Genomic DNA, 113,067 nt, shown 5'->3' on the forward strand with positions numbered 1-113,067 from the left:
AAGGGAAGCGGGGCCTCACTCATACCCGGCCCCACCCCGAAGACGGAGGCCGCGCCCGCGGCGGAGCCGCAATCAAACACAGCAAATCCCGTCAGGACCGCATGAAGGCTGAGGCCCCGCCCCGACAAGGGAAGCGGGGCCTCACTCATACCCGGCCCCACCCCGAAGACGGAGGCCGCGCCCGCGGCGGAGCCGCAATCAAACACAGCAAATCCCGTCAGCACGACACCGACTGACACCCCGCCCCGCCCCGCCCCGCCCCGCCCCGCCAAGGCAAGCGGGCCCACTCATACCCCCACCCCCGCAAGGGAAGCGCGCCTCACCCCTACCGCCCCCGCGAAGGGTCCCGGGAGGGGTCCTTTTGTGTTGCCGTGAGGGCCGGGTGGCGTCGGCTCCCTTGACGGGGTCACATTCCGTCGGTACCCAGGGAGCAGGGCTCGTTCCTCCCGTGCGGCTCCTGGGGGTGGCGTATGGCGGCGTCGGTCAGGCATGAGACGCGAGCGCTTCTGAGGGCACATCTGTCGGCCGCCTCGTCCTACCGACATCTCACCCGCCACTGCCCCATCTGCCACCGCCTGCTGCGGCTGGCGATGGACGCCGGTCCGCTGGGCCAGGAGACCGAGCCGGAGCGCGCCGAGGACCGCAGCCCCCGTACCGCGTGACCTCCGCCGGCCTCAACACCCGTGCGGGCATGGGAGTCTGGAACAGGCACTTTCACTAGCGCACACATGCCACAGGCAACAAGCGTCCCGCCGTGTGACGGGTGTCACCGCATGAGTTTTTGAAACGGCGGTACTTAACCCCTTCATACAATGGGTCGATTTAATATGTGCAATTGCACCGCCCCCGCGGGCCACGCACAGCCGTTCCGACACGCCTCCCCAGACTCCGACAAGGACGCGCACAGGCGCCGCCCCCGCCCCGGACCTGCACACAAAAAAGATCGCGCTGGACCCGGCGGAGTCCAGCGCGATCGACGACGCACCCTGTACGGCTTGCCTGCAACGTTCTTTCGGCCTGGGCGAGGGGCCTGTTGGGGCAGGTCCCGCGTCGCTTGGAGCTAGGGTTCGGGCGCCTCGGCCGGTTGGGGGACCGACCGTCTTGCCCGGTTATGGAGTTGTTCAGGCCTCGCTGCGCTGCTGCGGGATGCCCGCGAGCAGAGCGCGCACCTCGGCCTCGCGGTAGCGGCGGTGCCCGCCGAGCGTGCGGATGGACGTAAGCTTGCCGGCCTTCGCCCACCGCGTGACCGTCTTGGGGTCGACACGGAACATGGTGGCGACCTCAGCCGGGGTCAGCAGCGGCTCGGCATCAGGGGTGCGAGCGGTCATGAGCGGCCTCCTCGGGAGAACCGAACCTTCTCGGTTCTTTCCTCTAAATTCTGCACCTTGACCCGCGTTGCCCGAAATGGCGGACGCGAGTCGAGTCGGTTATAGGACGAACGGCTTGTCCTCGGCACTACAACTACACCATCTGTCCAGCCCCGTCGGCCAAACCGATGGAATTGCCCTCCCAGGTGTTCATCAGCGACGGAAGCCGATGGACCATGCCATAGCGGACAGTCACGCCACTGTGACGATCAGTCACAGTGGCGATCAGGAGTCACCAGACCCCCCAAAGCGTGCAATGCTGAGAATCCGCCCACAGTGGAGCATAGTTGGACGGACGGAGCCCTCCCCGGACTCCTTGTCCTATTTTGGCATGAGGGGTGGCAAGAGGCGCAAGGGCCGGGTAAGTGCCGTCCATCACCCTTGGGACGAAAGTCCAGATCGGGACCAACGTCCCGTCAGATGGGTCAAGTGCCCTAGACCGTACGTCGTTCTCCGCGTTTCGGGCCGTGACGTACGTCACTCAGGGCGCCGGGAGTCGCCTCAGTTCGCGGAGCGCCGGTCCCGCACCGCCCGCCACCGCTCCACCAGCCGCCCGTACGCCTTCCCGGCGGCCGTCCCGTCACCCCGGCGCAGCGCCTCGATGCCGGCGGCCACGTCCGCCGCCGAGTGATCGTCCTCCAGCTCGCCCGCCGGCAGCACGTGCACCAGACCGCCGTAGTCCAGCTCCACCAGGGAGCGCGGGTGGAACTCCTCCAGCCAGCGGCCGACGTCCACCAGGCCGTCGATCAGCGGGCCCTCCTCCACGGTGTCCCTCAGCGTGCGCAGCGCCCGCGCCACCCGGCGCCTGGCCTGCACCATCGGCGTGCGGTAACGCAGCACCGGGGGCACGTCGGCGGTCCCCTTCTCGTACCGCCGCTCCTCGTCCGAGACCAGCACGAACCAGTTCAGCGGTACCTGCCAGGTCGCCGTACGGATCCACGGGCGGGCGTCGGGGTTACGGGCGAGCCAGCGCTCGTAGTCCTGGGCGGCCTGGTGACGCACCACCGGCGGCAGCACCGCGTCCAGCACCGGTGGGGGCAGCTCCTCGCCCAGCTCGCCCAGTGCCTGCCAGCCGCGCAGCCGGGTCCGCCAGGGGCACACACAGGTCACGCCGTCGATCTCCAGCACGAAGGCGTCGCCGCTCTCGTGCACCGGCACCGCGATCGGCGGGACGGGCAGCAAGTCGGCCAGGGAACGGCGGAGTTCGTCCTGGTAGGAGGGGCGGTCGGAACGGCGGGCGTAACGCGCCCAGTGGCTGCGCTCCGGCTCCGGGAAGGCGCCCAGCGGTTCGTACACGCGCAGATAAGCGGCATAGGGGACGACCACGGGGGACACCTTCGGCACGCCTGCTCCCTCCCCATCGGACCCGGCTCGAAACCACTGCAAATCGTGCCACGCTCATGCGTGCGCAGAGAGACCGGGAGAGTGATCCTGAACACTGCGCGGATGGTGAGGGAACCGAGGCTCTACGCTCATGCCACGGTTCCCCGCCACCCGTACGGGGACCGCACCCCACTCGCCGCTAGTACACAGGAGTCACCACAGTGACCGACGTAACCGGCGCGCCTGCCGATGTCCTGCACACTCTGTTCCATTCGGACCAGGGTGGCCATGAGCAGGTCGTGCTCTGCCAGGATCGCCCCACCGGCCTCAAGGCCGTGATCGCCATCCACTCCACCGCCCTGGGCCCGGCCCTCGGCGGCACGCGTTTCTACCCGTACGCGACCGAGGCGGAGGCCGTCGCCGACGCCCTCAACCTCGCGCGCGGGATGTCGTACAAGAACGCCATGGCCGGTCTCGACCACGGCGGCGGCAAGGCCGTGATCATCGGTGACCCGGAGCGCGACAAGACCGAGGAGCTGCTCCTCGCCTACGGGCGCATGGTCGCCTCGCTCGGCGGGCGCTACGTCACCGCCTGCGACGTCGGCACCTACGTCGCCGACATGGACGTCGTGGCCCGCGAGTGCCGCTGGACCACCGGCCGCTCCCCCGAGAACGGCGGCGCCGGCGACTCCTCCGTCCTCACCGCCTTCGGCGTCTACCAGGGCATGCGCGCATCCGCCCAGCACCTGTGGGGCGACCCCTCGCTGCGCGGCCGCAAGGTCGGCGTCGCCGGCGTCGGCAAGGTCGGCCACCACCTGGTGCGGCACCTGCTGGACGAGGGCGCCGAGGTCGTCGTCACCGACGTGCGCGCGGACGCCGTCCAGCGGGTCCTCGACCAGCACCCCGGGGTCACGGCGGTGGCCGACACCGACGCACTGATCCGGGGCGCCCACGTCGGCGGTCTCGACATCTACGCCCCGTGCGCCCTCGGCGGCGCCCTGAACGACCTCTCCGTGCCGGTGCTCACCGCCAAGGTGGTGTGCGGCGCGGCCAACAACCAGCTGGCCCACCCCGGGGTGGAGAAGGACCTCGCGGACCGCGGGATCCTCTACGCGCCGGACTACGTGGTGAACGCCGGCGGGGTCATCCAGGTGGCCGACGAGTTGCACGGGTTCGACTTCGACCGGTGCAAGGCGAAGGCGTCGAAGATCTTCGACACCACGCTGGCCATATTCGCACGTGCGAAGGAAGACGGGATTCCGCCGGCCGCCGCGGCCGACCGGATCGCCGAGCAGCGGATGGCCGAGGCCCGCACGAGCCGCGCCCCACGCTGACCCGATCGCACACGTGAGCGGTACCCGCCGGCGGGAACTTAGAGAGAACTCTCACTTCCACCGGCGGGTCGTTCCCCGATAAGTGGTTAAAATCGCCACTGACCAGCGAGGACGGGGCGCCTCGACGGTCCTGGGCAGACGCGCGTGCTGCGGGCGACGTACCGTATGGGCGCGGGCTCAGGTACCGTGGAAGCCCTACGGACCGGCCTCTCCATGGAGAGTCCGTTCCAGATCATGAACGCGTGTCAGACTCTGGGGCCGTCGAGCCCCGTCGTTGAGGGGGTCGAGCCATGGGGCGCGGCCGGGCCAAGGCCAAGCAGACGAAGGTCGCCCGCCAGCTGAAGTACAACAGCGGCGGGACTGACCTCTCACGCCTGGCCGAGGAGCTGGGCGCATCGACATCGAATCAGTCGCCGAACGGTGACCGCTTCGAGGACGATGAGCAAGACGACGACCTGTACTCCCGCTACGCCGACCTCTATGAGGACGACGAGGACGAGGACGAAGGTCCCGCACAGCATCGTCGAGGCGCTTGACCTTGCACTGAGCACCAGTCCGGTCGGTGGCACCGCCACCGACCGGCTTCTGTGCTGTCCGCAGGGTCAGACGGCGTAGTCGCCCACCAGCTCGGCGCCGGCCGTCTTCGCGCCACGCTCGGTGATCTCACCGGCGACCCAGGCGTCGACTCCCCGGTCGGCCAGGGTCGCGAGCGCCACCTCGGTCGACTCCTCGGGGACGATCGCGATCATGCCGACGCCCATGTTGAGGGTCTTCTCCAGCTCCAGGCGCTCGACGTCACCGGTCTTCCCGACCAGGTCGAAGATCGCGCCCGGGGTCCAGGTGGAGCGGTCGACCACGGCGTGCAGGCCGTCCGGGATCACCCGGGCCAGGTTGGCGGCGAGGCCGCCGCCGGTGATGTGGCTGAACGCGTGCACCTCGGCGGTGCGGGTCAGCGCCAGGCAGTCCAGCGAGTAGATCTTCGTGGGCTCCAGCAGCTCCTCGCCGAGGGTGCGGCCGAGCTCCGCGATCTCCGACTCCAGGGCCAGGCCGGCGCGGTCCAGCAGGACGTGGCGGACCAGGGAGTACCCGTTCGAGTGAAGCCCGGAGGACGCCATGGCGATCACGGTGTCACCCGTACGGATACGATCCGCGCCGAGCAGCCGGTCGGCCTCCACGACGCCCGTACCGGCGCCGGCGACGTCGAAGTCGTCCGCACCCAGCAGACCGGGGTGTTCGGCCGTCTCACCGCCCACCAGGGCGCAGCCGGCCAGCACACAGCCCTCCGCGATGCCCTTCACGATGGCCGCGACCCGCTCGGGGTGCACCTTGCCGACGCAGATGTAGTCGGTCATGAACAGCGGCTCGGCACCGCACACCACGATGTCGTCCATGACCATGGCGACCAGGTCGTGGCCGATGGTGTCGTAGACGCCCATGCGGCGCGCGATGTCGACCTTGGTGCCGACGCCGTCCGTGGCGGAGGCGAGCAGCGGGCGCTCGTAGCGCTTGAGGGCGGAGGCGTCGAAGAGCCCGGCGAAACCGCCGAGGCCGCCCAGGACCTCGGGGCGCTGGGTCTTCTTCACCCACTCCTTCATCAGCTCGACGGCGCGGTCGCCCGCCTCGATGTCGACGCCCGCGCTCGCGTAGCTGGCGCCAGTGCCCGCGTGCGCAGCACGCTGATCAGATTCAGCAGACATGGCTGTGAGAACTTTCGGGTCGTACTGCGTGGAACAGCGGGGATTACGGACGACGGATCGCGTCGGACGCGGCCGTGGCGGCCGGGCCCGCGGCCAGCTCGGTCTCCAGGAGCTGCTTGCCCAGCAGCTCGGGGTCCGGCAGCTCCATCGGGTACTCGCCGTCGAAGCAGGCGCGGCACAGGTTCGGCTTGGCGATCGTGGTCGCCTCGATCATGCCGTCGATGGAGATGTAGGCGAGCGAGTCGGCGCCGAGGCTGGTGCCGATCTCCTCGATGGTCATGCCGTTGGCGATCAGCTCCGCGCGCGTGGCGAAGTCGATGCCGAAGAAGCAGGGCCACTTCACGGGCGGGGAGGAGATCCGGATGTGGACCTCGGCGGCGCCCGCCTCGCGGAGCATGCGGACCAGGGCCCGCTGGGTGTTGCCGCGCACGATCGAGTCGTCGACGACGACCAGGCGCTTGCCCTTGATGACTTCCTTGAGCGGGTTCAGCTTCAGGCGGATGCCGAGCTGGCGGATCGTCTGCGAGGGCTGGATGAAGGTCCGGCCCACATAGGCGTTCTTCACCAGGCCGGCGCCGAACGGAATGCCGGAGGCCTCCGCGTAGCCGATGGCGGCCGGGGTGCCGGACTCCGGGGTCGCTATGACCAGATCGGCCTCGACCGGGGCTTCCTTGGCCAGGCGGCGGCCCATCTCCACGCGGGAGAGGTACACGTTCCGGCCGGCGATGTCGGTGTCCGGGCGGGCCAGGTACACGTACTCGAAGACACAGCCCTTGGGCTTCGCGTCCGCGAATCGCGAGCTGCGCAGACCGTTCTCGTCGATGGCGACGAACTCGCCCGGCTCGATCTCGCGGACGAAGCTGGCTCCGCAGATGTCCAGGGCGGCGGACTCGGAGGCGACGACCCAGCCGCGCTCCAGGCGGCCCAGGACCAGCGGGCGGATGCCCTGCGGGTCACGGGCGGTGTAGAGGGTGTGCTCGTCCATGAAGACGAGCGAGAAGGCGCCCCGCACCTTCGGGAGGACCTGATGAGCGGCCTCCTCGATGGTCAGCGGCTTGCCGTCCTCGTCGACCTGGGCCGCGAGGAGCGCGGTGAGCAGGTCGGTGTCGTTGGTCGCCGCGACCCGGGTGGAGCGGCTGTTGTTCTCGTTCGGCAGGTCGGCGACCATCTCGGCGAGCTGCGCCGTGTTGACCAGGTTGCCGTTGTGGCCGAGCGCGATCGAGCCGTGCGCGGTGGCGCGGAACGTCGGCTGGGCGTTCTCCCACACGGAGGCGCCGGTGGTCGAGTAGCGGGCGTGTCCGACCGCGATGTGACCCTGGAGCGAACCGAGCGAGGTCTCGTCGAAGACCTGGGAGACCAGGCCCATGTCCTTGAAGACGAGGATCTGGGAGCCGTTGCTTACCGCGATTCCCGCGGATTCCTGACCCCGGTGCTGGAGGGCGTAGAGCCCGAAGTACGTGAGCTTTGCGACCTCTTCACCCGGAGCCCAGACACCGAAGACGCCGCAAGCGTCCTGGGGGCCTTTTTCGCCGGGAAGCAGATCGTGATTGAGTCGACCGTCACCACGTGGCACACCACCGAGTGTAGGCGAGGTCGACCACTGGTCCGAATTGGGGATACGCGCCCCGGACCGGCCGGTCGGTGTCGATCACCTTGGCGGATTCTACGTTTGCGCTGGTCAACGCGGCGCGTCAGGGATCGTCGACGGTGTCGGGCACGCTGTGCGGGCAGGCCACGGGCATCTTTGCGGTGTCCGTGAGTGAGGTGTCGCACATCATTCGGGGGCGCTGCGGCTGAGGTGGACGCGGTCGCCGTCGCCGTCGGTGAGCGTCAGTTTCCCTGCGTCGGTCCTGGCGACGAGCGTGCCGGTGGTGAGGGTTCGGGCGAGGGCCCGCTCGAAGTCCATCCGGACCTGGTCGCAGGCCATGCGGGTGGCGCGGAGGTTCCCGATGGTGATCCGGTCGCCGTGCACGGTGGCGCGGGCGCTGAACCGGTTGCAGCCCAGGTTGCCGGCCGCCGTGCCGTCCTCGTCGATGCGGAGCCGGGCGGCCGCGGGCGCGTGCCGGGTCGTGCCGCCGACGGTGAGACCGTCGACGCGCCAGTCGATCCCGGTCACCGGCTGCTGGACGCTCACCGGACCACTGTCCCCCCGCTCGCCGCCGCCGGCCACCGTGAACGGGAGGAGCACGGCGGCCACCATCAAGGTCACGCGCTTCTTGTGCCGGTTCATACCGATTCGACGGGCCGGCTGGACGAGCGGTTCCGCTACGACATCAGCGGCAGCAGCCCGCCGATGTCCGCGCGCTCCCCGCTCGCCCTGACCTTGGCCTCGGCGAGGGCGTCCGCCCAGCCCACGCGGCCGGTGGCGAGCCGGATCCAGGTCAGCGGGTCGGTCTCCACGACGTTCGGCGGGGTGCCACGGGTGTGCCGGGGCCCCTCGACGCACTGCACGACGGCGTACGGCGGCACGCGCACCTCGGTGGAGCCGCCGGGCGCCTTCACGGCGAGGGCGTCAGCGAGCAGCCGGGTGGCGGCGGCCAGGGCCTGCCGGTCGTACGGCACCGCAAGGCCCGGGACGGCGGCGTTGAGGTCGTCGGTGTGGACGACGAGTTCGATGGTGCGGGTGACCAGGTAGTCGTCCAGCGGCAGGGCGCCCGCGTTGGTCCGCACGAGCCGGCTGCCGGGGTGCTCGGCGAGCCGGGCGCGCAGGCTCTGGTCGATGTCGGCGAGGTAGGCGTCGAGGTCCGGGTGATCCGCGGCGAGGTCCCGGGTGAAGTCGGCGATGGCGGCGGACCTCTTGGCGGTGGCGAAAGGCCATTCGGCCACCGGAAGGTCCTGCTTCGGCGGGGCCGGCCGGTCCAGGGCGCGGTGCACGGCGGTGGCGGCCATGCCGATGTGCGCGATCAGATCCCGTACGGTCCAGTCGTCGAGCCGGGTGGGCAGGGCGAGCTGCTCGGGGTCGAGGCCGCGGACGGCCTCCCGGACGTTTGCGAGCTGGGCGAGGACCGCGGCTCGGGTCTTGGCGGGGTCGTAGCTGCGGGCGCGCTTCTTGGCCGGTGGCATGAGAGCGACCTTATGCCTGCCGGACACGGCGCTTCGGCCGGTTGTCCCGGGACCGCGCGGCTGAGCCGCTTTTCGGCAAGTCGCACGTGTACCACGCGCGTTCGCCCGGCCCGCCTGCGGAGGGCCCGCCCGTGGCAACGGGCGGGCCCTCGCGTTTCGTACGGCGGGGCCGCTTACGCCAGCAGCGCCGGGATCGTGCCCTCGTGGGCCTCTCGCAGCTCGGCGAGGGAGAGGGTGAACTCGCCCTGGACCTCCACCACTGCGGTGGAATCAGACGCGGTGCCGTCCACGACACCGATGCGGGTGGCCGGCAGGCCGCGCGCACCGCACATGTCGTTGAAGCGGACCTCCTCCGAACGCGGCACCGCGACGATCGCGCGGCCGGCCGACTCGGACAGCAGGAAGGTGAAGGCGTCCAGGCCGTCCGGAACGATCAGGCGGGCGCCCTTGCCGCCGAGCAGCGCGGACTCGACCACGGCCTGGATCAGACCGCCGTCGGACAGGTCGTGCGCGGAGTCGATCATGCCGTCGCGGGAGGCGGAGATCAGGATCTCGGCCAGCAGCCGCTCCCGCTCCAGGTCCACCTGCGGGGGCAGCCCGCCCAGGTGGTCGTGGATCACCTGGGACCAGGCCGAGCCGCCGAACTCCTCCCGGGTGTCGCCGAGGAGGTAGATCAGCTGCCCCTCCTCCTGGAAGGCGACCGGGGTACGGCGGGCGACGTCGTCGATCACGCCGAGCACGGCCACCACCGGGGTCGGATGGATGGCGACCTCGCCGGTCTGGTTGTAGAGCGAGACGTTTCCGCCGGTCACCGGGGTGCCCAGCTGCTGACAGGCGTCCGCCAGACCGCGCACGGCCTCCGCGAACTGCCACATCACCGCCGGGTCCTCCGGCGAGCCGAAGTTCAGGCAGTCGGAGACGGCCAGCGGCTTGGCGCCGGTCGTGGCGACGTTCCGGTACGCCTCGGCCAGGGCCAGCTGCGCGCCCGTGTACGGGTCGAGCTTGGCGTAGCGGCCGTTGCCGTCCGTCGCGATCGCGACACCGAGGCCGGACTCCTCGTCCACGCGGATCATGCCGGAGTCCTCCGGCTGGGCGAGGACGGTGTTGCCCTGCACGAAGTGGTCGTACTGGGACGTGATCCACTTCTTCGAGGCCTGGTTCGGCGAGGCCACCAGCTTCAGGACCTGGCCCTTCAGCTCCTCGCTCGTCTGCGGGCGGGGCAGCTTGTTCGCGTCGTCCGCCTGGAGGGCGTCCTGCCAGTCGGGGCGGGCGTACGGGCGCTCGTAGACCGGACCCTCGTGCGCCACCGTGCGCGGGTTGACGTCGACGATCTTCTCGCCGTGCCAGAAGATCTCCAGCCGGTCGCCGTCGGTCACCTCACCGATGACGGTGGCGATGACGTCCCACTTGTCGCAGATCTCCAGGAACCGGTCGACCTTCGCCGGCTCGACGACCGCGCACATGCGCTCCTGCGACTCGCTCATGAGGATCTCCTCCGGCGAGAGCGTGGAGTCGCGCAGCGGGACGTCGTCCAGCGTGACGCGCATGCCACCCGAGCCGTTCGAGGCCAGCTCGGAGGTGGCGCAGGACAGGCCGGCCGCGCCGAGGTCCTGGATGCCGACGACCAGCTTCTCCTTGAACGCCTCCAGGGTGCACTCGATGAGGAGCTTCTCCTGGAAGGGGTCGCCGACCTGGACGGCGGGGCGCTTCGAGGGCTTGGCGTCGTCGAAGGTCTCGGAGGCCAGGATCGAGGCGCCGCCGATGCCGTCGCCGCCGGTCCGGGCGCCGTACAGGATGACCTTGTTGCCCGCGCCGGAGGCCTTGGCGAGGTGGATGTCCTCGTGCCGCATCACACCGATGGCACCGGCGTTGACCAGCGGGTTGCCCTGGTAGCAGGCGTCGAAGACGACCTCGCCGCCGATGTTGGGCAGGCCCAGGCAGTTGCCGTAGCCGCCGATGCCGGCGACGACACCGGGGAGGACGCGCTTGGTGTCGGGGTGGTCGGCCGCGCCGAAGCGCAGCGGGTCGACCACGGCGACCGGCCGCGCGCCCATCGCGATGATGTCGCGGACGATGCCGCCGACGCCGGTGGCCGCGCCCTGGTAGGGCTCGACGTACGACGGGTGGTTGTGCGATTCGACCTTGAAGGTGACCGCGTAGCCCTGGCCGACGTCCACCACACCGGCGTTCTCGCCGATGCCGACGAGCAGCGCGTCCGACTGGGGCGCCTTCTCGCCGAACTGGCGCAGATGGACCTTGGAGGACTTGTACGAGCAGTGCTCGGACCACATGACCGAGTACATGGCGAGCTCGGCACCGGTGGGCCGGCGGCCGAGGATCTCGACCACACGCTCGTACTCGTCCTTCTTCAGGCCGAGTTCGGCCCAGGGCAGCTCGACGTCGGGGGTCGCGGCCGCGTGCTCGACCGTGTCCAGAGGCGTCCGGCTCATGCGTTGACCAGCTTCTTGAGGATCGAGGTGAAGAACGGGAGCCCGTCGGTACGGCCCGTACCGATCAGCGGCTCGACGGCGTGCTCGGGGTGCGGCATGAGGCCGACGACGTTCCCGGCCTCGTTGGTGATGCCGGCGATGTCCCGCAGCGAGCCGTTCGGGTTGAAGTCGACGTACCGGAAGGCGACGCGTCCTTCCGCCTCCAGCTTGTCGAGGGTGTACTCGTCGGCGACGTACCGGCCGTCCATGTTCTTCAGCGGGACGTGGATCTCCTGGCCGGCGCGGTAGTCGCTGGTCCAGGAGGTCTCCGCGTTCTCCACCCGCAGCTTCTGGTCGCGGCAGATGAAGTGGAGGTGGTCGTTGCCGAGCATCGCACCCGGGAGGAGGTGGGCCTCGGTGAGGATCTGGAAGCCGTTGCAGATGCCGAGGACCGGCAGTCCGGCCTTCGCCTGCTCGACGAGGGGCTCCATCACCGGCGAGAAGCGTGCGATGGCACCGGCCCGCAGGTAGTCGCCGTAGGAGAAGCCGCCGCACAGCACGACGGCGTCGACCTGCTTGAGGTCCTTGTCCTTGTGCCAGAGGGCGACGGGTTCGGCCCCGGCGATACGGATCGCACGCTGGGTGTCCCGGTCGTCCAGGCTGCCCGGGAAAGTGACGACGCCAATACGAGCGGTCACTTGGCCGCCTCCGCGACTTCGTCGACCCGGACCGTGAAGTCCTCGATCACGGTGTTGGCAAGGAAGGATTCCGCAAGATCGCGGATGCGGGCGAGCGCGGCCTCGTCAACGGGCCCGTCAACTTCCAGTTCGAAACGCTTTCCCTGACGTACGTCCGAGATCCCTTCGAATCCCAGGCGCGGCAGCGCACGCTGGACCGCCTGGCCCTGGGGGTCGAGGATCTCCGGCTTGAGCATGACGTCGACTACGACGCGTGCCACTGGCACTCCCGGTGTGTGGTGCTGAGCAGGTTCCTTCAGACTACCCGCACAAAATTTCTACGCGGGTAGAGTTGGAGGAAACTACGTGAGGCGCATCACGATCGGGTGTCGAAGCGACACACCCATGAAAAGTTCTGGGAAAGTTCGACAGTCCGCCCGATACATCTATTGCGCCCCGGACACGCGGGCGGTTTTAGTCGGGCTTCACTTTGCATTGCCGGGCACTGTACAAATGAATTGGCAATAGCCGATACTCGGCATGTCGTCGGCGTTGAGCTGTAACGACGTGCCGCACGAAGGGACCGATATTCGTGGCGCAAAAGGTCGTGGTCACTCTCTTTGACGACATCGACGGCTCGGAAGCGGCGGAGACGATCGCCTTCGGACTCGACGGCAAGTCGTACGAGATCGACCTGAACGAAACCAACGCCGAGAAACTGCGCAAGGCGCTCGCGCCCTACGTCGAAGCCGGCCGCAAGCGGTCGCGGTCCGGCAAGGCGTACAAGCAGACGGAGGTCGCCCCCGACCCGGCGGCCGTCCGCGCCTGGGCCCAGGCCAACAAGATGGACGTCCCCGCCCGCGGACGCATCCCGAAGAAGGTCTACGAGGCGTTCAGCGCCGCCCAGTGAGCCCGCGAAGGGGCGAGCCCTCAGGGTCCGTCAGCGGACCCTGAGGGCCGTGCACTTGGGGCCGGCGGGTCGTCGGGGGGAGCCGACTTGCGCTACCCCCCTGCCGATCAGCTAATGTCTGGGACACGCCGAGGGGCGAGGCTGACAGGCCGGATCCCGAGGACATGCGGGTGTAGTTCAGTAGTAGAACATCCCCCTTCCAGGGGGAAGGCGCAGTGTGCAATTCCTGTCACCCGCTCTGCACCGCCGTCACGACCACTGCTGTGGATCAGGTAGGCTGGTGTTCGCACCGATCGGTGGGAGCCGGTCGGGAGCAGTGCGGACGTAGCTCAGTTGGTAGAGCGCAACCTTGCCAAGGTTGAGGTCGCGAGTTCGAGCCTCGTCGTCCGCTCGGGAATGAGACCCCGGTCCAATGGACCGGGGTCTTTTCGTTGTCCGCGGTGAGCCCTGACATCTGTCATGCCGAGCGATGACACCGCGCACTGCCGATCCGCCCCGGCCGCCGGGACGCTGGCCTCATGAACGACGACGGACACGAGCACGTGATCGAGGTCACCGACCTCCGGCGTGTGTACGGGGGCGGGTTCGAGGCCGTACGCGGAATCGGCTTCTCCGTGGCGCGCGGCGAGATCTTCGCCCTGCTGGGCACCAACGGCGCCGGAAAGACCTCCACGGTCGAACTGCTGGAGGGACTCGCCGCACCCGCAGGCGGCCGGGTGCGGATCCTCGGCCACGACCCCTACCGCGAGCGGGCCGCCGTCCGCCCCCGCATCGGCGTGATGCTCCAGGAGGGCGGCTTCCCGTCCGAGCTGACCGTCGCCGAGACCGCCCGGATGTGGGCCGGCTGCACGAGCGGGGCACGGCCGGAAGCGGAGGTCCTGGAACTGGTGGGGCTCACGGACAAGCGGGGTGTGCGGGTCAAGCAGCTGTCCGGCGGTGAACGCAGGCGCCTCGACCTGGCGCTCGCCCTGCTCGGCGACCCCGAGGTGCTCTTCCTCGACGAACCGACGACCGGGCTCGACGCGGAGGGCCGCCGGGACACCTGGGCGCTGGTGCGCCGGCTGCGCGAGGCGGGCACCACCGTGCTGCTCACCACGCACTACCTGGAGGAGGCCGAGGACCTCGCCGACCGGCTCGCCATCCTGCACGAGGGCCGGATCGCCGCCTCCGGCACCCCGGCCGAGGTCACCGCCGGCCGTCCCTCCCGGATGTCCTTCGAACTGCCCGACGGCTACTTCCCCGGCGATCTGCCGCCCCTCGCCGGCCTCGGCGTCTGCGGACACGAGAGCGACGGCAGGGTCGTCCGGCTGCGCACCCGTGAACTGCAGCGGACCGCCACCGCCGTCCTCCTCTGGGCCGAGCGGGCCGGTGTCGAACTGCGCGGCCTGGACGTGCGCTCGGCCTCGCTGGAGGAAGCCTTCCTCGACATCGCTCGGGCGGGCGTCCCCCCGCTCGGGCGAAGCCGGAAGTCGGGGAAGGAGATGGCGGCATGAGCAACCCGGCTCCGGGCGCCCTCGCCCCCTGCGTACGGCGGCTGCGCGCGCTGGCGCGGGCCGAGCTGACCCTCCTCGGCCGCAACCGCGGGGTCGTGTTCACCGCGCTCGTCGTGCCGCTGGCGCTGCCGTTCAGCGTGCGGCCGGCCCTCGACCAGCTGGATCTGAGGAAGCAGGGCATCAGCGTCGGCGCGGCCATGCTCACGGCCGCGATCGGCTTCTCCCTCCTCTTCGCCGTCTACACCTCACTCGTCAACGCCTACGTCGCCCGCCGCGAGGAACTCGTCCTCAAACGGCTGCGCACCGGCGAACTCACCGACACCGAGATCCTCACCGGCACCGCCCTGCCCGCCATGACGGTGGGCCTCGCGCAGGCGCTGCTGCTGTCCGCCGGATCCGCGGTACTGCTGGACGCCGGGGCACCGAAGGCGCCGTATCTGACCCTGCTGGGGCTCGCGGCCGGGCTGGTGCTGTGCGCCGCGCTCGCCGCGCTCACCGCCTCCTTCACCCGGACCGTGGAGAGCGGCCAGGTCACCGCGCTGCCGCTGGTGTTCGTGTCGATGATCGGCTCGGGGATCATGTTCCCCACCGAGGTCATGCCGGAGAAGCTCGCCTCCGTCTGCGAGCTGCTCCCGCTGTCCCCCGCGATCCGGCTCGTCCGGGCGGGCTGGACCGGCCAGTTGAGCGCGTACGGGGCTCTCGGCACCCTGGCGACCGCGCTGGCCTGGACCCTGGTGGCGGTGTTTGCTGTACGGCGGTGGTTCCGGTGGGAGCCCCGGCGCTGAGGAACGGGGGGGCGCCCATGGTGGGGCGGATACGGCGGTGGCAGCAGCGGCACTGGCGTGAGCGCAGCAAGGCGGAACGGGTCGAGCTGTACACGGTCGTCACCTGGTACGTCACCACCTGGCTCTTCTCGCTCGGCTGGCTGCTGCTGCCCTTGGTCGGCGGACTCGACCACCGGCCCGTGGCACTCCTCCTCGGGATCCCGCTGGTCCTGGTGGCGGCCCTGCAGTGCGCGGCCTCGAACCGGCTGACCCGGCCCGCGCTCGACCACTACCTGGGGCGCGCCCGGCTGCCGGCCGGCGCTCAGCGGGCCCCGGCGGTCCTGCTCGGGCTGGCGCTGATGCTGACCGTGGCCCTGGCCGCGCTGGACGCGGCCGACCCGGTGACGGTCCGGCTGGCGCTCGGCGCCTCGCTGCTGCCGTTCGCGGTGCTCCACGGACTCACCGTTCCGGTACGGGTGTTCCTGCGCGGGGCGGTGATCCTCGGGGTGCTGCTCATGGCCGCCGTCGGGCTCGCCGACCGGGACGGGGTCGGCATCCTCGCGACCGGCGCGATGGTCGTCTTCCAGACGGTGTTCCCGTTGCTCGCCTGCCGCTGCGGTGCCTGGACCCTGTCCGTGCTGTGGGAGGCGGAACGCGCCCGTGAGGTGGAGGCCCGGCTCGCCGTCGCCGAGGAACGGCTGCGGTTCGGCCGGGACCTGCACGACGTACTGGGCCGGAACCTGTCGGTGATCTCCCTCAAGAGCGAACTGGCCGTCCAACTGGCCCGGCGGGGACGGCCGGAGGCCGTGGAGCAGATGATCGAGGTGCAGCGCATCGCGCAGGAGTCCCAGCGCGAGGTGCGGGCCGTCGTACGCGGCTACCGTGAGGCCGACCTCGGCGCCGAACTCGCCGGCGCCCAGGGCGTGCTGGCGGCCGCCGGCATCGACTGCGAGGTCCGCGCGGAGACCGGCGGACTGCCCGCCGAGGTGCAGTCCGCGCTCGGCTGGGTGGTACGCGAGGCGACCACCAACGTGCTGCGACACGGGGACGCGGGCCGGTGCCAGGTGGGGCTGTCGGTACACCAGGGGCTCGCGGTGCTGACGGTGGAGAACGACGGTGCCGTGGCGGCGGGCCGTGGCGGGGGCGGCTCGGGACTCGCCGGGCTGCGGGAGCGGCTGGCCGCGGTGGGCGGGACCTTGGAGGCGGGACTGGTGGAGGCCGGCCGGGACCGGTTCCGGCTGGTGGCGGAAGTACCCCTGACGACCATGAACTCCTGAGGACCATGAACTCCTGCCGACTGTGAACCCTGGCGCCTGTGGCCCTGACGCCTGTGAACCCTGACGCCTGTGATCCCTGACGCCTGTGAGAGGAGTCACCTCGTGAGCACTCCGGTACGGCTGTTGCTCGCCGACGACGAGCATCTGATCCGGGGCGCGCTGGCCGCGCTGCTCTCCCTAGAGGACGATCTGCTGGTCGTCGCGGAGGCAGCGACCGGGCCGGAGGCGCTGGCGATGGCCCGCGCGCACACACCCGACGTGGCCGTGCTGGACCTCCAGATGCCGGGCGCCGACGGTGTGAAGGTCGCCACATCCCTGCGCGCGGAACTGCCCGGCTGCCAGGTCCTGATCGTCACCGGACACGGGCGGCCCGGCCATCTCAAGCGGGCGCTCGCGGCCGGTGTGCGCGGGTTCGTCCCGAAGACCGTCAGTGCCCAGCGGCTCGCCGAGATCATCCGGACCGTGCACGCCGGAAACCGTTACATCGATCCGGAGTTGGCCGCCGACGCGATCAGCGCCGGGGACTCGCCGCTGACCGCGCGGGAGGCCGAGGTGCTGGAGCTGGCCGCCGACGGAGCGCCGGTCGCGGAGATCGCCCAGCGGGCCGCGCTGTCCCCGGGGACCGTGCGGAACTACCTCTCCTCGGCCGTCACCAAACTCGGCGCGGAGAACCGTCATGCGGCAGTGCGTCTCGCACGCGACCGAGGTTGGGTATAGTTGCTCTCGCGCCACGGCGCAACGCGGACGTAGCTCAGTTGGTAGAGCGCAACCTTGCCAAGGTTGAGGTCGCGAGTTCGAGCCTCGTCGTCCGCTCCATGTCAGAAGCCCCCGGTTCCGGCCGGGGGCTTCTTGCGTTGCCCCCGGCTCTCGCCGGGGGCCTGTTCCGCTACGACCAGCTGGTGCCGGTCAGCCGCTCGTACGCCTCCACGTACTTCTGCCGGGTCGCCTCGACGACCTGCTCCGGCAGCGGCGGCGGGGGCTGCTCGCTCTTGCGGTCCCAGCCCGACTCGGCCGAGGTCAGCCAGTCACGCACGAACTGCTTGTCGTACGACGGCTGGGCGCGGCCCGGCTGCCACTGGTCGGCCGGCCAGAAGCGGGAGGAGTCCGGGGTGAGGACCTCGTCGGCGAGGACGAGCGTGTCGCCGTCGAAGCCGAACTCGAACTTGGTGTCGGCCAGGACGATCCCCCGGTCGCGGGCGATGTCCCGGGCCCGCGCGTACACGGCGAGCGTGGCCTGGCGCAGCTGGGCGGCGGTCTCCGCGCCTACCTGGCGGGCCACCTCCTCGTATGAGACGTTCTCGTCGTGCTCGCCGACCGCGGCCTTGGTGGCCGGGGTGAAGATCGGGGCGGGCAGCTCGGAGCCGTCGACGAGACCTTCGGGGAGGGCGAGGCCGCAGACCGTACGGGACTCCTGGTACTCGGCGAGGCCGGAGCCGGTGAGGTAGCCCCGGGCCACGCACTCCACCGGGACCATCCGCAGCGACCTGCACACCAGCGTGCGGCCCGCCCAGTCGGCCGGGGCGCCCTCGGGAAGCTCGGTGCTGAGCACATGGTTGGGGGCGAGGTCGCGCAGCTGGTCGAACCACCACAGGGAGAGCTGCGTCAGGACGCGGCCCTTGTCGGGGATCTCGGTGGGCAGCACCCAGTCGTAGGCGGACATGCGGTCGCTGGCGACCATCACGAGGTCGCCCGCCTCGTTCCGGTACAGCTCGCGCACCTTTCCGGTGTGCAGGTGCACCAGGCCCGGAACCTCGATCGGCTCGGGCTTTTCTACGAATCCGGACACGGTTCCTCCCCGTGGTTCTGTCCAAGTGCCTCGATTCTCCCGTATCCGGGTGATCGGGGTGCGGCCAGGGGTCAGTCCCGTTTGCAGATGCGGTCCAGCAGGTTCGCCGTGGCCCGCTGGATACGGGGGTCCACGTGCTCGGGCCGGTCCAGGGCCGGGCACCACGCGAAGGTTCCGGAGGCGAACACCCAGGCGCCGGAGGGGGACCGGTAGAGGGAGGTCTCCTGGTGGCGCAGGGCGCCGTCGTTGTCGGTGTAGGGGGAGTGGGCGAGCAGGACGCGCTCGTCGTGCTCGGGCAGCGGGGTGCGCGGGAAGTACCGGTCCGCCTCGCCGGCGACCAGTCCCTCGATCTCGTCGCCCTCGTGCGCGCCGGTCGCCTCCCACAGCCAGTGGCCGCCGTTGCGGACGATCAGCGGGTACGGCTCGGGCACCCGGCCCGCGTACTGGATGCCGACCAGCTGCTGCTCGGGCCGGTCGATCTCCCGCCACAGCACCGGCCGGCCCGGGCCTTTGCGCTTGCGGCAGGTCAGCAGCCGGTCCGGGACTCCGGACGGGGACGGCCCCAGGTCGACCTGCCAGTACATGGTGTTCGCGGAGAGGAAGACCAGCGAGGTGCCCCGGTCGCGGGCGTCCTCGACGGCCCGGCGCATCGGCACCGACCAGTACTCGTCGTGGCCGGGGAAGACCAGGCCCCGGTAGCGGGTCGGGTCCACCCGGCCGGCGTGCAGGTCGCGGGCGTCGGCGTAGGCGAGGTCGTAGCCGTAGCGCTCGGCCCAGCGGATGAAGTCGTAGGCGTGGCCGACGTGCAGGGGCAGGCCCGCGCCCGCGTACGGGCGGTCGAAGGAGACCGTGGTGGCCGCCTCGGCCTCGCCGAGCAGCCGGCCCCGGTCGTCCCACGCGTGGTAGAGGCTCGCGCCGGTGCGGCCGTCCTCCGGATACAGGTTGTACGCCTGCCAGGTGATGTCCGGCAGCAGCAGGAGCAGGTCGGCGGGGTGGTCGTCGCGGACCGTGAACGGCACGTGGGAGCGGTAGCCGTCGGCGGTGGTGAGGACGGCCACATAGGCGCCGACGTCCCAGTAGGAGGGCACCTGGAGGCGCCAGGACAGCCACCAGTGGTGGCAGGAGACCGTGCGGTCGGCGGTCAGCGGCGGGGGCTGGACGATGCCGGAGAGCCGGGGGCTCGTGGTGGTCTTGGCGGCGCCGTCACCGCCGTAGTGGCCGATGCGGTAGATGTCGACGCCGAACTCCTGCGGCGGGTCGACCGTGATGCGGAAGTCGATCGCCTCGCCGGGCGCGACCGCGCCGGTGGAGGTGAAGCCCTTGATCTGGCGGTGCACGTCGTCGGCCGAGCGGGGCCCGGCAGCTTCAGCGCGCGGCGCCGGGACTCGCGCGCCGGGACCGCCGGTGAGCTGCGGCGGGCTGGGGTCGACGTACCAGGGCACGACATGACCGGTGTCGTCGAAGTACGTCTCGCTGCCGCGCAGCCAGGGCACAGGGCCCTGACCGAAGGGGTCCGTGACGGCGTGCGCGAGTGCTCCGGACTCCCAGCGGCGGATGTGGTCCGAGGCCATGGTCGCTCCCCTCCCTCATGCCCCCGTGCCTGTCTCGTGGTGCTCGGGTCGTTCTTCGCGGTGTGCGTGGGGCGTGCTCGCTGCTCTCGCTGTACTCGACAGGCCCTCGGCGTGCCCGGCCGTGCTGTCGTATGTCGCGTGCCTTTGCCAAGGGCGTGGTCGGTCCCAGCACATCACATAACGCACCGGCACGGTCACTAGTCGTTGCGAATTGACCTGAAGTGGAAGTCGCGTTTCCGTTACGGCGGTGACGGGAGGGCTATAGCGGGTTCAGACGAGCCGTACGGGCTTCTCGGGACGTATCCCGGACGCGGCCAGCCACTCGCGCAGCGGGCCCGGGTCTCCCTCCTCGATCAGGGTGAGCACCCTGGGCGTCAGATCGGCCGCCCGCTCGCCGCCCAGCAGCAGGGACGGCCCGTCCAGCCAGTCCAGGGCGGGGGCCGCGCCGGCGGTGTCGACGGCCGCACAGCACACCATCGCCGTGACGTGGTCGGTGAGCAGCTCACGGGCCGTACGCGCCGGCTGGAGCGGGAACAGCGGCAGCCCGCAGTCGTCCCACAGCGCGCTCTCCGGACTCCGCGCGGCCCCGTTGCCGACGCCCGGAACGGCGGCCTCCTCCCGGGCCAGCGCGGCACTCAGCCCGGCGGCGAGAGCGGCACTGCGCTCGGTGGCGGGATCGGGGTCTTCCTTGTCGTCGTAGAGGGTGCCGTGGGCGGTGGGGGAGGCGGGGTCCCGGGGTGCTGCGGGGGCCGGCTCGGGGACGGCCTCAAGGGCGCCGTAGGGGGCGGCGGGGGCCGGCTCGGTGGTGGTGGGAGGGGTGGTGTCCGGGATCGCCATGGGAGGCTCGCCGGGGGCGCGGAGGGCCGGCTCCCAAGCGGTGGAGGGGGTGGCGTCCCGAGCCGAGCCGGGGGTGGCCGCGTGGCCGCGCGGCAGGGTGCCGGCGCCGGGCGTGCGGGGGGCGGCGGCCGGCTCCGCGAGGTGGTCCAGGACGCGGGCCAGGGTGGGGCCGCCGGGGTCGGGCGTCGCGGGGTCGAGGGAGGGGCGGACGCCCAGGGAGTCCAGGACCCGGTGCAGGCGGGCCGCGTCGGCGCGCCAGGTGCGGTCCACGACCTCCTCCGGATACGCCTGCCAGTCCACCGGGGCCCAGTCGGGGCCGGACTCGGCGGGCCCGCCGTGGAAGAGGCGGGCGGCGAGCAGCGAGGCGGCCTCGTCCACCACCCCCGGCTCCTCCAGCAGGTCGCACGCGGGCCGCTCGCCGAGCCGGGAGGCGAAGCCCTCGGCGAGCCGGTCCCGGCGGGACAGCTCGGTGAGCGCCGCCACCACGCCCGCGTCCAGCCGGGACGGCCACCGGCCCATGCGCCAGGCGGGCAGCGCGACCCTGGTCAGCAGCCGGTCCCAGCCGGCGTAGGCGAGTCCGACCTGCTCCTGGGCCACGATCCGCAGGCCGTAGTCCACCGTCTGGGCGCGCTCGGCCGCCGCCGCCGCGACCCCGCGCTCCATCTGCGCCGCGTGCTCCCGGCAGCCGCGCAGCAGCAGCCGGGCCACCCAGCCGAGGGCCGCGCACAGCACGCGGGTCGGCGCACAGCGGCCCGGTGTCGCGGCGACGGCCACGGCCGCGTCCAGCCCGCGCACGAAGCGGCGGGCGGCGGCTATGTCGGGGTGCGCCGAGGGGCCCGTACCCGCGATGACCGGGGCGAGGACCGCGCGCAGCTCGCCGACGCGCATCCACCACAGGAACGGGGAGCCGATGACCAGGACCGGCGCGACCGGAGTCCGGCGGCGGACCGGGTCCGCCACCTCGTCGGGCGCCGGACGCGGGGGCGGACCGTGCGCCGAGTGGGTGCGGTCCTCCAGCCAGCTGTCGCAGTCCGGGGTGAGCGCTATGGCCGACGGCGCCGGCACGTCCAGCCGCTCGGCGAGGTCGCGCACCATCCGGTACAGGTCCGGGGCGGACTGCTCCGGGATCGGCACCGTGGGGCTCGTGGCGGGGCGGGCCCGGGCGACGACCAGGGCGATGCCGGCCGCGGCCAGCAGCACCAGCACGGCGAGCGCGCCCACGGCCCAGCGGGCGGCGTCCCAGCCGTGCCCGACGAGATGGCCGGAGGACGCGCCGGTCAGCAGGATCACCGCGGCGCCCGCCGGCAGCAGGGCCACGGCCAGCGCCCGGCCCCGGACCCGCAGCACGGCGAGGGCCCGGGAGCGCGCGGCCTGCGCGCCCACCTCCACACCGATTCCGCTCACGTGCCGACCTCGCCCCCTCCCCGATCGCGTGCAGTCCGTGCAGTCGTCGTCTTGCTCACTCCCCCACTGTGGCACCCGCCACTGACATCGCAATGCCGGTGAGCCAAGTGCCGGAACACTTGCGCGGCACCCTAGTTGGGGCCCCGGCCCCCGTCAGCCGGATGGGCGATTGCTCACTCGATGGAATGGCTTTGGTCAGAGCTGGGTGACAGAAAGCAAAGATCAGGCCCCGGATTGTGGTCCGGGGCCCGGCGCAGTGTGCGTGCAGGCCGGTCGGGTCAGGCGCCGGCGGACTCCGCCGCCTTCGCCGCGATGTCGGTGCGGTACTGCGAGCCGTCGAGCCGGATCCGGCCCACCGCCCGGTACGCCCGCTCGCGCGCCTCGGTCAGGTCCTTGCCGGTGGCCGTGACGGACAGCACCCGCCCGCCCGCGCTGACGACCGCGTCCCCGTCCCGACGGGTGCCGGCGTGCAGCACGTACGCCTGCGGGGCGTCCTCGGCGGCCACCTCGTCCAGACCGGTGATCGGGTCGCCGGTACGGGGGGTGCCGGGGTAGTTGTGCGAGGCGACGACGACGGTGACGGCCGCGTCCTCGCTCCAACGCAGCGGCGCCAGGTCGGCGAGGTTGCCGGTGGCGGCGGCCATCAGGACGCCGGCCAGCGGGGTCTGCAGCCGGGCCAGCACGACCTGGGTCTCCGGGTCGCCGAAACGGGCGTTGAACTCGATCACCCGGACCCCGCGCGAGGTGATCGCGAGACCGGCGTAGAGCAGCCCGGAGAAGGGCGTGCCCCGGCGCTGCATCTCGTCCACCGTCGGCTGGAGCACGGTCTCCAGGACCTCGTCCACGAGCTTCGGGTCGGCCCACGGCAGCGGCGAGTACGCGCCCATGCCGCCGGTGTTCGGGCCCTCGTCGCCGTCCAGGGCCCGCTTGAAGTCCTGGGCGGGCTGGAGCGGGACGACGGTTACGCCGTCGGTGACGGCGAACAGGGACACCTCGGGGCCGTCGAGGAACTCCTCGATCACCACGCGCTCGCAGCCTGCGGCGTGCGCCTTTGCGGCCTCGATGTCGGAGGTGACGACGACACCCTTGCCGGCCGCCAGACCGTCGTCCTTGACGACGTAGGGGGCACCGAAGGCGTCGAGGGCCTCGGCGACCTCCGCGGCGGTGGTGCAGACGTAGGAGCGGGCGGTCGGCACCCCGGCCGCCGCCATGACGTCCTTGGCGAAGGCCTTGGAGCCCTCGAGCTGCGCGGCCTCCCCGGAGGGACCGAACACCGGGATGCCCGCCGCGCGGACGGCGTCGGCCACGCCGGCGACCAGCGGGGCCTCCGGGCCGACGACGACCAGCTCGGCGCCGAGGCGGGTGGCCAGGCCGGCTACCGCGGCGCCGTCGAGCGCGTCGACCTGGTGCAGCTCGGCGACCTCGGCGATGCCGGCATTGCCGGGGGCGCAGTGCAGCGCGGTGACGTCGGGGTCGAGGGACAGGGAGCGGCACAGGGCGTGTTCGCGGGCGCCGCTGCCGATGACGAGGACCTTCACGGGGGTCAGCCTAATGGCAAGGTTGCCGAAAGCCGGGGCCCGGGCAAGCTGTACGTTCCTACCAAGGGTGGCCGGTGCCGGGGAAACCACCGGCTCTCCGGCCGCCGTCGGCTACTCGTTGGAGAACTCCTCCACCACGGTCGCCCCCAGCTCACGCACGATCAGCTCGTGCCCGGACAGGGCGGACTCGTCCAGATCCGGGTCGTCGTCCTCCGGGATGTCGTCCTCGGGGGCGACGGGCGGCGGCTCGGGAGCGGCGGCCGGCCGGTGAGCCGGAGCGGGCGCGGCCGAGGCACCGCCCTGGGGGGCGGAGGGCGCCGTCGGGGCCGGCTGGGGAGCCGCGGGGCGGGGGGCGGCCGGGGCGCCGTAGCCACCGCCGGGCGCGCTGCCGTAACCGCCGGCGGAGGAGCCGTAGCCACCCGCGGAGGAGCCGCCGTAGCCGCCACCGCCGTGGCCGGAGCCGGCCGCGGGCGCCGCGCCGCCGCCGGACGGGTCGACGACCGCCTCGATCTTCCACTGCACGTTGAACTGCTCGGTCAGCGCCTGCCGCAGCACGTCCTCGCTGCCGCTGCCGGCGAAGTTGTCGCGGGCGCCCGCGTTGACGAAGCCGAGCTGGAGGGTGGTGCCGTCGAAGCCGGTGACCTGGGCGTTCTGGCTGAGCAGGATCCAGGTGAAGCGGCGGCGGTTCTTGACGGCCTCCAGGATGTTCGGCCAGAGGGCGCGGGGGTCGAGACCGCCGGCGGCCGGGGCGGGCGCCGGGGCGGCGGGCTGTCCCTGCTGGTGCGCCGGCTGGGGCTGCGGCTGTGGTTGCGGTTGCGGTTGCGCGGGAGCCGTCCCGCCGGGGCCCTGACCCGGGCGGCCACCCGCCGGAGCGGCGGCCGTGGGCCAGCCGCCGGGGCGCCGGCCGCCGCCGGCGGGGGCGGCGGTGGGCCAGGCGCCGGGCGCGGCCGGGGCGGCCGGCGCGGGCGCGGGGGCCTGGGCGGCGGCAGGGGCGGGAGCCGCCGGTGCCGGGGCGGGTGTGGGAGCGGGAGCCGTGGGCGCGGGAGCGGCCGGAGCTGCGGTGCCGCCCGGACCGGCGGCGGGATCTGGGGCGCCCGTGGGAGCCGGGACCGGAGTGGGAGCGGAGGCACCGGTGGGAGCCGGGGCATGGGCGGGTGCCGAGCCGCCGGTGGCAGCCGGCGCGTGGCCGGGTGCCGGGGCAGCCGGAACACCCGGGGCGCCCGGAGCACCCGGGGCTCGTACGGCCGCGCGGGCCGCCGCGGGCCCGCTGCCGGGCGGGACGGACACCGCACCGGCCGCCGGGGCGCCGCCGTGGGCCTCGGGCCCGGGCACGTACCCCATCGCGGGCGCGCCGGCACCGGCCGAGAAGCTGACGCCGCGCTCCAGCCGGTCGAGGCGGGCCATCACGGACCGCTGGTCGCCGTAGGCGGCGGGGAGCAGGACGCGGGCGCAGATCAGCTCCAGCTGGAGGCGGGGCGAGGTGGCGCCGCGCATCTCGGTCAGGCCCTCGTTGACCAGGTCGGCGGCGCGGCTCAGCTCGGCGGCGCCGAAGGTCCCGGCCTGGGCCTGCATCCGCTCCAGGACGTCGGCGGGGGCGTCGATGAGCCCCTTCTCGACGGCGTCCGGCACGGCGGCGATGATCACCAGGTCGCGCAGCCGCTCCAGCAGGTCGGCGACGAAGCGGCGCGGGTCGTTCCCGCCCTCGATGATCCGGTCGACCACCTCGAAGGCGGCGCCCCCGTCACCGGTGGCGAAGGCTTCCACGACGGAGTCGAGCAGGGAGCCGTCGGTGTACCCGAGGAGGGAGGTCGCCATGGCATACGTCACACCCTCCTCTCCGGCACCGGCGAGGAGCTGGTCCATGACGGACATGGAGTCACGCACGGAACCGGCACCGGCGCGCACGACGAGCGGGAGCACGCCGTCCTCGACCGGGATGTCCTCCTTCTGGCACACCTCGGCGAGGTAGTCCCGCAGGGTCCCCGGGGGCACCAGCCGGAAGGGGTAGTGGTGGGTCCGCGACCGGATGGTCCCGATGACCTTCTCGGGCTCGGTGGTCGCGAAGATGAACTTCAGATGCTCGGGCGGCTCCTCGACGACCTTGAGCAGCGCGTTGAAGCCGGCCGACGTGACCATGTGGGCCTCGTCGATGATGTAGATCTTGTACCGGCTGCTCGCGGGTCCGAAGAACGCCTTCTCGCGCAGCTCACGGGCGTCGTCCACACCACCGTGAGAGGCCGCGTCGATCTCGATGACGTCGATCGAGCCCGGCCCGTTCCGCGCAAGGTCCTGACAGGACTGGCACTCACCGCAGGGGGTCGGGGTGGGGCCTTGCTCACAGTTCAGACAGCGGGCCAGGATGCGCGCGCTGGTCGTCTTGCCACACCCGCGCGGCCCGCTGAACAGGTACGCGTGATTGACCCGGTTGTTCCGCAGGGCCTGCTGCAACGGGTCGGTGACATGCTCCTGCCCGATGACCTCGGCAAAGGTCTCCGGGCGATAGCGGCGGTACAGCGCGAGAGACGACACGCATACGAGGTTATAGGCGCCCACTGACAACCGGCCCCGCCCGAAGATCCCGGGAACGCAAGCGCCCCCCACGCACCCGCCAGAGCCGACCTACCCTTGCTGCCTTCCGGCCCTGGGGGAGTTCAGTCAGATAGCGCCGCGTGAGGGGCTGTGCCCCACAGTACCCGATGCCGGCCCCCGGGCAGTACCCGAGGCGGGCCTGCGGGAACGGGTTCGCGAGCACTCCCCTCGGTCATGTAATGTTTCCGGCGGAGGATTCGCCTAGAGGCCTAGGGCGCACGCTTGGAAAGCGTGTTGGGGGCAACCCCTCACGAGTTCGAATCTCGTATCCTCCGCCAGTGCCTCACCGGGCACGATGTCGAAGGGCCCCACCGTTCGCGGTGGGGCCCTTCGACGTTCTCCGTCTCGGTTTCCGTCCCCGCCGGATTTTTCTCGGGGGCCGGGCGGTGCCCAGAGCGCGTCTCCGGCTTGCTGGGCGACCTTGCGGAGCATGACTCCGGTCACATGCGTGTGGCGAGCGCGCAGCCGTGCCGCTCCCCCCATCGGCTCGCGCGGTCGACTCGCATCCGCCGGGCGCATGCGCCGGTGAGAGTGAACGGCACGAGATGACCGAGTGACGCGGCATGACCTCGCGACCACGTGCGGGAAAGGCCAGCGGCTACCACTCCTCACGCGTTCGAATCTCGTATCCTCCGCCAGCCCAGAGAGCCGGACCATGAAAGTGGTCCGGCTCTCTGGCGTTTGTGCGTCCCGGTTCGGCGGCGACCTTCCGCCGTATGGCGCCGGTCACATCCGGAAGTCAACGCCGGGCCACTTCCCCGGTTCGCGACCGGCGTGGGCTGCTCGGCATCGACCTATCGCGTCACCCGCACCGGTGTCGACACCGTCACCTGGTCCACGTCCGAGATGCGGATCGTCGTCTTCAGGGTCCAGGTACCGGGGAGGGGGAGGGTGAAGGTGTCGGTGGACCAGTAGCCGCCGTGGTCGGTGACTTTGGTGTCCAGAGGGCCCAGGCGCTTGGCCGGGAGTGTGAGGGTGACGCGGAGTTCGGGGACCGTGGAGAGGCCGCCGTCGGGGCCGTAGACCACCGCCTGGACCGAGTTGGTGCCGACGCGGCCGGGGTCCAGGGTGATCTGGACCTTGCCATGGCCGCCGGGGGTGTCGACGTCGAACGGGATCGTGGTGACGGAGGCCGTGGGGATGCCCGCCGTCGGCGGGAGGGCGGGCGACGCGGACTCCGTGGCCGCCCGGCCCGGCACCGTGCTGGTCAGAAGCGTGGTCACGGCCAGAACCACCACGGCCGCCGTCGCCTCCGCCAGGACCGAGCGGCGCAGCAGGTGGCGCGGGATCGCCGGGGAAGGGGCGGAGGGGCGTTCCGGGGGGAGCGGGGGACCGGTCGCCGGTTCGGGGACGCGGAGGGGGGCGGGTGCGGTCGCCCGGGTCAGGCGGGCGGTCCAGGTGCGGGAGCAGGCCGCCGCGAGCAGGAGCGCGGCCACCACCGCCAGTTTGGCCAACAGGGTCCGGCCGTACGTGGTGCCCGTGAGCGCCTGCCAGGAGCCGAGGCCGCGCCAGGACTGGTAGACGCCGGTCACCACCAGAACCATGACCGAGGCGGACGCCAGCCGGGAGAAGCGGGCCGGGACCGAGGCCGGCAGGTCGTCCGATGCCGGAGTGCGGCGCAGTGTCCACAGCAGGGCGGCCAGACCGCCCAGCCAGGCCGCCGTCGCCAGCAGGTGCAGGGTGGCCGAGACGATCGCCGCCGGCACCTGGATGCCCGCCGAGGCGTGATCGGACGCGGACCAGGTCAGGGAGAGCGCGAGGGCGAAGACCACGCCCGCCGCGAAGGTGGCGCGCCGCGGCAGCCGGGTGCGGCGGGTTCTCAGCAGGACCGCGGCGGCCCCGGCGAGGAGCAGCAGCGCCAGGCGGGCCAGCAGCAGCAGGCCGGGGCGGGTCGTCGCGGTGTGGGTGACGGAGGAGAGCGTGAGGGCCGTCGCCGGGGCGGTGCCCTCCTCGTAGGACGTCCGCAGGAGGTAGAGGGCGGTCGTGGACACCAGGAGCGTGCACATGGCGGCCAGGGCGGGGACGCGCAGGTGGGCCGTCGTCGGCGGACGGCAGTACGCCACGAACGCGGCCGTGCCCAGCAGCAGTGCCAGGGAGAGGTAGGAGAGGTAGCGCGCGATGGTGTGCAGGGCCGTGGTGACCGGGTTCTCCGTACGCTCCGGGGGCGGGCTCGCCGGTGCCGCCGTGCGCTTGCCCACCGAGAAGATGAGGGCGCCGGACACCGGGTGGCTGTCGGCCGACACCACCCGCCAGGCCACCGTGTAGGTGCCGGTGGCGAGCCGGGCGGGGAGGGCGACCCGGGCGGTGTCGGAGCGGCCGGGGGCGTGGCCGGCGGGACCGGTGCGGACGCGGTGGTTGGCGGGGTCGTACACCCGGAAGGAGTCGGTCAGCAGACCGACCGACTCGGTGAAGGTGAGGGTCACCTGGCGGGGGGCGGTGCGCAGGACGGTTCCGTCGCCGGGATCCGTCGCGCGCAGCACGGCGTGGGCCGAGGCGGGGGCCGCCGTGCCGAGGAGGAGACCGAGCAGGAGGGCGGGGAGAAGGGCGGGGAGGAGCAGGAGCGTACGGGGGCGCGGGAGCGTACGGAGGTGCCGGAGCGCACGGAGGTGCCGGAGCGCACGGAGGTGCCGGAGCGTCGGGAGGTGCCTGATCACGCCCCCGGGCAGCCGTACTCGTCCTGCTCCTCGGTGTCCGTTCCGCAGCACCCTCGGCCTCCGTCCCGTCCAGCGCCCGTGCCTCCGTATGGGTACGAGCGGAACGGCCCGCTTGCTCACCAGCTCGGCCGGCCCGTCACCCCACCGCACCGACCCACTCGCTCACCAGGTCGGCCGGGCCGTCGCACCGCCGTCCACCACCAGGTCGTGACCGGTGATCCAGGAGGCGAGCGGGGAGGCCAGGAAGACGCAGGCGCCGGCGACGTCCCGGGGGTGGCCGAGGCGGCCGGTGGGGGCGGCGGCCAGCCAGCGGTCCACGCCTTCCGGCCAGGACTCGGCCAGTCCGGGCCGGTCGATGAGGCCGGGCGAGACCGTGTTGACGCGGATGCCGGCGGGGCCGTACTCCAGGGCCGCCGCGCGGGCGTGCATGACCACCGCCGCCTTGGCCGCGCTGTAGTGGGCGTGGCCGGGGGCGGGGTGGCCGGCCTCGATGGAGGCGATGTGGGTGATGGTGCCGCCGCCGTGGGCGCGCATGTGGGCGGCGGCCGCCTGGGTGCAGGCGAAGACGCTGGTGAGGTTGGTGTCGACGACCGTGCGCCAGTCCCCCGCCGTCATGCCCGACAGCGGTTGGACCGGCTGTACGGCCGCGTTGTTGACGAGCGTGGTGAGGCGGCCGGCCGACCAGGCGGTCGTCTCCTCGATCAGACGGTGGCAGGCGGCCTCGTCCGTCAGGTCCGCCTGGAGTACGACCGCCTCGCCGCCCGTCTCCCGGATGCGGTCGGCCACTTCGGTGGCCGCGGCGAGGGCCGTACGGCAGTGGACGGCCACCGCCGCGCCCTCCTCCGCGAAGCGCAGGGCGATGGCGCGGCCGATACCGCCGCCCGCGCCGGTCACCAGGGCGGTCTGTCCGTCGAGCAGGCTCATGGGCGGCAGAGTTCCGTGATGAGGGCGGCCTCGGCCGGGTAACGCGCCGTGAGGTCGGCGGCGTTCCCGTGCTCGTAGTCCGCGTAGGTGAATCCGGGGGCCATGGTGCAGCCGAAGAACGTCCATGACCCTCCTGCGGCCACCCGCGCGCCCATCCAGGTGCGGGCCGGCACGGTCAGCTGGAGGTGCTGTCCGGAGCGCAGGTCCGGGCCGAGGACGGGGGTGCGGGTGGTGCCGTCGGGGGCGAGGAGCAGGAGCTGGAGCGGGTCGCCGAGGTGGAAGTGCCAGACCTCGGCGAAGGGCAGGCGGTGCAGGGCGGAGAAGTCGTCGGCGGTGAGCAGTACGACGACGGCCGACCCCTCGGGGCGGCCGTCAGGGCGCTCGGGCCCGGCCCAGGTGCGCCGGAACAGGCCGCCCTCGCGGGGGATGGGTTCGAGTCCGTAGTGCGCGATCAGCTCTTCGGGCGTCGTCACGCCGGGAAGGCTACCGCCCGGTCGAGGAAGGCGAGTTGGGCCTGCTTCTCCGGCAGGTACACATCGGGGAGGTCGACCTCGGGGAGGACGACGGCGGGACCGCGGGTGAAGCCCTGGCGCTCGAAGCGGGCGATCGCCTTCGTGTTGCGTACGTCCGGGTCGACCACGATCCGCTGCCGGTCCAGGACCAGCAGCGCGTACGTCGTCATCACCCTGAGCAGGGCGGACGTCCAGCCGGGCCGGCGGCCGTCGGGGCCGGCGGGGGCGAGGAGGAGGTGGCAGCCGAGGTCGCCGGGGAGTACGTCGTAGCACTCGCCGACCCGGTCGGCGGACGGCTCGTAGGTCTGGAAGAGGGCGACCGGCCGGTCGTCCTTGGTGACCAGGTGGGCGTGGTGGGTGTCGAGCGTGGCCATGTGGGCGTAGATCTCGGCGACTTGGTCCCTGGTGAGGCCGTTCATGCCCCAGAAGGCGGCGCGTTCGTCGCTCACCCAGGCGTGGACCACGTCCGCGTCGCCCTCCGGGTCGAGAGGGCGGATGCGGACGGTGCCGTAGCCGTCGACGTGCTGGACGTGCAGGTCAGTCATCGGATTCCTCGGTGGGTGCGGTGCTGGTCGGCTCGGTGGCGTGCCCGGTTGCGCGCTCGGTGGTGCGCTCGGGCGTGAGCAGGGTCCAGTCGGTGACGACCGGGGCCAGTTCGCCCTCCAGCCACAGGGGGAGTTGGTCACGGTGGTGGGTGGTGCCGGGTACGCCGTCGGCGCCGAAGGGGACGACCCAGCGGCTGTTGCCGCGGTCGGCCAGGTCCCAGACGTAGCGGGCGGCCGGGCCGCGGGCGGCGCGGTCGGTGAGGCCGGGGACGGCCGAGGTGCAGAGCACGCAGTCGTGGTCGCCGGCGAGACCGGGTTCGGCGGGTGCGTTCGCGTGGTCGTCCGGGGCGCCCGGGAGCGCCTTCCAGGGGGCCAGGCGGTGGGTGGCGGACCAGGGGCCGGTGGGGGGCGCGGCGGCCACCTCCTCCAGGGCGGCACGGACGGCTGCCATGCGGTCGATGCCGTACAACTCATCGGCACGCAGGAGGTGTTCCAGTGCGTAGCCGACGCGGGGGACCAGGGCCAGCCAGGGGAGCAGGACCTCCGGGTAGGCCGGGGGCTCGGTGAGCGGGGCGAAGACCGGGTGCGCGGCGAGCCGGCGTACGACCGCGCCGCGCACCGCCGCGTACACAGCCGCCTCGGTGCTGTCGGCCTCCATCCGGCGGTCCCAGGCGAGGAGGCGGTCGCGGAGACCGGCCGCGGCGGGGGTGAGGCCGGTGAGGGCCGCGAGGTGGTCCAGGAGCGGGCCGGCCGAGGCGAGGTGGGTGTCGGTGTGGATCGCGGGCATGCCGTCGGCGGTCCAGGTGCGGCGGGCGTCGAGCAGGGCGCGGATGCGGGCGGCGCGGTGGGGCGGGGCGAACTCGACGCCGAGCGGGGTGGCCAGGCCGCGGGCGTTGGCCATCACCGCGATGCCGTCGTCCGGTTCGGCGTACGGCGTGTCGTGCGTGCCGTGCCAGTCGTGGCCGGGCTCCCAGGCGGGGACCGGGCGGAGGCGGTTGGCCTCGGCGCGCACGGGGACCTTGCCGGCGACGCGGTGCAGGGTGCCTCCGGCGGTGTCGGCGGCCTGTACGACGTTGACCGGCTCGGTCCAGGCGTCCAGGGCCCTGTCGATGTCACCGACGGTGCGGGAGCGGAGGAGGGGGAGGAGGGCGCTGAAGCCGAGGTCTTCCGTCACGCGGGGCGGGTACCGCAGCGCGAGCGCCTCGGCTTCGCCGCCGATCCCCGTTTCCTTTCCGCCGGCACCCCCTGCGCGGCTCTCGTCGCCGGGTGCGAGCAGCTCCTGCGGGAGGCCTCCACGGCCGGCGGCCTCGGGCCCGTGGGTGGCCGTGCCGTCCTCAAGGCCCTCCGGTCCCCCGGCGATCACCGGCCCCCGTTCCGTTTCGACGACCTCGATCTCGAACGGTGGCTCGCCCGCTGCCCGCACCGTCTCCGTGTGGCGGGTGGCTCGGCGCCAGGTGCCGTCGGGGGACAGGGCTTCGATGCCCGCGCCGGTGCGGCGCAGGCGCTCTCGGTAGAGGTCCTGGTAGTCGGCCATGGCGTTGGTGATGGCCCAGGCGGCCGTACCGGTGTGGCCGAAGTGGGCGATGCCGGGGACGCCGGGTACGGCCAGGCCGACGACGTCGAACTCGGGGCAGGAGAGCCGGATCTGCTGGTACACACCGGGGTCTTCGATGAAGCGGTGCGGGTCGCCGGCGATCAGGGCCTGGCCGGTGGCGGTGCGGTCGCCGGTGACGAGCCAGCCGTTGCTGCCGGCGGTCCCGGGCCCGTCCATGGCGAACAGACCGACCGCGTCCGGACCGAGGTGGCGTATCGCCTGCTCGCGCCAGAGTTTGGCGGGGAAGCCGGCGAAGAGGATGTGCGTGGCGAGCCAGACGCCGAGCGGCGTCCAGGGCTCCCAGCGGCCGGGAACCAGGCCCGTGCGGGTGAATTCAGGGGCGCGGCGGGCACCGGCGGCCAGGCCCTCGTTGACGCCGTCGACGTACGCGCGGACCCAGTCGGCCGTCTCCGGGTCCCGGCGTTCCAGCGCGGCGAAGCAGCGGCGGGCGGTGTCCTCGAGCCGGGCCCGGCGGGCGAAGACGTCCCAGGAGAGGGCTCCGGCGCCGAGGAATGAGGCGGAGGTGCCCTGGGCGCGATGGCGCTCGACCTCCAGTTGCCAGGCCCGGTCGTGGGCGGTGACCCGGCCCTGGGCGTGGGCGAGTTCACGGGCGCTGGACGCGCGCAGGTGGGGGATGCCCCAGGTGTCGCGGTAGGTCTCGGTGGTCACCGGGAATCCCCCCCATGCTTTAGGTTAGCCTTGCCTAAGTTTTCTGTGGCGGAATCGTACGCGAACGACGGAGGGGTCATGGGGCAGGGGCGGGGTTGGGAAGGCGCGGTACTCAAACTGCTGCGCGCCAAGGACTTCATGCTGACCGTCCTCGACGCCGAGGACGTGACCCCGCACTACCGACGGCTCCGGATGAGCGACGGCGGCCTCCTCGCCGCGACCGGCGTCCACCCCACGATGTGGGTACGGCTGTGGTTCTCCGACGACGGCCGACCGCACCAGCGCGCCTACACCCTGGTCGACCCCGACCCGGCGGCCGGCACCTTCTGCCTGGAGTTCGCCCTGCACGAGGGCCGGGCCTCCGACTGGGCGCGGGGCGCGCGGTCCGGCGACACCATCGAGGCCACCGTGCAGGGCACCGGCTTCCGGCGCCCCGACCCCGCGCCCTCGCACCTCGTCGCGATCGGCGACCCCGCCTCGCTGCCCGCGATCAACTCCCTCCTCGGCACCCTGGACCCGGCTCCGGCGACCGTCTGGTTCGAGGGGGATCCGGCGGGGCTGCCCCGCCGGGCCGCGGAGGGCCGGCACGAGATACGGCCGGTGCCCCGCCGGGACGCGGGCGCCCACCTGGTGGAACAGGTCCGCGCCGAGCTGCCCGCCGTCCTCGCCGGCACCCCGCACCCGTACGTCTGGATCGCCTGCGACACGACGACCACCCGCACCCTCGCGGCTTACGTCCGCAAGGAACTGGCCGTACCGAAGCACCGGGTACACGCGCTGGGCTACTGGCGCGCGGACTGAGTGGAGTCCCCGACCGGCCCGGCTCCCGTCACCACGCCACCACGCCACCACGCCACCAACCCTGCGCGCGCGAACCGAGTCGGTGCGCGGGATCATCGGCCCATGGACGTCACCCTGCACCTCGCCCAGGACCCCGCGGCCGACGCGTTGCTCGGGCGGTCGCCGCTCGCCGCGCTGACCGGGATGCTGCTCGACCAGCAGATCCCGATGGAGTGGGCGTTCAAGGGACCCCGGACCATCGCCGACCGGCTCGGCGCCGAGGACCTGGACGCGCACGACATCGCGGCGATGGATCCGGAGGCATTCGCCGCACTGCTCTCCGACAAGCCCGCGGTGCACCGCTACCCCGGCTCGATGGCCAAGCGGATCCAGCAGCTGTGCCAGTACCTCGTCGAGCACTACGACGGGGACGCCGAGGCGGTCTGGCGGGGCGTCGCCGGCGGTTCCGAACTCCTGCGACGGCTGGAGGACCTGCCGGGGTTCGGGAAGCAGAAGGCGCAGATCTTCCTGGCCCTGCTCGGCAAGCAGCTGGGGGTCGCCCCCGAGGGGTGGCGGGAGGCCGCCGGAGCCTACGGCGAGCCCAAGTCCTTCCGGTCCGTCGCGGACATCACCGGCCCGGAATCGCTGGCCAAGGTACGCGCCCACAAGCAGGAGATGAAGGCGGCGGCCAAGGCGGCGAAGAAGTAGCAAGAAGGAGTGGCCGGAAGAAGCAGCGAAGAAACAGGGGGCGCCGGAGAACGGTTCGCCTGACGTCTGCGGACACCACCCGCTCGGCCCACCCCGCTGGCCCGTGCCGTTCCGGCGGTCCAAACATGGGGCATGAGCGACATACCGAGCAGCGGTCCCGAGCAGGACCGCGCATACGACGACCGGCGCGTCCACGGAGCGGCGCCGCCCGGTGGCCACACGGCGGCGCCGTCCCGCGGGGGCCATGAGCCCGAGCCGCCGCTCGAGGGCCCTCTGCACGCGCTGTCCCGGGCGGCCTGGCAGATCGTCCTGGTCACCGGGATCGGCTCCCTGATCCTCGGCGTCCTGGTGCTGATCTGGCCGGGCGCCTCCCTGCTCGCCGTCGCTGTGCTGTTCGGCCTCTATCTGGTCTTCAGCGGGGTCTTCCAGCTGGTGTCCGCGTTCGGCACGCACCAGCGAACCTCGCTGCGCGTGCTGGCCTTCATCAGCGGTGCCCTGTCGATCCTGCTCGGCCTGCTCTGCTTCCGCGGGCCCATGCAGTCGATCCTGCTGCTCGCCCTGTGGATCGGCATCGGCTGGCTGTTCCGCGGGATCACGCAGACCCTGGCCGCCGCCTCCGACTCCCGGATGCCCGCCCGGGGCTGGCAGATCTTCCTCGGCATCCTCACCTTCGTCGCCGGGATCGTGCTCATCGACTCGCCGTTCGAGTCGGTCGCCGTGCTGACCGTCGTCGGCGGCATCTGGCTGGTCGCGGTCGGGATCGTGGAAATCGTCACCGCGATCGGCATCCGCGGCCGGGCACACCGGGTGCCTCGGACGATGTGACGGGCCGTCAATCCGGCGTGCCGCTGGTACGCCGAGCGGGCGGATCTCGCACCCGGCGTGCTGCCCTCCCCGCACGCCCCGGGGAAACAGAAGCCGTGAGCAGCAGCAGGAGCACACCGCGCAGCCGTACCTGGCCACGGATGCTCGTGCTGCTCCTCGCCCTGTGGGTGCCCGGCGCCCATGCGCAGGCCCAGGCGGCCCCGGCCGTCGCCGTGGCCGCGGACACCGCCGAGCACGACGTCCTCGACACGGCCCTGCGGCCGGCCGCCCGCGCCGCCCACCGGGCCGACGTACCCGAGCGCCCCGCACCCCTGCCCGTCCCGGCCCCCGCCCGGCCGGCCGCCCACCCGTGCCCCGCCACGCCCCGGGTGCCGTCCGCCGCGGCCCTGCCGCCCACGGTGGTCCTGCGCTGCTGACAGACCCGCGCCCCCGCCAAGGTCAGTCGGCTCGACGCAAGGAGCAGTACAGCCATGCCCAAGGATCCCTACGCCGTCCTGCGCGCCCTGCTGCGCGCGGAGGCCCGGCGCGGTGCGGCACCGAGGCCGGACCACTCGGCACCCCAACCGCAGCGGACAGCGCAGAACCGGGACCGCTGAGCGGACCCCGGCGGGGGCGGCCCAGCGCCTCCGCCGGGCGGTGCCGCCGCTTCCCGGGGGCAACACGCACCCGGCCTCTCGTACGCCGACTCGCGGTCCACAGCCTGTGCACAACGGCCCTGGCGGGCGGAGCCGGGGACCGCCTCACCCGGACAGGTGAGCAGTTCCCCCAAGTCGTTTCCCCAAGTCTTTCCCCCGGTCTTCCCCAGGCCGTTCCCCCAGGTCGTACGCCGATTTCGCGCCCGTAGCGGCCCGTATGCCTCTTTTGATCCAACTTTTCGCGCGGCGCACTCGGCCGCCATGGCTGCGCCCGGAACGTCTTGACCGGTAGGCTTTCCGTGTGATCTTCAAGCGCATCGGAAACGGCCGGCCGTACCCCGACCACGGCCGGGAAAGCACCCGGCAGTGGGCGGACGTCGCGCCGCGCCCGGTCCGCCTCGATCAGCTCGTGACCACCAAGCAGCAGCTCGACCTGGAGACCCTGCTGGCGGAGGACTCGACGTTCTACGGCGACCTCTTCGCGCACGTCGTGAAGTGGCAGGGCGACCTGTATCTGGAGGACGGCCTGCACCGCGCGGTCCGCGCCGCCCTTCAGCAGCGCCAGGTGCTGCACGCGCGCGTGCTCGAACTCGACTGACCCGGCGCGACACGGCCGTTGGCCCTTTCGGGTACCGCTGAGCGGCAGAGACTGATCATCTGATAGGCATCGCCGCTCGGGCGCACTACGCTGCGCTCATGAGCATGCTCACTCCCCCTGGCATGGGCGGCCAGTACCGGATCACGGGGGACAAATACCCTCGGATGCGTCCGCCCCGGCGGCACGGCAGGCTCGTGGCCGTCGTCGCGGCGTCCGCCGCCGTGCTCGGCCTGGTCGGCTGGGGCACCGCGCAGCTCATCGACGTCTTCACCGGCGGCGGCGACACGTCCACGGCCGCCGGAGCCGGGACCAGGTGCCGGACCAAGACCGCGGCGGCCCCCGCGGCCCAGCTGAACGCCCTGCCCAGGCCGGGCCGGATCACCGTGAACGTCTACAACGCCACCAAGCGCACCGGGCTCGCCAAGACCACCGCGGACGAGCTGAAGAAGCGCGGCTTCAAGATCGGTGACGTGGGCAACGCCGGTGCGCAGTTCGACAAGAAGGTGAAGGGCACCGGGATCCTTCTCGGCCCGGCCGCCGCGCGGAACACCTCGCTGCGGGTGCTCGGCACCCAGCTCGGCGGCGCGGAGCTGCGCACCGACGGCCGCAAGGGGGCCGACGTCGATCTCATCCTGGGCGACACGTTCAAGGGCCTGGCCGCGCAGGCGGCCGCCGACCGGGCGATGACGGCCTTGACCGCACCGGAGCCGACGGCATCCCCGAAGAAGGGCTGCTGAAGGGCGCCCCGGAAGGGGCCCGGGGAACGGAGCGATCGACCGGACCGCACCCGCACCCGCGAACGGCGATCAAGCCGCACCCTCCAGCAGGCGCAAGAACTACTCAGCCGCCCCGTACAGGCGATCCCCCGCGTCCCCCAGCCCCGGCACGATGTAGCCGAGCTCGTTGAGGTGGTCGTCCACGGCCGCCGTGACGACCGTCACCGGCGTGCCCGCCAGCTCGCGCTCCATGACCTCGACGCCCTCGGGGGCGGCGAGCAGGACCACGGCGGTCACGTCGTCCGCACCGCGCTTGATCAGCTCCTGGATCGCCGCGACCAGGGTGCCGCCCGTGGCCAGCATCGGGTCCAGGACGTACACCTGGCGGCCCGAGAGGTCCTCCGGCATGCGCGAGGCGTACGTCGACGCCTGGAGCGTCTCCTCGTTGCGGATCATGCCCAGGAAGCCCACCTCGGCGGTCGGCAGCAGCCGGACCATGCCGTCCAGCATGCCGAGGCCGGCGCGCAGGATCGGTACCACCAGCGGACGGGGGCGGGCGAGCTTGACGCCCGTGGTCTGCGCGACCGGCGTCCGGATGTCGACGGCCTCGGTGCGCACGTCCCGCGTCGCCTCGTAGGCGAGCAGGGTGACCAGTTCGTCGGCGAGCCGCCGGAAGGTCGCGGAGTCGGTGCGCTGGTCGCGCAGCGTGGTGAGCTTGTGGGCGACCAGGGGGTGGTCGACGACGTGGAGACGCATGCCCCTAACGGTACCTGCGCCGCGCGTCACCCTCGCCCTGGCGTCAAACCGGCCATCCGGGGGAAAGTGGGAAGGACGGATGGGGTGGTGTGACGTGTCCGACCTGCCTGACCTGCCCACGGACCCCTCCGGGCGCACCGGCGACGCGGCCGGTCCCGGAGCGAAGTCCGCGAGGACCGATCCCGACAAGCCCGAGAGCGCGGCCGAGCGCCGGCGGCGGCGCGCCCAGTTCCTGCGCGATCTCGCCGAGGCCCGGGAGCTGCGCGCCCGGGTGCAGCCCCGGCGCGCCAAGGCGGCCCGGCTGCGCCACGAGATGCGTATGCGGACGTTCCGCTGGTAGCCCGCGCGCTCCTCCATCCGGTGCGGAAGATCCACGCCCGCACCGGTGTTGGGGACGTGGGGCGTGCGTGACCGCGGGGAAAAGCCGCGTACGATCCGCAGGTGGTGGCAATGAGTGCGCTGGTGAGCCGATCACGGATCCGCGATCGAAACAGCCGGACACAGGGAGCCGAAGACGTCCCCTGAACGCCTTGTTTCTGCCACGATTCCGAGTGGGTGGGGCTCGGAGCCCAGCTCTCTCCGCCCAGTACCTCCGCCGGGGGGACCTCCAACCGGCACGCCTATGACCAGTGGGAGAGTCACGGTGTACTTCGCCGCACTGCTCGCGCGCACCGAAGACGGGTGGGAAGCGAGCGACACAGAGCTCGACGATGTGGAGACCCTGTCGGATCTGGCCGACCTGGCCCGGGAAGCCTCTCCCGACGAGGACACGGTGCTCGTCCTGATCGAGCAGGAGGACGCATGGTTCGGCGTCGTCCGCGTGGACGGCGAGGACGACCCTCGCATCTACGTGTCGGACGCCGCCGCCGCCCAGCGCAGCGCGTACGGGGAGCTGCTGCTCACCGACGAGCTGCTCGGCCGGGAGCCCGGCGCGGACGACGGACCGGACCTGGACTCCCTCGACCTCGACGGCACGGAGGACGGTGAGTCCGACGACGACGAGGAGGGTGCCGCCGCCGCCGACGCGGTGCCGCACAGCCCGGTGGGCGACAGCGCGATCCTGGACGACCTGGGCATCAGCGAGAAGGAGCTGCGCACCCTGGACGCCGACGACGCGCTGAACACGATCGCCGAGGCTCTTGGCGCCTCGGAGGTGCTGGAGACCGTCCGCTGACCACGGCACAGGACCCGCGGAGCACACCCGACCCGGTACGCGACCCCTGGCGGGCCGCGATGCGGCTCGCCCTGGACGAGGCCGAGCTGGCCGTGCGGGGCGGGGACGTACCCGTCGGTGCCGTCGTGCTGTCGCCGGACGGTACGACGGTGCTCGGCGCCGGGCACAACGAGCGTGAGGCCACCGGTGATCCCACGGCCCACGCGGAGGTCCTCGCCATCCGGCGGGCGGCGGCCCGGCTCGGCGAATGGCGGCTGACCGGCTGCACGCTGGTGGTCACGCTGGAGCCGTGCACGATGTGCGCGGGCGCGCTCGTCCAGTCCCGGGTAGACCGGGTGGTCTACGGCGCCCGGGACGACAAGGCGGGCGCGGCCGGCTCCCTGTGGGACGTGGTGCGCGACCGGCGGCTCAACCACCGCCCGGAGGTCATCGAGGGCGTGCTCGCGGCGGAGTGCGCCCGGCTTCTCACCGGGTTTTTCAGGGATCGCTGAGCCGCTGCCCCCTATCGATTTCTGACCACGCCCCACCGTGGGGTAGGGTCTCCCTCGGTAGCGTGTCCGAGCGGCCGAAGGAGCTCGCCTCGAAAGCGAGTGTGGCGCAAGTCACCGAGGGTTCAAATCCCTCCGCTACCGCTTGCAGAAAGGCCCCGCCGACCGGCGGGGCCTTTCGCGTGTTCCGGGCGGAACACGGGCATAACGGCCCCGCACCTGCGGGCTGTTGGCCGAGGCAAAAGACCCGGAGGTTACACTCGCGGCCGGCAACAGGGGGCCCTCGGGGCACTGGTACAGGGGAGGCCGCGGTGGCGGTGAACGCCAAGAAGATCGCCGTGTACGTGCTCGTGGTCTTCGCGCTGTACGTGATCATCACGGACCCGGCCAAGGCGGCCGACTACGTCCAGATAGGCTTCGAGGGCATATCGGACGCGGCCAAGGCCATAGGCGACTTCATGACCTGGCTCGCCAACGGAGGAAAGAGCTGAGGTACACCCCATGATCCGCCATCTGGTCCTCTTCAGGCTCAACGAGGGTGTCGAGCGCGACGATCCGCGGGTCGTGGCCGGTGTGGAGGCCTTCCGGGCGCTCGGCGGCCAGATCGAGGAACTGCGCGTCTGGGAGTTCGGCTGGAACATCAGCGACCGGCCGATCGCCTACGACTTCGCGATCAACTCGGCCGTCGAGGACCCCGACGCCCTCAAGCGCTACCTGGAGCATCCGGCGCACCAGGCGGGCGTCGCGCTCTGGCGCGAGTTCGCCACCTGGGTGATCGCCGACTACGAGATCTGAGCCCTTCGCCCCCCGGAGCCCCCCGCCATTCGGGCGGGGGGCTTTCGTGTGATTTCGTGCCCCAACTTGTGGATGTTTGACGACAACACGGTGTTATGCGGTGCTTGCACACAGTGCACATGTCTTGTGATGCTATGACCGCTTTTGACGGATGATTGACCGATGAAGAGGTGGCGTTGACCGTGTCGGCCAGTACTGCGCCGCCCCAGGAAGAGGCACCCGCCGAGACTCCACCGGCCCCCGAGAAGCGCCGTGGCGCGGACACCCGGGCCCTGACCCAGGTGCTGTTCGCCGAGCTGAAGGAGCTCACCCCGGGCACGCCGGAGCACAACCGAGTGCGCGGGGCGCTGATCGAGGCGAACCTCCCGCTCGTGCGCTACGCCGCCGCCCGCTTCCGCTCCCGCAACGAGCCGATGGAGGACGTCGTCCAGGTCGGCACCATCGGGCTGATCAACGCCATCGACCGCTTCGACCCGGACCGGGGCGTGCAGTTCCCGACCTTCGCGATGCCCACCGTGGTCGGCGAGATCAAGCGGTACTTCCGGGACAACGTCCGCACCGTCCACGTCCCGCGCCGGCTGCACGAGCTGTGGGTCCAGGTCAACAGCGCCACCGAGGACCTGACCACGCTCCACGGCCGCTCACCGACCACCGCCGAGATCGCCGACCGGCTGCGGATCAGCGAGGAGGAGGTGCTCAGCTGCATCGAGGCGGGACGCTCGTACCACGCCACCTCGCTGGAGGCCGCCCAGGAGGGCGACGGACTGCCCGGGCTGCTGGACCGGATCGGCTACGAGGACCCGGCCCTGGACGGCGTGGAACACCGCGACCTGGTCCGCCACCTCCTCGTCCAACTCCCCGAACGCGAACAGCGAATCCTTCTGCTGCGCTACTACAGCAATCTCACCCAGTCACAGATCAGCGCGGAACTCGGCGTCTCCCAGATGCATGTGTCACGCCTGCTCGCCCGTAGCTTCCAACGGCTGCGCTCCGCAAATCGGATCGACGCCTAGCAGGTGCCCGACCGAAGCACGGCGGAGGCTCGGCCGATGCATAGCGGGCGCACGGAAGCACGGCCCGAACAGCACTGCATCGCAAACTCGATCGATCGGTAACCGGCGCGAGCGAATCGCTCACCTGGGGGGATGCCGACAGTTGCGACCCGAATACCCGTCAGGCCCCTTGTTTCCAGGGGCGATTCGCATCTCGCATGTCGACATGTCGGTACAGCGTGTTGCCGACATGTGACATTCTGCGGGAAGCGCGTTTGCCGTGGCTCCGGCTCCGGTATTCAGGTGAAGGCTGCGTTGCTCGAATGCGACGCCGCCGCGACCGTCCCGCGACCCAAAGGGGGTGGCATGTCCGCAGACCAGGGCAGCTCGAAGGTGCTGACGCCCACGAAGAGCGAGGCAGCGCCCAAGGAGCTCGACGCTCTCGACGTCCTAGACGGCTTCGAGGGCGTCACGGCCCTCGAAGCCGTGCCGTCCCCGTCCCTCGGCCCGGCCGCCGAGGCGATCCCGGCCGAGCAGGCCACGGCGAACCTCGACACCCGCACCCTGTCCCGGTCGCTGTTCCTGCGCCTGGCCGCGCTGGACGAGCACAGCCCCGAGCGGGCCTACGTCCGGGACACCCTGATCGAGCTGAACCTTCCGCTCGTCCGGTACGCGGCGGCGCGCTTCCGCTCCCGCAACGAACCGATGGAGGACATCGTCCAGGTCGGCACCATCGGCCTGATCAAGGCGATCGACCGGTTCGACTGCGAACGGGGCGTGGAGTTCCCGACGTTCGCGATGCCGACGGTCGTGGGCGAGATCAAGCGCTTCTTCCGCGACACCTCCTGGTCCGTGCGCGTCCCGCGCCGGCTCCAGGAGCTGCGTCTGGCCCTCACCAAGGCCAGCGACGAGCTGTCCCAGAAGCTGGACCGCTCCCCCACGGTGACGGAGCTGGCCGCGGTGCTCGGTGTCTCCGAGGAGGACGTGGTCGACGGTCTCGCGGTGGGCAACGCCTACACCGCCTCCTCCCTCGACTCCCCGGCCCCCGAGGACGACGGCGGCGAGGGCTCCCTGGCCGACCGGCTCGGCTACGAGGACACGGCCCTGGAGGGCGTGGAGTACCGCGAGTCCCTCAAGCCGCTGCTGGCCAAGCTCCCGCCCCGGGAGCGGCGGATCATCATGCTGCGCTTCTTCGCCAACATGACCCAGTCGCAGATCGGCGAGGAGGTCGGCATCTCCCAGATGCACGTCTCCCGGCTGCTGACCCGGACGCTGGCCCAGCTGCGCGACGGGCTCATCTCCGACTGAGCGCCCCGCTGGACAGCCGACGCCATCCGGGGTGCCGCGGTGTGCCGTCGGACGGCTGCGGCATCGTCGTGGCTGGTCGCGCAGTTCCCCGCGCCCCTTGGGGGCGCTGGTCCTGCACCGGGGTTCCCATCTGACGTGGCGTCAGCCACCATGAACCGATGCTTTCCACGACATGGACTCGTGGCCGCCGAGGCGCCGTTACGGCAGCGTCGGCGGCCGTCGTCTGTCTGGGCGGAGTGCTGGCCGCGTGCGGCGGTGACCCGGGCGGTGGCTACACCGCGGTCGGCTCGGGACCGGGCGGCCCGACCGCCGTGGCCCCGACCGGGTCGGTGTCGCTGGTGCCGCTGGACGGGGAGAAGGGACACGGCAGCGGCAGGGCCGCCCCACGGGTGTCCAACTCCGGGTCGACCCGGCGAAGTTCACCCGGCACAGACTCCGCCGCACCGGCGCCGACCGCCGCGGACACCCCCGCCGGCCACACCGGTGCCCCCGCCTCCGGTACCCCGCAACCGGGCGGTGACCAGGACGGACGTACGACATCGCCGACCGCCTCGCCCAGCCCGGCTCCCAGTCGCACGACGCCTGCTCCCGCGCCCGCCGAGCTCTCCTGGGGGGAGCCGGCGACCGAGAAGACCGACAAGCGCTGGTGCCAGAAGGTGACCGTCGCCTTCCGCAACTCGGGAGGTACGGCGGTGCGTTCGGGGTCGGTGACGCTCGGGACGCACGTCATCGGCGCGCTCGGCGTCGACTGGGCGACGGTCGAGTCGACCGTGGAGCTGCCGGTGCCGCTCGCGCCGGGTGCGGGCGAGAGCCCCACGTGGACGGTGTGCGTGGACGCCTGGCGGGTGCCGCTCGGCATGCACATCGAGACGCGGGACGTGTCGGTGGAGTGGGGCTGACCCGTGCGTCAGCCCTTCAGCGCCAGCCAGGCGACGCCGGCGACCACGGCGAGCGCCACGACGACGCCGATGATCAAACCGACGCGGGGGCCCGAGGAGGCCGCCTGCTGCTGCCGGCCCTGGGGGGCCTCGTCGACGAACGCGCGGAACATCTGGGTGCTGCCGGCGGGGTCGTAATTGCCCTGGGGGCCCTGGGTGTTAGCCATGCCCCGAGACCCTAGCGAATCCCGCCGACCGGCCCAAGTGCGGGGCCACCGGGACAGACGGGGGCACGCCACCCGCACTCACCTGCATATTTACGGTTGCAATACTTGCCTTTGTCAAGTTTTTACGTCGCCCACCCCCCTGTTTGTTTGCCTTCAGCAACCAAGCAGTTCTATGGTTGCCCCAAGCAACGAATACGGGAGGTGTGATGGCCGAGCGGGCCCAGTTTGAAGAGCTGGCGCGTCAGCTCAGTGCCGTCGGAGCCGTGAAACGGGACATGGGGCGGATCCTGCCGCCCGACTGCCCGGCCGGGTCGGCCGCCGTGCTGACACTGCTCGGCCGCCACGGCGACATGCGCATGAGCAAGCTCGCGGAGCTGCTCGCCGTGGACATGTCGGTCACCAGCCGGCATGTCGCGCACGTCGCCGCGCGCGGCTGGATCGAGCGGCACCCCGACCCCGCGGACAAGCGCTCACGCATCCTGCACCTGACGCCCGCGGGCCTGGAGCAGCTCGACGAGCTGTCCCGGCGGACCACGCATCTGCTCGCCGAGCGGCTCGCGGACTGGACCGACGAGGAGGTCGGCCAGCTGATCCGGCTGATGACGCGCCTGCGCGCGTCCTTCGGCGACTGCCGGTCCGCCCCGCTCCGGCACGCCCCCGTATTCGAAGAGACCACCCGTACACCCGCAAGCACGTAAGAAAAGGAAGCCCATGGCAACGACCACACCAGCCGGTGTGCGGGCTCACGCCAAGCACGGGGGAGGCACAGGCCACGCCCCGATGACGCACCGGCAGATCATGGAGGCCCTGTCCGGGCTGCTGCTCGGCATGTTCGTGGCGATCCTGTCGTCCACGATCGTCTCCAACGCCCTGCCGGAGATCATCGGGGACCTCGGCGGCGGTCAGTCCGCCTACACCTGGGTCGTCACCGCGGCCCTGCTGTCGATGACCGCGGCCACTCCCCTGTGGGGCAAGCTCGCCGACCTGTACAGCAAGAAGGCGCTCGTCCAGATAGCCCTGGTCATCTACGTGGTCGCCTCGATGGCGGCCGGCCTGTCGCAGAACCCCGCCATGCTCATCACCTTCCGGGTGTTCCAGGGCATCGGCGTCGGCGGTCTGTCCGCGCTGGCGCAGATCGTCATGGCGGCGATGATCTCCCCGCGCGAGCGCGGCCGGTACTCCGGTTACCTCGGTGCCACCTTCGCCGTCGCCACCGTCGGCGGCCCGCTGCTCGGCGGTGTCATCACCGACACCTCCTGGCTGGGCTGGCGCTGGTGCTTCTACGTCGGTGTCCCGTTCGCGATCATCGCGCTGATCGTTCTGCAGAAGACCCTGCACCTGCCCGTGGTCAAGCGGGAGGTCAAGGTCGACTGGGGCGGCGCGTTCTTCATCTCCGCCGCCGTCTCCCTGCTGCTGGTCTGGGTCACCTTCGCCGGTGACAAGTACGACTGGCTGTCCTGGCAGACCTACGCGATGGTGGGCGGTTCGATCGCCCTCGGCGCGCTCTTCGTGCTCATCGAGTCCAGGGCGAGCGAGCCGATCATCCCGCTGCGCCTCTTCCGCAACCGCACGATCACGCTGGCCTCGCTGGCCTCGCTCTTCGTCGGTGTCGCGATGTTCACCGGCACGGTGTTCTTCAGCCAGTACTTCCAGCTGGCCCGTGACAAGTCCCCGACCATGTCGGGCGTCATGACCATCCCGATGATCGGTGGTCTGTTCATCTCCTCGACCGTCTCGGGTCAGTTCATCACCCGCACCGGCCGCTGGAAGGCGTGGCTGGTCAGCGGTGGCGTCCTGGTGACCGCCGGCCTGGCCCTGCTGGGCAGCATCCGGTACGACACCGAGTACTGGAAGATGGCGATCTTCATGGCGCTGCTGGGTCTCGGCATCGGCATGATGATGCAGAACCTGGTGCTCGCCACGCAGAACCAGGTGGCGCCCTCCGACCTCGGCGCGGCGAGCTCCACGGTCACCTTCTTCCGCTCCCTCGGCGGTGCGGTCGGCGTCTCCGCGCTGGGTGCCGTGATGTCCCGCCGGATCACGCACTACGTCGAGGACGGCGTCTCCGCCCTGAGCCCCAAGTACCAGGCCGCCCTGGCCGGCAGCTCGGGCTCGACCGACAGCATCCCGGACATGGACAAGCTCCCGGCGCCCATCCGGACGCTGCTGGAGAGCGCCTACGGCCACGGCATCGCCGACGTCTTCTTCATCGCCGGCTGCCTCGCCGCCGTGGCCTTCCTGATCACCCTGTTCATCAAGGAGGTCCCGCTGAAGACCCAGGGCGCGCTCGCGCAGGCCGCCGCCGGCGACACCCCGGCCGGGGCCCAGGCTCCGGCCGCCGCCGAGACGGCCACCGAGGCTCCGGCCACGGAGCGGGTACCCAGCTGGGCCACCCCCGTGGTCGGCGAGAACGGCAGCACGACCACCGCGACCACGCAGCTGAGCGCCGTCGCCACGGTCGCCGAGTCCGGCGGCCCCGGCGGCACCCCGGTGCACGGCTTCGTCCGCGGCGCCGAGAGCGCCCCGGTCCCGCAGGCCGCGGTCACGCTGATCTCGCTCTCCGGCCGCCAGCTGGGCCGCTCGGTCGCCCAGGCCGACGGTTCCTACGCGCTCGACGCCCCCGGCACCGGGTCGTACGTCCTGATCGCCTCCGCCGACGGCTACCAGCCGCAGGCCTCCACCATCGTGGTGGGCGAGGAACCGCTGGCGTACGACATCCTGCTCAGCGGCACCAGCGGGCTGACCGGTGTGGTCCGGGCGGCCGGGAGCGCGCTGCCGGTCAAGGGCGCCATGGTGATCGTCACCGATGTGCGCGGTGACCTGCTGGCCACCGCCGCCACCGGCGAGCAGGGCGACTTCGCCCTCACCGAGCTGGTGCCGGGCACGGTGACCGTCGCGGTCAACGCGACCGGGTTCCGGCCGCGCGCCCTGCCGGTCGAGGTCGGCGCCACCGGTGTCACCCGGATCGAGGTCGACCTGGACGCCGGCGCCCGGCTCCAGGGTGTCGTCCGGGCCCCGCACGGTCCGCTGGCCGATGCCCGGGTCACCCTCGTCGACCAGGCGGGCAACGTGGTCGGCAGCGCCACCACCGGGACGGACGGCGCCTATGCCTTCACCGACCTGGACAGCGGCGAGTACACCGTGATCGCGACCGGCTACCCGCCGGTGGCCACCGCGCTGACCGTCGCCGGCCCCGGAGTCGACGGCCACGACATCGCACTCGCCCACCCCGGCGAGTAGTCCGGACCCCGGCCCGTGGCGGCGCGCGCCCTGAGCGGAGGGCGCGCCCGCCACGGGCCGGTCTCATACGACCATTTTTTGAGCTTTTATCAGGGAGAAACGGGATGGGACTGACCGCGAAGATCCGTACGCGGGACGGGTGGGCCGTGTCGCACGCGGTCGTCACGGTGACCGACATGACCGGTACGCAGGTGCTGCGGACCGAGGCGGACGCCGAGGGCGCCGTACGGGATGCCGCCGAGCTGGCGCCGGGGGCGTACACCGTGATCGTGACGGCCGTCGGATACGCGCCCGTCGCGTCCAGCGCGATCGTCACCGCGAGCGGCCGGGCCGAGGTCGGCACGGTGACGCTGGCCCGGCAGGGCGGCGCCGAGCTGCCGCCGCCCGGACCCTGGACCATCGACCCCGCACACTCCACCGTCGCCGCGGTCGCCCAGCACCTGGGGATCTCCAGCGTGCACGGCCGGTTCACGGAGTTCGGCGGCCTGATCGAGATCGCCCCCGACGACGCCACCAAGTCCCGTGTGGAGGCGGTGATCCGGGCGGCCTCCATCGACACCGGCAACGGCATGCGCGACACGCACCTGAAGTCCGCGGACTTTCTCGACGTCGAGCAGCACCCGGAGATCACCTACCGTTCGACGGGGGTGACGGCCGCGGGTTCGGACCGCTGGACGGTGCACGGCGAGCTGTCCCTGCACGGGGTCGTACGACCCGTCGACCTCGACCTGGCCTACCTGGGCACCGGCGCCGACCCGTGGGGCGGCACGCGGGCCGCGTTCCGGGCCACCGCCGAACTGCACCGCGAGGACTTCGCGATGAACTACAACCAGGTCCTCCAGGCGGGCATCGCGGCCATCGGCACCACGCTGAAGGTGGAGCTGGACATCCAGGCGGTGCAGGGCGGCTCACTGCCCCAGGCGTAGGCACAGCAGGATCAGCCACAGGGGCGCACCCCGCCCCTAGGCTGCCCCCATGGCACCGAACATCGCTACCAACACCCGTGTATCGCTGGACGAGCTGCTGGACTTCGTACGCCCCCGTCACCGCGCCCTGCTGATCACCCGACGCGCCGACGGCGGGCCGCAGGCATCCCCGCTGACCTGTGGGGTCGACGACTCGGGCCGGATCGTCGTCTCCACCTACCCCGAGCGGGCCAAGACCCGCAACGCCAGGCACGACCCGCGGGTCAGCCTGGTCGTCCTCAGTGACGACTGGAACGGCCCCTGGGTCCAGATCGACGGCACGGCCGAGGTCGTCGACGCGCCGGACTCCGTGGAGCCGCTGGTCGAGTACTACCGCAACATCGCCGGCGAACACCCCGACTGGGACGAGTACCGGGCGGCCATGGTCAAGCAGGGCAAGTCCATCATCCGGGTGACACCCGAGCGGTGGGGCCCGGTGGCGACCGGTGGGTTCCCGGCGCGGCTCGTCGCCGACGGCTGACCCCCGCTCACCCCGAGCCGGCGGACGCCGTCCGGCGCGGACACCAGCGCGTCAGCCGCGGGCGACCATCGCCTCGATGCCGGCGATCAGCAGGTCCAGGGCGAAGGCGAAGTCGCGGTCCAGCATCTCGGCCACCGTGTCGCCGCCGCGGGCCGCCATCAGGTTCTTGGACTCCGTGATGACCTCGGCGGTCCCCGGCACCTCGGCCACCATGCTCATGGCCTGCTCCAGGTACTCGTCCGCGCTCAGCCCGGTGTCCTCGATCCGGGCGTGGAAGTGGGCCTCGATCGTGCCGTAGCCGTACACGAACTGGAAGACGGCCGAGATCGCACCCGTCACCCGGTGCGTCGGCAGCCCGGTGCGGCCGATGACCCGCTGCACGCTCCGGGAGAAGGCGAGCGACCTGGGGCCGATGTTGAGGAAGCGGCCGGCCAGCGGGGACAGCCAGGGGTGCCGGACCAGCAGCGCCCGGTACTCGCCGGCCAGCGCCCGCAATTGCCCGCGCCAGTCCTCGTCCGTGTTCTCCAAGTCGGGCAGCCGCAGCTCGGCGTAGGTGGCGTCCAGGGCGAGTTCGAGCAGGTCGTCCTTGGTGTCGACGTACCAGTACAGGGACATCGCGGTGACGTTCAGCTCGGCGGCCAGCCGGCGCATGGAGAACTTCGCGAGCCCCTCGGCGTCCAGCAGCCGTACGGACGCCTCGGTGATCCGCTCCCGGTCGAGCCCGGAGGGCTGCCCACTGCGCCCGCCGCGCCGGGCCCTGCCCTCCCGCCACACACTGTCCCGCGCCGACCGACCCGCCTGCTTCGTCACCGGCGCACCTTTCTCGATTCCGGACACTGTCCCAACTTAAGGGGCGCGCGGCCGTGTCCGATGTGCGGCTGCCGCCGCGTGGGCGTGACCGGCCACGACACACCCGCAGTCGCGCGACCACCCATCGGCGCGAGCCGTCAGGCGGACACCCGCTCCGCCCGCCGCAACAGCCCCGCCGCCACGAACCCCCCGACCAGCACAGCAGCTGCCCCCACCAACTGGCCCTCGCCCAGCCCGGCGGACAACGACTCCCCTGACGCCACGGAAGAGCTGAGCACAGCCCCCAGAACGGCGACACCGAGCCCGTTCCCGAATTCGGCCAACGTGCCGTTGATCCCGGCCCCCACCCCCGCCTTCTCCGGAGGGATCGCGCTCATGATCGCGTGCGCCATCGCCGGATTCGCCACCGCGCACCCCACACCGATCAGCAACAGCCCGAGCAGCGTGCCCGCATAGCCCCCGGAGTCCGCCTCCGCGATGGACACCAGGCCCCCGGCCATGCACACCATGCCCAGCGCGATCGACGCCGGTGTGCCCAGGCGCGCCGACCACTTCGCTGACAGCCCGCTGAAGTTGAGCACCACCACCGTCAGCGCCAGCGGAGCGGTCCGCAGACCGGCCTCCACCGGCTCGTACCCGAGCACGAACTGGAGGTGCTGCGTCAGCAGGAACAGTGCGCCGCCCATGCCGAACACGATGAGCACGGCCCCGGCGACCGCACCCGTGAACCGCCGGTCCCGGAAGAAGTGGATGTCGAGCATCGGCTCGTCGACCCTGCTCTCCCACCAGGCGAAAGCCCCCAGCGCCAGCACCGCCACGGCCCCCGTACCGAGCACGCGCGCCGAGGTCCAGCCGTGTCCCGGCCCGGAGATGATCGCGTAGACCAGCGCGGCCATGCCGATCGTGGACAGCAGCGCGCCGAGCAGGTCGGGGCGGTCGCCGCGGGGGTTCTTGGACTCGGGTACGAGGACCACCACCGCGAGCAGGGCCAGCGCCGCGACCGGCAGATTGATCAGGAAGATCGCGCCCCACCAGAAGTGGTCGAGTACGAAGCCGCCGATCAGCGGGCCGCCGGCGAATCCGAGCGCGTTGACCGCGCTCCAGATGCCGATCGCCTTCGGCTGCTCCTCGGGGGCGAAGATCTGCATCGCCACGGCCAGCGTGGTGGTGAGCAGCAGCGCGCCGCCTATGCCCATCCCGGCCCGCGCGGCGATCAACTGGCCGGTGGTGCCGGCGAGTCCGGCGACGAACGAGCCGATGCCGAACAGGACGAGGCCGGTGATCAGCATCTTCTTGCGGCCGTAGCGGTCGGCGGCGCTGCCCGCGGTCAGCAGCAGGCCGGACTGCACCAGCGAGTAGGCGTTGATCATCCACTGGATGTCGGAGGTGGCCGCGTGCAGCTCGCGGGTGAGCGAGGGGATGGCCACGTTCAGGACGGTGTTGTCGAGCAGCACGGTGAGCTGCGCGAGACAGATGACGGCGAGGATCAACCAGCGCTGGGGGTGGCCTTGGGGAGCGGACATGCCATACACCGTATAGCTGCCACTATACGGTGTACAACACGGTTTCCCGTCAGCCGCCCTTACTTCTTCTGCGTGAGGTCGTAGAAGGTGGCCGAACCGACCGTCACCTTCTTGAAGGTGCTCTGGACCCACGAGCTGATCCGGGACGCGGTGCCGCTGTCGCCGCCGCCCATGCCGCCGCCGGCGATGAAGTAGTGGATCCTCCGTTCCTCGACGTACGTCTTGAACTGGGCGAGCCTCGGGGACGGGTCGGTGCCGTTGAAGCCGCCGATCGCCATCACCGCCTCGCCCGTGGCGAGCTGGTAGCCGGCCGCGTTCTGGGAACCGACGGAGGCGGCGACCCAGGTGTACGCCGAGGCGTCCTTCTCCAGCAGCTTCTTCGCCTCGGCGGAAACGCTCGCGCCGTTGAGCAGGCCGCCGACGCCGCCGCCCATGCCGCCCTCGCCCATCCGGCCGCCACCGGGGAAGCCGTTGCCGTTCTGCCGGCCCTGCTGACCTTGCCGGCCGGGCTGCGTCGGCATGGTGCCGTTGCCGTTCTGCTGGTTCCCGCCCGGCATGCCACCGCCGAAGCCGCCACCGCCGCCCGGGAAGGCGTTGCCCTGCTGACCCTGCTGGTTCTGCTGACCCTGCTGGTTCTGCTGCCCCTGCGGGCCGGGCAGGCCGCCGCCGAAGCCGCCCCGCATGCCACCGGCGCCGCCGGGACCGCCGCCCCGGCCGCCCATCAGGCCGGCGCCCGCCGGGCCGGCCGTGACGATCGAGCCGGTGTGGCCCTCCTGCAGCGTGCTGAGCGTGTAGGCGGTCGGCCCGGCCAGCGCGGCCACGAGGCCCGCCGCCGCCGCACCGAGCGCCGACCGGCGGGGGATCCGGCCCGCGAAGACCAGGCCGAACGCGGCGGCCGGCCCGCCGACCAGGACCAGCCACTTCAGCCAGGGCAGATAGTCGGGGGTGCGGTTGAGCAGGACGTATCCCCAGGCCGCCGCCGCGACCACGGACGCGGCGAGCGTGATCGACGCCCACAGCTCCCGCCGCCGCTCCCACAGCAGCCCGGCGCCCATGCCGATCACGGCGGAGAGGTAGGGGGCGAGGGCCACGGTGTAGTACTGGTGGAAGATGCCCGCCATGTAGCTGAAGACCACCATGGTCGTCAGCAGTGAGCCGCCCCAGACCAGGAACGAGGCCCGGGTGACGGACGTCCGTGCCGACTTCCGGGTGGCCACGAGCCCCGCGGCCAGCAGGATCAGCGCGGCCGGCAGCAGCCAGGAGATCTGGCCGCCGACCTCGGAGTTGAACATCCGGTCCCAGCCGGTCTCACCCCACTGGCCGCTGTTGCCACCGCCGCCACCACCGCCGACGCTGCCGGTCTCGTCCCCGCTGAGCCGGCCCAGGCCGTTGTAGCCGAACGTCAGCTCCAGGAAGCTGTTGTTCTGCGAGCCGCCGATGTACGGGCGGGACGAGGCGGGCCACAGCTCGACGATCGCGACCCACCAGCCGCCGGAGACGACCAGCGCGAGCGTCGCCGCGGCCAGCTGCCCCAACCGCTTCCGCACCGGCACCGGCGCGCACACCGCGTACACGACCGCCAGCGGCGGCAGGACCAGGAACGCCTGAAGGGTCTTGGCGAGGAACGCGAAACCGATCGCGACCCCGGCCCACACCAGCCACTTCGTGCCGCCGTCTTCCACCGCCCGCACGACGAGACAGCAGGCCACCGCCATCAGCAGGGCCAGCATGGTGTCCGGGTTGTTGAACCGGAACATCAGCGCCGCCACGGGCGTGAGCGCGAGCACCGCACCCGCGATCAGACCGGCCGCGGGACTGAACCGGCGGCGCACGGCGGCGTACACGACGGCGACGGTCGCCACGCCCATCAGCACCTCGGGGGCGAGGATCGCCCACGAGCGGAGGCCGAAGATCCGTACCGACAGCTCCATCGGCCAGAGCGAGGCCGGCGGCTTGTCGACGGTGATGGCGTTGCCCGCGTCCAGCGAGCCGAAGAAGAACGCCTTCCAGGACGTGCTGCCCGCCTGGACGGCCGCCGAATAGAAGGAGTTGGCGTAGCCGGAGGCGCTGAGGTTGTAGAGGTAGAGCAGGAGGGTGGCGGCCAGCAGGCCGAGGAAGGCCGGGCGCACCCAGCGCGGGTCCTCGGGGCGGCCGCGCCACAGTCTGCGCGGGAACGGCTGCTTCGGCTCACCGGCTCCGGGCGCCCGCGGGGGCGCGGTGGGCGGCGGTCCCCAGACGGTCGTACTGCTCATCGGGCGTCCTCCGAGTCGGTGGTGTCGTGCGGGCGCACCGGCAGCAGCCGCATGGTGGCGTCGGCGGCGCCCCTCCGGCCGCCGTCCGCGGTCCCACCGGCGCGGAGGTGGGTGGTCGGGTGCGGCTGCTCGTACGACCGCGGGTACGTCTGCTGCTCGTACGCCTGCCGGTACGGCACCGGGCGCTGCGGCAGCGGTGCGTACGGAGCCGTCGTGTGGTGCTCCGGCGACGACGGGGTGTGCGCGGCGGCCGTGGTGGACGGGTCGGTCTCCCTCCGGTCCGGGAAGACCCAGGCGCGGAAGAGCAGGAACCGCAGCACGGTCGCCGCGAGGTTGGCGGCGATGAGCACCGCCAGCTCGGTGGAGTGCGCCGGGCTGTCGGTGGCCGCGTTCAGGGCGGCGAGCGAGCCGCTGGTCAGGACGAGGCCGATACCGAAGACGACCAGGCCCTGCGCCTGGTGCCGGACCGCACCGCCCCGGCCGCGCACCCCGAAGGTGAGCCGGCGGTTGGCGGCCGTGTTGGCCACGGCGGAGACCAGCAGCGCGAGCGCGTTGGCGAACTGCGCCCCGGTGAACTGCCGGAAGACGCTGTACAGCAGCAGGTAGAAGAGGGTGGACAGGCCGCCGACCACGCAGAACCCGACCAGCTGGCGGGCCAGCCCCTTGGGCACGTCGGTCAGCTCGCGGTCGCGCGGGTCGTCACCGAAGGGACGGGTCAGCCGGTCCAGCGGCAGCGAACCGGTGGCCAGCGCCCTGCCGACCCGCCACACGCCCCTGAGGTCGTCGGTGGCCGTCCGCACGATGTGCACGGTGGAGTCCGGGTCGTCGACCCAGTCGACCGGCACCTCGTGGATCCTGAGGCCCGCCCGCTCGGCGAGCACCAGCATCTCGGTGTCGAAGAACCAGCCGGTGTCCTCCACCAGCGGCAGCAGCACCTGTGCCACATCCCGCCGGATCGCCTTGAAACCGCACTGGGCGTCCGAGAAGCGGGCCTGGAGCGAACCGCGCAGGATCAGGTTGTAGGCCCGGCTGATGAACTCCCGCCTGGGGCCGCGTACGACCCGGGAGGTGCGGGCGAGCCGGGAGCCGATCGCCAGGTCGGAGTGACCGGAGATCAGCGGCGCCACCAGCGGCAGCAGGGCGTTGAGGTCGGTGGACAGATCGGCGTCCATGTAGGCGAGGATCGGCGCCTCGGACGCGGACCACACGGTCCGCAGCGCCCGGCCGCGGCCCTTCTGCTCCAGGCGGAAGTCGGTGACCTCGGCGATCTCCGCCGCCAGCCGCGCCGCCACCAGCGGGGTGGTGTCCGTGGACGCGTTGTCCGCGATCGTGATGCGGAACGCGTACGGGAAGGTCCGCGTGAGGTGCTCGTGCAGTCTGCGGACGCACGGCTGGAGGTCCTTCTCCTCGTTGTAGACGGGGATCACTACGTCCAGGACAGGCGTTCCGGCGTCTGTGGCCGGGAGGTGCTCCCGCGCCGGCAGGGTGCCGGGAGAAGAGTCGGTTTGCATGGCACCGACTCTTCTCGAGCGCCCTGTTACGCCCATGTGGTGGCACTGTGCTGCGCCTGTGAGTGCGATGGCCGGTTCGTTTCGGGAGCCGTCCGGGGAGCCGCCGGGGCGAGGGCGGGCAGCTGCACGGTGAACACCGTGCGGCCGGGCACGCTGTCCACGGTCACGGCACCGCCGTGCGCGGCGGCCACGGCCTGCACGATGGCGAGCCCGAGCCCGGTGGATCCGGTGGCGCGGGAGCGCGCGGAGTCCCCGCGGGCGAACCGCTCGAAGACATGCGGCAGCAGCTCGGCCGGGATGCCCTGCCCGTTGTCCTCCACGTCGACGCACAGCCACGGCCCGCGCCGCTGCACGCGCGCGGTGACGGTCGTACCGGGTGGCGTGTGATTGCGGGCGTTGCCCAGCAGGTTGACCAGCACCTGTTGGAGACGGGCCGCGTCCGCCGACACCAGCGCCGGCTCGTCGGGCAGGTCGAGCCGCCAGTTGTGGTCCATGCCGGCCGCGCGGGCGTCGCTGACGGTGTCCACGACGAGCGGGACGAGGTCGGTGTGCTCGAACCGGAGCGGGCGCCCGGCGTCGAGCCGGGCCAGCAGCAGCAGGTCCTCGACGAGGAGGGTCATCCGCCCGGCCTCGGACTCGATCCGCCCGAGCGCGTGCCGGGTGTCGGGCCCGACCTGCTCGCGCCCGCGCCGGGTCAGCTCGGCGTACCCGCGGATCGAGGCGAGCGGAGTCCGCAGCTCATGGCTGGCGTCGGCCACGAACTGCCGTACCCGCATCTCGCTCTGCTGCCGGGCGTGCAGGGCGCCGTGCACATGATCGAGCATGCGGTTGAGCGCGGCGCCGACCTGGCCGACCTCCGTGTGCGGGTCGCACTCCGACTCCGGGACCCGCTCGCTGAGGTTGACCTCGCCGGTGTGCAGCGGGAGTTCGGAGACCCGGGTGGCGGTGGCGGCGACCTTACGCAGGGGACGGGTGGCGACGCCGACGAGGACGTAGCCGGCGATACCGGCGGCGCCCAGGCCGGCGGCGGTGACACTGACCTCCACGAGGATCAGCGTGTTGATGTTGTCGTCGGTGTCCTTGGTGGGCATGGCGACGTAGAAGGCGTCGCTGCTGTCCCGGCTCGCCATGTACTTGGCGAGGTAGTTCCCGAGCCCCGGGATCTCCACGGAGTGCGCGCTGCCGTCCTTCGGGACGGTGCCGAGCGCCTTCTTCTGCGCGGCGCTCAGGCCGTCGGCCCGTGACTGCTTGAACAAACCGTTGTCGTCGTGCTGCTCCCGGGCGACGGCCGCGCTCGTGATCGTGGAGCCCCGCACGTAGCCGGCGATGGTCCCGAGCGGCGTCGGCCCCTTCGTCAGCAGGTTCTCGACCTTGGTGGCCGGCGTGGAGCCCGGAACGCCGGGCGCCCCCGGCCGGGCACCGCCGCCCGGCTCCTGCTGCATGTGTCCGACCGCGCGGATGGCCACCTCGGTGACCTTGTCGTCCAGCTGCTCGTAGAGGTGGGTGCGCAGGGCGAGCGTGGTGACCGTGCCGATCACGGCGCACACCACGGCGATCAGCGTCACGGACGCGACGACGAGCCGGGTCCGCAGGGTGCGCGGCTGTCCCTTCCCCACTCTCGGCTTCGGTCGAGCGGGGGGACCCCCATGCCGCTTCTGCGGACGCGGCCGTCGTCGCCCGCTCATGACGCGGCGGGCTTGATCAGGTAACCGGCCCCCCGCCGGGTGTGGATCATCGGCTCCCGGCCGGCGTCGATCTTCCGCCGCAGATACGAGATGTACAGCTCGACCACGTTGGCCTGCCCGCCGAAGTCGTACGACCACACGCGGTCCAGGATCTGCGCCTTGCTGAGCACCCGCCGGGGGTTGCGCATGAGGAAGCGCAGCAGCTCGAACTCGGTGGCGGTCAGATGAATGGACTCCCCGGCCCGCGAGACCTCGTGACTGTCCTCGTCCAGGGTCAGATCCCCCACGACGAGCACGGAGTCCGACCGACGGTCGGCGGCTCCCGACCGGCGGATGAGACCCCGCAGCCGCGCCACGACCTCCTCCAGACTGAACGGCTTCGTGACGTAGTCGTCCCCACCGGCGGTGAGCCCGGCGATACGGTCCTCGACCGCGTCCTTGGCGGTGAGGAAGAGGACGGGCACGTCCGGCAGTTCGCGCCGCAGCCGCCCGAGGACGGTCAGCCCGTCCATGTCCGGCAGCATCATGTCGAGCACGACCGCGTCGGGCCGGAACTCACGGGCCGTCTGGACGGCCCCCTGCCCGTCCCCCGCACTCCTGATCTGCCAGCCCTCGTAGCGAAGAGCCATGCTCAGCAGTTCGGTGATCGACAGCTCGTCGTCCACCACAAGCACGCGGACGGGGCTCCCGTCCGGCCTCAGCAGTTCGGTGCGCCCCTGGGGCGAGGTCGTGGTCATGGTGGACACCCTGTCGGGGCCCTCTGAGAACACGCTTTCACGAATCTGTGATTTCCCTGAGAAACACACAGGTGCCTCTCAGGGAACTCCTGGGAAACCCCTCAGGGGCGCTGGAAGGAGTGAGCGTGCTCGACGCGGGCGACGTGGATCGCGTACCGCTCGTACCACCGCTCCCGCCCGCGCCGCTTGGCCGCGACATGTTCGGGGTGCTGCCGCCACCGCTCGATCCCGTCGAGATCGCTGAAGTAGGCGACGCTGATGGCGAGTCCGCCCGGGGTGTGGGCGAAGTCCTCACCGAGGAAGCCGGGGATGTCCCGCACGAGCCGGGAGAGGTGCTCGGCGGCCTGCCGGTATCCGTCGGCGTCCGCACCGGTGCGAGCGGAGGTGAACACGACGGCGTAGTAAGGGGGTTCGTGAACGGACGTGGGCGTGCCAGGGGTGTCTGCTCGATCGCTCATGGCCATCACCATCGGGTCCCGGGGCGACCGGCGTCCATGGACCTTGCTCAAAGGGATCCGTACGGGATCCATTTCTTTACCCCCGAGCCCTTCCTCCCTCTCCCCCCTCAGAACAGCCCCTCCGGCTCCCTCCTGAACTCCCGCACCGGAAAGGCGCATCCGGCCTCCGGCGACTCCGGCGGCAGCAGCTCCCAGCCGGTCATCAGCCGGGTGTCGAGCACGACGACTCCACGCCCGCCGACCGCCAGATGAAGATCGGGTCCGGCGGCCGCGACCAGCTCCCCGCACACGGCCCCGCCCGGCACCAGCTCCACGACCTCACCGAACGCCGCCGTCGCCCCTTCGAGCCCGAAAGCCCTTACATGGTCGACGACATGGCAGGGCTCCGGCCGCAGGGACTCCGGCCATCCGGCGAGCGCCACGGCCCGCGCGTGCAGCTCCCGCACCTCGGCGGCGCGCTCCGCCCCGGCCCCCGGCAGCGCCGACCGCACCGCCCGCTTCTCGGCGTACGGAATCCGGTCCGGCACCCGCAGCGCGGCCCGCAGCACCTCCTCCGTGCGCCGCGCCGCCATCAGCGGGCCGGTGCCGAGCCAGCTGAAGCAGACGGCGCCCTGTTCCAGCAGCCGGGCCGGCCCGCGCTCCAGCGCGGTGATGCCGACCTTCACCATCCCCGGCCCGAACCACGCCAGATACACCCGGTACGGCCGTGGGTCGTCCGCGATCGTGTCGGCGGCCACGGAGTGCGCCCGGTCCAGCCGCGCGCACTCCTCGCACCGGGCCCCCGTACTCCGCCCCGGCACGGCGGCCCGCACCGGGCAGACATGCCCCCGCGCCCCCACACACGTCCGCCGTCCCCCCGCCGGCACCGCGAAGGCGACCCGCTTCCCCCGGGGCAGCGCACTACGCGACCCACCGTCCCACTCCAGCACCGGCCCACCCGCCGACCAGCGCAGGCCCGAGCACTTCCATACGTGTGCCATCGCTCGTGAGGGTACGGGGTGGGTCTGACAGCGGCCCGGGGACGGCACGGGGGTACGGCAGGCCGGGACCCGAAGCCGCAACCTGCGACTCAGGGCCGTGTTCACGTCGGTTACGGCAGCACGTACACCGGCATCACGCCCGCAGGCCCGCCTGCCGCATGCAACCCCGTTTGGTCAGCATGCGTACACGGTCGTGGAGCACCACCTCCACCCCGGAGGCCGGGGTCGGCGATCAGCGACTGCCGGTCGAGGAAAGCTCGTTCACTCGACAGGTGACAGAGGTATCGATTCGACAGAAACCGCACCCGGGAGCGAGGCGGGCTTCTCGGCCCACCGCCCTCGCCCGGCGATCCGGCAGCCGACACACCGGTCGTGGCCCCCTCGTGCCTGCGTGTCCCGGACCCGCATCCCCCACTGGGCGCGCGGTCGCACCCCCGGCGGTTTGCCCCAGCCGGACAGGTGCAGAACCCAGGTCACCAGGACGCCCAGCACCACGACGGCCAGGCCGCCGGCAACGAGCGGGAGCAAGGCCGTGCACACGCCCAGCCCCACCACGGCACTGCCCACCGTCGCGATACCGACGCCGGTCCAGCCGGCGATCGTGTGACCCTCGTCGTACAGACTCATGGAGCCGCCTCCGGGAACGAGTTTCCCTCACGAGCTAAGAGATTTACCACCCGAATATCTCACGAACTAAGGGATTACGAAAGATGCACGGCACGCCGCGCCCGCCCGCCACTCCGGCCCAGGCGTTGTCGGCGATGGACCACCTCATCGCCGCCCACCTCATCGGACAGCAGGAGCTGGCCCGGCGGCTGGGGTTGAACGTCACCGACCTGACCTGCTTCGCCTTCGTCCTGGAGGCCGGCGACGACCTGCTGACGGCGGGCGACCTGGCGGCCCGCGCCCACGTCACGACGGGCGCGGTGACCGGTATCCTCAACCGCCTCGAACGCGCCGGCTACGTCACCCGCCGCCCCGACCCCACGGACCGCCGCCGGGTCCGCGTGGCCGCTGTACCGGACGCCGTCGCCCGGGTCGAGGCGGTGTACGCGGGCCACTACAAGCGCCTGACGGCCCTGTTCTCCGACTACTCCCCGGAGGAACTGGCGATCATCACCGACTGGTTCACCCGGGCCACGAACCTGGCCCACGAATACCTGGAGAAACTGAACCGGAACGACCCGACGGAGGAGTGCTGAGCCGCCGGATCAGCAGGTCGGTCACCGGGCCCGTGAGGCACGCGCAAGCCGTACAAGGCCTCTGCCGGCACACCGCCGAGGTCCGGCATCGACCGACGCCGTCCGCACTCGCTGGTGTCAGTCGATGGTGTCAGGAAACGGAATCCTGTTGGCACTGCGCGAGCCGGCAGTTGTCGTCTCGCAGATGCAGTCGACGGAGATCGTGCAGAGCGGCAACGGGGAAGGGGTGCTGCACCCACTTCCGTCAGCAGCCGTCCTCGCCGTGAAGCCGTAGCACTTCCTGCGCGGCAGTCAGGACCACGTGGCCGAGTACGCGGCGGGGCTGTGTGGAACTCCAACAGAGCGCACCGTGCTCGTCAGGCGCGTCCCAGCTGCTGTCCAGATCCGGGAACCGGTAGATGGCGATGTCCACGTTCGGTCCGTGCGACCGGAGAACCCACCCGACCTCGGCCGGTTCGAGGTCGAAGGAAACTCGCTGGACGGTCGGTGCGCCACAAAGACCCGCCACCCCGTGCGTGACGCGCGGAGGTTTGCTTTCCCTGGTCTCACGCAAAGCCTTCATAGACTTGTGACGGCACGCTTTCCGCTCCGCCATTAATACGACTACTACTCCGAAGAGAACCGCGAAGCTGCTTTTTTATCCAACACGCCGGTGATATGCCGGGTGTCGGTCGGGGCGGTATCGACCCAGGCGCTAAGGATGCATGAATTTCTTCGCCGCCTGGGCTGACCAGAGAAGTGACGTCACCATGTCACCCGTCTCGACCAAGCAGGAACGACCATTCAGCCCATTAATACTCTGCTGGGCATTCGAGTTCAGCTCGCCAGGTTCGGCGAAAATCACCTCACATGAATCGCAACCTGACGCATGCCCCTGAGTAATATGCCAGCGACAGAAACAGGCGATTCTGCGCGACTGAGAACCGCCAAAACGTCATCCCCACAGGAGTTGGCACCTCGATGACACTCAATTTCCGTGTCGCGCCGCTACGGCGCGCTTTGTCGGTGTGGACCGCGGCGGTACTAACCGTGGTGCTCTCCGCTGTCGCAGTCACTGTCATGTCGACACAGGCAAGCGCCCTCGTCACGTTCGTAGATCTGGGCAGGGCGGACAGCTTCGCGGTGCTGGCCGGTTCGGCAACCACCAACACCGGCCCCTCGGTGATCACCGGAGATGTCGGGGTGCATCCGGGATCGTCCATCACCGGCTACGGGCCGCCCGCCGTCGTGAACGGGACCCTGCACTCTGCGGACACCGAGGCTCAGGACGCCCAGACCGACCTGGCCGCGGCGTACGACAACGCCGCCGGACAGGCCTCCAACGGGGCACTTCCCCCGGACGCCGGTGGCCTCAAGCTGGTTCCGGGCGTCTACACCGCCTCCACCACCCTCGGACTCACCGGCACCCTCACCCTGGATGCCGAGGGGGACCCCGACGCCGTCTGGGTGTTCCAGATCGGTTCGGGTCTCACGACGGCGTCCGGCAGCAGCGTCTCCCTCATCAACGGCGCCTCGCCGTGCAATGTGTTCTGGCAGGTCGGCAGCTCGGCCACTCTCGGCACCGGCACTGACTTCGTGGGCAACATCATGGCCATGGCCTCGGTCACTGCCAACACGGGCGCCACCATCGAGGGGCGGGCGCTGGCCCGTACCGCTGCCGTGACGCTGGACACCAACACGATCACCCGGCCGGAGTGCGGAACCAGCACCACGGGAACCACGGGCACCACCGGAACCACCGGAACCACCGGAACGGATGGCACTACCGGAACCACCGACACCACCACCACCGGAACCACCGGAACCACCGGAACCACCGGAACGGATGGCACTACCGGAACCACCGGCACCACCACCACCGGAACCACCGGAACCACCGGAACCACCGACACCACCAGCACCACCGGCACCACAGGGACCACCGGCACCACCGGGACCACCGGCACCACCGGCACCACCGGGACCACCGGCACTGCGGGAACGACTGGAACGACCGGAACGTCCGGCACCGTGGGGACGACTGGCACCACCGGAACGTCCGGCACCGTGGGGACGACTGGTACCACCGGTACCAGCGGCACCGTGGGGACGACTGGTACCACCGGTACCAGCGGCACCGTCGGGACCACCGGGACCACTGGAACGACCAGCACTGGCACCGCCACCGGTACCACCGGCACCGCCACCGGTACCACCGGGACCACTGGAACGACCAGCACTGGCACCGCCACCGGTACCACCGGCACCACCGGCACCACCGGCACCACCGGAACGACCGGCGGAAACGGCCACGGCCACGGCTGCAAGCCTGACGAACACAACGGGCATGGCGACAAGCCCGACGAGCACTACGGGTACGGCGACCAGCCCGCAAAGCCCAAAAAGACCGAAAAGCAGAAAAAGCCCGGCAAGGACGATGGTTACGGCTGTGATCCTGCCTAGCGTGCACGGCCGACTCCGACGGGGTGAGAGCTCGGAGGCAGCCGTCCGGCTGCGGAAGTAGGACGGGCGGCGTGCGGCGCGGATCGTCGTCGATTCCGCCGCACGCCGTCGGCGAAGCTCAGGAGAACCAGGGTGAGAGAAGTCGGGACGGAAAGGCCGGATGGAGCCGTGCGTGGTGGCGTTGCAGCACCCGATGCCGACGAGTCGGACGAGGCGGGCGCTGGGCCGACCGCGCAGAAGGGGGGCGGAAGACCGCCTGCATTCCAAGCTCCTTCGGAGCCGCCCGTCGCACTGAGGGCCGGAGTGCGCGTCACCGTGGTCCTGTGTCTGGCGACGGCGCTGGTGCACGTGCTCCTGGTGTTCCTGCAGGTGGCACCACCAAATCCCATCTCCCGCCAGTACAGCCGGCAGGTCAACGCCTGGATCTTCCCGTTGTTCGAACAGAACTGGCGGCTCTTCGCCCCGAACCCGGAATCGGTCAACCGGCATATTTCGGCAAGAACCGCGCATACCGCCCCGGACGGCACCGTCCAGGTCAGCGGATGGTTCGACCTGACCGCCGTCGACACTGCCGCGGTGCGACACGACCCCTTCCCGAGCCACACGGCACAGAACATGCTGCGCCGGGCCTGGATTTCCTACCTGGAAACGCACGGTGGCGACGACCATCCGCGCTCGCAGCGCGCCCTGATGATCCAGCGATACCTGCGCAACATCGCCGCTGATCGCGTCACCGCCCATCGCCACGGCACGTTCGAGTTCATCCAGCTGCGGGTGATCACCGTGCCCATCGCCGCGCCGCACGCAGCGGGTGGCCCCGGTCCCGGCGCGGCCGCACAAGGGCCCGCCAACACTCGTTACCTGCCCTGGTGGAAGGTGGCCCGCGATGCAAGAGGCTGAGCAGACATCGGTCGCGGTGGCCACGCCGACGCGCCCCGGACACGGCACCGAGCGAGCGAGCGCACACGCACCGCAGCAGAGGCAGGCCCGTATCGCCACGCTCCTCGCCCTCCTGCTGGAGCAGCCGATCTCCCTGTACGCCGCGGCGGCTCTGCGCATCGGGTACGGGTTCCTGTACTTCGCCTTCCTGCTGCGCGAGTTCCCCCACCACGACGAGATCTGGGGTCCCGGCTCACCGTGGACGCCGGCACTGGCCAGGCAACTCTTCGACCAGACGGGGTGGGCCAGCATCCTCACCCTGTCCGACAGCCGGGCCTACTTCGAGGTCTGCTACACGGCAGCCCTCATCACCTCCGCACTGTTCATGCTGGGCTGGCGGACCAGAGCGGTGTCCGTGCTGTTCGCGGTCGTAGTGTCGTCGTTCCACGCCAGGGCGATCTACATGGCGGACGGAGGGGACAACCTCATGCTCCTCATGGCCCTCTACCTCGTGTTCACCGCATGCGGCCGGCGATGGTCCCTCGACGCGCGCAGGACCCGGCTCCGGGCGTCCGCCGGCAAGACCGCCCGGCTTCCGCGGGACCAGGCACGGGGCGAGTTCCGACGTCACCTCCGCGAGGCGCGCCTGACAGTGATCACGGTGCTCCACAACTGCGGCATGCTCGTCATCGCCGCCCAGGTCTGCTTCCTCTACGGATCCGCGGGCCTGTACAAGGTGCAGGGCGACTCCTGGGGCAACGGCACCGCCCTCCATTACGCCCTGAATCTCGACCTGTTCCGGCCCTGGCCCGCGCTCTCCCTCATGGCGGCCGAACACGACCTGATGATCGCCCTCACCTGCTACCTGACGGTGCTGTTGCAGGTGGGCTTCCCGTTCGTCCTGTTCGGCCGGCTCAAGTACCCCGTCCTGACGATGCTGTTGGGCATGCACTTGGGCATCGCGCTGTTCCTGGGCCTGCCGCTCTTCTCCGGCGCGATGATCGCCGCGGACGCCGTGTTCCTCCCGGACCGCTTCTACCGGCACCTCGGACAGCTGTGGCGGCGTGTTGTCCCGTGGGCTGACATCAGGGAGGCGCGGACTCGGACCCCCGCAGATGCTGCACGGGTACCTCCGCAGTCGGGACCGGCCGGCTGAGCCCGACACCTGGTACCGCTGCGCGGCGGTCGGAATTCCGCCCCCGGAGCAGGGTGCCTGCCCGGCGTGGGCCTGGAGCAGTTCCGGAAGGCGGCCCCGCACCTGGCCGACGCCTGGAGGTGTACGCGGGTCGCGGTCCCAGGACAAGCCCGGACAGGTGGTCATCGCCGGAGCACAAGCGGCGCGTCAGCTCCTGGCGGCGGCCCGTGAGAACCGGCTGTGGGCCACAGCTCCACCCGGGTGACCATGGACATCTACACCTTCGTACGGCTCGACTCCCAGCGCTCCGCATTCGATCGCGTCGGGGATGCCCTGAGGGGTGACGGCAACGGCCCGGACGATGACGGCGGGCCGGCCAGTGTCCCCATAGCCGTCTGATCGATCCCGCGTCGCCTTCTGAGGCGGTTGCCGTCAAACACTGCCGTCAAAGCAAAAGCCAGAGGCCCTGTGGATCACTCCACAGGGCCTCTGAACTGTTGTGCACTCGGCAGGATTCGAACCTGCAACCTTCTGATCCGTAGTCAGATGCTCTATCCGTTAAGCTACGAGTGCTTGTTCTTTTTTTGCCCCCGCTCCCGGCCCTTTCGGCCCGCTCGCGGCGACAGGAAGAACATTACATGACTGCCGCCGTCATGTGAAATCCGATCCGCATACCCCTTGTGACCTGCGAAAACGTCGAGGAACAGGGGGACGGCACCCGGCATCGCGGGAACGCCGAAGCCCCGGTCCTGGGGACCGGGGCTTCGGGATCGGGGCGGAGGCGGAGGGATTTGAACCCTCGATGGGCTTTAAGGCCCAAACCGCATTAGCAGTGCGGCGCCATAGACCGGACTAGGCGACGCCTCCAGCACAACCGCTCACGCGAGCGCGCGATCGGTGCGTGCAGATGATGACACAGTGGAGACCGTGTCACCAATCGCCCCCCACGGTACTAGGCACTCGGCCCGCAGGGCAAAGAGCTTCCCCCGGCGGGGCGGCGCAACGTCTCGGGGGCTTCCGCGTTGGACAGGGCATGGACTCTCTCCTACCGGTCACCGGGCGGCGCCTCCTCATGGCGTCCCTCGCCGCCGCCACTTCCCTCGTCCCGCTCACCGCCGTATCCGCCGCCGCGGCCGGCGCCATGCCGCCGCCCGTCCGGCCCGAGGACCGGGGTGATCACCTCACCGTCGTGGTCCGGCACGCCGGGGCCGGACGGGACGGGACGTACGGGGTGTCCTGCCATCCCACCGCCGGCCGTCATCCGGACGCCGCCGGGGCCTGCGGGGTGCTGGACCGGAACACGCGGTGGGGGCGTGATCCCTTCGCACCGGTGGCGCCCGGCACCACCTGCACCATGCTCTACGGCGGCCCGGCCACCGCCCATGTCACCGGCACCTGGGCCGGACGCCCGGTCGACGCCTCGTACAGCCGCAGCGACGGGTGCGAGACCGGGCGGTGGGATCGGATGGTGCCCCTGCTGCCGGGCATGGACGCGTCCGCGTAGGGCCGGCGCCTGGTGCGGCGGGCGGAAGCATTGGTTCCGTAAAGGTCCGGAGAAGGTATCGGGGAGCCTGACCATGCGGTCATGCGTTCGCTGTCACTTCCTCGTGGGACCTCCCTCTCATCCGGCGCCGCGAGCGCAACCCGTGCCCTTAGACTCCCTCGCGTGACACGTCGCGGGCCGGTTGGCAAGATGGCCCGAGCGGTCGGCAAGGTGCGGTAACAGGGAGGAAGGCGTCTCGTGAGCAGCAGGCCATCCCGAGGCGCTGCTCGCCTCGCAGCCATACTCGACGCGCTGCCGGACGCGTTGGTCCTGGTCAACGCCAACGGAACCGTCGTCAACGCCAACACCATCGCGCTGGAGGCCTTCGAAGCGCCTGGTACGGCTCTCGTGGGGCGCGGGCTGCTCGATCTGCTGCCCGAGTTCGACTCCCGGCTGATCCCCGGTTCCATGCGGCGGCCCGATCACATGGATCCGACGGGGCGGACCAAGCCGACGCGGATGGTCGCGCGGCGCACCGACGGGGCCGAGTTCCCGGTCGAGGTCACCAGCGCGAATCTGGAGAACGGGCAGCAGGCGTACGACGGTTACGGCTACACCGGCGACGAGCTGCTGATGATCGTGGTCCGGGATCTGTCCGGGACCGTCGACACCGAGGCGGAGCTGGCCCGCTCGCAGCGGCAGACCGAGATGATCCTGCGGGCCGCGTCGGAAGGTGTCGTGGGCACCGACACCGACGGACGGATCGTGCTCGTCAACCCGGCCGCCGCCCAGATACTGGGGTACCGGGCCGGGGAACTCGGCGGCAAGGAGCTGCACGCCCTGGTGCTGCACTCGCGTGCCGACGGTTCGCCGTTCCCGTACGAGGAGTCGCCGCTCGCCGACACCCTGCGCTCCGGGCGCAAGCACCGGGTGCGTGGGCAGGTGCTGTGGTCCAACGGCGACCAGAAGGTGCCGGTCGATCTGACCACCGCGCCGGTGCGGGACGGGGACCAGCTCGTCGGCGCCGTGATGACCTTCACCGACCGGCGGCCGTTCGACTCCCTGGCGGAGGAGAAGGAGGCGCTGGAGAAGGCGCACGCCGAGGAGCTGGAACGACTCTCCGAGGAGCACGCCTCCGATCTGACCGCGCTGCGCCAGCAGCACGTCACCGAGCTCGAGGAGCTGCGCGAGAAGCAGGCGGAGGAGCTGGCGGCCGGCGAGGAGCGGTACGCCGCGCTGGCCGAGCGGGAGAAGGACCGGTACGAGGCCCTCGCCGGGCGGCACGAGCAGCTGCTCACCCTGCTCGGGCAGTCGCTGCGCGGGCCGCTGGACGAGCTGCGGCGCGAGCTGTCCGCGCTGGCCGCCGACGACGCCGGACAGCTGTGGCCCGAGGCGAACCAGGTGCTGCACCACCTGTCCGCCGGGTACTCGCGGATCACCGCCCTCATCGACAACGTCCTCGGCTACCAGCGACTGGACACGGGCGCCGAGGACATCACCCGCACGAAGGTGATGCTCGACGCCGTCGTCGCCGCCGGTGTGGACGGGGCCGTGGAGCTGATCGGGCCGGGGCGGGTGCAGTTCGCCGTCCACGCGCCGCCCATCGAGGCCGAGGTCGACCCGCAGCGGCTCGCCACCGCGCTCGCGCACCTCGTGGCGGACGTCGCCGGGGTCGACGCCACCGGCAACACGCCCGTCTCCGCGGGCGGTTACCTGGACAACACCGTCGTGGTCGCCGCCGCCCAGCGCGGTGAGGTCGCGCGGATCGAGGTACGCGGGCCGTACGCCGGGGGCGACCCGGTGCACGAGCCGATCGTGCGCGGGATCGTGCGCGCCCACGGGGGTGTGCTCCAGACGCACGAGGTGCCGGGCATGAGCGGCAGCGCGTACGTGCTCGAAGTGCCGCTCGGCGGCGGGGCGGGCGCGGTCGCGGCGGTCGCCGCGGCCGCCATCGAGGCTGCGGACGCCACGGTCGCCGGTCCGGTTCCGGCTGCCGGTGAAGCCGCCGCGGACGACACCGGCGCGACCGAGCAGGGCATCGCCGTCAGCGGTCGGCGACGGGCACGGCGGGCCTCCACGGACGCCTTCCTGGACAGTGACGTGGCCGGCGCGGCCGACGCCGGTGATGCGGACGCACCCGCGCCGACCGGCCGGCGCCGGCGGCGGGCCGCCGCGCCCGTCGAGGAGAGCGTCGCGGTCCCGGCCGAGGGCGCGGAGTCCGCGTCCGGCGGGACCGGGCGGCGGCGCGGGCGCCCCGCCGACACCGGCACCGCCGACGGCGCGGGCTCCGGTACCGGTGAGGGCGAGAGCGTGGCCGAGGGGGCCGTGATGACCGCGGCCGAGCAGGGCGCGGGGGCTGCCGCCTCGGGTACGGGACTCGGTGGCACCGTGCCGCCGCAGGGTGTTCCCGCGCCCTCCGGCCGGCGCGCCCGCCGTGACTCCGGCGCCCCGCAGGCCGCCCTGCCGCCGGCGCTTCCCGCGGCCGGCGGCGAGCCCGCCCCGGGCGCGCAGACCGTTCCGGCTGCTCAGGCGGCTCCGGGTACCCCGGTGCTTCCGGCCCAGGGTGGCGAGGCGGTTGCGGCCGAGGGCACGCAGCCGACCGGGCGGCGCCGACGGGCGCTCGCCGCCGCGGCGGAGCGAGCCGCGGCGCAGGAGGCGGCCGGCGCGCGTACGGTCTTCGCCCTGCCGCCGGCGGAGGCGGACCGGTCCCCGCACACCGCTGCCCCGGCGGACGAGACCCCGACGGACGGAACCCCGGCTCCGGCCATGGGCGCCGGCCCCGCCGTGCCGGTGGGTCCGGGCGCCGGTACGGCCATGCCCATGGCTCCCGGTGCCGGTACGGCCACGCCCATGGCTCCCGGTGCCGGTACGGCCATGCCCACGGCTTCTGGTCCCGGTACGGCCACGCCCATGGCTCCCGGTGCCGGTACGGCCATGCCCACGGCTTCTGGTCCCGGTACGGCCGTGCCCGTGGCTCCGGGCGCTCCGGCCGGCGGTACCGCCGTGCCCGCTGCTCCCGGCACCCACGCAGCCGTACCCGCAGCTCCCGGCACCGGTGCGCCCGCGGGCCCGAACACCGGTGTTCCGGTTCCTCCGGATGCCGCGGGCCGGAACTCCGGTGTCCCTGCGCCCCCGGGCGGCGCGGGCCTGAACACCGCCGCCCCCGTACCCCCGGGCACCTCCGTCCCCGGTGCCCCCGCCGCGGGCGGGCCGCAGGTCGTCGGTCCGCAGGCCGGTGCCGTTCCGTTGCCGGGGCAGGTGCAGGTGCCCGCCCAGATGCCGGTGTCCGTCGCGGGCATCGCGGGTGAGGACGGCCGGCACGACGCCGTACCGCTCGACCAGGCCGAGGACCACACCCCGCCGCAGCCGCATCCCACCAGCGCCCCGACCGGTCGGCGCCGCCGGGCCGTGGCCCAGCCGGCGGAGGCCGCCCAGGCGGGCGTGGCGCCGGGGGCCGTACCCGGGCAGACCCCGCCCGGGCAGGCGGTTTCCCCGCGGCCCGTCGCGGTGCCCGCTCCCGGCGGGCTCCCGCAGGCCGCGGCCGTCCCGCCGGCTCCCGGTCAGGGCACCCCGGCGCACGGCATTCCGGCGCAGGGCACGGCCGGGCAGGGCATCCCCGTCCAGGCCGGTCCCGTACCGCCCTCGGGGCAGCCGGCCGCCGTGGCTCCGGGGGCCCCTCCGGGGACCCCTCCGGGGACCGTCGCTCCAGGGGCCGTACCGGCGGGTCCCGGAGCCCAGTCCGCTGGCGGCGCCCCGGCCCGGCCGGTGGCCGAGGGCGGGCCCGCCGCACCCGCTCAGCCCGCACCCGCCCCGGCCTCGGCCACGCCCGCCCAGGGCACGCCGGTGCAGCCCGCGCCCGGGGCACCGGTACCGCAGACCCCGGTCGTCCCCGCCCAGGGCACGGCGGGGCAGCCCACTCCCGCCCACGGCACGCCCGGACAGGCCGTCCCGTCACCGGGCGCGCAGCCGGGCACCCCGCCCGCCGGTACCCCGGTGGCGTCCCCGGGCGGGCTGCCGTTGCCCGCGGAGTCCGGGCAGACGCCCGCGGCCGGCGTCCCGCAGCAGTGGCCGGGCGCCGGCGACACCGCCGGCGCGGGAACGCCCGCTCCGGCGGCCGGTACCCCGCTGTCCGCCGGGTCCGCCGGTCAGTCGCCGCGGGTCGCGCAGCCGTTGCCCGCCGAGGCCGCGGGCGGCGCGCCGGTCGATCCGGACTCGACTCAGGGACGGGCGATCAGCGTGCGCACGCTCGGGCAGGGTGTGCCGTTCGCGCGGCAGGCCGCCCAGGTGCAGCAGCCGACGACGACTCCGCCGCCGCACGCGCCGGGCGGTTCGGGCCGGCGCCGCAAGCTGGGCACGCCGCCCGACCCGGCCACGCGCCCGGACCAGGCGGCCCGGCCGCACCCGTCGGCCGAACCGGCGCCCGCGCAGCCGTCGCCCGCCGGGCAGCCGCCCGCGGTGCAGCCCGCGCCGGGCGGCCAGGCACCCGTGTCGCAGCCCTCGCTCGCCGGGCAGTCCCGGCTGGCGCCGGGCACCGAGGGGGCCGGGCGGTCGTACGCCATAGGCGCCCCGGAGCCCAACGCCGCGGAGGGCCCGGAGCCGCTGGACGGTCCCGGCGGGGCCGTGGAGGTGGCGGACACCCCGCGTCCGCAGCCGCTGGACGACGAGCTGCCCCCGGAGCCGCTGGACAACCCGCGCCGGCTGCTGGTGTGGCCCGCGCCGGACGTGACGACGCAGCAGGCGCTCAGCGACCGCGGCTACCGGCCGGTCATCGTGCACTCGCGCGAGGAGGTCGACGCGCAGATCGCGGCCTTCCCCGCCGCGCTGTTCGTGGACCCGCTGACCGGGCCCATCACGCGTACGGCGCTTCAGTCGCTGCGCCAGGCGGCGGTCGCGGCCGAGGTCCCGGTGCTGGTCACGGCCGGTCTCGGGCAGGCGACGCGGGAGGCGGCCTACGGCGCCGACCCCGCCGTGCTGCTGAAGGCGCTGGCTCCCCGGGACAGCGAGCAGCATCCGCCGCGCGTCCTGCTGATCGAGGAGCACGCGGAGATCGCGCTGGCGCTGACCGCGACGCTGGAGCGGCGCGGGATGCAGGTGGCGCGGGCCGCGAACGACAACGACGCGGTGACGCTGGCGGGGCAGTTCCGGCCGAACCTCGTGGTGATGGACCTGATGCAGGTGCACCGCCGGCGGGCCGGGATCGTGGACTGGCTGCGTGCGCACGGACAGCTCAACCGGACCCCGCTGGTCGTCTACACCGCCGCAGTCGACCAAGCCGAGCTGCCCCGGCTGGCCTCGGGCGAGACGGTGCTGTTCCTCGCCGAGCGGTCGACGAGCACCGAGGTGCAGAGCAGGATCGTGGATCTGCTGGCCCGGATCGGTACCAACTAGGCACCGGCCGTGGTCAGCACGCGAACAGCCTGCGGGCCGCCTCCTTGATGGAGGCCCGCAGGCGGTCGCGGTCGCTGTGCTCGGGGCCGGCGAGGATGCGCCGCATCTGCGGGACCACGGTCATCCAGTTGGTCAGCGCGGTGAGCAGGATCAGCAGGTCACCGGCAGGGATGGCGTCCGTGATGACCCCACGGGCCTGGCCGTCCTCGATCGCGGTGACCTTGCGGGCGTAGTGGTCCTGGCGGGCCGCCTCGTCGGGCAGCTCGGCGCTGCCGTATTCGATGCCCTCCCAGAAGAGGAGGCGCAGCAGTTCGGGGTGGGCGGCGTGGTAGTCGAGGAGGCGGTCGACCCAGCCGTCGATGTCGTCGGGGTCGACGGGGACCGCCGCCGCGAGGTCGACCATGCAGGTGCCGAGGACCTGGGTGAACAGCTCCGCCTTGTTGCCGAAGTAGGCGTAGATCAGCTGCTTGTTGGCCTTGGCCGCGGAGGCGATGCGGTCGATGCGGGCGCCGGCGATGCCGTGCCGGGCGAACTCGGTGACCGCGGCCTCGAAGATGCGGGCCTTGGTGGCCTCGGGGTCCCTCACTGCTGCCATGCGGACAGGGTAGGGCGCGGGCGGTCGGTAACCAACTGTTTGGTTGACGGGAATGCGGGAACGGTGCACGCTGTTGGAGCAGTTCCAACCAACCGGTTAGTTGTGTGAGTCGGCTCTAAGGAGTGCTCCGCTCATGCCGTCAGCCACCACCACCCGCCAGGCACCCGCAGTCCGGGTCCCCGCCCGCGAGCGGTCCGCCTCCGGCTCCCTCTTCCTCCTGCTCATCGCCGTCTGCACCGCCGTCACGGCCGCCAACATCTACCTCGCGGCCCCGTTGCTCCCGCTGATCGCCGACGACTTCGGCACGGCCCCCTCGGCCGTCGCCTGGATCGCCTCGGTCGCCCAGCTCGGCTACGCGGCCGGCCTGGTCTTCTTCGCACCGCTCGGCGACCGCGTCGACCGGCGCGCGCTCGTCGCCGGTCTCTCCGTGGCCACCACGCTCGCGCTGCTCGTCGCGGCCGTGGCCCCGGGCACCACGGCCCTGGCCGCCGCCGTGTTCGTCGCCGCCGCGGCGACCGTCATACCGCAGCTGCTCGTCCCGCTGGTCGCCGCGCGCGCCCCGGCCGACCGGCGCGCCCGGCATGTCGCGGCCGTCATCGCCGGACTGTTCACCGGCATCGTCGCGGCCCGCGTGCTCGGCGGTCTCGCCGGGCAGGCCCTGGGCTGGCGCTGGGTGTTCGGCGGGTCCGCCGCCTTGACCCTCGTCCTGGGCCTGGCCACCGCCGTGGCCCTGCCGGCCGAGCGGCGCGTACGGCAGGGCGGGCTGTTCTCGGGCCTGGCCGAGCTGCCGGGGCTGCTGCGCCGCTCGCCCGACCTGTGGCGGGCGTGCCTGCGGCAGGCGGGGATGTTCGGCGCCTGGAGCGCCCTGTGGACCTCGCTCGCGCTGCTGCTGACCGGGCCCGCCTACGGCCTGTCCACCGCCACCGCCGGGCTCTTCGGTCTCTTCGGCCTGACCGCCAGCGCGGTGGCGCCGCTGGCCGGCAATCTGGTGGACCGGTTCGGGGCCGCGCGGGTCGTCGGCGCCGCCTATGTGCTGGCCGCCGTCGCCGTACCGCTGTTCTGGCTCGGCGGGCAGCTGCTGCCGGCCCTGTTCGCCGCCGCCATCGCGATCCACGCGGCCCTGGTCGCCTCGCACGTCGCCAACCAGACCCTGGCCCTGACCACGACCTCCGCCCCGGCCACCGCCAACACGGCCTACGTCGTCTCCGGCTTCACCGGCGGCGCCCTCGCCTCCCTGGCCGCCGGCCCCGCCTTCGGCCACTGGGGCTGGGGCGGGGTGTGCGCGGTGGCGGGCATGTGGCTGGCGCTCGGCCGGGGGACCACGGCGGTGCGTGCCGGGCGGCGGTGAGCACGGCGGTGCCGGGCCGGGCGGCGGTGAACACGGCCGCCCGGCCCGGCACCGGCCGGGCCGCCCGCGTCAGAGGCTGGTGACCTTCAGCTCACCCTCCGCGTACTGCCGGCGCAGCACCTTCTTGTCGAACTTGCCCACGCTCGTCTTCGGAACCGACTCGACCACCGTCCAGCGCTCGGGCAGCTGCCACTTGGCGATGCGGCCCTCCTCGGCGAGGAACGTGCGCAGGGTCTCGAAGTCGGTGGTCGCCCCCGGGCGGAGGACCACCGTGGCCAGCGGGCGCTCGCCCCACTTCTCGTCGGGTACGGCGACCACGGCGGCCTCGGCGACGTCCGGGTGGGCCATCAGCGCGTTCTCCAGCTCCACCGAGGAGATCCACTCGCCGCCCGACTTGATGACGTCCTTGGCCCGGTCGGTGAGGGTGAGGAAGCCGTCGGGGGAGATGGTGCCGACGTCGCCCGTCTTCAGCCAGCCGTCCGCGCTGAACTTGTCGGCGGGGCGCAGCGGCTCGGCGTCGGGGCCGTTGTAGTAGGCGCCCGCGATCCAGGGGCCGCGCACCTCCAGCTCGCCGGCCGACTCACCGTCCCAGGGCAGCGGTTCGCCGCCGGGGCCGGTGAGACGGCCCTCGACGCCGGCCGGGAAGCGGCCCTGGGTGATGCGGTAGGCGAACTCCTCGTCGGTGCCGATCGCGTGGGCCGGCGGACGGGCCACCGTGCCCAGCGGGGAGGTCTCCGTCATCCCCCAGGCGTGCCTCACCCGCATGCCGATCCGGTCGAACGCCGCCATCAGCGACGGCGGACAGGCCGCGCCGCCGATCGTGACCTGGCCGAGGAAGGACACGTCCCGGGGGCGCGCGGTGAGCTCGCCGAGCAGGCCCTGCCAGATGGTGGGGACGGCCGCCGCGTGGGAGGGCCGCTCGCGTTCGATCATCTCGGCGAGCGGGGCGGGCTGGAGGAAGCGGTCCGGCATCAGCATGTTGACGCCGGTCATGAAGGTGGCGTGCGGCAGGCCCCAGGCGTTGACGTGGAACTGGGGCACCACGACCAGCGAGGTGTCCTCGTCGGTCAGGCCCATCGACTCGGTCATGTTCACCTGCATGGAGTGCAGGTAGATCGAACGGTGGCTGTACACCACGCCCTTGGGATCGCCGGTGGTGCCGGACGTGTAGCACATCGCGGCGGCCTGGCGTTCGTCCAGCTCGGGCCAGTCGTAGGCGGTGGGGCGGCCCGCGATCAGGTCCTCGTACTCGTGTACCCGTACGCCTGCGTCCGCGAGCGGCGCGCGGTCGCCGGGACCGGTGACGACGACGTGGTCCACGGTCGGCAGCTGGGGCAGCAGCGGCGCGAGCAGGGGGACGAGGGAGCCGTTGACGATGACGACCTTGTCGGCCGCATGGTTGACGATCCACACCAGCTGCTCGGCGGGCAGCCGCAGGTTCAGCGTGTGCAGCACGGCGCCCATGGAGGGGATGGCGAAGTACGCCTCGACGTGCTCGGCGTTGTTCCACATCAGCGTGGCCACCCGGTCGTCGGCGGCCACTCCCAGCTCGTCCCGCAGCGCGTGGGCCAGCTGGGCGCTGCGGATCCCGATCTCGGCGAAGGTGCGCCGGTGGGGCTCGGTCTCCCCGGTCCAGGTGGTCACCCGCGACGAGCCGTGGACCGTCGACCCGTGAGTCAGGATCCTCGAGATCAACAGCGGTACGTCCTGCATCGTGCTCAGCACGGCGTCCTCCCGGGCGACATTGCCTACGCGGTAGTAAGGGCTGCGCAGATTCTGCGCACATACCGCGCGGTATGTCACTAGGGGGAGAGAAAATGTGTCTAGCGAGCCAGCTCCAGCTCGGGGTCCTCGCGCAGTTTGCCGAGCGCCCGAGACACCGCCGACTTCACCGTGCCCACGGACACTCCGAGCACCTCGGCGGTCTGGGCCTCGCTCAGGTCCTCGTAGTACCGCAGCACGACCATCGCCCGCTGGCGCGCCGGCAGCTTCATGACCGCGCGCCACATCGCGTCGTGCAGCGCCTGCCGCTCGGCCGGGTCGTCACCGCCGGACACGGGCTCCGGCTCGGGCAGCTCGTCGCAGGCGAACTCGTCCACTCTGCGCTTGCGCCACTGCGAGGTCCGCGTGTTGAGCAGCGCCCGGCGCACATAGCCGTCGAGCGCCCGCTGGTCCTCGATCCGCTCCCAGGCCACATAGGTCTTGGCGAGCGCGGTCTGGAGCAGATCCTCGGCGTCGCTGGGGTTCGCGGTCAGCGAGCGCGCGGCGCGCAGCAGGACCGGCTGGCGGGCCCGGACGTACGACGCGAACGACGGATAGGCGGGGGTCCCCCCGCTCGGGCGGAGCCGGGAGTGCGGGCGGGTCTGCCGCCCGGGTGCGGCGGCGGCCGAGGCGCTGGTGCAGACGGGTGTGGTCATGCGTCCACGCTAGGAGCGGGGCGCACTGCGGCGGATCGGCCGCAGGTCCCGAAGCGGAGTCCCCCTCAGGTTGTAGGGGTGGGGCTGACTCCACCTCCTGAAGGTGGACTGCGGACCGGCCCCGACTGGGGGGTGACCCTGGTCCGCGGGCGGATCCGGCCTGCTTCGTCCACGGGCCCGGCCTGCTTCGTCCTCGGGTCCGGCCGGGTTGTCCTCGGGTACCGGCTCCGAGGGTACGACCCTGAGAGCGTGAGCCCGAGGGCACGACGCGGAGGGCGTGAGCCCGAGGGTACGGCCCTGAGGGCGCGACCCGGGAGCGCGAGCCCCAGGGGTCAGCCGTCCGCCGTGAGGACCAGCCCCGAGGTCGGCACCCCGGTGCCGGCCGTGACCAGGGCGCCACCCGCCCCCGGTATCTGGTTCACAGCCGTGCCCCGCAGCTGGCGGACCGCCTCCGCGATGCCGTTCATCCCGTGCAGATACGCCTCCCCGAGCTGGCCCCCGTGCGTGTTGAGCGGCAGCCTCCGCTCCGCCACGAAGTCCGCCGCCTCCCCCCGCCCGCAGAAGCCGAACTCCTCCAGCTGCATCAGCACGAACGGCGTGAAGTGGTCGTACAGGATCGCCACGTCGATGGCGTCCGGGCCGAGCCCGGAGGTGCGCCACAGCTGGCGGGCCACCGCGTTCATCTCCGGCAGGCCGGTCAGGTCGTCCCGGTAGAAGCCGGTCATCTGCTCCTGCGCCCGGCCCGCGCCCTGCGCCGCCGCCGCGATCACCACGGGCGGCCGCGGCAGGTCCCGGGCCCGCTCCAGGGAGGTGACGACGACCGCCTGGCCGCCGTCCGTCTCCTGGCAGCAGTCCAGCAGCCGGAGCGGTTCGGCGATCCAGCGGGACGCGGCATGGTCGGCGAGCGTGATCGGGCGGCCGTGGAACCAGGCGGCCGGGTTGGTCGCCGCGTACGCCCGGTCCACCACGGCCACGTGCCCGAACGCCCCGGGCGTCAGGCCGTAGGCGTGCAGATAGCGCTGGGCCGCCATCGCCACCCAGGAGGCCGGGGTGAGCAGCCCGAACGGCAGCACCCAGCCGAGCGCCACCCCCTCCGCCGACGGCTCCCGGTGCTGCACGCCCGCCCCGAACCGGCGGCCCGACCGCTCGTTGAAGGCCCGGTAGCAGACCACCACCTCCGCCACGCCCGTCGCCACGGCGAGCGCCGCCTGCTGGACGGTGGCGCAGGCCGCCCCGCCGCCGTAGTGCACCCGGGAGAAGAAGGACAGCTCGCCCATCCCGCAGGCCTGGGCCACGGTGATCTCCGGGCTGCTGTCCATCGTGAAGGTCACCAGGCCGTCCACGTCCGCGGGGGTGAGCCCCGCGTCGTCGAGCGCGGCCCGCACCGCCTCCACGGCGAGGCGCAGCTCGCTGCGGCCGGAGTCCTTGGAGAACTCGGTGGCGCCGATCCCGGCGATCGCGGCACGGCCGCCGAGCGTGTCGCGGGCGCGCAGGCTCATCGGGAGACCTCCGGGACCGTGACCGTCACCGTGCCCGTCACATGGCGGCCGAGGCCGTTGGCGCCGACGACCCGTACGGTGGCGGTGTCGCCGTCCACCGCCACGATCGAGCCCCTCAGCACCATCGTGTCCCCCGGGTGGTTGGGCGCGCCCAACCGGATGGCGACCTTGCGGAGCACCGCCGTCGGGCCGAAGTGGTCGGTGACGTACCGGCCGACCAGGCCGTTCGTCGTCAGGATGTTCATGAAGATGTCCGGGGCGCCCTTCTGCCGGGCCAGCTCCGGGTCGTGGTGCACGTCCTGGTAGTCGCGGGACGCGATCGCCCCCGCCACGATCAGCGTGCGGGTGACCGGGATCTCCAGCGGGGGCAGCTCGGCGCCGACCGTGCGGTCCATGTCAGCCCTCCCCTTCGACGGCCCGGAAGACGGGAAGGTCCAGCGGGCCCCGCGCCGTCTCGTACCGCCGGAACTCCACCCGCACCGGCAGCCCGATGCGCACCTTGTCGTACGGCACCCCCACCACGTTGCTCACCATCCGCACGCCCTCGGCGAGTTCGATCAGCCCGACCGCGTACGGCGGGTCGAAGGCCGGGAAGGGCGGGTGGTGCAGCACCACGTACGAGTGGACCGTGCCCTCGCCGCTCGCCTCCACCGTGTCCCAGTCCGGGCTCGCGCAGGCGCTGCACCCCGGCAGCCAGGGATGGCGCAGGGTGCCGCAGTCCGTGCAGCACTGGATGAGGAGCCGGTGCGCGGCCACGCCCTGCCAGAAGCCGGCGTTGTCCCGGTTGACCACCGGGCCGGGGCGGGGCGCCCGGGGTTCCGGGGGTGCGGGAGCGTACTTGAGGATGCGGAAGCGGTGGGTGCCCACCGGCTCGCCGGCCACCCGGACGTCCATACGGGTCGTGACGAAGTAGCCCGTGCCCAGCTTCGTCGTCTTGCGCCCGGAGACCTCCTCGATGACCGTGTCGAACACGACCTCGTCGCCCGGCCGCAGCGGCCGCAGGTACTCCTGCTCGCAGTCGGTGGCCACCACGGAGGTGCACCCCGCCTCGTCGAGCAGGCCGAGGAGCTCGTCATAGGCGCCGGTACGGCCCCGGTGTCCGGTCAGGCCGCCCATCGTCCAGACCTGGAGCATGGCGGGCGGGGCGATGGCGTCCGGGCCGGTGTAGGCGGGGTGGGTGTCGCCCAGCGCCTCGCACCAGTGCCGGATCATCGGCGCGTTCACCGGGTCCTTGCCGGTGCCGGCGACGGCGGCCGGCAGTCCCTCGAACCCCTTGAGTCGCGCGCCCAGTTCGTCGTACGCCTGCTGATCGCTCACCGTCACCCCCGGGCTCCGAAGTTTTCTGACTGTCCGTCAGATCTGGTGAGGTGTCAAGGTCGCCCCTCCCGGACCGCCCCGGCCGCGGCGGGGAAACGCCGACGCGGCGGCACCGAAGTGCCGCCGCGGCGACGTGCGGCGACCCTGAACTTCAGCCCAGGGGACGGAGCCGGGGCCGGCTTTCCCCCTCAAGCGGCACAAGGGATGAATCGTTCCGGCAGCGTTCCGGCCAATCTCCGCGCAACCGAGGCGTCGCCGCGGGCCACCCTTCCCTTTTTCGAACGTACGTACGAACATAGAACCATGGCCACCACCGACCGGCAGGCCACGACGCTGGCCCTCGCCCACGCCCTGTCCGCCGCCGAACGCGGTCTGGCCGTCATCCCCCTGTCCCGGACGAAGCTGCCGGCCCTGCGCTCCCCGCACCGCGACAGCCCGCACCACGACAGCCAGTACTCCCCGGGACGGCCCTGCCACGGCGAGTGCGGCCGCTTCGGCCATGGTGTCTACGACGCATCCACCGACCCCGTCCGCGTCCGGGAGCTCTTCGCCGCCGCGCCCTGGGCCACCGGCTACGGCATCGCCTGCGGGCTGCCCCCGTACCACCTGATCGGCGTGGACCTCGACACCAAGTCCGGCACGGACTCCTCGGCCGCCCTGCGCGAGCTGGCCCTGCGCCACCTGTTCACGATCCCGGAGACGGTCGTGGTGCTCACCCCGAGCGGTGGCCGCCACCTGTGGCTGACCGGCCCGCCGGACGTCGTCGTACCGAACTCGGCCGGCCGGCTCGCCCCCGGCATCGACATCCGGGGCGCCGGCGGCTACCTCGTGGGCCCCGGCTCCCGCACCGACCACGGCGTCTACACCGCCGCGCCCGGCACCGCCCGGCTGGCCCCCGCCTCCTGCCCGCCGTCGCTGCTCCGCCTTCTGTTGCCCCCGCCGCGTCCCCACCACCCGGCGTCGCCCGTCCCCGGCGACCACGGCCGCGGTCTCGTCCACTTCGTCCTGACCGCCCATGAGGGCCAGCGCAACACGCGCCTGTTCTGGGCGGCCTGCCGCGCCTACGAGAACGGCATCGGGCCGGCCCTGGCGGCGCCGCTCACCGAGGCGGCCGTCCACACGGGGCTGTCCGAACGCGAGGCGCGCGCGACGATCGCCTCGGCCGCCCGGATGACGGGGCACCGGCCGTGAACACGGCGATGGGGTGAAGGCCGGGAAGCCTTCACCCCATCAGGAGGGAACGGGTGGATCAGAGGGCGCCCTCGGCACCGCCGGCGTCAGCGACACCCTGGTCCACGTCGGCCGGCTGCTCGACGGCCGGAGCCTGCTCCTGCTCCTGCCCCTGCTCGGCCGGCTGCTCGGCGTTCTCCTCAGCCGCCGGCGCCTGGTTCTCGGCCGGCTGCTCGGCGTTCTCCTCGCCCGCCGGGGCCAGGTTCTCGGCCGGCTGCTCGGCGTTCCCCTCGTCAGCCTTCTTGCCCTCGTCGGCCTTCTTCTCCTCGGCCGGCGCCTGGTTCTCGTTCTGCTGCTGGGCGTTCCCCTCGTCGGCCTTCTTGCCCTCGTCGGGCTTCTTGTCGTCCACCGGCGGCTTGTTCGCCTCGTCGGGCTTCTTACCCTCGTCCGGCTTCTTACCCTCGTCGGGCTTCTTGCCCTCGTCCGGCTTCTTGCCCTCGTCGGGCTTCTTGTCGTCCGCCGGCGGCTTGTTCGCCTCGTCGGGCTTCTTGCCCTCGTCGGGCTTCTTGCCCTCGTCCGGCTTCTTGCCCTCGTCCGGCTTCTTGCCCTCGTCCGGCTTCTTACCCTCGTCCGGCTTCTTGCCCTCGTCCGGCTTCTTGCCCTCGTCCGGCTTCTTACCCTCGTCCGGCTTCTTGCCCTCGTCCGGCTTCTTACCCTCGTCCGGCTTCTTGTCCCCGCCAGGCTGCGGCAGGTCCTTCTTGTCCTTGAACTGGTCGCCGTTGTTGATGTTGATATTGCCGATGATGCCGTTATTGATGATGGTGTTGTTCTGAATGAAGAAGTTGACGTTGTTGACGGTCGGAGCGAAGAAGCGCGGCTTGTTGTCCTTCTCGACGAAGAAGGCCTTCTGATGGTGATCCCAGAAGAACTGGTGGTTCTTGAACCAGCAGGAGAACTTCCGGTCCTGGTGGTGCTCCTTGTGCCACTTCTTGTCCGTGCAGAGGTGCTTGTGATGGCCCTTGTGCGTCACGGCTTTGGCCACCGCCGCATCCGGCATCGGCGCCGCCACGGCCGCACCGGCCGGAAGGATCACGGCGCCGCCGACCACCGCGGCCGACGCGGTGAACGTAGCCAGGGCCAGGGCACGCTTGCCACGGAATCCGTCACGCTTGACGATGCTGCGGTTCATGGTTTTCTCCTCGTGAAGTGAGAGGCGCTTTTCACGCCCGGGCCTCGGTTTCCTGTGGGGTGTTTCCGGTGAGGCCCGCACTTCAAGTAGGCCCGAATCGAGCAGCGGGGTCATGCTCCGAGGATTCGGGACTTGACGGAACGCGAAGCGGCGGTTAAAAGAAGTCCGCAGCACAACGGCCCCTGACCATCTCACCTGGTCAGGGGCCGTTCGAAGGCGGTGGGTGTGGGATTTGAACCCACGGTGACATCGCTGCCACGACGGTTTTCAAGACCGTTCCCTTAGGCCGCTCGGGCAACCCACCTCGCTCCCGCCCACCTGGGGTGGAGCGGGTACAGCGTACCGGGCGCGGGGCGGCGCGTGGGGGCATGGCCCCAGGGTCAGCTGTCGCCCACCCGGGAACCCAGGGTCAGTTGCACCGTGTGCTCCTGGCCGCCGCGCTTGTAGGTGATCGTCACCTTGTCGTCCGGCTGGTGGGTCCAGATCTCGCCGATCAGGGTCGGGCCGCTGTCGATCACGTGGTCGTCGAGCTTGGTGATCACGTCACCGGGCTTGAGGCCGGCCTTGTCCGCCGGGCCGCCCGACTCCACCGCGGCGGCGCCGCCCGTGCCCTGGTCAGTGATCTTGGCGCCGTCGGAGGAGTCCTCCAGGGAGACGGACGCGCCGATCCTCGCGTACACCGGCTTGCCGGTCTTGATCAGCTGCTGGGCGACGTACTTGGCCTGGTTGATCGGGATGGCGAAACCCAGGCCGATCGAGCCGGACTGGCCGGTGCCGAAGCCGCCGCTGCCGGTGGACTGGATCGCGGAGTTGATGCCGATGACCGCGCCGGAGGCGTTCAGCAGCGGACCGCCGGAGTTGCCGGGGTTGATGGAGGCGTCGGTCTGGAGGGCGCTCATGTACGACGCCTTGCTGGTGGAGCTGCCGTCGCTGGAGGCCACCGGACGGTTCTTGGCGCTGATGATGCCCGTGGTCACCGTGTTGGACAGGCCGAATGGGGCGCCGATGGCGATGGTCTCGTCGCCGACGGCCACCTTGTCGGAGTCGCCGAGAGCGAGCGGCCTCAGGTCCGACGGGGCGTTCTTGAGCTTGATGACCGCGACGTCGTAGCCCTGGGCGTGACCGACGATCTCGGCGTCGTACTTCTTGCCGCTGGGGAAGGTGGCCGTCAGCTTGCCGCCGTCCACGGCCTCCGCGACGACGTGGTTGTTGGTGACGATGTGGCCCTGGGTGTCGAAGACGAACCCGGTGCCCGTGCCGCCCTCGCCGTTGTTGCTCTCCGCCTCGATGGTGACCGTGCCGGGCAGCGCCTTGGCGGCCACGTTGGCGATCGTCCCGGGCGCGCGCTTGACCTGCGCGGCGCTGCTGTCGGAGGCGGAGACGGTGGTCGAGCCGTGGTCGTCCCGGTCCTTGGCCAGGGTGTAGCCGAGGCCGCCGCCCAGGCCGCCCGCGACCAGCGCGGCCACCAGGACCGCCGCCACCAGGCCGCCGCGCCCGCTGCGCGGCTTCGGGGCGGGCTGCTGGTAGGAGGCGCCCCAGCCGGCGCCCGGGCCGCCGGGGGCGCCGTCGCCGTAGGCCGGGGATGGGGGTCCCCCCTGCTCGAACGGAGTCGAGAGCTTGGGGGACGGCGGCGGGGGCGGCCAGGAGCCGTCGGGGGCCGGGCCGGGCTGGTGGGCCGGGCCCTGGTCGAATGCGGCGGAGGCGGCCGGGGCGGCCGCCGGGGCCTCGTGGGGCACGGGCGGAAGCGGAGCCGTCGGTGCGTTGCCCTCGGGCGCGGGGCCCGGCTGGGCGGGAGAGGCCACCGGCACGGGAGGTGCGGACGGCGCCGGGGGTACCGCGTTGCCCTCGTTCTCGGTGCTCACAGGTCTTCTCCTCGGTCCACGCCTGTTGTCGTCGGTCGCACTGGTATGGAGTCAGCTTTTCCCACGGGCCGTCAGAGCACCATAAGCGGTGGCTGTGGGTCCGGCGGTCCTCTTTATATAGGATCTTCTAGGCAAAAGTTATATAAACCAGCAGGGGGTACCCGCCCGTTCGTCGCCCGGACGCATCCGCGCCGCCACGTGTACCCGGCGACGGTGGCACCATGACGCGGTGACCCACGCACCACAGCACTCGCTCCAGGTCGTCGCCCACCGGGGCGCTTCCGAAGACGCCCCCGAACACACCCTCGCCGCCTACCGGAAGGCGATCGAGGACGGCGCGGACGCCCTGGAGTGCGATGTACGGCTGACCGCGGACGGCCATCTCGTCTGCGTCCACGACCGACGGGTGAACCGTACCTCCAACGGCCGGGGCGCGGTCTCCGCGCTGGAGCTGGCCGATCTCGCGGCCCTCGACTTCGGCTCCTGGAAGACCCGCGAGGCCTGGCGGGGGCGGGACGAGGAGCCCGACTGGGAGCACCGGCCCGAGGACCGCGAGGAGACGTCCGTCCTCACCCTGGAGCGACTGCTGGAGCTGATCGCGGACTCCGGGCGCCGGGTGGAGCTGGCCATCGAGACCAAGCACCCCACGCGCTGGGCGGGCCAGGTCGAGGAGCGGCTGCTGACGCTGCTGAAGCGATTCGGCCTGGACGCGCCGGCCTCCGCCGCCGAGTCGCCGGTCCGGATCATGAGCTTCTCGGCACGCTCGCTGCACCGCGTGCGGACCGCGGCGCCGGCACTGCCCACGGTCTACCTGGTGCAGTTCCTCTCGCCCCGGCTGCGCGACGGGCGGCTGCCTGCGGGCGTGCGGATCGCGGGGCCCTCGATCCGCATCGTGCGCAACAACCCCGGCTACGTGGAGCGGCTGAAGCGGGCCGGTCACCAGGTCCACGTGTGGACCGTCAACGAGCCCGAGGACGTCGATCTCTGCGTCGAGCTGGGCGTCGACGCCATCATCACCAACCGCCCGCGCGCGGTGCTGCGGCAACTCGGCCGCTGAGCCGCCCGGCCCGCGGTACGGCCCACCCCGGCTCAACCGGAGCCGCCCGCCCCGCGGAACGGCACGACCCGAACCGCCCGGACTGCGGACCGTCACACCCCGACACGACCCGAGCCGCCGGCCCGCGGACCGTCAAATCCCGCCATACCGGCCGCTGTCCGGCAGCGTTCGTCACGGGGAGTGCACCGGCGCGTTCGCTGTGTGTGCGGCCGTGTCGAATGCGTCACCGGAAGGGGATTGGCCGGTTTCCGGTACAGGCCAAGGGGGCATCCACACCGTGGCGTGGGGCGAAGGAGGTCTCGGGGGTGGCGTTGGTGGTGGCACAGGAGGTGCCCACGTCGTCGAGCATGGCCGTACCCCATGGCCCTGCGGGCGTGGGGAAGGCACGGCACCGGATGCGGGCGCAGCTACGCAGCGGTGGTGTGGCGGAATCGGTCATCGACGATGCCGTACTGATCCTTTCCGAACTGTTGAGCAATGCCTGCAAACACGGGCGGCCCCTCGGGGACGCGCCGGCCGGGGACGGGGACGTCCGAGCCGCGTGGCGGGTGGACGCGCGCGGGCGGCTCATCGTGGAGGTCACGGACGGTGGTGGCCCGACCCGCCCGGCGCCGGCCACTCCGTCGGTGACCGCGCACGGCGGTCGCGGTCTGAACATCATCACGGCCCTCGCCGACGACTGGGGCGTGCGGGACGACGTCCGGGGCGAGGTGACGGTCTGGGTGGTGGTCCACGAGGACGTCCATGATCCCGATGCCCGGTGTCACCGCGACGCTTTCGCTACGCGCGTCACGCACCCCGGGCTGCCGGAGATGGCGCTCCCGGATCTGACGCCTCCGGGCGTGACGCTGCCGGACCTGGCCGGGCTGGACTTCGCGGACGCGTTCGACGACCTCGACTGAACCCGGACGGCCCGCAGACGTCGTCCCCAGGTTCACACCACCGGCGTCGAGCGCGCGTGCGTTGTCCACAGGTTCCCGTCGGCCATGGTCCGAACGGCTAGGCTCCCGCCGTACGAGAAGCGCCGTAACCGGGAGACACCCACCATGGCCAAAAAGCGACCCCAGACGAAGGCCACGCCGCAGCTGATCGACGGGGAGATCCCGGTTGTCGGCGCTCGCGAACCCTGCCCCTGCGGCAGCGGCCGGCGCTACAAGGCCTGCCACGGCCGGGCCGCCGCGCATGCCGCGACCGAGCTGGTGCACCGCCCCTTCGAGGGCCTGGCCGGCGAGTGCGACTGGGTCGCGCTGCGGGAGCTGGTCCCGGCCGCGACGGTCGAGCTGACCCTCCGAGACGGCCTGCCCGAGGGCGTTCCGTCGGTCACGCTGGCCACGGTGCTGCCGATGGCCTGGCCCGCGCTGCGCCGCGACGACGGCTCGGTCCTGATCGGCCTCCAGAACGACACGGCGTCCGGCGACATCAGCCGCGACCTCGCCGACACGCTGCAGCGGGCGCTGGAGGCGGAGCCCGGCACCCCCGTGCAGGGCCGCCGCGCCCCCGCCGACGGTCCGCGGCTCCAGGACCTGCTCGACCCGCAGGCCGCCTTCGAGCCGGTCGTGCACAGCGGCTTCGAGTTCTGGGTGCCGGACGCGGAGAACGCGAGCCCGGAGGTGGCCGCCTCCCTGGAGCGGGCCAACGCCGCCGCCATCCCCACCGTGAAGCTGGCCGGTGTGGACGCCGCCTACTGGTGCGAGACCCCGGAGAAGAACCACCTGCGCTGGGTCATGCCGCATCCGGAGGAGCAGCTTCTGGACGCTCTGGCGCGGCTGCACGCGGCGGGCCGCTCCAGCCTTGGCGAGGGCACCCGGCTCGTGGGCTCCTTCCGTGCTCACGGCCTCATCGTGCCGGTCTGGGACCTGCCGAGCGGGGTCGGCGCCGAGGACGTGGAGAAGCCGGCCGCCGACTTCGCCGAGCGCCTCGCCGCCGCCCTCGCCGTCCGCGAGCCGCTCACCCCGGACGAGCGCCGGGCGCGCGGCGGACTGACCAACCGGCAGGTCACGCTCAGCTGACGGCGCCGCGCGCGTGGGTCGCGGCTGACCGACCGTTCAGCCGTGGCCCCGGGTCGCGTGGCGGGTGACTCCTGTCACAACTTCCGGCTCGGTCAGGGAAATCGGTGTCCGAATAGCCCAGACGGAATTTGCTAACCGCCGATCTCTTGTTACCGTTCCAGTAGCCCGGTTGCTGGTGCATCCCCCGTCGCCAGCAACCGGGCCTTTCCATGTCCGCTCCCGGTGTACAACACGGCGCGGAGCGTCAACTCCCTTTGAGTTCTCAGGAATTGCTGCCCGAGCGGAGCAGCAACGCTCGGTCCGCGCCGCGCTCGGCGAACTCGGTGACGGCCGTGTAGGCGTCCGGTCGGCCCCGGCTGTGCTCGCGGGGGGTCTCGCAGGTGGCGGGCTCGTCGTCGGCGCCGGTGGCACAGCGCATCTGCACGGCCCGGCCGCCCGGCCCCATCAGGCTCAGCACGGAGTCCAGCGACTCGCCGGTGGCGTTGCGGTAGTAGGTGCGCGCCCAGGTGTCCTCGCCCTGCGTCAGCACACAGGTCTGCGCCTCGATGCCGTCGGGCGAGGTGACCTCCGGGCCGCAGCGGGCGGCGGTGGCGAGACCGATGCCGAGCAGGAACGGGGAGCGCCGGGCGGCGTCCGGGGCGGCCTTGGCGTCACCACGGGGAGCGCCCGGTGCGGCGGCCCGGCCGGCGTCGCCCACCTGCCCCGCGGACGCCACGGCCAGTGGCAGCGCGACCACGGCCGCGACGACGCCCGCGAGGGCGAGCAGACGGAGCCTTCGGGCATCCCGTCCGCCGCAGAGCCGCCGGGGGGCACGGTGACCGCCGGAATGACGCAACATGTGCGGAAGATAACGAGTGAACGGGCCCGCCCACCCCGTCCGCGCCCGACACCCTTACAACTCGGGCGCGCTCACACCCGTACGAGTGAGGGCGTCGACCACGGCGTCCACCACGGCCTCCACGTCGGGCACCCAGGGCGAGGCCGAGCCGGCCAGCGGGGCGCGCTCCCAGCGGACGGCGCCCTGGCCGGTCTCGGACGGCGGCAGGGCGATATAGCCGCCCTCACCGTGGAAGCGCAGGGAGCCGGGGACGAAGTCCTTGGCGTAGAGCAGTTCGCCCAGCTGCTCCATGGAGTACGGCTTCACCAGCAGCGCCCAGCGGGCCGACGAGGCGATCACCGGACCGAGCCGCATGCCGCGCCGGTCGAGCAGGGCGAGCGCACGGGAGGCGGCCAGCGCCGGCAGGCTGACCGCGCAGGGCGCCGTGCCTCCGGTGGCCAGGACGATCGGTGCGGTCGGCCGGTTGGTCCACCACCAGCGCACCATGCGCGCATCGGTGGTGGCCGCGAGCAGGCCGGGGTCGAAGGGGTGCGCACCGGGCACCGTGCACTCCGGGTCGGCGCAGGAGCAGCGAGCCCGCCCCCGCGGGTCCGGGGCCACACCCGGGAGCACCGGCCACTGCCATTCCGTCGCGAAGGTCAGGGCCGCGCCGATCAGCTCGGGCCTCCCGCCGTTCCGCCTGGACAGAAGCCTGCGTCGCCTTCCGAGGATCTCGCGCATGAGCGCTCGTTCCTTTCCGTTGCACCGCTGGCAACACCGTGGGCTACATCACACCATGTGTCGATCACTTCACTGTGCGTACCTAATGGCGCATCACACCCCTGCGTACGGCATGGGGAACCCCAAGGGGTCGAGCGTTGGCCGCGTCCGCGTCCATAGTGCGTCTATCAGAAGCATGGCTGCGGTGCGGGGGTGGCGAAGTCTGGCGTTTTGCCGTCGCGCGTGGTTCTCTCCGCCTCCGCCACGGGAGGATGGGGCTCGGCCGTCGGTGGTTATGACGCCCGGGTCCGTCGCCAGGTTCCGGGTGGCCCCCAACCACCCCTGGCCTTCTCCGAGTACGTACCCATCACGACCGCTGTGACGCTCCGTCGAGCAAGGCCAGTCGACCGCAATGAACCGTTACCTAAGGCAGTTTTGAGCCAACTTGGCAGTAAGGCAAGGGGTTCGGGAAAAACCCTCTTCCGCCCCATGGACACCAGGAATCCCCGCAGGACAATGCTGGACATCCCCTCACGAGTGCGTGTACATGTGGAGACACTGCTGGCGACGCAGAATCACATGGGGGTTTGCGATGCTTCTGAGCAATACGCGCCGGTCTGAAGGCCGGGCGCCATGAACGCCCCGCACCCTCCGAAAGTGGCCGGAATCGATCCCACCGTTCCCACTCCCGCACACACTGTCGCGCCCTCCCCTCCCGCCCCCGGCACCGTCCCCTCCCCGGACACGGCCCCGCTCCCCGCCCCCCACGCGCCCGCCCCCGGCACCGTCCTCCAGGACCGGCTGGCCGGCTGGGTCTCCGATCTCACGACCCTCCACGAACTCACCGAGCGCCTGTCCCGCACCAGCGCGCTGGACCCCGCCCTGCACGAGCTGCTGCGCGCCGGCGCCGCCCTGGTCGGCGCCCGCCGCGGCCTGGTCGTCCTGGAGCCCGGCGACGGCCTCGGCCCCCGCACCACCGTCGGCCTCGGCCTCGGCCGCGCCGACCTCGGCCACATCGAGACCGTGCCGCGCGGCGCCCTGCCGTACGACACTCTCGGCGGCGCCGAGATCGTCCACCCCGACCTGCTCGCCGAGGACGGCCTCGACCCGCGCCACCGCGAGGTGGCCGCCCGCCTCGGCTACGCCGCCAGCTACGCCCTGCCCCTCGCCGGCGAGTCCGCGGGCCGGCTGGGCGCCGCCGTCTGGCTCTACGACGAACCGGCCGAGCCGGACGAGCGCCGGCGCCACCTCGCCGGCCTGTACGTACGGCACGCCACCGAGCACCTCGCCCGGCTGCTGGAAGTGGAACGCACGCGCGCGTGCGTGGCGACCATCACCGAGGAACTGCTGCCCTCCCGGCTGCCCCGGGTGGCCGGCGTCCAGCTCGCCGCCCGGCACCGCACGGGCGCGCGCGGCGGCGGCGACTGGTACGACGCCCTGCCCCTCCCGGACGCCGCCCTGGGCCTCTCCGTCGGCTCGGTCACCGGCTCCGGGCCGAGCGCGGTGGCCGCCATGGGCCGGCTGCGGGCTTCCCTGCGCGCGTACGCCGTCATGGAGGGCGAGGACCCGGTAGCCGTCCTGTCCGACCTGGAGCTGCTGCTGCGGCTGACCGAGCCCGCCCGCTCGGCCACCGCCCTGTTCGCCTACTGCGAGCCCGCCCTGCGCAAGGTCACGCTGGCCGGTGCCGGGCACAGCCCGCCGCTGCTGATCGGCGAGCGGCGCACCGAGTTCGCCGAGACCTCCGTCTCCGCGCCGCTCGGCATGCTCGCCTGCTGGGAGGCGCCCAGCGTGGAGATCCAGGCCGAGGCCGGGGATACGGTCCTGCTCTACACGGACGGGCTGCTGCACCGTACCGGCGACCCGATGGACCGCGCCTTCGCCCGGCTGCACGCCGCCGCCGCGGGCCTGCCGCGCGCGGTCCGGCAGGATCCGGGGGCCGTCGCCGACCACGTCCTGTGCGCGGTCCTGCCGGACGGCCTGGACACGGCCGACAGCGAGGAGGACGTGGTCCTGCTGGCGGCACGCTTCGACTGAGCACCGGCGCGACCGGCCGGCATGACCGGGCATAACAGGTCATCCGGCCCCGCCCGCTCCCGGTACGACCGTACGATGATGGAGGTCCCCGCTCGGCCACAAGCAGGAGCGCGCGGGCCCCGGGGGAGATCAATGGCGTATCGAGGAGGATCACGTGTCCGACGAGCTCAACCCGGCTGTGCCCGACTCCGCTACCGCGGAGGGCCCGGAGACCGAGGCCGAGGAGACCGTCAAGCAGCGGAAGAACGGCCTGTACCCGGGTGTCTCCGACGAGCTGGCCGAGAACATGAAGTCCGGCTGGGCCGACACGGAGCTGCGTGACCTGGAGCCGATCGAGCAGGCCGGGCACACCGCGCGCCGCCGTGCCGCGCTCTCCGCCCGCTTCCCGGGCGAGCGCCTGGTCATCCCGGCGGGCAACCTGAAGACCCGCTCGAACGACACCGAGTACCCCTTCCGCGCCTCCGTCGAGTACGCGTACCTCACCGGCAACCAGACCGAGGACGGCGTCCTGGTCCTGGAGCCGAAAGACGACGGCCACGAGGCGACGATCTACCTGCTGCCGCGTTCGGACCGTGAGAACGGCGAGTTCTGGCTCTCCGGCCAGGGCGAGCTGTGGGTCGGCCGCCGCCACTCCCTCGCCGAGTCCGAGGCGCTCTACGGCATCCCGGCCGCCGATGTGCGCGAGCTGGCCGACCAGCTGCGCGAGGCCACCGGCCCGGTCCGCGTGGTGCGCGGCTACGACGCCGGCATCGAGGCGGCCCTGACCGACAAGGTCACCGCCGAGCGCGACGAGGAGCTGCGCGTCTTCCTCTCCGAGGCCCGCCTGGTCAAGGACGAGTTCGAGATCGGCGAGCTCCAGAAGGCCGTCGACTCGACCGTGCGCGGCTTCGAGGACGTGGTGAAGGTCCTCGACAAGGCCGAGGCCACCTCCGAGCGCTACATCGAGGGCACGTTCTTCCTCCGCGCGCGCGTGGAGGGCAATGACGTCGGCTACGGCTCCATCTGCGCGGCCGGCCCGCACGCCTGCACCCTGCACTGGGTCCGCAACGACGGCCCGGTCCGCTCCGGCGACCTGCTCCTGCTGGACGCGGGCGTCGAGACGCACACCCTGTACACCGCCGACGTCACGCGCACGCTGCCGATCAACGGCACGTACAGCGAGATCCAGAAGAAGATCTACGACGCCGTGTACGAGGCCCAGGAGGCCGGTATCGCGGCCGTCAAGCCCGGCGCCAAGTACCGCGACTTCCACGACGCCGCCCAGCGCGTGCTCGCCGCGAAGCTCGTCGAGTGGGGCCTGGTCGAGGGCCCGGTCGAGCGCGTCCTGGAGCTGGGCCTCCAGCGCCGCTGGACCCTGCACGGCACCGGTCACATGCTCGGCATGGACGTCCACGACTGCGCGGCCGCGCGGACCGAGACGTACGTGGACGGCACGCTGGAGCCGGGCATGGTCCTCACCGTCGAGCCCGGCCTGTACTTCCAGGCCGACGACCTGACCGTGCCGGAGGAGTACCGGGGCATCGGCGTCCGGATCGAGGACGACATCCTCGTCACGGAGGACGGCAACCGTAACCTCTCCGAGGGTCTGCCGCGCCGGTCCGACGAGGTCGAGGCGTGGATGGCGTCGCTGAAGGGCTGACGTCAGACTGAGTGGCCGGGTACCGGGAAGGTGCCCGGCCATCGGCGTGTCCGTACACGCGCGAAGGCTTCACGTGCCTAGGGGGAGGGTGTTCGTGGACGACTTCTGGTCCGGTGTCGGGGTGGACCTGCATCTCGAACCGGCTTCGGCGGAGGGCCGCCGGGTGGGGCTGGAACGGGCCCTCAGGGACGCCGTGCGGGACGGGCGGCTCGCCCCCGGCACCCGGCTGCCCGCCACCCGGCGCCTCGCGGCCGACCTCGGCGTCTCGCGCGGCACCGCGAAGGCGGCGTACGACCAGCTGGTCGCCGAGGGCTATCTGACGGCCCGGCAGGGCTCGGGCACCCGGGTCGCCGAGCTGCCGGCCGTACCGGCGGACGAGCCCGGCACAGCCGCACACGCGCGTGCGCCGCGTTTCGATCTGCGTCCCGGCAGCCCGGACGTCGGCGCGTTCCCGGCGGCGGCCTGGCTGCGCGCGCTTCGCCGCGCCATCGCTACGGCCCCCTCGCTGGCGTACGACTACGGCGACCCGCGCGGCCGGATCGAACTGCGCACCGCGCTCTCCGGCTATCTGGGCCGGGCCCGCGGGGTGCTGGCGCCACCGGAGCGGATCGTCGTCACCTCCGGGTACGTGCAGGGCCTCGCCCTGCTCACCCGGGTCCTGGACGGCGCCGCCGTCGCCATGGAGGACCCGGGGCTGCCCTTCCACCGGGAGGTGGTCCGGCACAACGGCGGGACGGTGCTGCCGGTCCGGGTCGACGCCCGCGGGGTGGGTCCGGAGGAACTGGGCGCGGCGGCGGCCGTGGTGGTCACGCCGGCCCACCAGTACCCGACCGGGGTGACCCTGCACCCCGAGCGGCGCCGGGCGCTCACCGACTGGGCTCGCACGCGGGGCCGGCTCATCGTCGAGGACGACTACGACGGCGAGTTCCGCTACGACCGGCAGCCGGTCGGCGCGCTCCAGGGCATGGCACCGGGCCACGTCGTCTACCTGGGCACCGCCTCCAAGACGCTCGGGCCCGCGCTGCGCCTCGGCTGGATGGTGCTGCCGCCGCACCTGGTCGACGCGGTCGCCGAGGCCAAGCTGCACAGCGACCACCACACCGAGACCATCGGCCAGCTCGCGCTCGCCGAGCTGATCCAGAGTCATGCCTACGACCGCCACGTACGCGCGTGCCGGCTGCGTTACCGGCGGCGCCGGGACCAGCTGCTGGACCGGCTGGGGGCGCGGCGGAGCGTGCGCGGGATCGCGGCCGGGCTGCACGCGCTGATCGACGTGCCGGACGAGGCCGAGGTCCTGGCCCGCGCGGAGGCGGAGGGCCTGGCACTCGGCACCCTCGGCGAGCACTGGCACACCCCGGCCCCGGACCGGCCCCAGGGCCTGGTCGTCGGCTACGGCACACCCCGGGAGCGGGCGTACCCGGAGGCGCTGGAGGTACTGGCGAAGGTGCTGGACACGAGCGGCTGAGCCGGTCAGTGCGCGGCCGGCGAAGCCTTGTCGTCGGCCTTGATGCCGAAGTCGATCCGGCCGTCGTGGACCGAGGACACCGTGACCGTCACCCCCAGCGTGCTGCCGTCGTCGGCGGTGAGCGTGCACCGGGTGGTGGTGCCGACCTTGCCGGCGAGGTCCTCGGGGCAGCTGACCCGCGGCTTGGGCTGCCCCGTGGTGGCGGCGAGCTTCTCGGCGACGGTGTCGGCCAGCTTGTCCGCCGACAGCTCGGGCGTGGACTTCCCGACCTCCACCGAGGCGGAGCAGCCGACGAGCAGCATGCCGGCGGCCACGGCCGTGAGCACCGGCAGCGCCGAGGACATCCGGGTGGTGGGCATGCGGGTGTGGGGCACAGGGGACTCCGGTCGAGCTGGGCATGACAAGGAAGACGCGAAGCCTACTCGGCGCCGCTCCTGCGGATTCCCGCCGGTCCCCTCCGGCCTCGGGTTCCCCGCCCCACCCGCCCATCGTCTTCACCGCCGGCGGGAAACCCGCCCTCACCCGGCCGGATCGCGCTCGTGCAGGATCCGCTGGAAGAGACGGCAGTCCCGCCAGGCGCCGTCGATGTGCAGGTACTTCGGGGCCATGCCGATCGGTTCGAACCCGCACTTGCGCAGCACGCGCTGCGATCCGGTGTTGTCCGGCAGCGTGGACGCCTCGATCCGGTGCAGTCCGGCCGCGTCCCGCGCGATCGCGCACATCCGCGCCACGGCGGCGCTGGCCAGCCCGCGGTTCTGCTGGTCGGCGGCGACCCAGTAACCGAGGTGGGAACTGCAGAAGGGCCCGTGAGAGATCCCCGTCAGGGTGATGGTGCCGACGATCCGGCCGTCCGCCGCCCGCAGGACACAGGGCACCGCCGTCCCCTCGGCGAACTGCCGCACCATCCCGGTGATCCGCTCCCGTTGCCCGCCGGGGGTGAAGAAGGAGTCCGGTCTGCGTGGCTCCCACGGTGCGAGGTGTGCGCGGTTGTCGGTGTAGGCCGCGGCCAGCGCCTCCGCGTCGGAGGGCGCGAGGAGCCGCAGCGTCACGCCGGCCGCCACTTCCACGCTGTCGATCTGCATGCGCTCACTATGCCGTCCGCGGGCGGGCCCTAGGCGGTGAGCAGAGAAGGATCCTTCTTCCACTTGAGGATCTTGTCGAAGCTGACCACCGTGCCGCCCCGGCCGGGCTTGGCCCCGATGTGGACGTGGTCGGCGAGTTCCCGGATCAGGCAGAGGCCGCGGCCGTGCTCGGCGTCCGGGCGGGCGGGCCGCAGATCCTGGGTGCGGGTGAAGCCGGGACCGGAATCGGCCACTTCGATACGGCACTTCTCGCCGTCGAGATACGCGGTCACCCGGTAGGCCTCGGAGCCACCGGGCGCGGTGTCCCCGCCGTGCTCGACGGCGTTCGCGCACGCCTCGCTCAGCGCGACGGACAGGTCGTACGAGATCTCCGGATCGACCCCCGCCGTCTCCATCGTGCCGATCAGCAGCCGCCGGGCGAGGGGCACGCTCGCGGCGTCGCGCCGCAGATGGAGGGACCACCAGATGCTCATGCTCCAGCCTCCTGGCCGCGGCTCGACATACCGTTACGTATTGCCGCGCGTAGGCGGCCGTAAGCACTCCGTCGGCGTGACGCCGCCCATACAGCCGATGTGCGGGGGGAGGAATCGGTGTATGAGGGACGGCTCAGGCGACCTGCCGTGGGCCGTCGGTGCGGGCAGTGCGATGATGAGGCCGCCATGACTGCCCCCCACCCGCGCACGGCGCGCCCCGGAGCCGGGCTCCGGATTCTGCGGGCCGCGGTGTTCGCCGCGGTCTGTGTCGCGCTGGCCGCGTGCGGGCACACCCTGGCCTCCTGCACGGGCGTGCCGCTGTGGACGCTGGGCGCGGGCTTCCTCGGCGCGCTGCTGCTCGCGGCACCGCTCACCGGGCGCGCCCGCTCGCTGCCGGGCATCGCCGCGCTCCTCGCCCTCGGCCAGACCGTGCTGCACACGCTGTTCGGGCTGGGTCAGCACGGGGCCGCGACGGCCTCGGGCGGGATGGCGATGGGGGCGATGACCAGCACCGGGACCGCCGGGTCCCCGGGCGCCGCGCTCAGCGACGGCGCGCTGGTCGAGCAGGCCACCCGGCTCCTGTGCGGGTCGACTCCGGCGGCGCTCACTCCGGGGCACGCCTTCCGGCTGCTGCTCGACGCGCGTCTCATCGACCGCTCCGGCCGGCCGACGGCCGCCCTGGGCATCCTGCACCACGCGCACGACGCCACCGGCGCCTCGGCCGGTCTGCTGCCCTCGCTGCCGATGCTGCTCGGCCATGTGCTCGCGGCCGTCGCCGCCGGCTGGCTGCTGCGCCGCGGGGACCTGGCCGTGCTGCGGCTGATCGAGCTGTCGGCGCAAGGAGTCGCGGAGGGGGCGCTCGTACGGTCCCTGCGCGCTGCGCTCGCGCTGACGCGCGCCCTGTGCGCCGGTCTGCTTCCAGCGACCGGCCCGGGCTCGCTCGGCCGCCGTACCGACCGGGACGAGGCACCGGCCCCGGACACCGCCCTCCTCCAGCACACGCTGATCCGGCGCGGCCCGCCCGCAGCCGGCTTCGCTCTCGCCGCCTGACGCGACGCGACCGCCGACTCCGCCTACCGGTGGAGAGGGGCCGCCGTCGCGCGGCACGCGCGCGTGCGCAGCCCGCCGGATCGCATCCCACCGGGTCCCGGCCGGCCGCTCACCGAGTGGCACGGCCACGCGTACGCGTACCTCTCCTCATCACCGGAACTCTCAGAGTGGAGTACTCCTGCCATGCAGGCTTCTCGTATCGCCCCGCGCCGTGTCGCCGCCCGTGTCGCCGCCGCCGCTGCCGCCGCGGGTACGGCCGTCCTGGCGCTGTCCGTCCCCGCCTTCGCGCACGTCAGCGTGCAGCCGGAGGGCTCCGCGGCCAAGGGCGGTTACGCGGTCGTGGACTTCAAGGTCCCGAACGAGCGCGACAACGCGTCGACCACCAAGATCGAGGTGAACCTCCCGGCGGACCACCCGATCGCCTCGGTGATGCCGCAGCCGGTCCCGGGCTGGAAGGTCGCCGTCACCAAGTCCAAGCTCGACAAGCCGCTGACCATGCACGGCGAGAAGATCGACGAGGCCGTCACCAAGGTCACCTGGACCGCCGACGGCAAGGGCATCGAGCCCGGCTACTTCCAGAAGTTCCCGCTCTCGCTCGGCGCCCTGCCCGAGAACGCCGACCAGCTGGTCTTCAAGGCGATCCAGACGTACTCCAACAAGGAGGTAGTGCGCTGGATCGAGGTGCCGCAGGAGGGCCAGGAGGAGCCGGAGAACCCGGCCCCGGTCCTGGAGCTGTCGGCCGCGAGCGACGACCACCACGGCTCGGCGGCCGCGGCGGACACCGCCGACAAGAGCGAGAAGACCGAGAAGACGGCCGCCGCCGAGGACTCCGGCAGCGGCAGTGACACCACTGCGCGCGTGCTCGGCGTGGTCGGCATCGTCATCGGAATCGCGGGCGTGGCCTACGGCGTCCTCGCGGGCCGCCGCCGGACCACCGCCTGAGCACTTCGTTCGTAGCGCGTACCGGGCGTCGTACGACGCCGCGGGACGACACGTCGTACGACCCCGGTACGCGCCGCAGGTCACACATCTGGGACATTTTTCTATGCGCAAGAAGACGTTCGCCGCGGCCGCGCTGCTCGCCGCCGCCACCCTGACCCTGTCCGCATGCGGTTCCGGGGACGACGACACGTCGCCGGTCTCCGCGGTCTCCGGAGGGTCCGACGCGAGCAAGGCCGCCACCGTCCTCGACCAGCCGTTCGAGAAGCCGGACCTGGTCCTCACCGACACCCACGGCAAGAAGTACGACCTCCGCAAGGAGACCAAGGGCCACCCGACCCTGGTCTACTTCGGCTACACGCACTGCCCCGACATCTGCCCGACGACGATGAGCAACATCGCCGTCGCCAAGAAGGCGCTGCCCAAGGCCGAGCAGAACGACCTCCGGGTCGTGTTCGTCACCACCGACCCCGGCCGCGACACCCCGGCCGAGCTGGGCAAGTGGCTCAAGGGCATCGACCCCCAGTTCATCGGCCTGACCGGCGACTTCGCCAAGATCCAGGCCGGCGCCCGGTCCGTCGGCATCTCCGTGGAGCCGACGACGAAGGACAAGAACGGCAAGCCCGTCTCGGTGCACGGCACCCAGGTCGTCGCCTTCTCCCCGAAGACCGACGCCGGTTACGTCCTCTACCGCGAGAGCGCCACGGTCGACGACTACACCAACGGCCTGCCCAAGCTCGTCAAGGGGGCCAACCCGTGAGGCGCAGTGCCGTCCTGTCCGCGGGCGTGCTCGCCGGTGCCCTCGCCCTCGCGGGCTGCTCGGGGTCCGATTCGGGGTCCGGCTCCGGGTCCGGCAAGGCCGAGCTGTCCGTCAGCGCCCCCTACATGCCTCAGCCCGTCTCCGCCGACATGGCGGCCGGCTTCCTGACGATCATCAACAAGGGCGGCACCGGCGACGAGCTGACCTCGGTCACCAGTGACGTCGCCGGCCAGGTCACCATGCACAGCACCGTCGCCGGTGCCATGGCGGAGAAGTCCTCCTTCGCCATACCGGGCCACGGGCGGCTCGTGTTCCGAAGCGGTGGCAGCCATCTGATGTTCGAGCAGCTGAAGCGCGCGCCGAAGCAGGGCCAGACGGTCACCGTGAAGCTCACGTTCGCCAAGTCCGGGCCTGTCACCGTCGAGATGCCGGTGAAGTCCGCGACGTACAACCCGTCGACCGGCCACTGAGGGAGGGACCACCGTGACCCGGACCATCACCCCCCGCCTGCGGATCCTGGTGCTGCTGTTCCTCGCCGTCACCGGCGCGCTGCTGGCGGGCGCCGGACCGGCCTCCGCGCATGCCGCGCTGACCGGCAGCGACCCCGCACAGGGGGTGGTGGCCGACAAGGCGCCCACCCAGGTGTCGCTCACCTTCTCCGAGAAGGTGGCGATGAACGACGACTCCCTGCGCGTCCTCGACCCCCGGGGCAGGCCGGTCCAGACGGGCAGCCCCGCCAACGTGAGCGGGACGACGTACGCCGTGAAGCTCAAGAGCGGCCTGGCCAAGGGCACCTACACCGTCACCTACCAGGTCGTCTCGGCGGACAGCCACCCCGTGGCCGGCGCCTACACCTTCTCCATCGGGGCGCCCTCGCGGACCGTCGTCTCCGGTACCGCACCGGCCGCGGGCGGCGGAGTCGTGGGCGGGCTCTACGCGTTCGGGCGCTATGTGTCCTACGCCGGCTTCATCGTGCTCGCCGGCGGCGCGGCCTTCGTGCTCGCCTGCTGGCGGCGCGGCACCGGCGTCCGGGCCCTCCAGCGGCTGGTCGTCGGCGGCTGGGTCGCACTGACCGCGGCCACTCTCTGGCTGCTGCTCCTGCGCGGCTCGTACACCACCTCCGGCAGGTTCGCCGACGTCTTCGACCTCGACCTGCTCGGCCAGGTGCTCCAGACCAAGACCGGTGCCGCGCTGGTCTCCCGGCTGCTGCTGCTCGCCGCCGCCGCGCTGTTCGTCGCCGTCCTCTTCGGCGCCTACACCCGGCGGGAGGAGGGCGCGGAGAAGCGGGACCTGGCCTTCGGGCTCGCGATCGGCGGGATCGTCGTCGCGGCCGGGCTCGCGGCCAGCTGGGCCATGGCCGAACACGCCTCCACCGGGCTCCAGGCGGGCCTCGCCATGCCGGTCGACGTCGTCCACCTGCTGGCCGTCGCCGCCTGGCTGGGCGGGCTCACCGCCCTGCTGACCGCCCTGTACCGGGCGCCCGCCGAGACCCCGGTCGAGGCCGCCGCCGTACGCCGTTTCTCCCGGGTGGCCTTCGGTTCCGTCCTGGCGCTCGTCGCCACCGGCGTCTACCAGTCCTGGCGGCAGCTCGGCTCCTGGGCGGCGTTCACCGAGACCCGGTACGGGCAGCTGCTGCTGGTCAAGATCGGTCTGGTGGCGGTGCTGGTCGGCATCGCGGCGGTCTCCCGGCGGTGGACGGGACAGCTCACCGACCCGGTGGTCCGCGCCGGGAAGGCGAAGAAGGCCCAGGCCCGGCAGGAACAGGCCCGGCAGGAACAGGCCCCGAAGGAACAGGCCCCGAAGGAGCAGGTCGCCGCCTCCACGACCGCCGGCGGCGGTGCGGGCACGGGCCCCGGCGCTGACGGCCGGCGGGCCGCCCAGCTCGCCCGGCAGCGCGCGGCCGTCGACGCCGCCCGGCAGAAGCGGCTGCGGGACGGCGACCCGCACCGCTATGGGCTGCGCCGCTCGGTGCTCGCCGAGGCCGGTGTCGCCATCGTGCTGCTCGCCGTCACCACCGCACTGACCCAGACCGAGCCGGGCCGCACCGAGCAGGAGGCCAAGGCGGCCGCCTCCACCCCGGCCGGCTCCGGCACGTCGGCGGCGTCCGGCGCGCTCACCCTGGACATGCCGTTCGACACCGGCGGTGCCGACGGCAAGGGCGTCGTCAGCATCGACCTGGACCCCGCGCGCGTGGGCGGCAACGAGATGCACGTCTACGTCCAGCGGCCCAACGGCCGGGTCTTCGACGTCCCCGAGGTGAAGGTCTCCTTCACCCTGGAGGCCAAGAAGATCGGCCCGCTCCCCGTGAACCCCGACCACATCGCCACCGGCCACTGGTCGGCGAACGGAGTGCAGATTCCCATGGCCGGCGACTGGAAGATCGCCGTCACGGTGCGCACCTCCGACATCGACCAGGTGACCGTCTCCAAGAACGCGCAGATCGGCTGAACCACACCATGCCCGACCAGTCCATCCCGCAGGCCCGTACGCCCGACGCGCCGGTGGCGGAGCCCGTGTCCGGCGCGAGCGGCGTCTCCCGGCGCGCCCTGCTCGGCGCCGCCGGCGCCACCGGGCTCGTGCTCGGCGCGGCCGGCGGGGCCGTGGGGTACGCCGCCGCGCCCGCCCAGGCCACCCCACTGACCTCGGTCGGCTCCGACCGGGCGATGTTTCACGGGAAACATCAGCCCGGCATCACCGAGGGTCTCCAGGCGCGCGGCCATCTCGTCGCCTTCGACCTGGCGGTGGGCGCGGGCCGCAAGGAGGCGGCCGCCCTGCTGCGCCGCTGGTCGGCGACGGCCGATCGGCTGATGGCGGGCGAGGCCGCCCCGCACGATGACACCGGTGTGGCCCGGGACGCGGGACCCTCCTCGCTGACGATCACCTTCGGTTTCGGGCACAGCTTCTTCGGGCGGACCGGCCTGGAGGAGCAGCGGCCGACCGCCCTGGACCCGCTGCCGGACTTCTCCTCCGACCAGCTCGACAAGGCTCGCAGCGACGGCGACCTGTGGGTGCAGATCGGCGCGAACGACGCCCTGGTCGCCTTCCACGCCCTGCGCGCGATCCAGAAGGACGCGGGCTCGGCCGCGCGGGTGCGCTGGCAGATGAACGGCTTCAACCGCAGCCCGGGCGCCACCGCCCACCCCATGACGGCCCGCAACCTCATGGGCCAGCTCGACGGCACCCGCAACCCGAAGCCGGCCGACGCCGACTTCGACCGGCGGATCTTCGTGCCCGCCTCGGGCGAGCCCGCGTGGATGGCGAACGGCTCCTACGCCGTCGTACGCCGGATCCGCATGCTCCTGGACGACTGGGAGAAGCTGTCGCTCTCCGCGCAGGAGCAGGTCATCGGGCGCCGCAAGGCGAATGGGGCACCGCTGTCCGGCGGCGACGAGACGACCCCGATGGACCTGGAGAAGACCGACGCGGGCGGCGACTACGTCGTCCCGCTCACCGCGCACGCCCGGATCACCCGGCCCGACCGCAACGGTGGCGCGGCCATGCTGCGGCGCCCCTTCTCCTACCACGACGGCATCGACGCGGACGGCACGCCCGACGCCGGTCTGCTCTTCATCTGCTGGCAGGCGGATCCGCTGCGCGGCTTCGTGCCGGTGCAGCGCAAGCTCGACCGGGGCGACGCGCTGTCGAAGTTCATCCGGCACGAGGCGAGCGGACTCTTCGCGGTGCCGGGCGGGGCGGCGAAGGGGGAGTACGTGGGGCAGCGGCTGCTGGAGGGGTGACAGGGAGGGTCCCGTACGCGAGACGGCCCTGTTGAGACCGGCCCCCGTCGAGACCGGCCGCTGTGAGACCGGCCCCTGTTCAAAGGGGACGGTTCCGTACCCGAAACGGACCCCGGTATGAGGGACGATCACGGTTCAAACCACCCGGTCGAGTGGCATTCATGAGACACGGACGACGGGTCCTTCCACGGCCATTAGGGTGAGGACATGCCAGCGAGCTATGCCTATCTCGGTCCGGAGGGCACCTTCACGGAGGTCGCCCTGCGCACGCTTCCGGAGGCGGCCACCCGGGAGCTGATCCCGTATGTATCGGTGCAGTCCGCGCTGGACGCGGTACGGGCCGGAGAGGCCGAGGCCGCGTTCGTGCCGATCGAGAACTCCGTCGAGGGCGGCATCACCACCACCCTGGACGAGCTGGTCGCGGGCGAACCACTGATGATCTACCGCGAGGTGCTGCTGTCCATCACCTTCGCGCTGCTGGTCCGGCCCGGCACCACGCTCGCCGACATCAAGACCGTCTCCGCCCACCCCGCGGCCCAGCCCCAGGTCCGCAACTGGCTGCGCACGCACCTCCCGGACGCCCTCTGGGAGTCGGCCGCCTCCAACGCGGACGCCGCCCGTCTGGTCCAGGAGGGCCGCTACGACGCCGCCTTCGCGGGCGAGTTCGCCGCCGCCCGGTACGGCCTGAAGGCGCTGGAGACCGGGATCCACGACGCGGAGAACGCGCAGACCCGGTTCGTGCTGGTCGGCCGGCCGGCCCGGCCGGCCGCGCCGACGGGTACCGACAAGACCTCGGTGGTGCTGTGGCAGCGGGACGACCATCCCGGTGGGCTGCGCGACCTGCTCGGCGAGTTCGCCTCGCGCGGCATCAACCTCATGCTGCTCCAGTCCCGGCCGACCGGCGCCGGTATCGGCAACTACTGCTTCTGCATCGACGCCGAGGGCCATATCGCCGACCGGCGGATGGCGGAGGCGCTGATGGGGCTGCGGCGGATCTGTCTTCAGGTGCGTTTCCTCGGTTCCTATCCGCGCGCCGACATCACGGCGGGCGAGGCCCGGCCGACGTTGCCGGGGACGTCGGACGAGGAGTTCATGGCGGCGGCGGACTGGGTGGCGCGCTGCCAGGACGGCCGCTTCTAACCAGTCGTACCTGCATACGAACGTTATCCACAGGAGTTATCCACAGGTTCCCTTCTCGACCTGGGGACAAGTCGACAGGGCAGGGTCATCAGGTCGACAAATCGGCCTGAAGCCCCCCGTCGAGTCCACCGATCCCTGGGTCACCCTTCGTCCACCCGTTTCCTTTGGTTCATCTTTTGGGGCGACCGTTTTCCACCCGATGGCGGGTGTCGATCGGGTTTGACCCGGGAATTCTTTAGCCCGTTCGAGGTTTCCGGAGTGATCAATTCCGGCATCCACAGTTCTTCCACACAGCCTGTGGATAACTCTCCGGGAGGGCGTGGGTCTCTGTGGACAACCGGGCTGCCAAATCCCGTTCCGCACAAGGGAATCAGGTCAACCGGTGGCCCGGCGCGTGCTCCGTCCCAGGGAGTGAGACACTTTCTCTTGACACGCGCGGCAATTACCGCACAACGGAACGTAAGCCGCGAATCCGAACTCCCCGGAATAGTGATTCGTGAGCCGCGACTCCGCACCGGTAGCCTTGGCCTCGTGATTGACCTTCGCCTGCTCCGTGAGGACCCCGACCGTGTGCGCGCGTCCCAGCGCGCCCGTGGAGAGGACGTCGCGCTCGTCGACGCCCTCCTGTCTGCCGACGAACGGCGCAGGTCCTCCGGCGTCCGCTTCGACGAGCTGCGTGCCGAACAGAAGCAGCTCGGCAAGCAGATCCCCAAGGCCACCGGTGACGAGAAGGCCGAGCTGCTCAAGCGCGCCGAGCAGCTGAAGGCCGACGTCAAGGCCGCCGACGCCGAGCGCGACGCGGCCGACGCCGAGACCCAGCAACTGCTCCTCAGGCTCGGCAACCTCGTCCACCCCGACGTGCCCGTCGGCGGCGAGGAGGACTTCGTCACGCTGGAGAAGCACGGCACGATCCGGGACTTCGGCGCCGAGGGCTTCGAGCCCAAGGACCACCTGGAGCTGGGCCAGATCCTCGGCGCGATCGACGTCGAGCGTGGCGCCAAGGTCTCCGGCTCCCGCTTCTACTTCCTCACCGGCGTCGGCGCCCTGCTGGAGCTGGCCCTGGTCAACGCGGCGATGGCCCAGGCCACCGCGGCCGGCTTCACGCCGATGCTGACCCCGGCGCTGGTCCGCCCGCAGTCCATGGCCGGCACCGGCTTCCTCGGCCAGGCCGCCCAGGACGTCTACCACCTCGACAAGGACGACCTGTACCTGGTCGGCACCTCCGAGGTCCCGCTGGCGGCCTACCACATGGACGAGATCCTCGACGCGGACAAGCTGCCGCTGCGCTACGCGGGCTTCTCCCCGTGCTTCCGCCGCGAGGCCGGCTCGCACGGCAAGGACACCCGGGGCATCTTCCGCGTGCACCAGTTCGACAAGGTCGAGATGTTCTCGTACGTCGCTCCCGAGGACTCGCGGGCCGAGCACCAGCGCCTGCTGGAGTGGGAGAAGCAGTGGCTGACCTCGCTGGAGCTGCCGTTCCGCGTCATCGACGTCGCCTCCGCCGACCTCGGTGCCTCGGCCGCCCGCAAGTACGACTGTGAGGCGTGGATCCCGACCCAGGGCAAGTACCGCGAGCTGACCTCGACCTCGGACTGCACCGAGTTCCAGTCCCGCCGGCTGTCCATCCGGGTCCGGGACGGCAAGCAGGTCAAGCCGCTCGCCACCCTCAACGGCACGCTGTGCGCCGTTCCGCGCACGATCGTGGCGATCCTGGAGAACCACCAGCAGGCCGACGGCTCCGTCCGGGTCCCCGAGGTACTGCGCCCGTACCTGGGCGGCCGGGAGGTCCTGGAGCCGGTCGCCAAGTGACCGGATTCCCGTACGGGCTGATCGCCACCGATCTCGACGGCACGCTGCTGCGTTCCGACGAGTCGGTCTCGCAGCGCACCCGTGACGCGCTCGCCGCGGCCACCGCGGCGGGCGCGGCGCACATCGTGGTCACCGGCCGCGCGGTCCCCTGGACCCGGCACATCCTGGACGGCCTCGGCTACGACGGTCTCGCCGTCTGCGGCCAGGGCGCCCAGGTGTACGACGCCGGCGCGCACCGACTGCTGACCTCGGTCACCCTGGACCGGCAGCTGGCGGGCGTGGCCCTGGCCAAGATCGAGGCCGAGGTGGGCCCGCTGTACCTTGCGGCCAGCCGGGACGGCCTCGACGGCGATGTGCTGGTGGGTCCCGGCTACGCGGTCACCGGCACGCTGCCCGCGACGCCGTTCACGGACGCCTCCGACCTCTGGACGGCCCCGCTGAACAAGATCTACATACAGCATCCGACGCTGGGCGACGACGAGCTGGCGGAAGCGGCCCGGCAGGCGGCCGGTGGCTTCGTCACGGTGGCCATGGCGGGCGAGGGCATCGTGGAACTGCTCCCGCTCGGCCTGTCCAAGGCCACGGGCCTGTCCCTGGCGGCTCGCCGGCTGGGCCTCAAGGCCGCCGACACGATCGCTTTCGGCGACATGCCCAACGACATCCCGATGTTCGCCTGGGCGGCCCGGGGCGTGGCCATGGCGGGCGCCCATGAGGAACTGAAGGCGGTGGCCGACGAGGTCACGGCCTCCAACGAGGACGACGGCATCGCGGTCGTGCTGGAGCGGTTGCTGGGCTGAGCGCAACGGCCGCCGGGGCGATTGCTACATTCGGCGGTCATGCGATCACGCGAGTACGACCTCGACTTCCGCGACCGCGCCTCCCGGATACGCGCCTGGGGCATCGGCCTGCTGGCCGTGGCGGGGCTGCTGTGGACCTGGTGCGCCGTCCTGCTGCTCACGCCGTACGAGGTGGAGCGCGAGTCGGGGGACCAGTACCCCGACAAGTGCGAGTCCCGCCTGCTGACGGATCGCGGCACCGCCAACGAGGGCCTCTACAAGGGCGACTACTGTGCGAACGAACGCGACTGGCCGGAGGTGCTGGCCGTTCTCGGCCTGTCCCTCCCGGTCTCCCTCGCCGGCGCGATCCTCCTCACCGCGGGCACGGTCCAGCGCACGATGAGCGCCCACGCGGAGGCGATGCGGGAACTGGACAGGATCGCCGACGCACGGGGAGTGTGACCGCTTCCCGTCGTCGTGGGCGGCCGCCGACCGCCGTGGGCAGTTGCCGCGGGGCGACGGGGGCGCGCGCCCGGGCGTCCAAGCCCGGCCGACCCGGTGGCAACATCTCGCGGAGGATGCACGAATCGAACGTGCGCGGGCTTTCCAGGCCCGACCATGGCTTAGCAAGCCAGTGCCTTACCACTCGGCCAATCCTCCGGGTGGGCGGCCCACGCGAGAGCGACATCGCGTGCTCGAAGCGGCCGCCCCGGGCAGCCCCCGTGGCTTCACGGAGGGGTGGCGCATCACTCCGGAGCCGGCCTCGGGCTGCCCTGTCGGGAGCTGGGCGTACTGCCGTGCATGGACACCGCCCACCTCCACTCCCAGCAGACGACGCCGGGACGATCCCGGCGGATGGGGCACAACCACTCTGCCCCGCCGCCGAGTTGGGCGCCACCGAATTAACCGGGCGCCGATGGCGTCCCCGTGAGGGCCGCGGGCCGCGGGCCACCGGGGCGGCCTACTCCTCGCCCGCCAGCGTCAGCGTGCGCAGCTTCTGGCCGGCGTACCAGGTGGCCAGGACGGTGACCGCCACCAGCAGGGCGGTGGCCGTCGGCAGGCCCACCTCGGAGGTGACCAGGTCCCCGGCGACCTTGTGGGCGACGGCCAGCGACCACTGCTGGACGCTCAGCGTGCGCGCGCCGGGCACCAGGGAGCCGAACAGCGCCTCCCAGATCAGGGCGTAGACGAGCCCGAAGACCACCGCGTGCCGGGAGACCGTGCCGAGCAGCAGAAAAAGTGCCGAGTAGGCGATGGAGGAGACCAGCGCGGCGACCGTGTAGGCGACGGCGATCTGCTGGCCGTTGCCGTTCAGGATCAGGCCCGCGATCAGGGTCGGCACCGCCGAGAAGACCATGGTGACGGCGATGGCCACGATCAGCTTGGTGAAGATGATCGCGGGCCGCTTGAGCGGCTTGGACAGCAGGTAGACGACGGAGCCGTCGTCGATCTCCGGGCCGATCGCGCCCGTGCCCGCGATGACACCGATGATCGGCACCATGGTGGCGAGCGCGAAGCCGCTGAGGACGTCGGAGGCCGTCTGGTCGTCGGCGCCGGTCAGGCCGCGCACGGCCACCGCGATGACGATCAGCAGCAGCGGCAGCGCGCCGAGGATGAGGGCCCGACGGCGGCCGAGCAGGGCCCGGTAGGTGAGCCGGGCGACGGTGGGGTCGTACATCTTGGGCCTCCTACGCCGCGACGAGATACGAGAAGACGGACTCCAGGGACTCGTCGGACGGCGAGACCGTGAGCAGCCGGATGCCGTGGTCCTTCGCGACCTTCGGCAGCAGGGCGGTGAAGCGGCCGAAGTCCACGGCCTGGATGCGCAGCGCGTCCTCGGCGTGGTCGACCTCGATGCCGGACGTCGACGGGTCGGCGATCAGCGCGGCCGCGAGGGCGCGGTCGTCGCTGGAGCGCACCAGGTAGCGGTGCGGGCGGTCGGTCATCAGGCGGCGGATCCTGCGGAAGTCGCCGCTGGCCGCGTGCCGTCCGGCGACGACGACCTCGATGTGCCGGGCGAGCTGTTCGACCTCTTCGAGGATGTGCGAGGAGAACAGCACCGTGCGGCCCTCGTCGCCCATCCTGCGCAGCAGGTCCATCAGCTGCATGCGCTGGCGCGGGTCCATGCCGTTGAACGGCTCGTCCAGCAGGAGCAGCGAGGGGTCGTGGACCAGGGCGCTCGCCATCTTCACGCGCTGCCGCATGCCCTTGGAGTAGGTGGCGATCTTCCGGTCCTGCGCGTACTCCATCTCGACCGTGGCGAGGGCGCGCCGGGCGGCCTTGTCGCCGAGGCCGTGCAGTTCGGCGTTGGCGACGACGAACTCGCGGCCGGTGAGGAAGTCGTACATCGCCTCGCGCTCGGGGACGATGCCGATGTGCTGGTAGATCCGCTCGTTGCGCCACACCGGCTGCCCGTCGAGGGTGACCGTGCCGGTGGACGGGGCGAGGAAGCCGCCCATCATGTTGATCAGCGTGGACTTTCCGGCGCCGTTGGGGCCGAGCAGGCCGGTGACGCCGGGTCCGATGGTCATGGTGATGTCGTTGACGGCGACCACGTTGCCGAACCAGCGGGACACGTGGTCGATGCTGAGCGTGGTCACAGTCCCACCTTCTTGTAGCGGCGCGTCAGCAGGCCGTAGCTGCCGGCGATGAGGGCGAGTACGACCAGGACGTAGACGACGCCCTGCCCCGCGGACGGGTCGACCGCGCCCGGGCTGCGGGAGGTCGCGCCCAGGAAGGCCGACTGGACGCCGTCGACGAGCGTGATCGGCGAGAACAGCCCGATCCACGGGATGGCGGAGGAATGGTTCTGCACGTGGGCGATGGCCTGGAGCGTGGTGACCGCGCCGTAGGAGATGGTCATCACCGCGATCACGGCGGCGATGCCGAAGCCGCGGCGCGGGGTGGCGGCGGCGATGACCAGTCCGATGCCGGCGAAGAGCAGCGAGAGCAGGGCCACGGAGACCAGTCCCTGGGTGAATTCCTTGGTCTGGTGGGCGAAGCCCATCTTGGACAGCAGGGCGCCCACGTACATGACCAGCAGGGGTGCGCCGGTGAGGATGAACAGTGCCGACGCCAGCGACGCGAACTTCGCCTGGACGTAGTCGGCGGTCTCGATGGGCCGTGAGAAGTACAGCGGAACGGTCTTGAAGCGCAGGTCGCGGGAGACCGCCTGCGGCGCCTGCGAGGCGACGTACAGGCTGATCACGGCCTGCATGATGATCGCGTAGCGGGTGTAGGACACCGGCAGTTCGTGCGCCTTGGTGAAGACGGCGACGGCCACCATGATGGCCGCGGGCACGCACATCACCGCGAACAGCAGCATCGGCAGCACCTTGGACTTCACCGAGCGGCCGAGGCCGTAGGCGCCGCGCAGGGACTGCGAGTACAGCGAACGGCGGGCGTAGGCGCGGCCGAGGCGGGGGCCGTCGTAGCCGCGGTAGCCGATGTCGTGGATGCGGGTCTGGTCGCCGGCGTGCAGTGCCGGGGGATGCTCAACCGCCATGGCCGACGGCCTCCTTCCGCTGTTCGTCGCCGCTGTGTTCGGCGCTGCTGGTGAACACCTCGGAGATGTGGTGGCGGCGCTGTTCCATGCGCACCAGGCCGAGGCCGAGGTCGGCGACGACGTCCCGGACCAGGTCGTAGGTCTCCTCGCCCTGGGCGGTCAGCAGCAGGATGTGTCCGGCGCCGGGCAACCCCGCGCCCTCGGCGTGGGTGTCCAGCCCGCGCGCCTGGAGCGCCTCGCGGACCGCGCGGGTGCCGTCGGGGTGGATGTCGCTGTCGGTGACCTCGATCGCGAGGGTGGTCGTGGTCTGCGTGAAGTCGGTGGTGGAGCTGGAGCGCAGGAGCTTGCCGCCGTCGATGACGACGACGTGGTCGCAGGTGCGCTCCAGCTCGCCCAGCAGGTGGGAGGTGACCAGGACCGAGATGCCGAAGTCGGTGTGGATACGGCGGATCAGGCCGAGCATCTCGTCACGCCCGACCGGGTCGAGGCCGTTGGTCGGTTCGTCCAGGAACACCAGCTGCGGGTCGTGCACCAGCGCCTGGGCGAGCTTCACCCGCTGCTTCATGCCCGTCGAGTAGCCGCCGATGGGGCGGTAGCGCTCCTCGTAGAGGCCCACATGGCGCAGGGTGTCCGCGGTGCGCTCGCGTGCGGCGGCCGGGGGCAGGCCGGACATGCGGGCCATGTGGACGACGAACTCGGTGGCCGAGACGTCGGGCGGCAGGCAGTCGTGCTCCGGCATGTACCCGACCCGCTCGCGGATGGCGGCGCCCTTGGTGGCGACATCCAGGCCGAGCACCTCGGCGCGGCCCTCCGTGGCGGGGGACAGCCCCAGCAGGAGCTTGATCAGGGTGGACTTGCCGGCGCCGTTGGCTCCGACGAGTCCGGTCACACCGGGCCCGATGTCCACGGACAGCCGGTCGAGCGCGGTCACCCGGGGGAACCGCTTGCTCAGGCTTTCGGTCGCGATCACAGTCACGCCTACGACGGTAGTGATCCAGGCCACGACCGTCGTCAGACCTCAGAGCCGTTTCCTCGTCAGTCCCAGGTATTACGGGGCCCTAAGGGATCCCCACCCAAGGGTGGCCACGGGCCCTCGGCCGGTCGTTGTCCACAGCCCTTGCCCGCCTATTGACGCCACCTCTAACAACTGTCACATTCACCAGTGTCAAGTTACGGACGAGTACGGCGGTCGACGGGACGAGTCGCCAGGACGACGAACGCGTCGTCGGGGCGACGGGACGGGGCGGCATGACGACGGCAGTGAGCAGCGAACTCTCCGTGGAACTACGGGGATTCAGACGGGTGCAGCGCCTCGCCTACGAGTGCGCCGAGGCGGTCGCGGCACGCCTGGAGCCGGGCGTCACCGAGCGTGAGGCGGCGCGGATGCAGCGGGAGTGGCTGCGCGAGCGCGGGGTGCGGGACTGGTTCCATCTCCCCTTCGCCTGGTTCGGGGACCGCACGGCGTTCGCGAACTTCCGCATCCCGCTCCAGTTCTTCCCGACCGACCGCGCCCTGGAGCCGGGGATGCCGTTCATCCTGGACATGGCGCCGGTGTACGAGGGATACACGGCGGACATCGGCTACTCGGGCTCGCTGGGCGTGAACCCGGTGCAGGACCGGCTGATGGCCGACCTGGAGGCGCACCGGGAGCTGATCCTGCGCGAGGTGCGCGAGCGGCGCCCGCTGCGGGAGATCTACGAGGACGTGGACCGGCTCATGGTCCGCCAGGGCTACGCCAACCGGCACCGCGCGTACCCCTTCGGCGTGATCGCCCACAAGGTGGACCGGGTACGGCAGCGCCGTTTCTCGCCCCACCTGTTCGGGTTCGGCACGCAGTCCCTGAAGGGGCTCGCCGCCGACGCACTGCACGGCCACCGCGAGGGCTGGTCGCCGCTGTGGTCGCCGTACCGCTTCTCCGACCACCCGCCGCAGCCGGGCCTGTGGGCGGTCGAACCACACCTCGGCTTCAGGGGCACCGGCGCGAAGTTCGAGGAGATCCTGGTGGTCACCGATTCCCGGGACCCCGAGGAGAACGCGTTCTGGCTGGACGACGATCTGCCGCACGTGCGGCGCTGGGCGGAGGAGAAGTGACACTGAAAGGCGCGCGTGAGCGCTGGGTGCGCACCGGTGGGGTCGAGCTGTGCGTGGCCGAGCTGGGCGACCCGGAGCAGCCGACGGTCGTCCTGGTGCACGGCTACCCGGACAGCAAGGAGGTCTGGTCGGAGGTCGCCGTCCGGCTCGCCGACCGCTTCCACGTGGTCCTCTACGACGTCCGGGGCCACGGCCGTTCGACGGCACCCGAGCCGCTGCGCGGCGGCTTCACCCTGGCCAAGCTCACCGACGACTTCCTGGCCGTCGTGGACGCGGTCAGCCCGGACCGGCCGGTGCACCTCGTCGGACACGACTGGGGTTCGGTGCAGTCCTGGGAGTTCGTCACGGTGGGCCGTACGGAGGGCCGTGTCGCCTCCTTCACCTCGATCTCCGGGCCGTCCCTCGACCACTTCGGGCACTGGATCAACGCGCGCGTGAAGCGCCCGACGCCCCGCCGCGTGGGTCAGCTCCTCGGCCAGGGCGCCAAGTCCTGGTACGTCTACCTGCTGCACACACCGGTCCTGCCGGAGCTGGCCTGGCGCGGCCCGCTCGGCAAGCGCTGGCCGAAGATCCTGGAACGCGTGGAGCGGATCCCCGGCGGTGACTACCCGACCGGCTCGCTGCCCACCGACGCGGCGCACGGCGCCTGGCTGTACCGGGACAACGTCCGCGCCCGGCTGCGCAGGCCGCGCCCGGACGCGTACGCACACGCGCCCGTGCAGCTCATCACGCCCCAGGGGGACGCGTTCCTCTCGGAGCGCCTGTACGACGACCTGGACCAGTGGGTGCCCCGGCTGACCCGCCGCTCGCTCCCGGCCAAGCACTGGATCCCGCGCACCCGGCCCGACCAGGTCGCCTCCTGGATCGGCGAGTTCGTCACGTCCGTGTCCGGCGGCCGCCCCGCCCCCGCTCCCGCTGGCCGCCACGCCGAGCGGTTCGCCGGGCAGTTGGTGCTGGTCACCGGCGCGGGCAGCGGCATTGGCCGGGCGACGGCATTCGCCTTCGCGGAGGCCGGCGCGCGCGTGGTCGCCGTCGACCGCGACGCCGAGGCGGCGGCCCGTACCGCCGAACTCGCCCGGCTGGTGGGCGCGTCCGACGCCTGGGCCGAGCCGGCCGACGTCTCCGACGAGCAGGTCATGGAGAAGCTCGCGGAGAAGGTGCACCGCGAGTACGGCGTCCTGGACGTGCTGGTCAACAACGCGGGCATCGGCCTGTCGGGCTCCTTCTTCGCCACGACGACCGACGACTGGCGCAAGGTGCTGGACGTCAACCTGTGGGGTGTGATCCACGGTTGCCGGCTCTTCGGGGCGCGCATGGCCGAGCGCGGCCAGGGCGGCCACATCGTCAACATCGCGTCGGCGGCGGCCTACCAGCCGTCGCGCGCGCTCCCCGCCTACAGCACGTCCAAGGCGGCCGTGCTGATGCTCTCCGAGTGCCTGCGTGCCGAGCTGGCCTCCCAGGGCATCGGCGTCACGGCGGTCTGCCCGGGCTTCGTCAACACCAACATCACCTCCACGGCCCGCTTCACCGGCGTCGACGAGGCGGAACAACGCCGACGCCAACAGCGGTCGGCCCGTCTGTACGGCCTGCGCAACTACCCACCGGAGAAGGTGGCCGACGCCATCCTCGACGCGGTGGCCCGCAACAGGGCAGTGGCTCCGGTGACCCCGGAGGCCCGCGGCGCCCACCTGCTGTCCCGCTTCGCACCCGGGGTGTTGCGGAGGATTGCCCGGGTGGAACCGAGGTTGTGAGACCCGGGGGTGAGGGCTGGGTACCGCCGACGGCCGGGTGCCGCCGACGATCGATCTGGCGCGGCCGCGGGCAGTCGTGCCGTGTCCGCGCTCTTCGAGCAGAGCAGCAGCTCCGGTAGCAGGAAGGAACCTGCCCGTGCCCGACCCCCCGGCCCCGCGCACCTACCGCATCGAAGACCTCGCCCACCACACCCGCACCACCGTGAGAACCATTCGCGCCTACCAGGACCGCGGCCTCCTCCCCTGCCCCGAACGCCAAGGCCGCGCCAACCTCTACTCCGAGGCCCACGTCACCCGCCTCCACCAGATCGCCCACCTCCTCGACCGCGGCTACACCCTGGCCTCGATCAAGGAACTCCTGGACGCCTGGGACACCGGCCGCGGCCTGGGCGGCGTCCTCGGCCTGGTCACCGAGGTGGAAGGCCCGTGGACGGACGAGCAGCCCGACCGGGTCACCCGCGGCGAACTGAACGCCCGCTTCGGCGGCGCGCCCGATGACGACGCCGTGGCCGAAGCGGTCGACCTCGGCGTACTGGAACCGGTCGACGGCGACCCGGACACCTTCCTGGTACCGAGCCCCCAAGAGCTGGCGGTGGCCGCCGAGTTGCATGCGGCAGGGGTGCCGCTGTCGGCGATCTCGGACCACCTCAGGGAGTTGAGAGGCCAGGTCGAGCACATCGCGGCCCGTTTCCTGGAGTTCACCACCGAGTACGTCTTCGCGCGCTACCTGGACGACCCGCGCCACCGAACCGACGCACACGCGGCGGAAGCCGCCTCGCTCGTCCGCCGGCTGCGCCCCCTGGCCCAGCGGACGGTGGACGTGGAACTGGCCCGTGCGATGCGCGTGTTGGCCACTCGTCGACTGCGCACCCACCTGGTCACGCAGCAGCCGCTCGATCCGCCTTCCGGTACGCGGTCCGTGCCACTGCCGCCGGAGACGATCGACGCTGTGGAAAGGCTGGTTGGCCGGGAGCGTGTCGCGGTCTTCATCGCGCTGGCGGCCGAACGGGAGGTGCGCGCCAGGGCGTTGGATGATCTTGTCTCATCACCTCATGAGCGTACGGACCTTGAGGAAACGCTCTGAGTGACAGGCCAGTTGTCCACAACTTCGCCAATTCCCCTGTGGATAACTCCACTTGGTTGTGGATCAAACCTCCCGGCGAAAACAACCTGCGTGATCCGCGTCTCTCACTCACGCTGGACCCATGAACGAGCGACGCACCGTGAAGGTGTCGAAATACCTCTCCCGGCACCTGCGCCACCAGCCCGAGCGCATCGGGCTCACACCGGACCCGGGCGGCTGGGTGGAGATCGACACCCTGATCGCCGCGGCCACGGACCACGGATTCCGGTTCACCCGGGAGGAACTGGACCATGTGGTCGCCACGAACGACAAACAGCGGTTCGTGATCGAGGACGGCAGAATCCGCGCCAGCCAGGGCCACAGCATCGAGGTCGACCTCGGCCTGCCTCCGACGGCCCCACCGCCGTACCTCTACCACGGGACGGTCCCCGCCCACCTGGCCGCGATCCGCGCGGAGGGCCTGCGCCCCATGAACCGGCACGCCGTCCACCTCTCCGCCGACCGGGAGACCGCCATCCGCGTCGGCGGCCGCCGGGGCCGCCCCGTGGTGCTGACCGTCGACTCCGGCGCCATGCACCGCGACGGCCACGTGTTCCACGTCAGCGCCAACGGGGTCTGGCTGACCTCGGCCGTACCCCCGCGCTACCTGCGCTTTCCCGGCCCGCACTGAGCACGTACGCGACCGAGCACGTACGCGACCGAAGACGTACGCGTGGAGCTACGT

104 protein-coding genes, 9 tRNA genes and 1 other RNA gene are annotated in these 113,067 nt (G+C 72.1%); 62 read left to right on the forward strand and 52 right to left on the reverse strand.

All coding sequences use genetic code 11. The features are described 5' to 3' along the window. The first annotated feature begins 470 nt into the window (after positions 1–470). The gene (locus ACZ7DL_RS20975; RefSeq protein ID WP_470775842.1) at positions 471–662 is read left to right on the forward strand and encodes a DUF6274 family protein; all 192 of its coding nucleotides are present in this window, start codon (positions 471–473) and stop codon (positions 660–662) included. Positions 663–1,121: 459 nt separating this feature from the next. On the opposite strand, the gene bldC is transcribed toward ACZ7DL_RS20975, so the two are convergent. Then, positions 1,122–1,328, reverse strand: a complete 207-nt coding sequence (gene bldC, locus ACZ7DL_RS20980) for a developmental transcriptional regulator BldC (RefSeq protein ID WP_003949541.1) — start codon at positions 1,326–1,328, stop codon at positions 1,122–1,124. Positions 1,329–1,868: 540 nt separating this feature from the next. Then, positions 1,869–2,711 carry a DUF8083 family protein gene (locus ACZ7DL_RS20985; protein WP_470775844.1) on the reverse strand — a complete coding sequence of 281 codons (843 nt, stop codon included), beginning with the start codon at positions 2,709–2,711 and terminating at the stop codon, positions 1,869–1,871. Positions 2,712–2,911: 200 nt separating this feature from the next. On the opposite strand from ACZ7DL_RS20985, the gene ACZ7DL_RS20990 reads away from it, so the two are divergent. Both ACZ7DL_RS20990 and ACZ7DL_RS20995 read left to right on the forward strand, forming a co-directional pair. Beyond that, positions 2,912–4,024, forward strand: coding sequence for a Leu/Phe/Val dehydrogenase (locus tag ACZ7DL_RS20990; protein ID WP_470775846.1), 1,113 nt, complete (start codon positions 2,912–2,914; stop codon positions 4,022–4,024). 290 nt (positions 4,025–4,314) lie between these two features. After that, positions 4,315–4,560 carry a DUF3073 domain-containing protein gene (locus ACZ7DL_RS20995; protein WP_470775847.1) on the forward strand — a complete coding sequence of 82 codons (246 nt, stop codon included), beginning with the start codon at positions 4,315–4,317 and terminating at the stop codon, positions 4,558–4,560. A gap of 66 nt (positions 4,561–4,626) precedes the next feature. On the opposite strand, the gene purM is transcribed toward ACZ7DL_RS20995, so the two are convergent. The 7 genes from purM to purS all read right to left on the reverse strand — a co-directional run bounded on the left by purM (position 4,627) and on the right by purS (position 12,171). Beyond that, a complete protein-coding gene (gene purM, locus ACZ7DL_RS21000) occupies positions 4,627–5,721 on the reverse strand; it encodes a phosphoribosylformylglycinamidine cyclo-ligase (protein ID WP_470775849.1) in 1,095 nt (364 codons plus the stop codon). 43 nt (positions 5,722–5,764) lie between these two features. Further along, a complete protein-coding gene (purF, locus tag ACZ7DL_RS21005) occupies positions 5,765–7,294 on the reverse strand; it encodes an amidophosphoribosyltransferase (protein ID WP_470775851.1) in 1,530 nt (509 codons plus the stop codon). 201 nt (positions 7,295–7,495) lie between these two features. Beyond that, on the reverse strand, positions 7,496–7,921 hold the full coding sequence (locus ACZ7DL_RS21010; RefSeq protein ID WP_470776127.1) for an META domain-containing protein: 426 nt from the start codon (positions 7,919–7,921) through the stop codon (positions 7,496–7,498). Positions 7,922–7,986: 65 nt separating this feature from the next. Further along, a complete protein-coding gene (locus ACZ7DL_RS21015; RefSeq protein WP_470775854.1) occupies positions 7,987–8,784 on the reverse strand; it encodes a maleylpyruvate isomerase family mycothiol-dependent enzyme in 798 nt (265 codons plus the stop codon). Positions 8,785–8,957: 173 nt separating this feature from the next. After that, positions 8,958–11,234 carry a phosphoribosylformylglycinamidine synthase subunit PurL gene (gene purL / locus ACZ7DL_RS21020; protein WP_470775856.1) on the reverse strand — a complete coding sequence of 759 codons (2,277 nt, stop codon included), beginning with the start codon at positions 11,232–11,234 and terminating at the stop codon, positions 8,958–8,960. Then, the gene (gene purQ / locus ACZ7DL_RS21025) at positions 11,231–11,911 is read right to left on the reverse strand and encodes a phosphoribosylformylglycinamidine synthase subunit PurQ (RefSeq protein WP_470775858.1); all 681 of its coding nucleotides are present in this window, start codon (positions 11,909–11,911) and stop codon (positions 11,231–11,233) included. Before purQ ends, purL begins: the two co-directional genes overlap by 4 nt. Continuing rightward, the gene (gene purS / locus ACZ7DL_RS21030; RefSeq protein ID WP_014673609.1) at positions 11,908–12,171 is read right to left on the reverse strand and encodes a phosphoribosylformylglycinamidine synthase subunit PurS; all 264 of its coding nucleotides are present in this window, start codon (positions 12,169–12,171) and stop codon (positions 11,908–11,910) included. Before purS ends, purQ begins: the two co-directional genes overlap by 4 nt. A 311-nt stretch (positions 12,172–12,482) precedes the next feature. Here purS and ACZ7DL_RS21035 point away from each other — a divergent pair, with 311 nt between their 5' ends. From ACZ7DL_RS21035 to ACZ7DL_RS21070, 8 genes are all read left to right on the forward strand, one after another. Then, positions 12,483–12,800: a histone-like nucleoid-structuring protein Lsr2 gene (locus tag ACZ7DL_RS21035; protein ID WP_059249902.1), complete on the forward strand. Its 318-nt coding sequence runs from the start codon at positions 12,483–12,485 to the stop codon at positions 12,798–12,800. 166 nt (positions 12,801–12,966) lie between these two features. Continuing rightward, positions 12,967–13,038, forward strand: a tRNA-Gly gene (locus tag ACZ7DL_RS21040). Between the two features lie 80 nt (positions 13,039–13,118). Then, positions 13,119–13,191 (forward strand) — tRNA-Gly (locus ACZ7DL_RS21045). A 127-nt stretch (positions 13,192–13,318) separates the two neighbouring features. Then, a complete protein-coding gene (locus ACZ7DL_RS21050) occupies positions 13,319–14,293 on the forward strand; it encodes an ABC transporter ATP-binding protein (protein ID WP_470775860.1) in 975 nt (324 codons plus the stop codon). Further along, complete coding sequence (locus tag ACZ7DL_RS21055) at positions 14,290–15,078, forward strand: ABC transporter permease (RefSeq protein ID WP_470775862.1); 789 nt, start codon at positions 14,290–14,292, stop codon at positions 15,076–15,078. Before ACZ7DL_RS21050 ends, ACZ7DL_RS21055 begins: the two co-directional genes overlap by 4 nt. Positions 15,079–15,095: 17 nt before the next feature. Beyond that, on the forward strand, positions 15,096–16,334 hold the full coding sequence (locus ACZ7DL_RS21060) for a sensor histidine kinase (protein ID WP_470775864.1): 1,239 nt from the start codon (positions 15,096–15,098) through the stop codon (positions 16,332–16,334). Between the two features lie 102 nt (positions 16,335–16,436). Continuing rightward, positions 16,437–17,051, forward strand: coding sequence for a response regulator (locus tag ACZ7DL_RS21065; protein ID WP_470775866.1), 615 nt, complete (start codon positions 16,437–16,439; stop codon positions 17,049–17,051). Between the two features lie 23 nt (positions 17,052–17,074). Further along, positions 17,075–17,150, forward strand: a tRNA-Gly gene (locus ACZ7DL_RS21070). 70 nt (positions 17,151–17,220) lie between these two features. On the opposite strand, the gene ACZ7DL_RS21075 is transcribed toward ACZ7DL_RS21070, so the two are convergent. From ACZ7DL_RS21075 to ffs, 6 genes are all read right to left on the reverse strand, one after another. After that, positions 17,221–18,120, reverse strand: coding sequence for a phosphoribosylaminoimidazolesuccinocarboxamide synthase (locus ACZ7DL_RS21075; protein WP_470775868.1), 900 nt, complete (start codon positions 18,118–18,120; stop codon positions 17,221–17,223). Between the two features lie 71 nt (positions 18,121–18,191). Continuing rightward, complete coding sequence (locus tag ACZ7DL_RS21080; RefSeq protein WP_470775869.1) at positions 18,192–19,691, reverse strand: N,N-dimethylformamidase beta subunit family domain-containing protein; 1,500 nt, start codon at positions 19,689–19,691, stop codon at positions 18,192–18,194. 270 nt (positions 19,692–19,961) lie between these two features. Then, complete coding sequence (locus ACZ7DL_RS21085) at positions 19,962–21,932, reverse strand: hypothetical protein (protein ID WP_470775871.1); 1,971 nt, start codon at positions 21,930–21,932, stop codon at positions 19,962–19,964. A gap of 278 nt (positions 21,933–22,210) precedes the next feature. Next, positions 22,211–23,470 carry a phosphoribosylamine--glycine ligase gene (gene purD, locus ACZ7DL_RS21090; protein ID WP_470775873.1) on the reverse strand — a complete coding sequence of 420 codons (1,260 nt, stop codon included), beginning with the start codon at positions 23,468–23,470 and terminating at the stop codon, positions 22,211–22,213. A gap of 111 nt (positions 23,471–23,581) precedes the next feature. Further along, positions 23,582–25,999, reverse strand: a complete 2,418-nt coding sequence (locus ACZ7DL_RS21095; protein WP_470775875.1) for a DNA polymerase III subunit gamma and tau — start codon at positions 25,997–25,999, stop codon at positions 23,582–23,584. A 54-nt stretch (positions 26,000–26,053) separates the two neighbouring features. Next, an RNA gene (ffs, locus tag ACZ7DL_RS21100) (signal recognition particle sRNA small type) lies at positions 26,054–26,152 on the reverse strand. Between the two features lie 97 nt (positions 26,153–26,249). Here ffs and ACZ7DL_RS21105 point away from each other — a divergent pair. After that, positions 26,250–26,337, forward strand: a tRNA-Ser gene (locus tag ACZ7DL_RS21105). Positions 26,338–26,853: 516 nt separating this feature from the next. On the opposite strand, the gene ACZ7DL_RS21110 is transcribed toward ACZ7DL_RS21105, so the two are convergent. The 5 genes from ACZ7DL_RS21110 to ACZ7DL_RS21130 form a co-directional block, all read right to left on the reverse strand. Next, on the reverse strand, positions 26,854–28,617 hold the full coding sequence (locus ACZ7DL_RS21110; RefSeq protein WP_470776129.1) for a copper resistance CopC/CopD family protein: 1,764 nt from the start codon (positions 28,615–28,617) through the stop codon (positions 26,854–26,856). Positions 28,618–28,875: 258 nt separating this feature from the next. After that, positions 28,876–29,637: an SDR family NAD(P)-dependent oxidoreductase gene (locus tag ACZ7DL_RS21115; RefSeq protein WP_470775877.1), complete on the reverse strand. Its 762-nt coding sequence runs from the start codon at positions 29,635–29,637 to the stop codon at positions 28,876–28,878. Then, complete coding sequence (locus ACZ7DL_RS21120) at positions 29,634–30,110, reverse strand: cupin domain-containing protein (protein WP_470775878.1); 477 nt, start codon at positions 30,108–30,110, stop codon at positions 29,634–29,636. The genes ACZ7DL_RS21115 and ACZ7DL_RS21120 overlap by 4 nt, the downstream gene beginning before the upstream one ends. Further along, positions 30,107–30,694, reverse strand: coding sequence for a GNAT family N-acetyltransferase (locus ACZ7DL_RS21125; protein ID WP_470775880.1), 588 nt, complete (start codon positions 30,692–30,694; stop codon positions 30,107–30,109). Before ACZ7DL_RS21125 ends, ACZ7DL_RS21120 begins: the two co-directional genes overlap by 4 nt. Next, positions 30,687–32,957, reverse strand: coding sequence for a penicillin acylase family protein (locus ACZ7DL_RS21130; protein ID WP_470775882.1), 2,271 nt, complete (start codon positions 32,955–32,957; stop codon positions 30,687–30,689). The genes ACZ7DL_RS21125 and ACZ7DL_RS21130 overlap by 8 nt, the downstream gene beginning before the upstream one ends. Positions 32,958–33,035: 78 nt before the next feature. On the opposite strand from ACZ7DL_RS21130, the gene ACZ7DL_RS21135 reads away from it, so the two are divergent. The 7 genes from ACZ7DL_RS21135 (at position 33,036) to ACZ7DL_RS21165 (ending at position 37,240) form a co-directional block, all read left to right on the forward strand. Next, entirely contained in the window at positions 33,036–33,758 is a 723-nt protein-coding gene (locus ACZ7DL_RS21135; RefSeq protein WP_470775883.1) for a siderophore-interacting protein, read from the forward strand. A 102-nt stretch (positions 33,759–33,860) separates the two neighbouring features. Next, positions 33,861–34,445, forward strand: a complete 585-nt coding sequence (locus tag ACZ7DL_RS21140; protein WP_470775884.1) for an HhH-GPD-type base excision DNA repair protein — start codon at positions 33,861–33,863, stop codon at positions 34,443–34,445. A 132-nt stretch (positions 34,446–34,577) separates the two neighbouring features. Then, entirely contained in the window at positions 34,578–35,270 is a 693-nt protein-coding gene (locus ACZ7DL_RS21145) for an HdeD family acid-resistance protein (RefSeq protein WP_470775886.1), read from the forward strand. Positions 35,271–35,365: 95 nt separating this feature from the next. Then, a complete protein-coding gene (locus tag ACZ7DL_RS21150) occupies positions 35,366–35,686 on the forward strand; it encodes a hypothetical protein (RefSeq protein ID WP_470775887.1) in 321 nt (106 codons plus the stop codon). 54 nt (positions 35,687–35,740) lie between these two features. Further along, on the forward strand, positions 35,741–35,866 hold the full coding sequence (locus ACZ7DL_RS21155) for a hypothetical protein (RefSeq protein WP_470775889.1): 126 nt from the start codon (positions 35,741–35,743) through the stop codon (positions 35,864–35,866). Positions 35,867–36,206: 340 nt separating this feature from the next. Continuing rightward, positions 36,207–36,503, forward strand: coding sequence for a type II toxin-antitoxin system VapB family antitoxin (locus ACZ7DL_RS21160; protein ID WP_004943146.1), 297 nt, complete (start codon positions 36,207–36,209; stop codon positions 36,501–36,503). A gap of 104 nt (positions 36,504–36,607) precedes the next feature. Then, a complete protein-coding gene (locus tag ACZ7DL_RS21165; RefSeq protein ID WP_470776131.1) occupies positions 36,608–37,240 on the forward strand; it encodes a LytR C-terminal domain-containing protein in 633 nt (210 codons plus the stop codon). Positions 37,241–37,339: 99 nt separating this feature from the next. Here ACZ7DL_RS21165 and upp read toward each other — a convergent pair whose 3' ends face one another. Continuing rightward, a complete protein-coding gene (upp, locus tag ACZ7DL_RS21170) occupies positions 37,340–37,975 on the reverse strand; it encodes a uracil phosphoribosyltransferase (RefSeq protein WP_208033093.1) in 636 nt (211 codons plus the stop codon). 94 nt (positions 37,976–38,069) lie between these two features. Here upp and ACZ7DL_RS21175 point away from each other — a divergent pair, with 94 nt between their 5' ends. The 9 genes from ACZ7DL_RS21175 (at position 38,070) to ACZ7DL_RS21215 (ending at position 43,631) form a co-directional block, all read left to right on the forward strand. Continuing rightward, a complete protein-coding gene (locus ACZ7DL_RS21175; RefSeq protein WP_470775892.1) occupies positions 38,070–38,315 on the forward strand; it encodes a hypothetical protein in 246 nt (81 codons plus the stop codon). Between the two features lie 303 nt (positions 38,316–38,618). Continuing rightward, complete coding sequence (locus ACZ7DL_RS21180) at positions 38,619–39,149, forward strand: tRNA adenosine deaminase-associated protein (RefSeq protein ID WP_470776133.1); 531 nt, start codon at positions 38,619–38,621, stop codon at positions 39,147–39,149. A gap of 59 nt (positions 39,150–39,208) precedes the next feature. Next, on the forward strand, positions 39,209–39,640 hold the full coding sequence (tadA, locus tag ACZ7DL_RS21185) for a tRNA adenosine(34) deaminase TadA (RefSeq protein WP_470775893.1): 432 nt from the start codon (positions 39,209–39,211) through the stop codon (positions 39,638–39,640). Positions 39,641–39,696: 56 nt separating this feature from the next. Beyond that, positions 39,697–39,781, forward strand: a tRNA-Ser gene (locus ACZ7DL_RS21190). 167 nt (positions 39,782–39,948) lie between these two features. Next, a complete protein-coding gene (locus ACZ7DL_RS21195; RefSeq protein ID WP_470775895.1) occupies positions 39,949–40,128 on the forward strand; it encodes a hypothetical protein in 180 nt (59 codons plus the stop codon). Positions 40,129–40,138: 10 nt separating this feature from the next. Further along, positions 40,139–40,432: a Dabb family protein gene (locus ACZ7DL_RS21200; RefSeq protein ID WP_470775896.1), complete on the forward strand. Its 294-nt coding sequence runs from the start codon at positions 40,139–40,141 to the stop codon at positions 40,430–40,432. Between the two features lie 176 nt (positions 40,433–40,608). After that, positions 40,609–41,445 (forward strand): RNA polymerase sigma factor SigF, encoded by an 837-nt coding sequence (locus ACZ7DL_RS21205; protein WP_470776134.1) that lies wholly within the window; start codon positions 40,609–40,611, stop codon positions 41,443–41,445. 345 nt (positions 41,446–41,790) lie between these two features. Beyond that, positions 41,791–42,732 carry an RNA polymerase sigma factor SigF gene (locus ACZ7DL_RS21210; RefSeq protein ID WP_470775898.1) on the forward strand — a complete coding sequence of 314 codons (942 nt, stop codon included), beginning with the start codon at positions 41,791–41,793 and terminating at the stop codon, positions 42,730–42,732. A 158-nt stretch (positions 42,733–42,890) separates the two neighbouring features. Beyond that, positions 42,891–43,631: a hypothetical protein gene (locus tag ACZ7DL_RS21215; RefSeq protein WP_470775900.1), complete on the forward strand. Its 741-nt coding sequence runs from the start codon at positions 42,891–42,893 to the stop codon at positions 43,629–43,631. 8 nt (positions 43,632–43,639) lie between these two features. Here the strand turns inward: ACZ7DL_RS21215 and ACZ7DL_RS21220 are convergent, their stop codons facing one another. Beyond that, positions 43,640–43,837 carry a hypothetical protein gene (locus ACZ7DL_RS21220; RefSeq protein WP_470775901.1) on the reverse strand — a complete coding sequence of 66 codons (198 nt, stop codon included), beginning with the start codon at positions 43,835–43,837 and terminating at the stop codon, positions 43,640–43,642. Positions 43,838–44,043: 206 nt separating this feature from the next. Here ACZ7DL_RS21220 and ACZ7DL_RS21225 point away from each other — a divergent pair, with 206 nt between their 5' ends. The 4 genes from ACZ7DL_RS21225 to ACZ7DL_RS21240 all read left to right on the forward strand — a co-directional run bounded on the left by ACZ7DL_RS21225 (position 44,044) and on the right by ACZ7DL_RS21240 (position 48,523). After that, a complete protein-coding gene (locus tag ACZ7DL_RS21225) occupies positions 44,044–44,535 on the forward strand; it encodes a MarR family winged helix-turn-helix transcriptional regulator (protein WP_470775903.1) in 492 nt (163 codons plus the stop codon). A gap of 82 nt (positions 44,536–44,617) precedes the next feature. Continuing rightward, positions 44,618–47,077 (forward strand): MFS transporter, encoded by a 2,460-nt coding sequence (locus ACZ7DL_RS21230; protein WP_470776136.1) that lies wholly within the window; start codon positions 44,618–44,620, stop codon positions 47,075–47,077. A gap of 104 nt (positions 47,078–47,181) precedes the next feature. Next, positions 47,182–48,003, forward strand: coding sequence for a YceI family protein (locus ACZ7DL_RS21235; RefSeq protein WP_470775905.1), 822 nt, complete (start codon positions 47,182–47,184; stop codon positions 48,001–48,003). 49 nt (positions 48,004–48,052) lie between these two features. Further along, a complete protein-coding gene (locus ACZ7DL_RS21240) occupies positions 48,053–48,523 on the forward strand; it encodes a PPOX class F420-dependent oxidoreductase (RefSeq protein WP_470775907.1) in 471 nt (156 codons plus the stop codon). Positions 48,524–48,574: 51 nt separating this feature from the next. On the opposite strand, the gene ACZ7DL_RS21245 is transcribed toward ACZ7DL_RS21240, so the two are convergent. The 9 genes from ACZ7DL_RS21245 to ACZ7DL_RS21285 form a co-directional block, all read right to left on the reverse strand. Beyond that, positions 48,575–49,333, reverse strand: coding sequence for a TetR/AcrR family transcriptional regulator (locus ACZ7DL_RS21245; RefSeq protein ID WP_470775908.1), 759 nt, complete (start codon positions 49,331–49,333; stop codon positions 48,575–48,577). 137 nt (positions 49,334–49,470) lie between these two features. Continuing rightward, positions 49,471–50,856, reverse strand: a complete 1,386-nt coding sequence (locus tag ACZ7DL_RS21250; protein ID WP_470775910.1) for an MFS transporter — start codon at positions 50,854–50,856, stop codon at positions 49,471–49,473. Between the two features lie 59 nt (positions 50,857–50,915). After that, a complete protein-coding gene (locus ACZ7DL_RS21255) occupies positions 50,916–53,108 on the reverse strand; it encodes an ArnT family glycosyltransferase (RefSeq protein WP_470775911.1) in 2,193 nt (730 codons plus the stop codon). Further along, a complete protein-coding gene (locus ACZ7DL_RS21260) occupies positions 53,105–54,619 on the reverse strand; it encodes a bifunctional glycosyltransferase family 2/GtrA family protein (RefSeq protein ID WP_470775912.1) in 1,515 nt (504 codons plus the stop codon). Before ACZ7DL_RS21260 ends, ACZ7DL_RS21255 begins: the two co-directional genes overlap by 4 nt. A 26-nt stretch (positions 54,620–54,645) precedes the next feature. Next, positions 54,646–56,304, reverse strand: a complete 1,659-nt coding sequence (locus ACZ7DL_RS21265) for an ATP-binding protein (protein ID WP_470775913.1) — start codon at positions 56,302–56,304, stop codon at positions 54,646–54,648. Continuing rightward, positions 56,301–57,041, reverse strand: a complete 741-nt coding sequence (locus tag ACZ7DL_RS21270; protein WP_055710393.1) for a response regulator transcription factor — start codon at positions 57,039–57,041, stop codon at positions 56,301–56,303. The genes ACZ7DL_RS21265 and ACZ7DL_RS21270 overlap by 4 nt, the downstream gene beginning before the upstream one ends. Positions 57,042–57,142: 101 nt before the next feature. Further along, positions 57,143–57,499 (reverse strand): antibiotic biosynthesis monooxygenase family protein, encoded by a 357-nt coding sequence (locus tag ACZ7DL_RS21275; protein ID WP_470775915.1) that lies wholly within the window; start codon positions 57,497–57,499, stop codon positions 57,143–57,145. Between the two features lie 107 nt (positions 57,500–57,606). Next, entirely contained in the window at positions 57,607–58,479 is an 873-nt protein-coding gene (locus ACZ7DL_RS21280) for a DUF2797 domain-containing protein (protein WP_470775916.1), read from the reverse strand. Positions 58,480–58,740: 261 nt separating this feature from the next. Further along, positions 58,741–59,106, reverse strand: coding sequence for an HGxxPAAW family protein (locus ACZ7DL_RS21285; RefSeq protein ID WP_470775918.1), 366 nt, complete (start codon positions 59,104–59,106; stop codon positions 58,741–58,743). A gap of 83 nt (positions 59,107–59,189) precedes the next feature. On the opposite strand from ACZ7DL_RS21285, the gene ACZ7DL_RS21290 reads away from it, so the two are divergent. The 6 genes from ACZ7DL_RS21290 to ACZ7DL_RS21315 all read left to right on the forward strand — a co-directional run bounded on the left by ACZ7DL_RS21290 (position 59,190) and on the right by ACZ7DL_RS21315 (position 64,536). Further along, positions 59,190–59,681: a MarR family winged helix-turn-helix transcriptional regulator gene (locus ACZ7DL_RS21290; RefSeq protein ID WP_470775919.1), complete on the forward strand. Its 492-nt coding sequence runs from the start codon at positions 59,190–59,192 to the stop codon at positions 59,679–59,681. 124 nt (positions 59,682–59,805) lie between these two features. Continuing rightward, positions 59,806–59,955, forward strand: a complete 150-nt coding sequence (locus ACZ7DL_RS21295) for a hypothetical protein (RefSeq protein WP_470775921.1) — start codon at positions 59,806–59,808, stop codon at positions 59,953–59,955. 686 nt (positions 59,956–60,641) lie between these two features. Further along, the gene (locus tag ACZ7DL_RS21300) at positions 60,642–62,123 is read left to right on the forward strand and encodes an ice-binding family protein (RefSeq protein WP_470775923.1); all 1,482 of its coding nucleotides are present in this window, start codon (positions 60,642–60,644) and stop codon (positions 62,121–62,123) included. 303 nt (positions 62,124–62,426) lie between these two features. After that, complete coding sequence (locus tag ACZ7DL_RS21305) at positions 62,427–63,023, forward strand: DUF5819 family protein (protein WP_470775924.1); 597 nt, start codon at positions 62,427–62,429, stop codon at positions 63,021–63,023. Continuing rightward, positions 63,010–64,158 carry an HTTM domain-containing protein gene (locus ACZ7DL_RS21310; RefSeq protein WP_470775926.1) on the forward strand — a complete coding sequence of 383 codons (1,149 nt, stop codon included), beginning with the start codon at positions 63,010–63,012 and terminating at the stop codon, positions 64,156–64,158. Before ACZ7DL_RS21305 ends, ACZ7DL_RS21310 begins: the two co-directional genes overlap by 14 nt. Positions 64,159–64,377: 219 nt before the next feature. Beyond that, positions 64,378–64,536 carry a hypothetical protein gene (locus tag ACZ7DL_RS21315; RefSeq protein WP_470775928.1) on the forward strand — a complete coding sequence of 53 codons (159 nt, stop codon included), beginning with the start codon at positions 64,378–64,380 and terminating at the stop codon, positions 64,534–64,536. Between the two features lie 101 nt (positions 64,537–64,637). Here ACZ7DL_RS21315 and ACZ7DL_RS21320 read toward each other — a convergent pair. Then, a tRNA-Arg gene (locus tag ACZ7DL_RS21320) sits at positions 64,638–64,710 on the reverse strand. 203 nt (positions 64,711–64,913) lie between these two features. Continuing rightward, a tRNA-Ser gene (locus tag ACZ7DL_RS21325) sits at positions 64,914–65,004 on the reverse strand. Positions 65,005–65,170: 166 nt separating this feature from the next. On the opposite strand from ACZ7DL_RS21325, the gene ACZ7DL_RS21330 reads away from it, so the two are divergent. Together ACZ7DL_RS21330 and ACZ7DL_RS21335 are read left to right on the forward strand one after the other, a co-directional pair. After that, entirely contained in the window at positions 65,171–65,641 is a 471-nt protein-coding gene (locus ACZ7DL_RS21330) for an SSI family serine proteinase inhibitor (RefSeq protein ID WP_470775930.1), read from the forward strand. A 237-nt stretch (positions 65,642–65,878) separates the two neighbouring features. Then, on the forward strand, positions 65,879–71,008 hold the full coding sequence (locus ACZ7DL_RS21335; protein ID WP_470775932.1) for a PAS domain-containing protein: 5,130 nt from the start codon (positions 65,879–65,881) through the stop codon (positions 71,006–71,008). A 13-nt stretch (positions 71,009–71,021) separates the two neighbouring features. Here ACZ7DL_RS21335 and ACZ7DL_RS21340 read toward each other — a convergent pair whose 3' ends face one another. Then, the gene (locus ACZ7DL_RS21340) at positions 71,022–71,603 is read right to left on the reverse strand and encodes a TetR/AcrR family transcriptional regulator (RefSeq protein WP_470775934.1); all 582 of its coding nucleotides are present in this window, start codon (positions 71,601–71,603) and stop codon (positions 71,022–71,024) included. 133 nt (positions 71,604–71,736) lie between these two features. Here ACZ7DL_RS21340 and ACZ7DL_RS21345 point away from each other — a divergent pair, with 133 nt between their 5' ends. Continuing rightward, a complete protein-coding gene (locus ACZ7DL_RS21345; protein WP_470775935.1) occupies positions 71,737–72,951 on the forward strand; it encodes an MFS transporter in 1,215 nt (404 codons plus the stop codon). 69 nt (positions 72,952–73,020) lie between these two features. On the opposite strand, the gene ACZ7DL_RS21350 is transcribed toward ACZ7DL_RS21345, so the two are convergent. The 5 genes from ACZ7DL_RS21350 to ACZ7DL_RS21370 all read right to left on the reverse strand — a co-directional run bounded on the left by ACZ7DL_RS21350 (position 73,021) and on the right by ACZ7DL_RS21370 (position 78,184). After that, complete coding sequence (locus tag ACZ7DL_RS21350) at positions 73,021–74,676, reverse strand: long-chain fatty acid--CoA ligase (protein ID WP_470775937.1); 1,656 nt, start codon at positions 74,674–74,676, stop codon at positions 73,021–73,023. Positions 74,677–74,774: 98 nt separating this feature from the next. Next, entirely contained in the window at positions 74,775–75,368 is a 594-nt protein-coding gene (locus ACZ7DL_RS21355; protein ID WP_470775939.1) for a SigE family RNA polymerase sigma factor, read from the reverse strand. 332 nt (positions 75,369–75,700) lie between these two features. Then, positions 75,701–76,867 (reverse strand): lipid-transfer protein, encoded by a 1,167-nt coding sequence (locus tag ACZ7DL_RS21360; RefSeq protein ID WP_470775941.1) that lies wholly within the window; start codon positions 76,865–76,867, stop codon positions 75,701–75,703. Continuing rightward, a complete protein-coding gene (locus ACZ7DL_RS21365; RefSeq protein WP_470775943.1) occupies positions 76,864–77,262 on the reverse strand; it encodes a MaoC family dehydratase in 399 nt (132 codons plus the stop codon). The genes ACZ7DL_RS21360 and ACZ7DL_RS21365 overlap by 4 nt, the downstream gene beginning before the upstream one ends. 1 nt (position 77,263) lies before the next feature. Next, the gene (locus ACZ7DL_RS21370) at positions 77,264–78,184 is read right to left on the reverse strand and encodes a bifunctional MaoC family dehydratase N-terminal/OB-fold nucleic acid binding domain-containing protein (RefSeq protein WP_470775945.1); all 921 of its coding nucleotides are present in this window, start codon (positions 78,182–78,184) and stop codon (positions 77,264–77,266) included. Between the two features lie 303 nt (positions 78,185–78,487). Here ACZ7DL_RS21370 and ACZ7DL_RS21375 point away from each other — a divergent pair, with 303 nt between their 5' ends. Continuing rightward, positions 78,488–79,375, forward strand: a complete 888-nt coding sequence (locus ACZ7DL_RS21375) for a bifunctional DNA primase/polymerase (protein WP_470775947.1) — start codon at positions 78,488–78,490, stop codon at positions 79,373–79,375. A 58-nt stretch (positions 79,376–79,433) separates the two neighbouring features. Here the strand turns inward: ACZ7DL_RS21375 and ACZ7DL_RS21380 are convergent, their stop codons facing one another. From ACZ7DL_RS21380 to ACZ7DL_RS21390, 3 genes are all read right to left on the reverse strand, one after another. Beyond that, the gene (locus ACZ7DL_RS21380; RefSeq protein ID WP_470775949.1) at positions 79,434–80,543 is read right to left on the reverse strand and encodes a hypothetical protein; all 1,110 of its coding nucleotides are present in this window, start codon (positions 80,541–80,543) and stop codon (positions 79,434–79,436) included. A 217-nt stretch (positions 80,544–80,760) separates the two neighbouring features. Beyond that, positions 80,761–80,847, reverse strand: a tRNA-Ser gene (locus ACZ7DL_RS21385). A 76-nt stretch (positions 80,848–80,923) separates the two neighbouring features. Further along, positions 80,924–82,405, reverse strand: coding sequence for a S1C family serine protease (locus ACZ7DL_RS21390; RefSeq protein ID WP_470775951.1), 1,482 nt, complete (start codon positions 82,403–82,405; stop codon positions 80,924–80,926). Between the two features lie 229 nt (positions 82,406–82,634). Between ACZ7DL_RS21390 and ACZ7DL_RS21395 the strand changes: the two genes are divergently transcribed. From ACZ7DL_RS21395 to ACZ7DL_RS21405, 3 genes are all read left to right on the forward strand, one after another. After that, entirely contained in the window at positions 82,635–83,462 is an 828-nt protein-coding gene (locus tag ACZ7DL_RS21395) for a glycerophosphodiester phosphodiesterase (RefSeq protein WP_470775953.1), read from the forward strand. Positions 83,463–83,680: 218 nt separating this feature from the next. Then, positions 83,681–84,364 (forward strand): ATP-binding protein, encoded by a 684-nt coding sequence (locus tag ACZ7DL_RS21400; protein WP_470775955.1) that lies wholly within the window; start codon positions 83,681–83,683, stop codon positions 84,362–84,364. Between the two features lie 144 nt (positions 84,365–84,508). Continuing rightward, entirely contained in the window at positions 84,509–85,471 is a 963-nt protein-coding gene (locus ACZ7DL_RS21405; RefSeq protein WP_470775957.1) for a DUF5926 family protein, read from the forward strand. Positions 85,472–85,733: 262 nt separating this feature from the next. Here ACZ7DL_RS21405 and ACZ7DL_RS21410 read toward each other — a convergent pair whose 3' ends face one another. Together ACZ7DL_RS21410 and ACZ7DL_RS21415 are read right to left on the reverse strand one after the other, a co-directional pair. Beyond that, on the reverse strand, positions 85,734–86,309 hold the full coding sequence (locus tag ACZ7DL_RS21410) for a hypothetical protein (protein ID WP_470775958.1): 576 nt from the start codon (positions 86,307–86,309) through the stop codon (positions 85,734–85,736). A gap of 54 nt (positions 86,310–86,363) precedes the next feature. Next, positions 86,364–87,029, reverse strand: a complete 666-nt coding sequence (locus ACZ7DL_RS21415) for a bifunctional DNA primase/polymerase (RefSeq protein WP_470775959.1) — start codon at positions 87,027–87,029, stop codon at positions 86,364–86,366. Positions 87,030–87,641: 612 nt separating this feature from the next. On the opposite strand from ACZ7DL_RS21415, the gene ACZ7DL_RS21420 reads away from it, so the two are divergent. The 3 genes from ACZ7DL_RS21420 (at position 87,642) to pdxR (ending at position 92,146) form a co-directional block, all read left to right on the forward strand. Beyond that, positions 87,642–89,042 carry a PP2C family protein-serine/threonine phosphatase gene (locus ACZ7DL_RS21420; RefSeq protein ID WP_470775961.1) on the forward strand — a complete coding sequence of 467 codons (1,401 nt, stop codon included), beginning with the start codon at positions 87,642–87,644 and terminating at the stop codon, positions 89,040–89,042. Positions 89,043–89,196: 154 nt separating this feature from the next. Further along, positions 89,197–90,681 carry an aminopeptidase P family protein gene (locus ACZ7DL_RS21425; RefSeq protein WP_470775963.1) on the forward strand — a complete coding sequence of 495 codons (1,485 nt, stop codon included), beginning with the start codon at positions 89,197–89,199 and terminating at the stop codon, positions 90,679–90,681. 94 nt (positions 90,682–90,775) lie between these two features. Further along, complete coding sequence (gene pdxR / locus ACZ7DL_RS21430) at positions 90,776–92,146, forward strand: MocR-like pyridoxine biosynthesis transcription factor PdxR (RefSeq protein ID WP_470775964.1); 1,371 nt, start codon at positions 90,776–90,778, stop codon at positions 92,144–92,146. Positions 92,147–92,151: 5 nt separating this feature from the next. On the opposite strand, the gene ACZ7DL_RS21435 is transcribed toward pdxR, so the two are convergent. The 3 genes from ACZ7DL_RS21435 to ACZ7DL_RS21445 form a co-directional block, all read right to left on the reverse strand. Next, positions 92,152–92,505 carry a DUF4333 domain-containing protein gene (locus tag ACZ7DL_RS21435; protein ID WP_470776137.1) on the reverse strand — a complete coding sequence of 118 codons (354 nt, stop codon included), beginning with the start codon at positions 92,503–92,505 and terminating at the stop codon, positions 92,152–92,154. A gap of 159 nt (positions 92,506–92,664) precedes the next feature. Next, positions 92,665–93,228: a GNAT family N-acetyltransferase gene (locus tag ACZ7DL_RS21440; RefSeq protein ID WP_470775966.1), complete on the reverse strand. Its 564-nt coding sequence runs from the start codon at positions 93,226–93,228 to the stop codon at positions 92,665–92,667. 29 nt (positions 93,229–93,257) lie between these two features. Then, positions 93,258–93,701 (reverse strand): ATP-binding protein, encoded by a 444-nt coding sequence (locus tag ACZ7DL_RS21445; RefSeq protein ID WP_470775967.1) that lies wholly within the window; start codon positions 93,699–93,701, stop codon positions 93,258–93,260. Between the two features lie 186 nt (positions 93,702–93,887). On the opposite strand from ACZ7DL_RS21445, the gene ACZ7DL_RS21450 reads away from it, so the two are divergent. The 10 genes from ACZ7DL_RS21450 (at position 93,888) to ACZ7DL_RS21495 (ending at position 104,374) form a co-directional block, all read left to right on the forward strand. Beyond that, positions 93,888–94,751, forward strand: coding sequence for a hypothetical protein (locus ACZ7DL_RS21450; protein WP_470775968.1), 864 nt, complete (start codon positions 93,888–93,890; stop codon positions 94,749–94,751). Between the two features lie 183 nt (positions 94,752–94,934). Continuing rightward, on the forward strand, positions 94,935–95,693 hold the full coding sequence (locus tag ACZ7DL_RS21455) for a YcnI family copper-binding membrane protein (RefSeq protein ID WP_470775969.1): 759 nt from the start codon (positions 94,935–94,937) through the stop codon (positions 95,691–95,693). A 103-nt stretch (positions 95,694–95,796) separates the two neighbouring features. Then, entirely contained in the window at positions 95,797–96,450 is a 654-nt protein-coding gene (locus ACZ7DL_RS21460) for an SCO family protein (RefSeq protein WP_470775970.1), read from the forward strand. Then, on the forward strand, positions 96,447–96,920 hold the full coding sequence (locus ACZ7DL_RS21465) for a copper chaperone PCu(A)C (RefSeq protein ID WP_470775972.1): 474 nt from the start codon (positions 96,447–96,449) through the stop codon (positions 96,918–96,920). Before ACZ7DL_RS21460 ends, ACZ7DL_RS21465 begins: the two co-directional genes overlap by 4 nt. Positions 96,921–96,933: 13 nt before the next feature. Further along, the gene (locus tag ACZ7DL_RS21470; protein WP_470775973.1) at positions 96,934–98,898 is read left to right on the forward strand and encodes a copper resistance CopC/CopD family protein; all 1,965 of its coding nucleotides are present in this window, start codon (positions 96,934–96,936) and stop codon (positions 98,896–98,898) included. 8 nt (positions 98,899–98,906) lie between these two features. Continuing rightward, complete coding sequence (gene efeB, locus ACZ7DL_RS21475) at positions 98,907–100,187, forward strand: iron uptake transporter deferrochelatase/peroxidase subunit (protein ID WP_470775975.1); 1,281 nt, start codon at positions 98,907–98,909, stop codon at positions 100,185–100,187. A 207-nt stretch (positions 100,188–100,394) separates the two neighbouring features. After that, entirely contained in the window at positions 100,395–101,327 is a 933-nt protein-coding gene (gene pheA / locus ACZ7DL_RS21480) for a prephenate dehydratase (protein ID WP_470775977.1), read from the forward strand. Between the two features lie 531 nt (positions 101,328–101,858). Next, on the forward strand, positions 101,859–103,136 hold the full coding sequence (gene serS, locus ACZ7DL_RS21485) for a serine--tRNA ligase (protein WP_470775979.1): 1,278 nt from the start codon (positions 101,859–101,861) through the stop codon (positions 103,134–103,136). Continuing rightward, on the forward strand, positions 103,133–103,933 hold the full coding sequence (locus tag ACZ7DL_RS21490) for an HAD family hydrolase (RefSeq protein ID WP_470775980.1): 801 nt from the start codon (positions 103,133–103,135) through the stop codon (positions 103,931–103,933). Before serS ends, ACZ7DL_RS21490 begins: the two co-directional genes overlap by 4 nt. Before the next feature lie 39 nt (positions 103,934–103,972). After that, on the forward strand, positions 103,973–104,374 hold the full coding sequence (locus ACZ7DL_RS21495) for a hypothetical protein (RefSeq protein WP_470775982.1): 402 nt from the start codon (positions 103,973–103,975) through the stop codon (positions 104,372–104,374). 110 nt (positions 104,375–104,484) lie between these two features. On the opposite strand, the gene ACZ7DL_RS21500 is transcribed toward ACZ7DL_RS21495, so the two are convergent. The 5 genes from ACZ7DL_RS21500 to ACZ7DL_RS21520 form a co-directional block, all read right to left on the reverse strand. Further along, positions 104,485–104,572: transfer RNA gene (locus tag ACZ7DL_RS21500), tRNA-Ser, on the reverse strand. Positions 104,573–104,873: 301 nt separating this feature from the next. Next, on the reverse strand, positions 104,874–105,590 hold the full coding sequence (locus ACZ7DL_RS21505; protein WP_470775983.1) for an ABC transporter permease subunit: 717 nt from the start codon (positions 105,588–105,590) through the stop codon (positions 104,874–104,876). 10 nt (positions 105,591–105,600) lie between these two features. After that, a complete protein-coding gene (locus ACZ7DL_RS21510; protein ID WP_470775985.1) occupies positions 105,601–106,512 on the reverse strand; it encodes an ABC transporter ATP-binding protein in 912 nt (303 codons plus the stop codon). Then, a complete protein-coding gene (locus ACZ7DL_RS21515; RefSeq protein ID WP_470775987.1) occupies positions 106,509–107,417 on the reverse strand; it encodes an ABC transporter permease in 909 nt (302 codons plus the stop codon). The genes ACZ7DL_RS21510 and ACZ7DL_RS21515 overlap by 4 nt, the downstream gene beginning before the upstream one ends. After that, positions 107,407–108,387: an ABC transporter ATP-binding protein gene (locus ACZ7DL_RS21520; protein WP_470776139.1), complete on the reverse strand. Its 981-nt coding sequence runs from the start codon at positions 108,385–108,387 to the stop codon at positions 107,407–107,409. Before ACZ7DL_RS21520 ends, ACZ7DL_RS21515 begins: the two co-directional genes overlap by 11 nt. Before the next feature lie 278 nt (positions 108,388–108,665). On the opposite strand from ACZ7DL_RS21520, the gene ACZ7DL_RS21525 reads away from it, so the two are divergent. The 4 genes from ACZ7DL_RS21525 (at position 108,666) to ACZ7DL_RS21540 (ending at position 113,013) form a co-directional block, all read left to right on the forward strand. Beyond that, a complete protein-coding gene (locus tag ACZ7DL_RS21525; protein ID WP_470775988.1) occupies positions 108,666–109,508 on the forward strand; it encodes a M24 family metallopeptidase in 843 nt (280 codons plus the stop codon). Continuing rightward, positions 109,505–111,259 (forward strand): SDR family oxidoreductase, encoded by a 1,755-nt coding sequence (locus ACZ7DL_RS21530; RefSeq protein ID WP_470775989.1) that lies wholly within the window; start codon positions 109,505–109,507, stop codon positions 111,257–111,259. Before ACZ7DL_RS21525 ends, ACZ7DL_RS21530 begins: the two co-directional genes overlap by 4 nt. Positions 111,260–111,395: 136 nt before the next feature. Beyond that, positions 111,396–112,343, forward strand: coding sequence for a MerR family transcriptional regulator (locus ACZ7DL_RS21535; protein WP_470775991.1), 948 nt, complete (start codon positions 111,396–111,398; stop codon positions 112,341–112,343). A 121-nt stretch (positions 112,344–112,464) separates the two neighbouring features. Continuing rightward, entirely contained in the window at positions 112,465–113,013 is a 549-nt protein-coding gene (locus ACZ7DL_RS21540; RefSeq protein WP_470775993.1) for an RNA 2'-phosphotransferase, read from the forward strand. The last annotated feature ends 54 nt before the right edge of the window (positions 113,014–113,067 follow it).

The organism is Streptomyces sp. NPDC036984 (genome assembly GCF_055607665.1).

Coding starts and splice junctions, on each gene's coding strand:
- ACZ7DL_RS20975 (WP_470775842.1), top strand. CDS start 471: ATGGCGGCGTCGGTCAGGCATGAGACGCGAGCGCTTCTGAGGGCACAT.
- bldC (WP_003949541.1), bottom strand. CDS start 1,328: ATGACCGCTCGCACCCCTGATGCCGAGCCGCTGCTGACCCCGGCTGAG.
- ACZ7DL_RS20995 (WP_470775847.1), top strand. CDS start 4,315: ATGGGGCGCGGCCGGGCCAAGGCCAAGCAGACGAAGGTCGCCCGCCAG.
- purM (WP_470775849.1), bottom strand. CDS start 5,721: ATGTCTGCTGAATCTGATCAGCGTGCTGCGCACGCGGGCACTGGCGCC.
- ACZ7DL_RS21010 (WP_470776127.1), bottom strand. CDS start 7,921: ATGGTGGCCGCCGTGCTCCTCCCGTTCACGGTGGCCGGCGGCGGCGAG.
- ACZ7DL_RS21015 (WP_470775854.1), bottom strand. CDS start 8,784: ATGCCACCGGCCAAGAAGCGCGCCCGCAGCTACGACCCCGCCAAGACC.
- purL (WP_470775856.1), bottom strand. CDS start 11,234: ATGAGCCGGACGCCTCTGGACACGGTCGAGCACGCGGCCGCGACCCCC.
- ACZ7DL_RS21050 (WP_470775860.1), top strand. CDS start 13,319: ATGAACGACGACGGACACGAGCACGTGATCGAGGTCACCGACCTCCGG.
- ACZ7DL_RS21055 (WP_470775862.1), top strand. CDS start 14,290: ATGAGCAACCCGGCTCCGGGCGCCCTCGCCCCCTGCGTACGGCGGCTG.
- ACZ7DL_RS21060 (WP_470775864.1), top strand. CDS start 15,096: ATGGTGGGGCGGATACGGCGGTGGCAGCAGCGGCACTGGCGTGAGCGC.
- ACZ7DL_RS21080 (WP_470775869.1), bottom strand. CDS start 19,691: ATGGCCTCGGACCACATCCGCCGCTGGGAGTCCGGAGCACTCGCGCAC.
- ACZ7DL_RS21115 (WP_470775877.1), bottom strand. CDS start 29,637: ATGAGCCTGCTCGACGGACAGACCGCCCTGGTGACCGGCGCGGGCGGC.
- ACZ7DL_RS21125 (WP_470775880.1), bottom strand. CDS start 30,694: ATGACTGACCTGCACGTCCAGCACGTCGACGGCTACGGCACCGTCCGC.
- ACZ7DL_RS21135 (WP_470775883.1), top strand. CDS start 33,036: ATGGGGCAGGGGCGGGGTTGGGAAGGCGCGGTACTCAAACTGCTGCGC.
- ACZ7DL_RS21140 (WP_470775884.1), top strand. CDS start 33,861: ATGGACGTCACCCTGCACCTCGCCCAGGACCCCGCGGCCGACGCGTTG.
- ACZ7DL_RS21145 (WP_470775886.1), top strand. CDS start 34,578: ATGAGCGACATACCGAGCAGCGGTCCCGAGCAGGACCGCGCATACGAC.
- ACZ7DL_RS21155 (WP_470775889.1), top strand. CDS start 35,741: ATGCCCAAGGATCCCTACGCCGTCCTGCGCGCCCTGCTGCGCGCGGAG.
- ACZ7DL_RS21165 (WP_470776131.1), top strand. CDS start 36,608: ATGCTCACTCCCCCTGGCATGGGCGGCCAGTACCGGATCACGGGGGAC.
- upp (WP_208033093.1), bottom strand. CDS start 37,975: ATGCGTCTCCACGTCGTCGACCACCCCCTGGTCGCCCACAAGCTCACC.
- tadA (WP_470775893.1), top strand. CDS start 39,209: ATGCGGCTCGCCCTGGACGAGGCCGAGCTGGCCGTGCGGGGCGGGGAC.
- ACZ7DL_RS21200 (WP_470775896.1), top strand. CDS start 40,139: ATGATCCGCCATCTGGTCCTCTTCAGGCTCAACGAGGGTGTCGAGCGC.
- ACZ7DL_RS21210 (WP_470775898.1), top strand. CDS start 41,791: ATGTCCGCAGACCAGGGCAGCTCGAAGGTGCTGACGCCCACGAAGAGC.
- ACZ7DL_RS21215 (WP_470775900.1), top strand. CDS start 42,891: ATGCTTTCCACGACATGGACTCGTGGCCGCCGAGGCGCCGTTACGGCA.
- ACZ7DL_RS21220 (WP_470775901.1), bottom strand. CDS start 43,837: ATGGCTAACACCCAGGGCCCCCAGGGCAATTACGACCCCGCCGGCAGC.
- ACZ7DL_RS21225 (WP_470775903.1), top strand. CDS start 44,044: ATGGCCGAGCGGGCCCAGTTTGAAGAGCTGGCGCGTCAGCTCAGTGCC.
- ACZ7DL_RS21230 (WP_470776136.1), top strand. CDS start 44,618: ATGACGCACCGGCAGATCATGGAGGCCCTGTCCGGGCTGCTGCTCGGC.
- ACZ7DL_RS21235 (WP_470775905.1), top strand. CDS start 47,182: ATGGGACTGACCGCGAAGATCCGTACGCGGGACGGGTGGGCCGTGTCG.
- ACZ7DL_RS21240 (WP_470775907.1), top strand. CDS start 48,053: ATGGCACCGAACATCGCTACCAACACCCGTGTATCGCTGGACGAGCTG.
- ACZ7DL_RS21250 (WP_470775910.1), bottom strand. CDS start 50,856: ATGTCCGCTCCCCAAGGCCACCCCCAGCGCTGGTTGATCCTCGCCGTC.
- ACZ7DL_RS21255 (WP_470775911.1), bottom strand. CDS start 53,108: ATGAGCAGTACGACCGTCTGGGGACCGCCGCCCACCGCGCCCCCGCGG.
- ACZ7DL_RS21260 (WP_470775912.1), bottom strand. CDS start 54,619: ATGCAAACCGACTCTTCTCCCGGCACCCTGCCGGCGCGGGAGCACCTC.
- ACZ7DL_RS21265 (WP_470775913.1), bottom strand. CDS start 56,304: ATGAGCGGGCGACGACGGCCGCGTCCGCAGAAGCGGCATGGGGGTCCC.
- ACZ7DL_RS21270 (WP_055710393.1), bottom strand. CDS start 57,041: ATGACCACGACCTCGCCCCAGGGGCGCACCGAACTGCTGAGGCCGGAC.
- ACZ7DL_RS21275 (WP_470775915.1), bottom strand. CDS start 57,499: ATGAGCGATCGAGCAGACACCCCTGGCACGCCCACGTCCGTTCACGAA.
- ACZ7DL_RS21280 (WP_470775916.1), bottom strand. CDS start 58,479: ATGGCACACGTATGGAAGTGCTCGGGCCTGCGCTGGTCGGCGGGTGGG.
- ACZ7DL_RS21285 (WP_470775918.1), bottom strand. CDS start 59,106: ATGAGTCTGTACGACGAGGGTCACACGATCGCCGGCTGGACCGGCGTC.
- ACZ7DL_RS21290 (WP_470775919.1), top strand. CDS start 59,190: ATGCACGGCACGCCGCGCCCGCCCGCCACTCCGGCCCAGGCGTTGTCG.
- ACZ7DL_RS21295 (WP_470775921.1), top strand. CDS start 59,806: ATGGTGTCAGGAAACGGAATCCTGTTGGCACTGCGCGAGCCGGCAGTT.
- ACZ7DL_RS21300 (WP_470775923.1), top strand. CDS start 60,642: ATGACACTCAATTTCCGTGTCGCGCCGCTACGGCGCGCTTTGTCGGTG.
- ACZ7DL_RS21310 (WP_470775926.1), top strand. CDS start 63,010: ATGCAAGAGGCTGAGCAGACATCGGTCGCGGTGGCCACGCCGACGCGC.
- ACZ7DL_RS21330 (WP_470775930.1), top strand. CDS start 65,171: ATGGACTCTCTCCTACCGGTCACCGGGCGGCGCCTCCTCATGGCGTCC.
- ACZ7DL_RS21340 (WP_470775934.1), bottom strand. CDS start 71,603: ATGGCAGCAGTGAGGGACCCCGAGGCCACCAAGGCCCGCATCTTCGAG.
- ACZ7DL_RS21345 (WP_470775935.1), top strand. CDS start 71,737: ATGCCGTCAGCCACCACCACCCGCCAGGCACCCGCAGTCCGGGTCCCC.
- ACZ7DL_RS21355 (WP_470775939.1), bottom strand. CDS start 75,368: ATGACCACACCCGTCTGCACCAGCGCCTCGGCCGCCGCCGCACCCGGG.
- ACZ7DL_RS21360 (WP_470775941.1), bottom strand. CDS start 76,867: ATGAGCCTGCGCGCCCGCGACACGCTCGGCGGCCGTGCCGCGATCGCC.
- ACZ7DL_RS21365 (WP_470775943.1), bottom strand. CDS start 77,262: ATGGACCGCACGGTCGGCGCCGAGCTGCCCCCGCTGGAGATCCCGGTC.
- ACZ7DL_RS21375 (WP_470775947.1), top strand. CDS start 78,488: ATGGCCACCACCGACCGGCAGGCCACGACGCTGGCCCTCGCCCACGCC.
- ACZ7DL_RS21380 (WP_470775949.1), bottom strand. CDS start 80,543: ATGAACCGCAGCATCGTCAAGCGTGACGGATTCCGTGGCAAGCGTGCC.
- ACZ7DL_RS21400 (WP_470775955.1), top strand. CDS start 83,681: ATGCGTCACCGGAAGGGGATTGGCCGGTTTCCGGTACAGGCCAAGGGG.
- ACZ7DL_RS21405 (WP_470775957.1), top strand. CDS start 84,509: ATGGCCAAAAAGCGACCCCAGACGAAGGCCACGCCGCAGCTGATCGAC.
- ACZ7DL_RS21410 (WP_470775958.1), bottom strand. CDS start 86,309: ATGTTGCGTCATTCCGGCGGTCACCGTGCCCCCCGGCGGCTCTGCGGC.
- ACZ7DL_RS21415 (WP_470775959.1), bottom strand. CDS start 87,029: ATGCGCGAGATCCTCGGAAGGCGACGCAGGCTTCTGTCCAGGCGGAAC.
- ACZ7DL_RS21420 (WP_470775961.1), top strand. CDS start 87,642: ATGAACGCCCCGCACCCTCCGAAAGTGGCCGGAATCGATCCCACCGTT.
- ACZ7DL_RS21435 (WP_470776137.1), bottom strand. CDS start 92,505: ATGCCCACCACCCGGATGTCCTCGGCGCTGCCGGTGCTCACGGCCGTG.
- ACZ7DL_RS21440 (WP_470775966.1), bottom strand. CDS start 93,228: ATGCAGATCGACAGCGTGGAAGTGGCGGCCGGCGTGACGCTGCGGCTC.
- ACZ7DL_RS21445 (WP_470775967.1), bottom strand. CDS start 93,701: ATGAGCATCTGGTGGTCCCTCCATCTGCGGCGCGACGCCGCGAGCGTG.
- ACZ7DL_RS21450 (WP_470775968.1), top strand. CDS start 93,888: ATGACTGCCCCCCACCCGCGCACGGCGCGCCCCGGAGCCGGGCTCCGG.
- ACZ7DL_RS21455 (WP_470775969.1), top strand. CDS start 94,935: ATGCAGGCTTCTCGTATCGCCCCGCGCCGTGTCGCCGCCCGTGTCGCC.
- ACZ7DL_RS21460 (WP_470775970.1), top strand. CDS start 95,797: ATGCGCAAGAAGACGTTCGCCGCGGCCGCGCTGCTCGCCGCCGCCACC.
- efeB (WP_470775975.1), top strand. CDS start 98,907: ATGCCCGACCAGTCCATCCCGCAGGCCCGTACGCCCGACGCGCCGGTG.
- pheA (WP_470775977.1), top strand. CDS start 100,395: ATGCCAGCGAGCTATGCCTATCTCGGTCCGGAGGGCACCTTCACGGAG.
- ACZ7DL_RS21495 (WP_470775982.1), top strand. CDS start 103,973: ATGCGATCACGCGAGTACGACCTCGACTTCCGCGACCGCGCCTCCCGG.
- ACZ7DL_RS21505 (WP_470775983.1), bottom strand. CDS start 105,590: ATGTACGACCCCACCGTCGCCCGGCTCACCTACCGGGCCCTGCTCGGC.
- ACZ7DL_RS21515 (WP_470775987.1), bottom strand. CDS start 107,417: ATGGCGGTTGAGCATCCCCCGGCACTGCACGCCGGCGACCAGACCCGC.
- ACZ7DL_RS21525 (WP_470775988.1), top strand. CDS start 108,666: ATGACGACGGCAGTGAGCAGCGAACTCTCCGTGGAACTACGGGGATTC.
- ACZ7DL_RS21540 (WP_470775993.1), top strand. CDS start 112,465: ATGAACGAGCGACGCACCGTGAAGGTGTCGAAATACCTCTCCCGGCAC.